Annotated in this window: 115 protein-coding genes and 1 other annotated feature (2 of these 116 running past the window's edge); of the genes, 103 read left to right on the top strand and 12 right to left on the bottom strand. The window is 38.8% G+C overall.

The genetic code is table 11. From position 1 onward, the window contains the following. The 14 genes from ftsA to MHB42_RS04665 all read left to right on the top strand — a co-directional run. On the top strand, nt 1–973 hold the 3' portion of the coding sequence (gene ftsA / locus MHB42_RS04600; protein WP_340804642.1) for a cell division protein FtsA. The gene continues 311 nt to the left of window position 1, outside the view; the window shows 973 of its 1,284 coding nt (coding positions 312–1,284); its start codon lies beyond the left edge, outside the window; it ends in the stop codon at nt 971–973. 53 nt (nt 974–1,026) lie between these two features. Then, complete coding sequence (gene ftsZ / locus MHB42_RS04605; RefSeq protein ID WP_340804643.1) at nt 1,027–2,184, top strand: cell division protein FtsZ; 1,158 nt, start codon at nt 1,027–1,029, stop codon at nt 2,182–2,184. A gap of 191 nt (nt 2,185–2,375) precedes the next feature. Then, nucleotides 2,376–3,209 (top strand): sigma-E processing peptidase SpoIIGA, encoded by an 834-nt coding sequence (locus MHB42_RS04610; RefSeq protein ID WP_340804644.1) that lies wholly within the window; start codon nt 2,376–2,378, stop codon nt 3,207–3,209. A 13-nt stretch (nt 3,210–3,222) separates the two neighbouring features. Beyond that, nucleotides 3,223–3,930 (top strand): RNA polymerase sporulation sigma factor SigE, encoded by a 708-nt coding sequence (sigE, locus tag MHB42_RS04615; protein WP_340804646.1) that lies wholly within the window; start codon nt 3,223–3,225, stop codon nt 3,928–3,930. A gap of 114 nt (nt 3,931–4,044) precedes the next feature. After that, complete coding sequence (sigG, locus tag MHB42_RS04620; protein WP_004227313.1) at nt 4,045–4,818, top strand: RNA polymerase sporulation sigma factor SigG; 774 nt, start codon at nt 4,045–4,047, stop codon at nt 4,816–4,818. 121 nt (nt 4,819–4,939) lie between these two features. After that, nucleotides 4,940–5,182, top strand: coding sequence for a PRC-barrel domain-containing protein (locus MHB42_RS04625; RefSeq protein ID WP_340804647.1), 243 nt, complete (start codon nt 4,940–4,942; stop codon nt 5,180–5,182). A gap of 117 nt (nt 5,183–5,299) precedes the next feature. Then, nucleotides 5,300–6,004 carry a YggS family pyridoxal phosphate-dependent enzyme gene (locus tag MHB42_RS04630; protein ID WP_340808530.1) on the top strand — a complete coding sequence of 235 codons (705 nt, stop codon included), beginning with the start codon at nt 5,300–5,302 and terminating at the stop codon, nt 6,002–6,004. Continuing rightward, nucleotides 5,988–6,485 (top strand): cell division protein SepF, encoded by a 498-nt coding sequence (locus MHB42_RS04635; protein WP_340804648.1) that lies wholly within the window; start codon nt 5,988–5,990, stop codon nt 6,483–6,485. The genes MHB42_RS04630 and MHB42_RS04635 overlap by 17 nt, the downstream gene beginning before the upstream one ends. A 20-nt stretch (nt 6,486–6,505) precedes the next feature. Continuing rightward, on the top strand, nt 6,506–6,787 hold the full coding sequence (locus MHB42_RS04640) for a YggT family protein (RefSeq protein WP_340804649.1): 282 nt from the start codon (nt 6,506–6,508) through the stop codon (nt 6,785–6,787). A gap of 148 nt (nt 6,788–6,935) precedes the next feature. After that, nucleotides 6,936–7,724 (top strand): YlmH family RNA-binding protein, encoded by a 789-nt coding sequence (locus MHB42_RS04645; RefSeq protein ID WP_340804650.1) that lies wholly within the window; start codon nt 6,936–6,938, stop codon nt 7,722–7,724. Nucleotides 7,725–7,819: 95 nt separating this feature from the next. Further along, nucleotides 7,820–8,344, top strand: a complete 525-nt coding sequence (locus MHB42_RS04650) for a DivIVA domain-containing protein (protein WP_340804651.1) — start codon at nt 7,820–7,822, stop codon at nt 8,342–8,344. Nucleotides 8,345–8,430: 86 nt separating this feature from the next. Then, nucleotides 8,431–8,655 (top strand) — a binding site (T-box leader). 105 nt (nt 8,656–8,760) lie between these two features. Further along, on the top strand, nt 8,761–11,529 hold the full coding sequence (gene ileS, locus MHB42_RS04655; RefSeq protein ID WP_340804652.1) for an isoleucine--tRNA ligase: 2,769 nt from the start codon (nt 8,761–8,763) through the stop codon (nt 11,527–11,529). Between the two features lie 162 nt (nt 11,530–11,691). After that, a complete protein-coding gene (lspA, locus tag MHB42_RS04660; protein WP_340804653.1) occupies nt 11,692–12,171 on the top strand; it encodes a signal peptidase II in 480 nt (159 codons plus the stop codon). Next, the gene (locus MHB42_RS04665) at nt 12,168–13,079 is read left to right on the top strand and encodes an RluA family pseudouridine synthase (protein WP_340804654.1); all 912 of its coding nucleotides are present in this window, start codon (nt 12,168–12,170) and stop codon (nt 13,077–13,079) included. The genes lspA and MHB42_RS04665 overlap by 4 nt, the downstream gene beginning before the upstream one ends. Before the next feature lie 23 nt (nt 13,080–13,102). Here MHB42_RS04665 and MHB42_RS04670 read toward each other — a convergent pair whose 3' ends face one another. Next, complete coding sequence (locus tag MHB42_RS04670; protein ID WP_340804656.1) at nt 13,103–13,231, bottom strand: hypothetical protein; 129 nt, start codon at nt 13,229–13,231, stop codon at nt 13,103–13,105. Nucleotides 13,232–13,318: 87 nt separating this feature from the next. On the opposite strand from MHB42_RS04670, the gene pyrR reads away from it, so the two are divergent. The 10 genes from pyrR to pyrE all read left to right on the top strand — a co-directional run bounded on the left by pyrR (nt 13,319) and on the right by pyrE (nt 24,852). Continuing rightward, complete coding sequence (pyrR, locus tag MHB42_RS04675; RefSeq protein WP_340804657.1) at nt 13,319–13,867, top strand: bifunctional pyr operon transcriptional regulator/uracil phosphoribosyltransferase PyrR; 549 nt, start codon at nt 13,319–13,321, stop codon at nt 13,865–13,867. 14 nt (nt 13,868–13,881) lie between these two features. Then, the gene (locus MHB42_RS04680) at nt 13,882–15,192 is read left to right on the top strand and encodes a solute carrier family 23 protein (protein ID WP_340804658.1); all 1,311 of its coding nucleotides are present in this window, start codon (nt 13,882–13,884) and stop codon (nt 15,190–15,192) included. A 192-nt stretch (nt 15,193–15,384) separates the two neighbouring features. Then, nucleotides 15,385–16,263, top strand: a complete 879-nt coding sequence (locus MHB42_RS04685) for an aspartate carbamoyltransferase catalytic subunit (RefSeq protein ID WP_340804659.1) — start codon at nt 15,385–15,387, stop codon at nt 16,261–16,263. A 1-nt stretch (nt 16,264) separates the two neighbouring features. Further along, nucleotides 16,265–17,542, top strand: a complete 1,278-nt coding sequence (locus tag MHB42_RS04690) for a dihydroorotase (RefSeq protein WP_340804660.1) — start codon at nt 16,265–16,267, stop codon at nt 17,540–17,542. After that, complete coding sequence (carA, locus tag MHB42_RS04695; RefSeq protein WP_340804661.1) at nt 17,542–18,642, top strand: glutamine-hydrolyzing carbamoyl-phosphate synthase small subunit; 1,101 nt, start codon at nt 17,542–17,544, stop codon at nt 18,640–18,642. The genes MHB42_RS04690 and carA overlap by 1 nt, the downstream gene beginning before the upstream one ends. After that, complete coding sequence (gene carB, locus MHB42_RS04700) at nt 18,635–21,832, top strand: carbamoyl-phosphate synthase large subunit (RefSeq protein WP_340804662.1); 3,198 nt, start codon at nt 18,635–18,637, stop codon at nt 21,830–21,832. Before carA ends, carB begins: the two co-directional genes overlap by 8 nt. A 1-nt stretch (nt 21,833) precedes the next feature. Next, complete coding sequence (locus MHB42_RS04705; protein WP_340804663.1) at nt 21,834–22,607, top strand: dihydroorotate dehydrogenase electron transfer subunit; 774 nt, start codon at nt 21,834–21,836, stop codon at nt 22,605–22,607. Next, on the top strand, nt 22,604–23,515 hold the full coding sequence (locus MHB42_RS04710; protein WP_340804664.1) for a dihydroorotate dehydrogenase: 912 nt from the start codon (nt 22,604–22,606) through the stop codon (nt 23,513–23,515). The genes MHB42_RS04705 and MHB42_RS04710 overlap by 4 nt, the downstream gene beginning before the upstream one ends. Then, a complete protein-coding gene (gene pyrF, locus MHB42_RS04715; RefSeq protein WP_340804665.1) occupies nt 23,515–24,219 on the top strand; it encodes an orotidine-5'-phosphate decarboxylase in 705 nt (234 codons plus the stop codon). Before MHB42_RS04710 ends, pyrF begins: the two co-directional genes overlap by 1 nt. Nucleotides 24,220–24,222: 3 nt before the next feature. Then, nucleotides 24,223–24,852: an orotate phosphoribosyltransferase gene (gene pyrE, locus MHB42_RS04720; RefSeq protein ID WP_340804666.1), complete on the top strand. Its 630-nt coding sequence runs from the start codon at nt 24,223–24,225 to the stop codon at nt 24,850–24,852. Between the two features lie 362 nt (nt 24,853–25,214). On the opposite strand, the gene MHB42_RS04725 is transcribed toward pyrE, so the two are convergent. The 5 genes from MHB42_RS04725 to MHB42_RS04745 form a co-directional block, all read right to left on the bottom strand. After that, on the bottom strand, nt 25,215–26,141 hold the full coding sequence (locus MHB42_RS04725) for an ABC transporter ATP-binding protein (protein ID WP_340804668.1): 927 nt from the start codon (nt 26,139–26,141) through the stop codon (nt 25,215–25,217). Beyond that, entirely contained in the window at nt 26,134–27,189 is a 1,056-nt protein-coding gene (locus tag MHB42_RS04730; protein ID WP_340804669.1) for an ABC transporter ATP-binding protein, read from the bottom strand. The genes MHB42_RS04725 and MHB42_RS04730 overlap by 8 nt, the downstream gene beginning before the upstream one ends. Nucleotides 27,190–27,202: 13 nt before the next feature. Beyond that, nucleotides 27,203–28,123 carry an ABC transporter permease gene (locus tag MHB42_RS04735; RefSeq protein WP_340804670.1) on the bottom strand — a complete coding sequence of 307 codons (921 nt, stop codon included), beginning with the start codon at nt 28,121–28,123 and terminating at the stop codon, nt 27,203–27,205. Further along, nucleotides 28,123–29,052 (bottom strand): ABC transporter permease, encoded by a 930-nt coding sequence (locus tag MHB42_RS04740; RefSeq protein WP_340804671.1) that lies wholly within the window; start codon nt 29,050–29,052, stop codon nt 28,123–28,125. Before MHB42_RS04740 ends, MHB42_RS04735 begins: the two co-directional genes overlap by 1 nt. 147 nt (nt 29,053–29,199) lie before the next feature. Beyond that, the gene (locus MHB42_RS04745) at nt 29,200–30,858 is read right to left on the bottom strand and encodes a peptide ABC transporter substrate-binding protein (protein WP_340804672.1); all 1,659 of its coding nucleotides are present in this window, start codon (nt 30,856–30,858) and stop codon (nt 29,200–29,202) included. 1,226 nt (nt 30,859–32,084) lie between these two features. Here MHB42_RS04745 and MHB42_RS04750 point away from each other — a divergent pair. Then, nucleotides 32,085–32,315, top strand: a complete 231-nt coding sequence (locus MHB42_RS04750) for a hypothetical protein (protein WP_340804673.1) — start codon at nt 32,085–32,087, stop codon at nt 32,313–32,315. A 285-nt stretch (nt 32,316–32,600) separates the two neighbouring features. Here MHB42_RS04750 and MHB42_RS04755 read toward each other — a convergent pair whose 3' ends face one another. After that, a complete protein-coding gene (locus MHB42_RS04755) occupies nt 32,601–34,295 on the bottom strand; it encodes an Rqc2 family fibronectin-binding protein (protein WP_340804674.1) in 1,695 nt (564 codons plus the stop codon). A 260-nt stretch (nt 34,296–34,555) separates the two neighbouring features. On the opposite strand from MHB42_RS04755, the gene MHB42_RS04760 reads away from it, so the two are divergent. The 15 genes from MHB42_RS04760 (at nt 34,556) to spoVM (ending at nt 48,966) form a co-directional block, all read left to right on the top strand. After that, nucleotides 34,556–35,431: a YicC/YloC family endoribonuclease gene (locus tag MHB42_RS04760; protein ID WP_340804675.1), complete on the top strand. Its 876-nt coding sequence runs from the start codon at nt 34,556–34,558 to the stop codon at nt 35,429–35,431. A gap of 43 nt (nt 35,432–35,474) precedes the next feature. Beyond that, nucleotides 35,475–36,092, top strand: coding sequence for a guanylate kinase (gmk, locus tag MHB42_RS04765; protein WP_340804677.1), 618 nt, complete (start codon nt 35,475–35,477; stop codon nt 36,090–36,092). Nucleotides 36,093–36,096: 4 nt separating this feature from the next. Continuing rightward, nucleotides 36,097–36,324 (top strand): DNA-directed RNA polymerase subunit omega, encoded by a 228-nt coding sequence (gene rpoZ, locus MHB42_RS04770; RefSeq protein ID WP_053993872.1) that lies wholly within the window; start codon nt 36,097–36,099, stop codon nt 36,322–36,324. A 171-nt stretch (nt 36,325–36,495) separates the two neighbouring features. Beyond that, complete coding sequence (gene coaBC, locus MHB42_RS04775; RefSeq protein ID WP_340804678.1) at nt 36,496–37,506, top strand: bifunctional phosphopantothenoylcysteine decarboxylase/phosphopantothenate--cysteine ligase CoaBC; 1,011 nt, start codon at nt 36,496–36,498, stop codon at nt 37,504–37,506. After that, on the top strand, nt 37,503–39,914 hold the full coding sequence (gene priA, locus MHB42_RS04780; RefSeq protein WP_340804679.1) for a primosomal protein N': 2,412 nt from the start codon (nt 37,503–37,505) through the stop codon (nt 39,912–39,914). The genes coaBC and priA overlap by 4 nt, the downstream gene beginning before the upstream one ends. A gap of 40 nt (nt 39,915–39,954) precedes the next feature. Then, nucleotides 39,955–40,449, top strand: a complete 495-nt coding sequence (gene def / locus MHB42_RS04785) for a peptide deformylase (RefSeq protein ID WP_340804680.1) — start codon at nt 39,955–39,957, stop codon at nt 40,447–40,449. Between the two features lies 1 nt (nt 40,450). After that, on the top strand, nt 40,451–41,392 hold the full coding sequence (gene fmt, locus MHB42_RS04790; RefSeq protein ID WP_340804681.1) for a methionyl-tRNA formyltransferase: 942 nt from the start codon (nt 40,451–40,453) through the stop codon (nt 41,390–41,392). Continuing rightward, the gene (rsmB, locus tag MHB42_RS04795; protein WP_340804682.1) at nt 41,389–42,771 is read left to right on the top strand and encodes a 16S rRNA (cytosine(967)-C(5))-methyltransferase RsmB; all 1,383 of its coding nucleotides are present in this window, start codon (nt 41,389–41,391) and stop codon (nt 42,769–42,771) included. Before fmt ends, rsmB begins: the two co-directional genes overlap by 4 nt. Then, the gene (gene rlmN, locus MHB42_RS04800) at nt 42,749–43,891 is read left to right on the top strand and encodes a 23S rRNA (adenine(2503)-C(2))-methyltransferase RlmN (protein ID WP_340804683.1); all 1,143 of its coding nucleotides are present in this window, start codon (nt 42,749–42,751) and stop codon (nt 43,889–43,891) included. The genes rsmB and rlmN overlap by 23 nt, the downstream gene beginning before the upstream one ends. Nucleotides 43,892–43,897: 6 nt before the next feature. Next, nucleotides 43,898–44,647, top strand: a complete 750-nt coding sequence (locus tag MHB42_RS04805; protein ID WP_340804684.1) for a Stp1/IreP family PP2C-type Ser/Thr phosphatase — start codon at nt 43,898–43,900, stop codon at nt 44,645–44,647. Nucleotides 44,648–44,649: 2 nt separating this feature from the next. After that, a complete protein-coding gene (gene pknB, locus MHB42_RS04810) occupies nt 44,650–46,629 on the top strand; it encodes a Stk1 family PASTA domain-containing Ser/Thr kinase (protein WP_340804686.1) in 1,980 nt (659 codons plus the stop codon). Between the two features lie 11 nt (nt 46,630–46,640). Next, nucleotides 46,641–47,525, top strand: coding sequence for a ribosome small subunit-dependent GTPase A (gene rsgA, locus MHB42_RS04815; RefSeq protein ID WP_340804687.1), 885 nt, complete (start codon nt 46,641–46,643; stop codon nt 47,523–47,525). A gap of 2 nt (nt 47,526–47,527) precedes the next feature. Next, nucleotides 47,528–48,196: a ribulose-phosphate 3-epimerase gene (gene rpe / locus MHB42_RS04820; protein ID WP_340808531.1), complete on the top strand. Its 669-nt coding sequence runs from the start codon at nt 47,528–47,530 to the stop codon at nt 48,194–48,196. Beyond that, entirely contained in the window at nt 48,193–48,846 is a 654-nt protein-coding gene (locus MHB42_RS04825; RefSeq protein ID WP_340804688.1) for a thiamine diphosphokinase, read from the top strand. The genes rpe and MHB42_RS04825 overlap by 4 nt, the downstream gene beginning before the upstream one ends. A gap of 18 nt (nt 48,847–48,864) precedes the next feature. Next, a complete protein-coding gene (gene spoVM, locus MHB42_RS04830; RefSeq protein WP_099805045.1) occupies nt 48,865–48,966 on the top strand; it encodes a stage V sporulation protein SpoVM in 102 nt (33 codons plus the stop codon). A gap of 83 nt (nt 48,967–49,049) precedes the next feature. On the opposite strand, the gene rpmB is transcribed toward spoVM, so the two are convergent. Then, on the bottom strand, nt 49,050–49,238 hold the full coding sequence (rpmB, locus tag MHB42_RS04835; protein ID WP_340804689.1) for a 50S ribosomal protein L28: 189 nt from the start codon (nt 49,236–49,238) through the stop codon (nt 49,050–49,052). A 171-nt stretch (nt 49,239–49,409) separates the two neighbouring features. Next, nucleotides 49,410–50,153 (bottom strand): IclR family transcriptional regulator, encoded by a 744-nt coding sequence (locus tag MHB42_RS04840; RefSeq protein ID WP_340804690.1) that lies wholly within the window; start codon nt 50,151–50,153, stop codon nt 49,410–49,412. 209 nt (nt 50,154–50,362) lie between these two features. Between MHB42_RS04840 and MHB42_RS04845 the strand changes: the two genes are divergently transcribed. From MHB42_RS04845 to ylqF, 27 genes are all read left to right on the top strand, one after another. Next, nucleotides 50,363–51,235 carry a dimethylarginine dimethylaminohydrolase family protein gene (locus MHB42_RS04845; RefSeq protein ID WP_340804691.1) on the top strand — a complete coding sequence of 291 codons (873 nt, stop codon included), beginning with the start codon at nt 50,363–50,365 and terminating at the stop codon, nt 51,233–51,235. 13 nt (nt 51,236–51,248) lie between these two features. Then, nucleotides 51,249–52,010: a dimethylarginine dimethylaminohydrolase family protein gene (locus tag MHB42_RS04850; protein ID WP_340804692.1), complete on the top strand. Its 762-nt coding sequence runs from the start codon at nt 51,249–51,251 to the stop codon at nt 52,008–52,010. A gap of 101 nt (nt 52,011–52,111) precedes the next feature. Next, nucleotides 52,112–53,542: an amino acid permease gene (locus MHB42_RS04855; RefSeq protein WP_340808532.1), complete on the top strand. Its 1,431-nt coding sequence runs from the start codon at nt 52,112–52,114 to the stop codon at nt 53,540–53,542. Nucleotides 53,543–53,581: 39 nt separating this feature from the next. After that, nucleotides 53,582–55,186, top strand: coding sequence for a M20/M25/M40 family metallo-hydrolase (locus MHB42_RS04860; protein ID WP_340804693.1), 1,605 nt, complete (start codon nt 53,582–53,584; stop codon nt 55,184–55,186). A 241-nt stretch (nt 55,187–55,427) separates the two neighbouring features. Beyond that, complete coding sequence (locus MHB42_RS04865; protein WP_340804695.1) at nt 55,428–55,787, top strand: Asp23/Gls24 family envelope stress response protein; 360 nt, start codon at nt 55,428–55,430, stop codon at nt 55,785–55,787. Nucleotides 55,788–55,805: 18 nt separating this feature from the next. Further along, nucleotides 55,806–57,455: a DAK2 domain-containing protein gene (locus MHB42_RS04870; RefSeq protein ID WP_340804696.1), complete on the top strand. Its 1,650-nt coding sequence runs from the start codon at nt 55,806–55,808 to the stop codon at nt 57,453–57,455. A 325-nt stretch (nt 57,456–57,780) separates the two neighbouring features. Beyond that, complete coding sequence (sdaAB, locus tag MHB42_RS04875; RefSeq protein WP_340804697.1) at nt 57,781–58,443, top strand: L-serine ammonia-lyase, iron-sulfur-dependent subunit beta; 663 nt, start codon at nt 57,781–57,783, stop codon at nt 58,441–58,443. Between the two features lie 14 nt (nt 58,444–58,457). After that, a complete protein-coding gene (gene sdaAA / locus MHB42_RS04880) occupies nt 58,458–59,366 on the top strand; it encodes an L-serine ammonia-lyase, iron-sulfur-dependent, subunit alpha (protein WP_340804699.1) in 909 nt (302 codons plus the stop codon). 72 nt (nt 59,367–59,438) lie between these two features. Beyond that, the gene (locus MHB42_RS04885; RefSeq protein ID WP_340804700.1) at nt 59,439–60,593 is read left to right on the top strand and encodes a M20 metallopeptidase family protein; all 1,155 of its coding nucleotides are present in this window, start codon (nt 59,439–59,441) and stop codon (nt 60,591–60,593) included. Nucleotides 60,594–60,694: 101 nt separating this feature from the next. Next, complete coding sequence (recG, locus tag MHB42_RS04890; RefSeq protein ID WP_340804702.1) at nt 60,695–62,740, top strand: ATP-dependent DNA helicase RecG; 2,046 nt, start codon at nt 60,695–60,697, stop codon at nt 62,738–62,740. Nucleotides 62,741–62,860: 120 nt separating this feature from the next. After that, nucleotides 62,861–63,433, top strand: coding sequence for a transcription factor FapR (gene fapR / locus MHB42_RS04895; RefSeq protein WP_340808533.1), 573 nt, complete (start codon nt 62,861–62,863; stop codon nt 63,431–63,433). Nucleotides 63,434–63,435: 2 nt separating this feature from the next. Further along, entirely contained in the window at nt 63,436–64,428 is a 993-nt protein-coding gene (gene plsX, locus MHB42_RS04900; RefSeq protein ID WP_340804703.1) for a phosphate acyltransferase PlsX, read from the top strand. 17 nt (nt 64,429–64,445) lie between these two features. Then, entirely contained in the window at nt 64,446–65,399 is a 954-nt protein-coding gene (gene fabD / locus MHB42_RS04905; protein WP_340804704.1) for an ACP S-malonyltransferase, read from the top strand. Beyond that, on the top strand, nt 65,392–66,138 hold the full coding sequence (gene fabG / locus MHB42_RS04910) for a 3-oxoacyl-[acyl-carrier-protein] reductase (protein WP_340804705.1): 747 nt from the start codon (nt 65,392–65,394) through the stop codon (nt 66,136–66,138). The genes fabD and fabG overlap by 8 nt, the downstream gene beginning before the upstream one ends. Nucleotides 66,139–66,196: 58 nt before the next feature. Further along, nucleotides 66,197–66,433 carry an acyl carrier protein gene (gene acpP, locus MHB42_RS04915; RefSeq protein ID WP_036124798.1) on the top strand — a complete coding sequence of 79 codons (237 nt, stop codon included), beginning with the start codon at nt 66,197–66,199 and terminating at the stop codon, nt 66,431–66,433. 564 nt (nt 66,434–66,997) lie between these two features. After that, nucleotides 66,998–67,762: a ribonuclease III gene (rnc, locus tag MHB42_RS04920; protein ID WP_340808534.1), complete on the top strand. Its 765-nt coding sequence runs from the start codon at nt 66,998–67,000 to the stop codon at nt 67,760–67,762. 3 nt (nt 67,763–67,765) lie between these two features. Then, entirely contained in the window at nt 67,766–71,347 is a 3,582-nt protein-coding gene (gene smc / locus MHB42_RS04925; protein WP_340804706.1) for a chromosome segregation protein SMC, read from the top strand. Beyond that, the gene (gene ftsY / locus MHB42_RS04930; RefSeq protein ID WP_340804707.1) at nt 71,344–72,588 is read left to right on the top strand and encodes a signal recognition particle-docking protein FtsY; all 1,245 of its coding nucleotides are present in this window, start codon (nt 71,344–71,346) and stop codon (nt 72,586–72,588) included. The genes smc and ftsY overlap by 4 nt, the downstream gene beginning before the upstream one ends. 178 nt (nt 72,589–72,766) lie before the next feature. Further along, nucleotides 72,767–73,102 carry a putative DNA-binding protein gene (locus tag MHB42_RS04935; protein WP_340804708.1) on the top strand — a complete coding sequence of 112 codons (336 nt, stop codon included), beginning with the start codon at nt 72,767–72,769 and terminating at the stop codon, nt 73,100–73,102. 12 nt (nt 73,103–73,114) lie between these two features. Further along, on the top strand, nt 73,115–74,473 hold the full coding sequence (ffh, locus tag MHB42_RS04940) for a signal recognition particle protein (RefSeq protein ID WP_340804709.1): 1,359 nt from the start codon (nt 73,115–73,117) through the stop codon (nt 74,471–74,473). 94 nt (nt 74,474–74,567) lie between these two features. Continuing rightward, on the top strand, nt 74,568–74,840 hold the full coding sequence (gene rpsP, locus MHB42_RS04945) for a 30S ribosomal protein S16 (RefSeq protein ID WP_004269411.1): 273 nt from the start codon (nt 74,568–74,570) through the stop codon (nt 74,838–74,840). 15 nt (nt 74,841–74,855) lie between these two features. Continuing rightward, nucleotides 74,856–75,089 carry a KH domain-containing protein gene (locus MHB42_RS04950; protein WP_053993900.1) on the top strand — a complete coding sequence of 78 codons (234 nt, stop codon included), beginning with the start codon at nt 74,856–74,858 and terminating at the stop codon, nt 75,087–75,089. Nucleotides 75,090–75,262: 173 nt separating this feature from the next. After that, on the top strand, nt 75,263–75,778 hold the full coding sequence (gene rimM / locus MHB42_RS04955; RefSeq protein ID WP_340804710.1) for a ribosome maturation factor RimM: 516 nt from the start codon (nt 75,263–75,265) through the stop codon (nt 75,776–75,778). Next, nucleotides 75,778–76,515: a tRNA (guanosine(37)-N1)-methyltransferase TrmD gene (trmD, locus tag MHB42_RS04960; RefSeq protein WP_340808535.1), complete on the top strand. Its 738-nt coding sequence runs from the start codon at nt 75,778–75,780 to the stop codon at nt 76,513–76,515. Before rimM ends, trmD begins: the two co-directional genes overlap by 1 nt. A gap of 118 nt (nt 76,516–76,633) precedes the next feature. Further along, nucleotides 76,634–76,978 (top strand): 50S ribosomal protein L19, encoded by a 345-nt coding sequence (gene rplS, locus MHB42_RS04965; RefSeq protein ID WP_053993902.1) that lies wholly within the window; start codon nt 76,634–76,636, stop codon nt 76,976–76,978. Between the two features lie 105 nt (nt 76,979–77,083). Then, nucleotides 77,084–77,647, top strand: a complete 564-nt coding sequence (gene lepB / locus MHB42_RS04970) for a signal peptidase I (protein WP_340804711.1) — start codon at nt 77,084–77,086, stop codon at nt 77,645–77,647. Nucleotides 77,648–77,702: 55 nt separating this feature from the next. Further along, nucleotides 77,703–78,581, top strand: coding sequence for a ribosome biogenesis GTPase YlqF (gene ylqF, locus MHB42_RS04975; protein WP_340804712.1), 879 nt, complete (start codon nt 77,703–77,705; stop codon nt 78,579–78,581). Nucleotides 78,582–78,693: 112 nt separating this feature from the next. Here the strand turns inward: ylqF and MHB42_RS04980 are convergent, their stop codons facing one another. Genes MHB42_RS04980 through MHB42_RS04990 form a run of 3 tightly spaced genes read right to left on the bottom strand, consistent with a single transcriptional unit; the run spans nt 78,694 to nt 82,385 of the window. After that, nucleotides 78,694–79,674: a carbohydrate kinase family protein gene (locus tag MHB42_RS04980; RefSeq protein WP_340804713.1), complete on the bottom strand. Its 981-nt coding sequence runs from the start codon at nt 79,672–79,674 to the stop codon at nt 78,694–78,696. A gap of 10 nt (nt 79,675–79,684) precedes the next feature. Beyond that, the gene (locus MHB42_RS04985; RefSeq protein WP_340804714.1) at nt 79,685–81,136 is read right to left on the bottom strand and encodes a glycoside hydrolase family 32 protein; all 1,452 of its coding nucleotides are present in this window, start codon (nt 81,134–81,136) and stop codon (nt 79,685–79,687) included. A gap of 1 nt (nt 81,137) precedes the next feature. Continuing rightward, nucleotides 81,138–82,385: an MFS transporter gene (locus tag MHB42_RS04990; RefSeq protein WP_340804715.1), complete on the bottom strand. Its 1,248-nt coding sequence runs from the start codon at nt 82,383–82,385 to the stop codon at nt 81,138–81,140. Between the two features lie 268 nt (nt 82,386–82,653). On the opposite strand from MHB42_RS04990, the gene MHB42_RS04995 reads away from it, so the two are divergent. The 36 genes from MHB42_RS04995 to flhB all read left to right on the top strand — a co-directional run. After that, complete coding sequence (locus MHB42_RS04995; RefSeq protein ID WP_340804716.1) at nt 82,654–83,637, top strand: LacI family DNA-binding transcriptional regulator; 984 nt, start codon at nt 82,654–82,656, stop codon at nt 83,635–83,637. A 169-nt stretch (nt 83,638–83,806) separates the two neighbouring features. Then, nucleotides 83,807–84,562: a ribonuclease HII gene (locus MHB42_RS05000; RefSeq protein ID WP_340804717.1), complete on the top strand. Its 756-nt coding sequence runs from the start codon at nt 83,807–83,809 to the stop codon at nt 84,560–84,562. Between the two features lie 4 nt (nt 84,563–84,566). Beyond that, the gene (locus MHB42_RS05005) at nt 84,567–86,456 is read left to right on the top strand and encodes a hypothetical protein (protein WP_340804718.1); all 1,890 of its coding nucleotides are present in this window, start codon (nt 84,567–84,569) and stop codon (nt 86,454–86,456) included. Beyond that, on the top strand, nt 86,453–86,755 hold the full coding sequence (locus tag MHB42_RS05010; RefSeq protein WP_340804719.1) for an EscU/YscU/HrcU family type III secretion system export apparatus switch protein: 303 nt from the start codon (nt 86,453–86,455) through the stop codon (nt 86,753–86,755). The genes MHB42_RS05005 and MHB42_RS05010 overlap by 4 nt, the downstream gene beginning before the upstream one ends. 162 nt (nt 86,756–86,917) lie before the next feature. Further along, complete coding sequence (gene sucC / locus MHB42_RS05015; RefSeq protein ID WP_340804720.1) at nt 86,918–88,078, top strand: ADP-forming succinate--CoA ligase subunit beta; 1,161 nt, start codon at nt 86,918–86,920, stop codon at nt 88,076–88,078. Nucleotides 88,079–88,095: 17 nt separating this feature from the next. Beyond that, a complete protein-coding gene (gene sucD, locus MHB42_RS05020; RefSeq protein WP_340804721.1) occupies nt 88,096–88,998 on the top strand; it encodes a succinate--CoA ligase subunit alpha in 903 nt (300 codons plus the stop codon). Nucleotides 88,999–89,381: 383 nt separating this feature from the next. Beyond that, nucleotides 89,382–90,278 (top strand): DNA-processing protein DprA, encoded by an 897-nt coding sequence (gene dprA, locus MHB42_RS05025; RefSeq protein WP_340804722.1) that lies wholly within the window; start codon nt 89,382–89,384, stop codon nt 90,276–90,278. Between the two features lie 91 nt (nt 90,279–90,369). Continuing rightward, nucleotides 90,370–92,448, top strand: coding sequence for a type I DNA topoisomerase (topA, locus tag MHB42_RS05030; RefSeq protein ID WP_340804723.1), 2,079 nt, complete (start codon nt 90,370–90,372; stop codon nt 92,446–92,448). Nucleotides 92,449–92,467: 19 nt separating this feature from the next. Then, nucleotides 92,468–93,781, top strand: coding sequence for an FADH(2)-oxidizing methylenetetrahydrofolate--tRNA-(uracil(54)-C(5))-methyltransferase TrmFO (gene trmFO, locus MHB42_RS05035; protein ID WP_340804724.1), 1,314 nt, complete (start codon nt 92,468–92,470; stop codon nt 93,779–93,781). A 274-nt stretch (nt 93,782–94,055) separates the two neighbouring features. After that, nucleotides 94,056–94,955, top strand: a complete 900-nt coding sequence (gene xerC / locus MHB42_RS05040; protein ID WP_340804725.1) for a tyrosine recombinase XerC — start codon at nt 94,056–94,058, stop codon at nt 94,953–94,955. A 21-nt stretch (nt 94,956–94,976) separates the two neighbouring features. Beyond that, on the top strand, nt 94,977–95,525 hold the full coding sequence (gene hslV, locus MHB42_RS05045; RefSeq protein ID WP_340804726.1) for an ATP-dependent protease subunit HslV: 549 nt from the start codon (nt 94,977–94,979) through the stop codon (nt 95,523–95,525). Then, nucleotides 95,522–96,922 carry an ATP-dependent protease ATPase subunit HslU gene (hslU, locus tag MHB42_RS05050; protein ID WP_340804727.1) on the top strand — a complete coding sequence of 467 codons (1,401 nt, stop codon included), beginning with the start codon at nt 95,522–95,524 and terminating at the stop codon, nt 96,920–96,922. Before hslV ends, hslU begins: the two co-directional genes overlap by 4 nt. A gap of 251 nt (nt 96,923–97,173) precedes the next feature. Next, nucleotides 97,174–97,953 (top strand): GTP-sensing pleiotropic transcriptional regulator CodY, encoded by a 780-nt coding sequence (gene codY / locus MHB42_RS05055; RefSeq protein WP_340804728.1) that lies wholly within the window; start codon nt 97,174–97,176, stop codon nt 97,951–97,953. 549 nt (nt 97,954–98,502) lie between these two features. Beyond that, on the top strand, nt 98,503–98,895 hold the full coding sequence (gene flgB / locus MHB42_RS05060) for a flagellar basal body rod protein FlgB (RefSeq protein ID WP_340804729.1): 393 nt from the start codon (nt 98,503–98,505) through the stop codon (nt 98,893–98,895). A gap of 3 nt (nt 98,896–98,898) precedes the next feature. Further along, nucleotides 98,899–99,360: a flagellar basal body rod protein FlgC gene (gene flgC, locus MHB42_RS05065; protein ID WP_340804730.1), complete on the top strand. Its 462-nt coding sequence runs from the start codon at nt 98,899–98,901 to the stop codon at nt 99,358–99,360. 23 nt (nt 99,361–99,383) lie between these two features. Beyond that, nucleotides 99,384–99,689 (top strand): flagellar hook-basal body complex protein FliE, encoded by a 306-nt coding sequence (fliE, locus tag MHB42_RS05070; RefSeq protein ID WP_340804731.1) that lies wholly within the window; start codon nt 99,384–99,386, stop codon nt 99,687–99,689. Between the two features lie 121 nt (nt 99,690–99,810). Beyond that, nucleotides 99,811–101,403: a flagellar basal-body MS-ring/collar protein FliF gene (gene fliF / locus MHB42_RS05075; protein ID WP_340804732.1), complete on the top strand. Its 1,593-nt coding sequence runs from the start codon at nt 99,811–99,813 to the stop codon at nt 101,401–101,403. Nucleotides 101,404–101,418: 15 nt separating this feature from the next. Continuing rightward, complete coding sequence (gene fliG, locus MHB42_RS05080) at nt 101,419–102,432, top strand: flagellar motor switch protein FliG (RefSeq protein WP_340804733.1); 1,014 nt, start codon at nt 101,419–101,421, stop codon at nt 102,430–102,432. Then, nucleotides 102,425–103,213, top strand: a complete 789-nt coding sequence (fliH, locus tag MHB42_RS05085) for a flagellar assembly protein FliH (RefSeq protein ID WP_340804734.1) — start codon at nt 102,425–102,427, stop codon at nt 103,211–103,213. The genes fliG and fliH overlap by 8 nt, the downstream gene beginning before the upstream one ends. Nucleotides 103,214–103,218: 5 nt before the next feature. Beyond that, entirely contained in the window at nt 103,219–104,544 is a 1,326-nt protein-coding gene (gene fliI, locus MHB42_RS05090) for a flagellar protein export ATPase FliI (RefSeq protein WP_340804735.1), read from the top strand. Further along, entirely contained in the window at nt 104,545–104,994 is a 450-nt protein-coding gene (gene fliJ, locus MHB42_RS05095) for a flagellar export protein FliJ (RefSeq protein ID WP_340804736.1), read from the top strand. Between the two features lie 4 nt (nt 104,995–104,998). After that, nucleotides 104,999–105,631: a MotE family protein gene (locus MHB42_RS05100; RefSeq protein WP_340804737.1), complete on the top strand. Its 633-nt coding sequence runs from the start codon at nt 104,999–105,001 to the stop codon at nt 105,629–105,631. A 24-nt stretch (nt 105,632–105,655) separates the two neighbouring features. Continuing rightward, on the top strand, nt 105,656–106,921 hold the full coding sequence (locus MHB42_RS05105; protein WP_340804738.1) for a flagellar hook-length control protein FliK: 1,266 nt from the start codon (nt 105,656–105,658) through the stop codon (nt 106,919–106,921). A 2-nt stretch (nt 106,922–106,923) separates the two neighbouring features. After that, nucleotides 106,924–107,610, top strand: a complete 687-nt coding sequence (gene flgD, locus MHB42_RS05110) for a flagellar hook assembly protein FlgD (protein WP_340804739.1) — start codon at nt 106,924–106,926, stop codon at nt 107,608–107,610. A 15-nt stretch (nt 107,611–107,625) separates the two neighbouring features. After that, nucleotides 107,626–108,000 carry a TIGR02530 family flagellar biosynthesis protein gene (locus tag MHB42_RS05115; RefSeq protein ID WP_340808536.1) on the top strand — a complete coding sequence of 125 codons (375 nt, stop codon included), beginning with the start codon at nt 107,626–107,628 and terminating at the stop codon, nt 107,998–108,000. 86 nt (nt 108,001–108,086) lie between these two features. Then, a complete protein-coding gene (locus MHB42_RS05120; protein WP_340804740.1) occupies nt 108,087–109,049 on the top strand; it encodes a flagellar hook-basal body complex protein in 963 nt (320 codons plus the stop codon). Nucleotides 109,050–109,148: 99 nt separating this feature from the next. Next, the gene (locus tag MHB42_RS05125) at nt 109,149–109,370 is read left to right on the top strand and encodes a flagellar FlbD family protein (protein WP_340804741.1); all 222 of its coding nucleotides are present in this window, start codon (nt 109,149–109,151) and stop codon (nt 109,368–109,370) included. Next, the gene (gene fliL / locus MHB42_RS05130; RefSeq protein ID WP_340804742.1) at nt 109,360–109,788 is read left to right on the top strand and encodes a flagellar basal body-associated protein FliL; all 429 of its coding nucleotides are present in this window, start codon (nt 109,360–109,362) and stop codon (nt 109,786–109,788) included. Before MHB42_RS05125 ends, fliL begins: the two co-directional genes overlap by 11 nt. A gap of 31 nt (nt 109,789–109,819) precedes the next feature. Beyond that, entirely contained in the window at nt 109,820–110,815 is a 996-nt protein-coding gene (gene fliM, locus MHB42_RS05135) for a flagellar motor switch protein FliM (protein ID WP_340804743.1), read from the top strand. Continuing rightward, entirely contained in the window at nt 110,808–112,034 is a 1,227-nt protein-coding gene (gene fliY / locus MHB42_RS05140) for a flagellar motor switch phosphatase FliY (protein WP_340804744.1), read from the top strand. Before fliM ends, fliY begins: the two co-directional genes overlap by 8 nt. Nucleotides 112,035–112,055: 21 nt before the next feature. Continuing rightward, on the top strand, nt 112,056–112,418 hold the full coding sequence (locus tag MHB42_RS05145) for a response regulator (RefSeq protein ID WP_008180756.1): 363 nt from the start codon (nt 112,056–112,058) through the stop codon (nt 112,416–112,418). Between the two features lie 10 nt (nt 112,419–112,428). Then, nucleotides 112,429–113,103, top strand: a complete 675-nt coding sequence (locus MHB42_RS05150) for a flagellar biosynthetic protein FliO (RefSeq protein ID WP_340804745.1) — start codon at nt 112,429–112,431, stop codon at nt 113,101–113,103. Further along, nucleotides 113,100–113,765 (top strand): flagellar type III secretion system pore protein FliP, encoded by a 666-nt coding sequence (fliP, locus tag MHB42_RS05155; RefSeq protein ID WP_340804746.1) that lies wholly within the window; start codon nt 113,100–113,102, stop codon nt 113,763–113,765. Before MHB42_RS05150 ends, fliP begins: the two co-directional genes overlap by 4 nt. 13 nt (nt 113,766–113,778) lie before the next feature. Further along, nucleotides 113,779–114,048, top strand: a complete 270-nt coding sequence (gene fliQ, locus MHB42_RS05160; protein WP_340804747.1) for a flagellar biosynthesis protein FliQ — start codon at nt 113,779–113,781, stop codon at nt 114,046–114,048. A 4-nt stretch (nt 114,049–114,052) separates the two neighbouring features. Then, complete coding sequence (gene fliR / locus MHB42_RS05165; protein ID WP_340804748.1) at nt 114,053–114,826, top strand: flagellar biosynthetic protein FliR; 774 nt, start codon at nt 114,053–114,055, stop codon at nt 114,824–114,826. 1 nt (nt 114,827) lies between these two features. After that, nucleotides 114,828–115,343 carry the 5' end (the start) of a flagellar biosynthesis protein FlhB gene (gene flhB / locus MHB42_RS05170; RefSeq protein WP_340804749.1) on the top strand. It continues 573 nt past the right edge of the window, so the window shows 516 of its 1,089 coding nt (coding positions 1–516); the start codon lies at nt 114,828–114,830; the stop codon falls past the right edge of the window.

A 115,343-nucleotide genomic window follows, 5' to 3' on the forward strand; every position in this document is an offset into this window, starting at 1 on the left:
TGATGATTTAGACAGAGTAGTAGAATCTGCACAAGTCATGTCGATACCTCCTGAACGTGAATTAGTGAACATCATTCCAAGACAATTTATTGTGGATAATCTTGATGAGATTAAAGACCCTCGTGGCATGATTGGCATCCGTCTTGAAATGGATGCAACAATGATAACGACATCCAAAACGCTTTTACACAATGTTCTGCGCTGTGTTGAGCGGGCTGGTTTAAGTATACGAGAAATATATTTACAGCCATTAGCATCAGGCTACTTTGCTTTAACGGAAGACGAAAAAAACCAAGGGACTGCCTTTATTGATATAGGAGGTGGCTCTACAACAATTGCGGTGTTTGAAGAGGGATTGTTAACGCATACAGGTGTTATACCAGTCGGTGGTGATCATATAACGAAAGATATTTCAATTGTTTTAAAAACACCAACAGAACAAGCAGAGCAAATTAAACACCAATTTGGACATGCCTTTTATGACGATGCATCTGATGATGAAGTTTTTGAAGTACCGATTGTGGGTACAGATTCTACTGACCAGTATAGCCAGCGTTATATATCAGAAATTATTGGTGCTCGTTTAGAGGAATTATTAGAGCTAGTGATTGATGAATTAGCACGTTTAGGTGTTCGAGATTTACCTGGTGGCGTTGTTTTAACAGGTGGTGTTGCAAAGCTTGAAGGTATCGCACAATTAGCACGTCAAATTCTACAAACGCGTGTAAGAATCTATACACCCGATTATATTGGCGTTAGAGAGCCTTCATTTGCGACGGCAGTTGGACTTATTCGTTACGCCCATTTAGAAGATGATTTTTACGGTAAGAGTACGAATACGCAGCCTGTTGAATATGCAGTTGTAGGAGCTCAAGCAGCTACACCTAAAAAGCAAGAGTATTCTGCACCTTCAGAACCAAAAGAAAGCGTAATCGGGAAAGCAAAAAAATTATTCGATAAGTTTTTTGATTAACTAGAATGCGTAATGAATGATACAGAGTCGAGTTACCGTGGGAGGAAAAAGAGATGTTAGAATTTGATACAAGTGTTGATGAACTTGCAGTAATAAAGGTCATAGGTGTCGGTGGCGGCGGTAACAACGCTGTCAATCGTATGATTGAGCATGGTGTACAAGGCGTTGACTTTATCGCAGTGAACACAGATGCACAAGCATTAAATTTATCAAAGGCGGAAGTAAGGCTACAAATTGGTGCTAAGCTAACGCGTGGGCTAGGCGCAGGAGCAAATCCTGAAGTAGGTAAAAAAGCCGCAGAAGAAAGCCGAGAGCAGCTAGAAGAGGTACTGCGTGGCGCAGATATGGTCTTCGTAACGGCTGGTATGGGTGGAGGAACAGGTACTGGTGCTGCACCAGTCATTGCTCAGATTGCTCGTGAATTAGGAGCCCTTACAGTAGGTGTTGTGACACGTCCATTTACTTTTGAAGGTCGTAAACGTCAAACACAGGCAATCGGTGGTATTGGCAGCATGAAGGAGTCAGTGGATACATTAATTGTTATTCCGAATGATAAGCTCCTACAAATTGTCGATAAATCTACACCTATGTTAGAAGCATTTAGAGAAGCTGATAATGTTTTACGTCAAGGTGTGCAAGGTATTTCAGATTTAATTGCAACACCTGGTCTTATTAACTTAGACTTTGCAGACGTTAAAACAATTATGTCTAATAAAGGTTCAGCATTAATGGGGATCGGTATTGCCACAGGTGAAAACCGAGCTTCTGAAGCAGCAAAAAAGGCTATTTCAAGTCCATTGCTTGAATCGTCCATTGATGGTGCGAAAGGTGTCCTCATGAATATTACAGGTGGCTCGAATCTTAGCTTATTTGAAGTACAGGAGGCAGCAGATATTGTAGCCTCTGCATCAGATGAAGAAGTAAATATGATTTTCGGTTCTGTTATCAATGAAAATCTAAAAGATGAAATCATTGTAACTGTTATTGCAACTGGTTTTTCAGAGGAAGCTTTACAGCAGCAACGCAATACACCGAAGCCATCGCTTAATGTAAATAGACAATCTGCTCCACAGCAACAGGCTCCTATTCGTGAACAACGACAAGAAATGCCTACACAACAAGAGCAGCCACGTCAAAATCAACAAAATTATGCACAAGACGATATGCTTGAAGTACCAGCATTTTTACGCAATCGTAAAAATCGCGGATAACTTCAATAAATAACTTCTAGAAAGCTTGTAATTTACATATGTAAATTATGAGCTTTTTATATTTGCCACAATGATGTTCAAACATGTAAGGAAACCATGTTTTTTGTCAAAACATTTTCTGAAAATGATGCGATTGTTTGACAATATTTGTGGGAGGAACATGCTAACTTTGTAAGTAGGAGGCGGCTGTTATGTATGGAGAATGGCTGGTGCTCATTAATACACTTTTTAATCTAGCAATACTTATGTTTACAGTAAGAGTAACAGGCGTTGTTGTTAAACATTCAAGATTATTAATGAGTTCGATTTGCAGTAGTTTAGTAGCTGTCATTGGCGGCCAAACGCTGTGGACAACGGTGCTAAGCTTTCTATTATTAATTGGTATAGCTTTTCAATTCAAGCTTCGAAGTTTTCAAAAGCAAGGACCTATTGTTGTAACAGCAACTATTGTAATTGGCGGTTTGTTAACAGCTTTACAACCTTATTTAAAAAATCTAGCTGTTGCTCATTTTATTATGATTTGCTTTGTGCTTGCAGTGGCGAATCTCGTCTTGTTTTATAAACAATGGGGTTTCGTTAAGCTTGAACGCTTAAGTGGTCAGTTTGTCTTTGATACGACATTGAAAATTTTTGGCGCAGCCATACCGCTATCTGCCTTTGTTGATACAGGCAATCAAGCGATTGAACCACTTTCAGGAAAACCTGTTCATTTTGTTTCTTATACAGCTTTACGTCCACATTTACCCGCAGCTTTCCGCAAATCATTAATAGAGTGGCAGGAAACAGACCCATACAATGTATCCATGTTTGCAGAAGATTACCAGCGTTATATCCGATTTATTCATGTTAATACCGTACAGCAGCAAAGCGTTGTACTTGGCTTTCGTTTTGATGAATGGCATATCAAGGGAGAGCCCTCACAAGTGAAAACAAATGAATATATCGTGTTAACCAAAAAAGCTAAAAATTTTCCGCATAGCACAGCAGCAATTTTACATTTTTCAGCGCTTTCAAATAACTCATAGAGGGGGAGAACGATTGCTTCTTAGGCTACTTGCTAGCTTGAAAAAATTATGGAGTAAGTTTCGAAGTCGTGAAACGTACTATATAGGGGGAAATGATTCATTGCCAGTGCCACTAAGTCGAGAAGAAGAAGTTACAGTGATTGCATCCTTTATGAACGGTGATTTACGAGCTAGAGATACACTAATTGAACGCAATTTGCGTCTTGTTGTTTATATTGCTAGACGTTTTGATAATACAGGTACGCCAATTGAGGATTTAATTAGCATTGGCTCCATTGGATTAATCAAAGCGATTGAAACATTTAATACAGATAAAAATATTAAACTTGCAACCTATGCATCACGCTGCATTGAAAATGAAATTTTAATGCACTTACGAAAAACAAGCCGTATGAAAGGTGAAGTTTCATTAGATGAACCACTCAACTCCGATGCAGATGGAAATGAATTATTATTATCGGATATTTTAGGAACAGAAGAGCATATTATTTTAGATAATGTAGAGAAAAAAATCGAACGTCAGCATATGTTCCATGCGATTAATTTGCTTGGTGCACGTGAACGTTATATTATGGAATGCCGCTTTGGACTAAACGGTAAAGCGGAAATGACACAAAAAGAGGTTGCCGACCATTTAGGTATATCTCAATCCTATATTTCCCGTTTAGAAAAGAAAATTATTCAAGATTTACGTGAAAACTTAAATCAACCGATATCATAGAAAGGGAATTTTACCCTACCTAAAATTGGTCATAGCTTTTGTGCATATTCTTGTTGCTCTCGGACAAACTGATGTCACGGTTTAGTCAGAGAATAACATCCGGAGGAATCGAATATGCGAACAAAAGTAGATCTTTGCGGCTTAGATACATCGACTTTGCCAATTTTAAAGCACGAGGAAATGAAGGAGCTCTTTATCCGTTTGCAAGCAGGGGAAACGGAAATTCGAGAAGAGCTTGTCATGTGCAATTTAAGGTTAGTGCTAAGTATTGTTGGTCGATTTGCCTATCGAGGTGAACAGGCAGATGATTTATTTCAAGTAGGGTGTATTGGCCTTATGAAAGCCATTGATCATTTTGATTTAAAGCATAATGTACGGTTTTCGACATATGCTGTGCCAATGATTATTGGTGAAATTCGTCGCCATCTGCGTGATCATCATGCATTGCGAGTTTCTCGCTCCTTAAGAGATATAGCCTATAAAGCAATGCAGGCAAAAGAGCAATGGATAACTGATAATTTGCGAGAACCTACGATTGAAGAAATTGCCGAAATGATTGATATGAAAAAAGAAGATGTGTTATTTGCTTTAGATGCTATTCAAGACCCTGTTTCATTGCAGGAACCTATTTATTCAGACGGCGGAGATGCTGTTTATATGATGGACCAATTGCGTGATGATGATGTATCAGAGGATCAATGGGTTGCCTATGTATCGGTGAAGGAAAGCTTACAAAAGTTAGATGAACGTCAGCAAATGATTGTGGCAAAGCGTTTTTATTACGGTGAAACACAAACTGAAATTGCCAAGGAGTTAGGGATTTCACAAGCACAAATCTCACGCCTAGAAAAAAATGCGATTGAAACAATGCAAAAAGATTACAAATAAAAAAATGCGCATCCGATTATTCGGTGCGCATTTTCTCTTCATTCAATGAACAATTGATACATAAATATAAAGAGATAGCAACGTTTTAGAATGGAAGTAGATGGTAATAGATAGAGGAGGGATGTTAGTGCGATTCTCAATGTTGCAGCAAAAAGAAGTAATTGAAGCAGGGAATGGACGTTTTATAGGGTTTGTTGTAGATGCTGAAGTATCAAAGGAAACAGGCTATGTTACCGCATTTTTAATTGCTGAGCCTCGTAAATATTTGGGCTTTTTTAAAGGGGAGGAATCTGTGAGAAAGGTATATATGAAGGATGTGCTTGTCGTCGGCAAGGACGTTATTTTAGTGAAGGCACTTTCTTAAGACAAAAGATTCGTTTTTTATGCATGCTAATGCTGATATAGGTCAGGCTATTCATTGATAAATCAACCATTGCTTGTTACAATAAGAGAAACTATTGTTGTAAAGTTGGGAAGAACAGTGACAAAAATCTTAACAAATTTAAGCAAAATAAATGATGTACTGATAGCAGCAGCAAAGCGAGGCAATCGTGATGCTAGTAAAGTTCAAATTATTGCCGTAACAAAAGAAGTTTCTGTGGAAAGAACACAAGAAGCAATTGATGCAGGGCTTATTCATTTTGGCGAAAATAGACCTGAAGGCTTCAATCATAAAATTGCAGCGATTCAAGCCGATGTGCATTGGCATTATATTGGGTCACTACAAACACGCAAAGTCAAGCAAGTTATTAACAACATTGATTATTTACACTCCTTAGATCGTTTGAGTTTGGCACAAGAAATTGAAAAACGAGCAGAAAAACCTGTTAAATGTTTTGTACAAGTAAATGTTTCTGGTGAAGAATCAAAGCATGGGCTAATGGTTGAGGAAGTTTTACCTTTTGTAGAAGCATTAACAAGTTTTACAAAAATTCAAGTTGTGGGTTTAATGACAATGGCACCAAATACAGAAGACAAAGCACTTATTCGCTCTGTTTTCAAGCAATTAAAACAATGTCAACAGCAAATAGCCGAGCGAGGATTCGCACATGCACCTTGTACCGAGTTATCAATGGGCATGTCTAATGACTTTGAAATTGCGGTAGAGGAAGGGGCTACTTTTGTTCGAGTCGGTACGGCTCTTGTTGGAAATGAAAGAGGGGAACAGGATGAGCATGAAAAATAAAATTAAAAACTTCTTTTACCTTGAAGAGGAACTAGAAGAAGAGATCACGCAAGCTCCTATTCAACAGCAACAACCCATACAACACCAGCAACAAGTTCAAACAGCAAAGCCTAAAAAAAACATGAAAGAACGCAAAGCGCCCGTCCATGAAATTATGCCACAAAGCACAGCAACGCCTAACAACATTGTTAGTTTACAGGCAGCGATGAGTTCGAAAGGAGCAAAAGTGGTTTTAGTTGAGCCTAGAGTATATGCAGAAGCGCAAGATATCGCAGAGCATTTAAAAAATAAACGGGCAACAATTGTAAATTTGCAGCGTATCGAGCGGGAGCAAGGAAAACGAATTATTGATTTTTTAAGCGGTACAGTGTATGCCCTTGCAGGGGATATTCAACGAATTGGTAAAGATATTTTCCTTTGCACACCTGATAACGTAGAAGTAACTGGGGAAATTACGAACTTTATTTTAGACGATAATTAATAGCGAGGATTGTAGTTTATATGACTTTTTTGATTATACTTAACTATATATCGTTAGCATTTAGGATTTATTCATTTTTGCTAATTATATATATTTTAATGTCTTGGGTGCCTGCTGCGCAAAATTCATCATTTGGACGTATGCTGGCAAGAGTATGTGAGCCATACTTAGGGATTTTCAGACGATTTATTCCACCTATTGGAATGATTGATATTTCTCCTATCGTGGCAATCTTTATGCTGAATTTTATTGAACGAGGGCTTTTTATAGTCATTCAGAAAATATACTTTATGTTTATTTAAAAGAAAATCCTCACGATTTGGTGAGGGTTTTTTTAATGCTATAGTAGTTGGTGGATAGAATGCTAAGAGTGACGGATAGAATAAAGGAAGTAACGGATAGAATACTAAAAGTGGCGGATAGAATGTCAAAGGTGAAGGAGATAATCAAATGGAGCATTTAATTCAGCATTTTCGAAAAGAGGAACAACCCTTTATTGAACAGGTGGTTAATTGGCAGCGTGAGGTGGAAGATCGCTATGCACCAAAGCTAACGGATTTTCTTGATCCAAGGCAGCGCTTTATTGTGGCATCCATTATTGGACAAGACGATACATTAAAAACAGCAAGCATGGGGTTATTTGATAAGGCGGAGAGGCAGCGTATGCTTATTTTTCCTACTTATTTTGAACCGACTGAGGATGACTTCCAGCTCGTAGCATTTACCATTCATTACCCTGTGAAATTTGTACAATTGCGACATCCTGACGTTTTAGGTGCATTGTTATCATTAGGCTTAAACCGTGGTAAGTTTGGAGATATTCGTGTGAATGAGCATCAGGTGCAATTTGTCGTTGCGCAAGAGGTAGCAGACTATGTACGTTTGCATTTAACAGGCATTGGCAAGGTAAAGGTACATGTGGAGGCAATAAAGGAAATGGAGCCGCTGCTTGTTAATGAGGACGAATGGCTTGAGGAATCTCATACGGTGTCTTCGATGCGTTTAGATGTTATTATTGCAACTGTTTTAAATGTGTCCCGTCAAAAGGCACAAGCACTTATTACAGGAAATAAAGTACGTGTAAATTGGACAGAGCGAGATGCTGTTGCTTTTGAATTACAAGAGGGCGATATTTTATCGATACGAGGAAGTGGACGTGTTAAAATTATTATGACAGAAGGCCGTACAAAAAAAGATAAAATTCGTCTACAAATCGGTCGATTGGCCCAAAAAGCTTGAAAGTGAAGTAATTTTCATTAATTTTTACTGCTAAGTTGTCGCAACAATTGTATAATAGAAATTATGAATGTACACGTAAAGGAGAGAAGGATTGTATGCCATTATCACCTATTGATATACATAATAAGGAGTTTACAAAGACCTTCAGGGGCTATGCTGAGGACGAGGTCAATGAATTTTTAGATCAGATTATTAAAGATTATGAAATTTTATTGCGTGAGAAAAAAGAAGTTGATCGACAGTTAGAAATCGCTTTAGAGCAAGCGAGGCATTTTAACACCTTAGAAGAAACTTTACAAAAATCTATAGTTGTGGCACAAGAGGCAGCGGATGAAGTACGCAGAAATTCACAAAAAGAGGCAAAGCTTATTGTCAAAGAAGCTGAAAAAAATGCTGATCGAATTGTCAATGAAGCATTAACAAAGGCACGTAAGGTAACGATTGAAATCGATGAGCTCAAGAAACAATCCAAAGTATTCCGTAATCGCTTTAAAATGCTTGTGGAGGCACAGCTTGACCTATTAAATGCAGATGATTGGGATCATTTGCTGCAATATGATATTGATCTAACTGAAATTCAAGCGTCTGTAGAGGAAGCACAGGAATCCGAAGATTTATAATTTTTTCTCTTGCCCTATAATTGAAACTTGACGTGAATGATTGAATTTCATATACTTTATACTAGCAATTATTTGAACAGATATGCATACAGGCAAAGACGAAGATAGTAATTGTTAGGCGTAGTGAAGCGATTTGGGGATAGTGGAAGCCCAAACAAACAACTAACAATGAAGATCACTTCCGAGCTAAATAACTGAAAGCAGTAAGTTATTTCGTGCCGCACAACGTTAACGTGCTTGAAAGAGGTAGTGCAATTTGAATTGTGCTGCAACTAGGGTGGTACCGCGAGTAGAAGCTTCTCGTCCCTTTGTGGGATTGAGGGCTTTTTTTATTTGCAGGCAGAAGCATTAGGTTTGCTATGTTTGCCAATAATTGTTGTAGATGTTTTGTTTGTAATCGTAAAGGAGGAATTTTAATGGTTGAATACAAGGATACTTTATTAATGCCAAAAACAGATTTCCCAATGCGCGGAAATTTACCAGCAAATGAGCCAAAAATGCAAGAAAAATGGAATGACATGGATATTAACAAATTACAGATGGAGCGTACAGAAGGTCGCCCTGAGTTTGTGTTACATGATGGTCCTCCATATGCAAATGGTGATATTCATATTGGTCACGCATTAAACAAAGTATTAAAGGATATGATTACACGTCATCGTTCAATGTCTGGTTATCATGTGAACTATGTACCAGGTTGGGATACACATGGTTTACCAATTGAGCAGGCATTAGCAAATAAAGGTGTTAAACGTAAGGAAATGTCTGTGGCGGAATTCCGTCAGCTTTGTGAAAAATATGCTTATGAGCAAATCGACAATCAACGCCAGCAATTTAAACGTTTAGGTGTACGTGGTGATTGGGAAAATCCATATATTACATTAAAGCCTGAATTTGAAGCGCGTCAAATTGAAGTATTCGGGAAAATGGCAGAAAAGGGCTATATCTATAAGGGCTTAAAGCCTGTTTATTGGTCACCATCTTCTGAATCGGCTCTTGCAGAGGCTGAAATCGAGTATAAAGATATTAAATCACCATCTATTTATGTCAGCTTTGCGATTAAAGATGCAAAAGGCGTTGTGCCAGCAGATGCGAAATTTATTATTTGGACAACAACACCTTGGACATTACCAGCAAACTTAGGGATTTCTTTAAATCCTGAATTTATCTATGTAGTAGTGGCAGTGGCAGAGAAGAAATTCATTATTGCTAAAGAATTAGTAGAGTCAGTGGCAACTGCGCTTAACTGGGAATCGTATGAAATTGTACAGGAAGTGAAAGGTGAGGCACTTGACCGTATTGTAGCACAGCATCCATTCTATGATCGTGAATCACTTATTATGGTAGGTGAGCATGTAACGGCTGATGCTGGTACTGGCTGTGTGCATACTGCACCTGGACACGGGGAAGACGATTACTATATTAGTAAACAATATGGTTTAGGTATTCTTAGCCCTCTTGATAATAGTGGTTGCTATACAGATGAAGCACCTGGCTTTGAAGGTGTCTTTTATAATGATGCCAATAAACTCATTACAGAAAAGCTCAAAGAAGTTGGAGCATTAGAGAAGCTAGACTTCTTTACACACTCATATCCACATGATTGGCGTACGAAAAAGCCTGTTATTTACCGCGCGACACCACAATGGTTTGCATCGGTTGAAGCATTCCGTGGCGAGCTACTAGAGGCTGTAAAAGCAACAACATTTACACCTGCTTGGGGTGAAACTCGTCTTTATAATATGATTCGTGATCGTGGCGACTGGGTCATTTCACGTCAACGGGCATGGGGTGTGCCGATTCCAATTTTCTACGCTGAAAATGGTGAACCAATTATTACACCAGAAACAATTGCTCATGTAGCTGCGTTATTCCGTGAGCATGGATCGAATATTTGGTTCCAAAAAGAGGCAAAAGAATTATTACCTGAAGGCTTTACACATCCAGGTAGCCCAAATGGTGAATTTACAAAAGAAAACGATATTATGGACGTATGGTTTGACTCAGGTTCTTCACACCAAGGTGTCTTAGTAGAGCGTGGTATGAAGTATCCAGCTGACCTTTATTTAGAAGGTTCTGACCAACACCGTGGTTGGTTTAACTCATCCCTTATTACATCTGTAGCAATCAACGGCTTTGCACCCTATAAAGGGCTTTTAACACACGGCTTTGTGCTTGATGGTGAAGGGCGAAAAATGAGTAAATCGCTAGGGAATACAATTGTGCCACAAAAAGTAATGGATCAATATGGTGCAGATATTCTTCGTTTATGGGTTGCTTCTGTGGATTATACAGCAGATGTACGTATTTCAATGGATATGCTAAAGCAAGTGTCTGAAGTATATCGTAAAATTCGTAATACATTGCGTTTCTTACACGGCAATATCGCTGATTTTGATCCACAGAAAAATCGTGTGGCTTATACAGAGCTTCGTGAAATGGATCAATATGTATATATGCGCTTGCAAGACGTCTTAAAAACAGTGCGTGCTGCTTATGATCGTTATGATTTCGCTGCTGTGTACCATGTGGTCAATAACTTTGTTGCTGTAGAGCTATCCTCCTTCTATTTAGATATTGCCAAAGATGTTGTCTATATTGAAGGCTATGACAATCAAGACCGCCGTGCAATGCAAACGGTTATGTATGATACATTAATGACATTGGTGAAAGTAATGACACCGATTATTCCACATACAACAGATGAAATGTGGTCATACCTATATGCACAAGGTCTTGTAGAGGAAATTTCTGTCCAATTAACAGACTTACCAGAGGTAGATGAGCAAGCGAATTTTGATAGCCTTCGTGCAAAATGGGAAAAGGTTATCGATGTTCGTGATGATATTTTAAAAGCATTAGAGGAAGCACGTAATGCTAAAATAATTGGGAAATCACTTGAAGCAAAAGTAACTGTCTATGCAAAAGAGGATATTGTAGTATTACTGAACGATGCAAATATTGATTTTGCACAGCTTTCTATTGTTTCGGCATTTGAGGTAGCAACATTAGCAGAAGCACCTGCCCATGCATTAGCGCTTGAGCATGTATCAATTGCTGTGGAAAAGGCAGCAGGTGAAAAATGTGAGCGCTGCTGGTCAATTTCTGAAACAGTTGGCACAAATGCAGCACATCCAACATTATGTGCGCGCTGTGCAGATGTTGTAGAAAAATATTACGCATAATAAATATAAAGCAAGTTAGAAATGGTTGTTTGATTTCTAGCTTGTTTTTTTATAGCTATTGCACATATGCTGTTAGCACCAGATTTTTATATGCTCGTAGTTATGGCAAAGGGTGCTGTTATGGTAGAATAGGTTAGATGTTGAGCGATCGGAGGAATGTTTGTGTATAAATATTATGGATTTGCTGCTTTTGTTATTTTACTCGATCAATGGACAAAATGGCTCGTTGTCAAAAATATGGCGTATGGGGAGCGCATTGCGCTATGGGACCCATGGTTTGGCATTTTATCTCATCGCAATCGAGGAGCAGCATGGGGAATGCTGGAGGGACAAATATGGTTGTTTAGTATCGTAACCGTTGTCGTTATATGTGCGATTCTCTACTTTTATCATAAAGAAGCAAAAGGTAAACCACTTTTTCAGGTTGGCTTAATGCTATTGTTAGGTGGCGCGATTGGCAACTTTATTGATCGTTTATTTAGAGGTGAAGTGGTTGATTTTGCAGATGTTTTCATTCCTATTATTAACTATGACTTCCCTATTTTTAATGTAGCAGATGCTGCGTTAACAATAGCTGTTGTACTGCTAATGATTGGCTTAATCGTGGAAGATAAAAAAGAAAAGAAACAGGTGAAACAATGACGCAAGTAACATATACAATTGAAGAACAGCAACAAGGAGAGCGCATTGATAAGGCACTCTCAAGTCTACAGTCAGAATGGTCACGTACGCAAATAGGGAACTGGATTAGTGATGGAGCTATTAAAGTAAATGGCGATGCTGTTAAGGCAAAATATAAGGTTAAAGCTGGTGACCTCATTGTTATTGATGTACCAGAAGTTGAAGAATTGGATGTTGTCGCAGAAAACTTAGCGTTGGATATTGTTTATGAGGATGCAGATGTGCTTGTTGTGAATAAACCAAAGGGCATGGTGGTACATCCAGCACCAGGACATATGACAGGTACGCTAGTAAATGGACTAATGGCGCATTGTCAAGATTTATCAGGGATTAATGGTGTAATGCGACCTGGTATTGTGCATCGTATTGATAAGGATACATCAGGCTTATTAATGGTGGCAAAAAACGATGTAGCCCATGAATCCTTAGTGAATCAGTTAGTCAATAAAACAGTCACTCGTAAATATACAGCGCTTGTACATGGACATATTGCACATGATAAAGGAACAATTGATGCACCAATTGCACGTGACCCAAAAGACCGTCAAAAACAGGCTGTTGTTGATCAGGGCAAGCATGCTATTACACATTTCCAAGTGATTGAGCGCTTTGGCGATTATACGCTTGTGGAGTGCCGTTTAGAAACAGGACGTACACACCAAATTCGTGTACATATGAATTATATTGGCTTCCCGCTTGTAGGTGATCCAAAATATGGTCCGAAAAAAACACTTGATTTTGGTGGACAAGTGCTGCATGCGGGTGTTTTAGGGTTTGACCATCCTGTATCTGGTGAATATCTGGAATTTGAAGCGCCACTTCCTGCTGATTATGAGCAATTATTAAAGGATTTACGAAATAGGCATTGACGTATATACGAAGAAGGTCTATACTAACGACAGTGAATAAATAAGAAAACTAAATAGTCACCTTTAATGACAGTCCAGAGAGGCTGAGAAGGTTTATGTGATAGTGTTGTGATAATTTGTGCTGCAAATTGTTCAACATGCTTTTTCAACATGTATATAATCCTCTCAGGCTACTCGCCTTGAGAGGTTTTTTTATGGACATATGACTGATAATAGATGATAGGGAGGAGGACATGAATATGGCACAAAATGAGTTATTAGATGGTCCGTCAATGACAAGAGCGTTAACGCGTATTGCCCATGAAATTATTGAACGCAATAAAGGAATTGATGAATGTATTCTCGTTGGTATTAAAACACGAGGTGCTTTTCTAGCCAAACGTCTAGCACAACGAATTGAAAAAATTGAAGGACAAGCGATTCGTACAGGCGAGCTTGATATTACGCTATATCGGGACGATTTAACAACAAAGCACGAAAATGAGCAAGCACATGTAGAGCAAGTGGATATTGATTATACCGTAAAAAATCAAAAAATTATTTTAGTGGATGATGTACTTTATACAGGGCGCACCGTTCGTGCAGCACTAGACGCTGTCATGGACTTAGGAAGACCTGCACAAATCCAATTGGCTGTGCTTGTGGATAGAGGGCATCGAGAGCTACCGATTCGAGCAGATTATGTAGGAAAGAATGTGCCGACTTCAGGCTCTGAGCGTATTGTTGTAAACTTGCAAGAAGTTGATGGAGAAGATTGCGTTATTATTTATAAAGAAGATGAACGATAAGGTGAGGAAGCAATATGTCAAATGCAGTGTTAGATATTAAGGATAAACCAAACGCACTCCAACTGGTGACATTAAGCTTCCAGCATATGTTTGCCATGTTTGGCTCAACCATTTTAGTGCCACAGCTCGTTGGCTTAAGCCCAGCTATTGCGTTATTAACAAGTGGAATTGCTACGCTTTTCTTCCTATTAATTACGAAATTTCAAGTGCCTGCGTATTTAGGATCATCCTTTGCATTTATTGCACCAATTTTGCTTGTAGCAGGTGGTTTAAATGCAGATGGCTCTAGTGTAAATCCGGGACACGCCATGATTGGTGCGATGGCTGTTGGGGTTACATATGGAATTGTATCCTTAGTTATTTGGAAAAGTGGCTATAAATGGATAATGAAAATTTTACCGCCAATTGTAGTAGGGCCAGTTATTATGGTAATTGGTCTTGGACTATCAGGCACAGCTGTAGATATGGCAATGAACGTTGATGGTCAATATAGCTTTTTACACTTTTCTGCTGCATTAGTTACTGTTTTTACAGCCATTATTTTTACGATTTCCTTCAAAGGTATTTTAAGCACAATGCCAATTTTAATTGGTTTAATCGTAGGCTATATTTACTCCATGATCATTGGCATTGTAGATTATACACCAATTGCTGCTGCAAAATTTTTTGCCATCCCTGATTTCTTAATACCAGGTGTGCATTATGAATTTGAAGTGACAACCAAAATTTTGCTGACAATGGTACCAATTGTTATTGTTACAATTTCAGAGCATATCGGTCACCAGCTTGTATTAGGAAAAGTTGTGGAGCGTGATTATATTAAAGAACCTGGTTTACACCGCTCACTGCTTGGGGACGGGCTTGGTACATTTATTAGTGCGCTTATTGGTGGTCCACCAAAAACAACGTATGGTGAAAATATTGGTGTCCTAGCAATTACGCGTGTGTACAGTATCTACGTTATTGCAGGTGCAGCGATTGTGGCAATTTTACTATCATTCTTCGGAAAAGCTATGGCCGTAATTGCAACAATTCCAACTGCGGTACTTGGTGGCGTATCTATCTTACTATTTGGTATTATTGCAGCAAGTGGTTTACGCATGCTAGTAGATAATCATATTGATTTTGGCAATAGCCGTAACCTAGTGATTGCATCGGTTATTTTAGTTATCGGTATTGGCGGTGCAAAGTTTGTGATTTCAGAATCATTGAGCATTGAGGGCATGGCACTAGCAGCGATTATCGGTGTGCTATTGAATGCTGTTTTGCCAGGCAAACAAGAAGCGGCAATACCTGTACAAGACAATCAACATAAAAATTCATAGTAGTACCTTTTAATGAATTGTCCAGAGAGGCAAAAAAAGGGAAGCTGTGGACAAGCTGAAGTAGGTGCTATAACCTGCTATAGTTTGTCACGCCTCCTTCTGCCTCATTGATACGATCAATGGGGCTTTTCCTTTATAAAGAGAACGTCATACATAGACGTTCATGACACACAACCTAATGGAGGTCATATAATGAGAAACTTATTATCGATGGAACATTTAACAATAGAGGAAATTCATCATATTCTTGACCTTGCACAAGCATTTGAAAACGGTGAAGCATCATCATTATCTCGTAAGTACAATGTAGCCAATTTATTTTTCGAACCAAGCACTCGTACAAAAACAAGCTTTGAAATGGCAGAGCGCAAAATTGGTTGTACCGTTATTCCTTTCGATGCCGGGTTTTCAAGTGTTACAAAGGGGGAAACGATGTATGATACGGTTAAAACACTAGAAATGATCGGCTTAGATGCCGTTGTTATTCGTGCAACAGAGGATGAATATTACAATGAGCTGCTAAACGGTATTAATGTAGCCATTATTAATGCGGGTGATGGTGCAGGTCAGCATCCTTCGCAATCATTATTGGACCTTTATACAATCAAAAAAGAGTTTGGTAAGTTTGAAGGATTGAATATTACTATTGCTGGCGATATATCCCATAGCCGTGTGGCAAAATCAAATGCAGTGGCATTGCAGCGCTTAGGTGCAAACGTCCACTTCCTATGTCCAGAAGAATGGGCAGGAAGTTTTGAGGCACATCATTCATGGGATGACTTAATCGAAATAAGTGATGTGATTATGTTACTACGTGTGCAGCATGAACGTCATAAAGTAAACAAAAGCTTTTCAAAAGAAAGCTACCATCAGGAATATGGTTTAACAATCGAACGAGAGCAACAAATGAAAGAATCCGCAATTATTATGCATCCAGCGCCTGTGAATCGCGATGTAGAAATTGCTTCTGAGCTAGTGGAGTGTGAACGGTCACGTATTTTCGAGCAAGTGCGAAATGGTGTTTACACACGAATGGCTATTATCGAAACTATTTTAAAGGAGAGAGAATAGGATGGCAAAGGTACTTCGAAATGTGCAAATGGTAAATGAGCAAGGTGAGCTACAAACAGTTAATATCGCTATGGCGAATGGCAAGATTACAGCAATTGGACAGGACGTTTCTGTAGCGGATGCTGAAATTATTGAAGGGAACGGATTTATTGTTGCGCCAGGTTTTGTTGATGTACATACACATTTACGTGAGCCAGGCTTTGAGCATAAAGAAACAATTGCAACAGGGTCAGCATCAGCAGCAAAAGGAGGCTTTACAACAATTTGTGCAATGCCAAATACAAAACCAGTACCAGACTCTGTTGAAAATATGCAGCTGATTAATGGGCTTATTCAGGAAAGTGCTGTTATTCGCGTATTGCCATATGGCTCTCTTACAAAGGATATTTCAGGTGAGGTGCGTACAAATATTGAGCAATTAAAAGCACATGGCGCTGTTGCGTTTTCAGACGATGGTGTAGGCATTCAGCTTGCGGCTACAATGTATGAGCAAATGAAAGATGCAGCGGAGCATGATATGGTTGTTGTGGCACATTGTGAAGATAATTCATTAATTTATGATGGTGTCATGCATGAAGGTAAGCGTAATAAGGAGCTTGGGCTTCCAGGTATCCCTTCCATTTGTGAGTCAGTACAAATCGCACGAGATGTTTTATTAGCGGAGGCAGCAGGTGCACGCTACCATGTTTGTCATGTGTCAACAAAAGAATCTGTACGTGCAGTAAGAGATGCAAAGGCAGCAGGGATTCGTGTCACAGCAGAGGTTTGTCCGCACCACTTATTGCTAGAGGAAATGGATATTCCAGCAGATGATGCAAACTGGAAAATGAACCCGCCATTACGTGCAGCTGATGATAAGGATTCCCTGCATGCCGCACTACTTGATGGCACAATTGACTGTATTGCAACAGACCATGCACCACATACGGTTGAGGAAAAATGCTGTGGTATGGTTGGTGCACCATTTGGCATCGTTGGCTTTGAAACAGCCTTCCCACTGCTTTATACACAATTTGTAGAAACAGGAAAATGGTCATTAAAGCAATTAATCGATTGGATGACTGTAAAAGCAGCAGCTATTTTTGACCTTCCATACGGCACATTAGCGGTAGGTGCTTCGGCTGATATGGTGTTAATTGATCTTGAAAAAGAGCAAACAGTTAATGCAGAGGGCTTTGTATCAAAAGGGCGCAATACACCATTCAATGGTTGGGTAGCGAAAGGCTGGCCAGTAGTAACAATTTTTGAAGGCAATATCGTATATCAGGAGGCAGAGTAATGAAAAAACGTTTACTAATTTTAGAAGATGGCACAGTGTTTACAGGTACGGCATTCGGTAGTGATCGCGCTTCACAAGGTGAGGTTGTATTTACAACAGGTATGACGGGTTATCAGGAATCAATCTCTGATCCTTCATTTTACGGACAAATTGTTACTATCACATATCCATTAGTTGGGAATTACGGCATTAATCGTGATGATTTTGAATCTATTACACCTGTTATTCGTGGGTTTGTTGTACGTGAATTAGCCAAAACACCTTCCAACTTCCGCTGTGATTTAACGGTTGATGACTATTTAACATCAAAGGATATCCCAGGTATTGAAGGGATTGATACACGCAAATTAACACGTATTATTCGTAGTAAAGGATCAGTAAAAGCGATTTTAACGGCTGCTGATGAAGAAGTAAATGTGGATGAAATTGTGGCACAACTACAAGCAACACCAGCCATTACGCACCATGTACGTGAAGTATCGCCAAAAGCTGCCTATCCATCTCCTGGACGTGGTAAACGAGTTGTGCTAATTGATTATGGTATGAAGCACGGTATTCTTCGTGAATTAAATAAACGTGACTGTGATGTGCTTGTTGTGCCTTATAATACGCCTGCTGAGGAAATTTTAGCTTGGCATCCAGACGGCATTATGCTATCAAACGGACCAGGGAACCCTGACGAGGTGCCAGAAGGTATTGAAACAGTGCGCAATCTTATTGGGAAAGTACCAATGTTTGGCATTTGCTTAGGTCACCAAATCTTTTCATTAGCTTGTGGCGCAAAATCCTTCAAATTACCGTTTGGACACCGTGGTGGTAACCATCCTGTAAAAGATTTACGCACAGGTCGCACAGATTTAACATCTCAAAACCATGGCTATGCCATTGATATTGAATCATTAAAAGATACAGACTTAGAATTAACACATATCGCGTTAAATGACGGTACATGTGAGGGTGTACGTCATAAGAAATATCCAATTTTTACAGTGCAATATCATCCAGAAGCATCACCAGGACCAGAAGATTCAAACCACTTATTTGATGAATTCATCGAAATGATGGAAGTAGAAGCAGGGAAGGGGAAACAACATGCCTAAACGTACAGATATTGAAACTATTTTAGTAATCGGCTCAGGCCCAATCGTTATCGGACAAGCAGCAGAATTTGACTATGCAGGAACACAAGCTTGTCTTTCCTTAAAAGAAGAAGGCTACCGTGTTATTTTAATCAATTCAAACCCTGCAACAATTATGACAGATACAGAAATTGCAGATAAAGTCTATATCGAGCCAATTTCACTTGATTTCGTATCACGTATTTTACGTAAAGAACGTCCAGATGCTATTTTACCGACACTTGGTGGACAAACAGGCTTAAATATGGCCATTGAATTAGATGAATCAGGTATTTTAGACGAGCTCGGCATTGAAATTCTTGGGACAAAATTAGAGGCAATTCATAAAGCGGAAGACCGTGATTTATTCCGTAATTTAATGTACGAGCTAGGTGCGCCAGTACCTGAATCTGATATTATCCATAACTTAGATGAAGCAAAAAGCTTTGTTGCAAAAATCGGCTATCCTGTAATTGTTCGTCCAGCATTTACGCTTGGCGGTACAGGCGGTGGTATTTGTTATAATGATCAAGATTTAGAGGAAATCGTAACATCTGGTCTAAAATATTCGCCAGTAACACAGTGTCTTCTTGAAAAATCAATCGCAGGCTATAAAGAGATTGAATATGAGGTAATGCGTGATGCGGCTGACAATGCCATTGTTGTATGTAATATGGAAAACGTTGACCCAGTAGGTATTCATACAGGTGATTCCATTGTAGTTGCCCCAACACAAACATTATCAGATCGTGAAAACCAAATGCTACGCAATATTTCATTAGATATTATTCGTGCATTAAAAATCGAAGGTGGCTGTAACGTTCAGCTAGCACTTGATCCATATAGCTTTAATTACTATGTAATCGAAGTAAACCCACGTGTATCACGTTCATCTGCATTAGCATCTAAAGCGACAGGCTATCCAATTGCGAAGCTAGCTGCTAAAATTGCTGTTGGTTTAACATTAGATGAAATTAAAAACCCTGTAACAGGCTCAACATATGCATGCTTCGAGCCTGCACTGGACTATATTGTAGCGAAAATTCCACGCTGGCCGTTCGATAAATTTGAATCAGCGAAACGTAATCTTGGTACACAAATGAAGGCAACTGGTGAGGTAATGGCACTAGGTCGTACATTTGAGGAAGCAATGTTAAAGGCTGTACGTTCATTGGAAACAGGTCAAGTACACTTAGAGCTAAAACATGCTGAAGATAACTCAGATGCTTGGGTTGAAAAGCGTATACGTAAAGCTGGGGATGAGCGTTTATTCTTTATTGGTGAAGCATTACGCCGCGGTGTTACAATTGAACAAATTCATGAATGGTCGGCAATTGACTTATTCTTCTTAAATAAATTTAAAAATATCATTGATATGGAGCAAACACTTGCTAACAATAAAAATGATAAAGAAGTATTACGTACAGCAAAACGTTTAGGCTTTGCTGATAAGAAAATTGCAGAACTTTGGGAAACAACACCAGAAGCGATTTATGCTTATCGTAAAGAGCAAGGCATTATTCCTGTCTATAAAATGGTTGATACATGTGCAGCGGAATTTGCTTCAGAAACACCATATTTCTATGGCACATATGAGGAAGAAAATGAATCCATTAAATCAGATAAGCCTTCTGTTGTGGTGCTTGGTTCAGGTCCAATCCGTATCGGTCAAGGGGTAGAATTCGACTATGCAACTGTCCACTCTGTATGGGCGATTCAAGAAGCTGGCTATGAAGCGATTATTATTAACTCAAATCCAGAAACGGTATCAACAGACTTCTCGATTTCAGATAAATTATACTTTGAGCCATTAACAATCGAGGATGTTATGCATATTATTGACCTAGAGCAACCGATTGGTGTTGTTGTGCAATTCGGTGGTCAAACAGCGATTAATCTTGCAGATAAATTAGCTGCCAATGGCGTGAAAATTTTAGGCACAACATTAGAAGATATTGACCGTGCAGAAAACCGTGATAAATTTGAGCAAGCTTTACATGAGTTAAATATTCCTCAACCAAAAGGAGAAACAGCAGTTTCGACAGAGGAAGCTCTTGCTATTGGTCAACGTTTAGGGTTCCCAGTGCTTGTTCGTCCTTCTTATGTACTTGGTGGACGTGCAATGGAGATTGTCTACAATGAAGAAGAGCTTCACCATTATATGGAGAACGCGGTAGAAGCATCACCAGATCATCCAGTGCTAGTAGACCGTTACTTAACAGGTCAAGAAATTGAAGTAGATGCAATTTGTGATGGTGAAAATGTATTAATTCCGGGGATTATGGAGCATATCGAGCGTGCAGGGGTTCACTCTGGTGACTCTATCTCTGTCTATCCTCCACAAAAGCTGACACAGGCACAAAAAGATACACTAGTGGATTATACAACTCGCCTTGCGAAAGGTCTTGGCATTATTGGCTTAATGAACATTCAATATGTTATTTCACAAGGAGATGTATTTGTTATAGAGGTGAACCCACGTTCATCACGTACAGTACCATTCTTAAGTAAAATTACGAATATCCCAATGGCGAACATTGCGACAAAAGCGATTCTTGGCAAGTCTATTGTTGAGCAAGGCTACCCAACAGGCTTAGCTCCTGAGCAAAATGGTGTCTTTGTGAAAGTACCAGTGTTCTCATTTGCAAAATTACGCCGTGTAGATATTACACTCGGCCCTGAAATGAAATCGACAGGGGAAGTAATGGGGAAAGATGCAACATTAGAAAAGGCTCTTTATAAAGGCTTAGTAGCAGCTGGTATGGAAATTCGTACAGAAGGTACAGTATTGTTTACGGTGTCCGATAAAGATAAGGAAGAAGCAATTGCACTAGCAAAACGTTTCTCAACAGTTGGCTATCGCATTGTAGCTACTGAAGGTACAGCGCGCAGCTTTGAAGCAGCAGGTGTACGCACAGATGTTGTTGGCAAAATCGGGGCAAAAGGGCAAACATTAATTGACCTTATCCAAAACGGTGAAGCTCAGCTTGTTGTCAACACATTAACAAAAGGTAAGCAGCCAGCGCGTGATGGCTTCCGAATCCGTCGTGAGTCTGTAGAAAATGGTGTGCCTTGTCTGACATCTCTAGATACAGCAGAAGCAATGGTACGTGTTATTGAATCGATGACATTTACAGCAGAACAAATGCCAAAAGCGGAGGTAGTACACTAATATGATATGTCAAGAGAAAATGACGGTCGTTTCTCAAAAGCAAATTGCGACAAACATTTTCGAACTGACACTTCGTGGGGAACTGGTTCAGGATATGACTCCTGGCCAGTTTGTCCATGTCAAGGTGTCAGATTCATTGGAGCCGCTTTTACGTCGACCAATTAGTATTGCAAATATTGATAAAGCCAATAGCGAATTTACGATGATTTATCGTGCAGAAGGGCGCGGTACAAAAGTGTTAGCAACAAATCGTGAGGGTCAGCAGGTCAATGTGCTTGGACCAATCGGTAATGGCTTCCCTATAGACGCAGTGCAAGAGGGAGGCACAGCACTACTAGTAGGTGGTGGTATCGGTGTACCGCCATTATATGAGCTATCTAAACAGCTTAATGCACGTGGTGTAAAAACAATCCATGTATTAGGCTTCCAAACAGAGGATGTATGCTTTTATGAGGATGAGTTTAATGCGCTTGGCGAAACACATTATGTGACAGTGGATGGCTCTAAAGGGACAAAGGGCTTTGTGACAAATGTATTAGAATCGCGTGCCCCAGAGTTCGATATCTTTTATTCCTGTGGACCATTGCCAATGCTCAAGGCATTAGAAAGCTTTTATCCAGAAAAAGAGGGTTATTTATCATTTGAAGAGCGTATGGGCTGTGGAATTGGCGCTTGCTTTGCTTGTGTTTGTCAAACAACAGATCAGATTGATAAAGACTATGTGAAAGTATGCTCTGATGGTCCAGTCTTCCCGAAAGGTACGGTGGCACTATGAGTCGTTTAGCAATGCAATTACCAGGCTTAGATTTAAAAAACCCTATTATGCCAGCTTCAGGCTGCTTCGGCTTTGGGCGTGAATATGCACAGCTTTATGATTTATCAAAGCTAGGTGCAATTATGATTAAGGCAACAACGGTTGAAACGCGTGCTGGGAATCCAACACCGCGCGTTGCCGAAACAGCAGCAGGAATGCTAAATGCCATCGGGCTACAAAATCCAGGCATTGAAAAAGTGATGAATGAGGAGCTAAAGTTTTTAGAGAGCTATGATGTGCCGATAATTGCCAATGTTGCAGGTACGGAAACAGCAGACTATGTAGAAGTGGCACGTCGTATTTCCACAGCGTCAAATGTAAAAGCATTGGAGCTTAATATTTCTTGTCCAAATGTTAAATGTGGTGGTATTCAATTTGGCACAGACCCAGCAACAGCACGCGAGCTAGTAGAGGCTGTCAAAGCGGTTTCTTCAGTGCCAGTTTATGTGAAGCTCTCGCCAAACGTGACAAGCATTGTAGATATTGCTGTAGCCGTTGAAGCGGGTGGCGCAGATGGTATTACAATGATTAATACGTTAGTAGGGATGCGTTTAGATGAGCGTACAGGTAAGCCAGTGATTGCAAATGGCACAGGTGGCTTATCAGGCCCAGCGGTGAAGCCAGTTGCAATACGCATGGTATATGAGGTATATAAAGCGGTAAATATTCCGATTATCGGTATGGGTGGTGTAACAGAGGCACAGGATGTCATTGATTTTATGTCTGCGGGTGCTTCAGCCGTTGCAGTAGGCACAGCCAACTTCGTTGACCACTTTGTATGCCCAACCATTATTGATGAATTACCAGCAAAGCTTGATGCATTAGGCGTAGAGCATATAACAGATATTATTGGAAGGAGCCATCGTTGATGAACACCAAACCTATATTAGCATTAGATTTTCCAGGAGAAAAAGAAGTATTCGATTTTCTTCAACAGTTCAATGAGCCTCTTTTCGTAAAAATTGGTATGGAATTATATATGCAAGAAGGACCTGATATTGTACGCAAAGTAAAGGATTTAGGGCATGATATTTTCCTAGATTTAAAATTACATGATATTCCAAATACAGTAGGCTCTGCAATGAAAGGGCTAGCAAAATTAGGTGTAGATTTAGTTAATGTCCATGCTGCAGGCGGGCGTCCAATGATGGAGGCAGCATTAGAAGGCCTTGAAGCGGGAACACCTGCTGGCAAAGAACGTCCAGCATTAATAGCTGTTACACAATTAACATCAACAACAGAAGAACAAATGCAAGCAGAGCAAAAAATTGCTCTCTCCTTGCAAGAGTCTGTTTTGCACTATGCAAGTCTTACAAAGCAGGCTGGCCTACAAGGGGTTGTGTGCTCTGTCCATGAGGCGAAAGCTATTGCACAGACATGTGGAGAGGATTTTCTACGTGTCACACCCGGTATTCGTTTAGCAGGTGGTGCTGCACACGATCAAAAGCGTATTGCAACGCCAGATGGGGCTAAACGAGATGGTTCTTCATTGATTGTTGTAGGGCGTGCTGTAACAGGCGCACAAGACCCAGTAGCAGCATATAAAATCGTAACTGAATTATGGGAGGCATAAAGCATGACATTACAAAATGAAATCGCACACGCTATGTTAAAAGTAGGTGCTGTAGAATTAAATCCAACAGAATTATTTACATGGGCATCTGGCATAAAATCGCCAATTTACTGTGATACACGCTTAACAATCTCTGATCCAGTGATTCGTAAGCAATTAGCAAATGGCTTAGCCTCTGTTATTAAAGAGAGCTTTGGCGCAACAGAAATCGTTGCAGGTACAGCTACAGCAGGTATTCCTCATGCAGCATGGGTAAGTGATATTTTAGAATTACCGATGGTTTATGTACGTTCAAAAGCAAAGGAACATGGCCGTGGCAATCAGATCGAAGGAAAATATGCAGCAGGTCAAAAAGTTGTTGTAGTAGAAGATATCGTTTCAACAGGTGGTTCATCCATTACGGCTGTAGAAGCATTGCGTGCAGCAGGCTGTGAAGTGCTAGGTGTTGTTTGTGTGTACACATATAATCTACCACGTGCAGAGCAAGCCTTTGATGAGGCAGGCATTCAATATGTATCATTAACAAACTTTGATTATTTAATCGAAGCAGCAAATGAATCAGGCGCTATTCAACAAGAGGATATCCCATTCTTAAAAGAGTGGCACAGCAAGTTAAAAGCAGGCGAGCTATAATTTTTAAATTTTTACTACTAAAGTTTAGAACGCCTTAAATAAAAGTCAAAAGCAACTGTCGATAATTTTATCGATAGCTCAGATTGTAGACAAAAGGAATCGAGAAGTTCACGCTCGATTCCTTTTGTCATTTTTTCTTCTATAGTGTTTATTTTTAATATATACATGCTTATGGGAAAATTTCTTTGTGTAGCATCAATAAAAGGTAAAAATCCATAAAGATGTCCATGAATAGAAGATAAGAAGCTGATAAAAGATACACTTGGTACTTATTCATAGACAGTATAGCGGATTTTTACCTTTTATTATCAACTAAAAAAACTCCCATTACAGTGTGTAGACTGTTAATAGGAGCTTTATACTTATCTGTTCGCAACCCATGTTTTCACAAGGTCAGCAGTACCATATACATAATGCTGGTCGCCTACTTCGTGGTATGTTGCACTATCATCCACTTCTGTATGTTTGTACGGAATACGTTGACGGCGTTTTTCCGAGATTGGGTCAGGAAGTGGAATCGCTGATAATAATGATTTTGTGTATGGATGAACAGGGTGATTGTAAATATCATCTGCTTTTCCAATTTCCATAATTTTTCCATGGTACATCACAGCAATGCGATCACTGATGTATTTTACCATGGAGAGGTCATGGGCAATAAAAAGATATGTTAAGCCACGTTCTTTTTGAAGCTGCTTTAATAGGTTAACAACCTGTGCTTGAATCGATACATCAAGTGCTGAGATCGGCTCATCGGCAATAATAAACTTAGGGTCTAAGCTTAATGCACGAGCAATCCCAATACGTTGACGTTGACCACCAGAGAATTCGTGTGCGTAACGATTCGCATGCTCTTTGTTTAAACCGACAGCTTCAAGTAATTCTTGAATTTTTGCACGACGTTCCTTTTTATCCTTGTAAAGACCATGAATATCAAAGGCTTCACCAATGATTTCACCCGCTGTCATACGAGGGTTTAAAGACGCATAAGGGTCTTGGAAAATCATTTGCATTTGACGGTTAAACTTCTTTAACTCACTTTTAGATTTTTTTCCATGGACATTTTCACCATTGAAAATAATCTCACCATCTGTAATGTCGTATAAGCGAATAATTGAACGACCAGTTGTTGATTTACCACAGCCTGATTCACCCACAAGACCAAGTGTTTCACCTTCGTAAACATCGAAGCTAATACCGTCTACAGCTTTAATGGGATTAGCTGGCGAACCAAAATACTGCTTTACATTTTTGATTTCAAGAATTTTTTTCGCACCAGGTTTAGTCATTTTCTTGTGCCTCCTTTGCTAAATACCCTTCAATACGTTTAGCAACTGCATCAGGAAGAGGAACTTTTGGTGCATCAGGATGCAACAACCAAGTTTTTGCAAAATGCGTTTCGCTTACTTGGAACATTGGCGGCTCTTGTTCATAATCAATTTCCATTGCAAACTCATTACGTGCTGCAAATGCATCGCCTTTTGGCGGATTTGTTAAATCAGGCGGTGAGCCTGGAATTGTACGCAATAGCTCGTCTGTATCATTATCTAAATCAGGCATCGAGCCAAGTAGACCCCATGTGTAAGGGTGCTTTGGATTATAGAAAATATCATTAACAGTACCGTATTCAACGATTTGACCAGCATACATAACTGCCACACGATCAGCAACGTTTGCCACAACACCTAAATCGTGTGTAATGAAAATGATAGATGTTTTCGAGTTTTTTTGAATTTCTTTCATTAGCTCTAAAATTTGTGCTTGAATTGTTACGTCTAAAGCTGTTGTCGGTTCATCGGCAATTAGCAGCTTTGGATCAGCAGCAAGTGCGATAGCGATAACAACACGCTGACGCATACCACCTGAAAATTCATGTGGATATTGGTTATAGCGTTTTTCAGGGAAGGGGATACCTACCTGTGATAAAAGCTCGATTGCACGTTTTTTCGCATCAGCTTTTGAAACCTTTTTATGTTGCAAAATTACTTCAGTTATTTGACGTCCGACCTTCATTGTTGGATTCAAACTTGTCATTGGATCTTGGAAAATCATTGCAATTTCATTTCCACGTACTTTTGACATTTCTTTATCTGTTAGTGGTACTAAATCACGACCATTGAATAAAATTTGTCCTGACGCATAAATACCAGGTGGCTGTGGAATTAGTTTCATTAATGCATTACTCGTAACACTTTTACCAGAACCTGATTCACCAACTATAGCGAGCGTTTCACCTTCCTTTAAATCAAAGGTAACACCACGTACAGCATGAACAAGTCCTGCATAGGTTTTAAAGTTAATTCTTAAATCTTTTACTTCTAAAATTGTTTTACTCATTACGGCCACCTCCTTATTTACGTAGTTTTGGATCAAGTGCATCACGTAAGCCGTCACCAACTGCATTAAATGCAAAGATTGTTAGTGAAATAAATACTGCCGGGAAAATTAAGCGCCAAGGAGCATTCGCAATGGCTTTATTCCCATCAGATGCCATTGTACCCCAAGAAGCTGTTGGAGCAGGTACACCAAGACCAAGATAACTTAAGAATGACTCAGTGAAAATAGCAGATGGAATTGTTAATGTCATTGTTACTAAAATTGCACCAAGAGCATTTGGAATTAAATGTTTGATAATTAAATGACTTGTACTAGCCCCTAATGTACGAGCTGCAAGTACATATTCTTGATTTTTAATGGATAATACTTCACCACGCACAATACGAGCCATATTAATCCAACCAGTGATAGATAAGGCAACAATCATTGGAATTAAGCCAGGCTGCATAACAACTAGTAAGACGATTACAACTAATAGGTAAGGTACAGCTGTTAAAACATCGGCAATACGCATCATAATATTATCAACACGACCACCTGCTAAACCTGAAATACTGCCCCAAATAACACCGATAATTAAATCAATAATTGCTGCGGCAATTCCGATAAAGAGGGAGATACGAGCACCTTCCCAAATACGAACGAAAATATCACGACCAAGGTCATCTGTTCCAAACCAAAATTGTGCAGACGGCGGTGCATTATAAACACCTAATTGATCACTTGCTTTATATTGAGAGAACATTGGTACAAACGTAGCCATTAAAATAACAATAATTAAAATAATGATCCCAACAATGGCTAATTTGTTATGAGAGAAACGGATAAATACTTCCTTCCAAAAGGAAACGGATTTATCGGCTAATTTTTCCGTTACTTCATGATTACCACCAACAATTTTAAACTTATCTTTTTCAATTTGTTGCTGTGTCATTATTTTTTCGCTCCTTTCAGTTTAATACGCGGATCAATCACACTATATAAAATATCAACGATTAATACCGCAAATAAAAGGATGATGGAGAAGAACACTGTCGTACCCATAATAACGGTATAGTCACGGTTTGTAATACTTTGAACGAAGTGTTTCCCAAGCCCAGGAATAGCGAAAATTTGCTCAATAATGAAACTACCTGTTACAACACCCGCTGTTAATGGACCTAAATAAGTGACAACTGGAAGTAGCGCATTACGCAAAGTATGACGGAAAACGATTGTCCATTTCCCAATCCCTTTCGCACGAGCCATTTTTACATAGTCACTATTGTTTTGTTCAAGCATACTTGAACGCGTTAATTTTGCAATAAAGCCCATATGAGTTAAAGCAATTGCAAAGGCAGGTAATATACTATAAACAAAGCCTTTCCATCCACTAATCGGGAACAAACCTAGCTTAAAGGCTAAGAAATACTGCATTAATCCCGCTAAAATAAATGAAGGTACTGAAATAAATAACACCGCAAAGGACGTTGCCAAATAATCCGGGAACTTATTATGATATAGCGCGGAAACTACGCCTATTAAAATACCAAATCCAACTGCCAATAGCATAGCTTCAATCCCTAATGTTAACGAAACAGGGAAACTTTCTGCAATCATATCATTTGTCGAACGCGCTTTATATTTCATGGACTCACCGAAATTGAAAGTGGCCGTATCGATTAAATAATCTTTATATTGTATATACCAAGGGTTATTTAATCCATACGTTTCGTTTAACTTCTCCTCAATTTGAGGTGGGAAATTACGTTCGCTCGCAAAAGGGCTACCAGGAGCGAGACGCATTAAGAAAAACGTAACAGTTACGATGACGAAAAGCGCGAGAAGTATATACATCAGCCTTTTCAAAATATATTTAATCACATAAAACTCCTCCTTCTATTTGTCAATTGTCAGACAAATATATGCCTTCGTATTTTAAAAAGAGCTGACTCGCGCCATAGTGGCTACGAGGCAGCTCTTTGTTGTAGAGCTAAATAAGTGAAATAAAATAATGTGAAAAAATTATTTTTATTCTACTACAACCTCTTTAAGTGAAATGTTACCAAGGATATCTGCTTGCATGTTTTTCACGTTATCTTGTACTACAGAAAGATTTGTGTAGTAGTAGATAGGTGCAACAGGGAATTCAGCCATAGCAACTGCTTCAGCTTGTTTTAAAAGCTCAAGACGTTTAGCTGGATCTACTTCTGTATTAGATTGTTCTAATAATTTTTTGTACTCTGGGTTTTCCCAGCCAGTATCGTTATTTCCATTGTCAGCAGTATCATACATTTCTAAGAATGTATAAGCATCATTGTAGTCACCAACCCAGCCCATACGTCCAGCTTGGTAATCTAATTGGTTAAGCTTTTCTAAATAAACTTGCCATTCAGAGTTATCAAGACCTACAGTAATACCAAGGTTTTTCGTCCAGCCCTCTTGAATGAATTGAGCGATAGCAGCGTGTGCTTCACTAGTGTTGTAAGAAATATTAACTGTAATATCTGCTGGGTTTGTAATACCAAGTTCTTGCATACCAGCTTCAAGTGCAGCTTTAGCTTCTTCGATATCATTGTCTTTGAAGTAACCACGGTCTTCTTCAAAGCCATTAACTGCGATAGGAACCATACCTAATGCAGGTTTTTGTTCACCTTTAGTAACATTGTCAATTAAACCTTGACGATCAATTGCTAATGTTAACGCTTTACGAATGTTAGCGTTTCCAGTAAATTTATCAGTTGTGTTTAGCTTGTACCAATAAACAGAAGCTTGGTCAGCAATTTTTAATGAACCGTCAGCTTTAAATTCTTCGATTGAGTCAAGTGCAACAGTTTGGAATGGTGCACCTAAGTAGTCGATTTCGCCACCTTTAAACATTGTAGCAGCAGTTGTTTCAGATTCTACCATACCGATATTAACTGTTTCTAAAGATACTTTATCAGCATCCCAGTATTCTGGATTTTTCTTTAATACAACAGTATCATTGTGTCTCCATTCAGCTAATGTGAATGGTCCGTTTGTTACATAGTTTTCACCAGCATCTGTATACCAATCATCATTACCTTCAACTACTTTTTGGTTTAATGGTGCATACGTTTTGAATGCTGTTAATTCTAAGAAGTAAGGTGTTGGGTTTTCTAAAGTTACAACTAAAGTTTTGTCATCTTCAGCTTTAATGCCTACATCATCAGCAGAACCTTCACCGTTGTTGTAAGCTGTAGCCCCTTTAATAGGGTAAAGAATTGAAGCATACTCCGAAAGGTTATCTGGGTTTAATGCCCATTTCCAAGCGTATTCGAAGTCACCAGCAGTTACTGGATCTCCATTTGACCATTTAGCATCACGTAATTTGAATGTGTATGTTTTTTGGTCTTCGCTAATTTCCCAACTTTCAGCCATAGCTGCAACTGGTTTAGCATCTGCATCAAGCGTTGTTAAACCTTCAAATGTGTTTGTAAGAATAACACCAGAAGTTGTATCAGTTGCTAATGCAGGGTGTAGTGATGGTGGCTCAGAAGCTACTACTAAATTTAATTCGCCACCTGATGAAGATGTTCCAGATGAACCAGAATCTTTACTGCCATCTTTTGAACTATCAGACGAATCTCCACCGAAGCCACATGCAGCAAGCACTAAAGAAAATACTGCAAGGACTGTTAATAATAAAAACTTTTTGTTTTTATTCATAGTGAATCCCCCTATACAATTTTTAAGCCTTTTTTGAAGCTCCTATTTAATATACCAAAAAAATCATTGTGTACAAAATAAAAAAGATTCGAATTTATCTAGTATTATCTGACATCTAAGAGAATAATAAATTTTTCCGATTTATTATGCTAAAGAAACAAAGTGCTTATATGATAAAAAAATGATATTAATAGATAGTTTATATCAAAAATAAAACAAAAATAAAAAAAATGATTTACTATATCGAAAATTCCTATTTTTTTGATAATATTATTGATATTCCAAAAAATAAGTCAAAAGTCATGGAGGTATTACCTTAAGAGATTTGTATAGATTTGTAGAAAATTTATGTAAAACTCAGTGAATTGGTTTCTTTAGCAGGTAATTTTTTGTAGATTCTTATCGTGAAACATGAATATTTTTATCTATTAATGATATATAAGAAACTTGTTTTGTATTTTTTTAAGATTATGCCATTAGCAAGGTAAAAAAAGAAAAATAGAGAAAATGCACGAAAAAATATACTTTAATTTAGAAAAAATCGTCTTAAAAAAGTAGAGAGTTAGCTGAAATATATTTTTTTGGAATAGCTTCTAACTCGATTATGTATAGATGTATCTATGCTTAAGTCATAAGTTTTATTCCTCTATCAAATCGTTAAAAGATTGTTTGATTTTGTTGTAATCTCATCTATTTAAGTCGTGTTGTTTTCCTGAGAATATCAATTGTCTTACTGATACGGACTAATTATGCAAATAATTACTAAAAATCAGCTACTTTACTTATCGCAGATTTCTGTTACCTTTCGCTAGGAGAAATTTTATTGATTTCGATCAGGCATGGACTGTCGAAATAATAAGAAATATGTTTATATATGGTGAAAAGTCTATTGTCTTACTTGAATGAATAGTAGTTGATCGAGAGGTTTTTAATCAATAGTTAGCTTTAACAGAGAAATACCTATACTTTATTTTTTCTGATGGATTGAGTAGTGATATTTTATAGCTATATATAATAAGGAAGATTGTATATAAAAAATGCATGGAAGGGTACTTAGCAAAGGAGGCACAAAAAATGATTAAACCTGGTGCGAAAAACCTCTTGAAATCAAACATGTAAAATCGTAACTATCGTTCTTTAATTAACTTTATTAATGTATTCAAATCCAAATATAAGGGGATTTCAAAGTAAGAAGAAAGCCTTCTTAACTAATTTTTTTAGCTATTTTGTTATTAATTCCAATGCATGTTTTGGCAGAGGACTCCTTGGGAACATTCAATTTTGATTCAGGTAAAGTTTCACATCCTTATGACATGGTGAATTCAAAGAGAGAAGTGATGAAATATGAGGATTACAGTAAAAATTGTTTAACTCAAATGATGAGGGTATATGGAAAAGAAGGAACTGATAAAATATCAAATGAACGTATTGATTCTTCATCCATTAAAAATATTTAAGTGGTGCTGATGGTCGTAATGGTTCTTGTACAGGATATTAAGAGGACTCGATTTAAACCTAAGTAATAATCGTCAAGTAGGAGATATTGTGGAGTTTCTTGGAGTATAGAAAGCTTGCTATTAAAATAGCTTGATACATTCATATCAAAGTTATGAAAAAAACCCATCCCTTATAATGGATATTTAAAATTAGTGTTTTTTAACTTGAAATTTTCTTACTACAAACAACAGCACCCTATAGGAGAGGCTTTTTAGCGTCCTATAGGGTGCTGCTTTAGTTGTTGATTACGATTGCTTTTTTAATTGTAAAACAACCGCTTCATCAGGGTCGATATACAATGTTTTTTGCTCGAAATAAATAACAAAACCAGGCTTTGCGCCATTTGGCTTTTTCACCTGACGAATTTCTGTGTAATCTACAGGCACAGAGGACGAATCTCTAGCCTTAGAAAAGTAAGCAGCTAGTGTAGCCGCCTCACGCAATGTTGTTTCATCGGGCTCACTTGAATGAATAACAACATGGGAGCCTGGAATATCCTTTGTATGCAGCCAAATCTCTGTGCGCTTTGCCAGCTTAAATGTGAGCATATCATTTTGCTTATTGTTCTTGCCAACAGAGATGGCTATACCTGTAGAGGATAGATAGCGTTCAGGCTCAGGCTTTGCTTGCTTTTTCTTTTTCTTGGCATGGCGCAATTTTAAATAGCCTTGCTCTGCTAGCTCCTCACGAATTTCCTCAATATCTCCAGGAGAGGCTTGTTGAACTTGCTGTGCCAGCATTTCAAGGTAAGCAATTTCCTCTTTTGTTTTTTCAAGCTGCTCTTGTACCATTACTAACGCATTTTTTGCCTTTGTATATTTTGTGTAATAGCTTTGCGCATTTTCAATCGGTGTTTTACGCTCACTAACTGGAATAGTAATTTCTTCGCCTGTTTCGCTATAGTAGTTTGTAACCGTTACTGCTGTAGCTCCCTTCTCAAAGGCATAAATATTTGCCATTAATAGCTCGCCATATAATTGGAATTGGTCGAGCTTGGAAGCACGCTCATAATCCTTTGTTAGCTTTTTCGTTTTTAAGGCAAGCTTCTCAATTTCATTATGCAGCCAGCGCTCTAAATCACCTGCCTGCTGCTTCACACGATCTCGCTCCGCACGTGCAAAAAACACACGGTCTAATAATGCATGAACATTTGGGTACAGGGATACCTCTCCCTGCAAATGTGTTAAGTCGATAGGGGAGAAGTATGTTTTGCCATTTGCAAGCACATACATAGGCTTTGCACCACCATTTGCAAAGGATGTCATAAACTCTCTAAAGCATACAGTTGCATTTTGAGCTGATGTCAGTCTATACAATAATTCCTCTGCATGAAGGGGTGAAAAGCCAGCAAACTGTGCTACGATTTCTTTGGCGTTTTTTGGCTCAGCAAAAAATATAGCTAGCTCGTCATCTGCTACGGTTAACGGATTCCATTTATGCTGTGCAGGTGGTGCAATATACGGCTGACCAGGTAATACTGTACGGAAGCTATTTACGGATGGCGGCAAATGCTTTAAGCTATCGATAATTTTTCCCTGTTCCTGATCAATCAATAGCAAATTACTATGTCTGCCCATAATTTCAGCATGTATTTCCCTAACAATTGGGTCACCAATTTCATTTTTGCTAGCAATTTCTACTATTATAATGCGGTCAAAATCGTGCTGTTTAATGGAAGCAATAAAGCCTCCCTCTAAATGCTTGCGCAGCAGCATGCAAAACATTGGGGGCTCTGCTGGGTTATCAATTGTTTGTTCCGTTAGATGAACGCGTGCATAGGAAGAATGAATCGAAAAAAGTAATTTATGATTTTTGCCATTTGCACGAATGTGTAATACGACCTCTTGGGCGTTTGGTTGATGTATTTTTGTAATGCGGCCTGTAACAAGCTGTTGTAGGTCGGCAGTTACTGCATAAGTAAATAAGCCATCAAATGCCATATAAATTCCTCTTTCCAACGATATTAAGCATCTTGGTACTTTCATATTTTTTCAATAGGCAGTTGCTTCAGCTATTGGCAAAGCATCCGCATCTGCATTTTTGTATGTTTATCATAGCATTTTTTAGGTGAATATTAAAATATAGCTTCAATTGTGGTAGAATTAGCTTTTACTCTCCTCAATTTTTTTGGAAGAGGCGGCATAATCGATAGCGCTTATGTTATAATAATTCCAGTATGCAAAGAAAGGTGTGACGAACCTTGGTGCGTAGTATGACTGGTTTTGGCAGAGGTGTCACAACAACTAGAAACTTTCAATTAACCGTAGAAATGCGCTCGGTCAACCATCGTTTTTTAGAAATTAATGCAAAATTTCCGAAAGAGTGGCTTGAAGCGGAAGTTTTTGCAAAGAAATTAATTTCTCAAGCTTTGTCACGCGGCAAAATTGATGTGATGGTATATGTGAAGGATTTAGAGAATGTAGAGCAATCTATTGAAATTAATTGGTCATTAATTGAAGCGTATCGTAAGGCAAAAGAACAGTTAGCCAGTAAAGTACCATTGGAAGAAAAATGGACGATGCAAGAGCTTTTATCGTTAGAGCAAGCACTTGTACAACAGAAACCACAGCTTACACCAGAGGATTTACTGCAAGCTGTTGAGCAGGCGATTTTACAAGCAATTGAACAGCTTGTACAAATGCGTGAGCGTGAAGGACAGGAATTGCAAGAAGTTGTTGTACAATATAAGGAACAGTTGATGGAGCAAGTGAATAAAATTCGTTCATATGCTACGCTTGCTGTTGAAAAATATCGTACACGATTAGTAGAACGGATTGCTGAAGTTGCAGATGGCGCATTGTTAGAAGATCGCTTATTAGCTGAAGTAGCGATTTTTGCAGAACGAGTAGATATCTCAGAAGAGTTAGATCGATTAGATAGTCATTTCAATCAGCTGGAGGAAACATTGCTTGAAACAATTTCAGTTGGACGGAAATTAGATTTTTTAATGCAGGAAATTCATCGTGAGATCAATACGATTGGTTCGAAAAATCAATCAACAGAAGCAGCTATTGCTGTTGTTCAGGCAAAAACAATATTAGAAAAGATGCGTGAGCAAGTTCAAAATATCGAATAACTCACACGTATCTGTTATAAATTAAGGGAGATATAGAGAATAAATGATAAAAGAACGTGGATTATTAATTGTTCTGTCTGGCCCATCTGGTGTAGGTAAAGGGACAGTGCGAAAAGAATTATTTTCTCAGCCGTATACGAATTATGAGTATTCTATCTCGATGACAACACGAAAGCCTCGCGAAGGTGAGGTAGATGGTGTAGACTATTTTTTCAAAACGCGTGAAGAATTTGAGGCGTTAATTGAACAGGGTGGTCTATTGGAGCACGCTGAATTTGTAGGAAACTACTATGGCACACCATTAGCCTATGTCAATGAAACACTTGATGCAGGGCGTGATGTATTTTTAGAGATTGAAGTGCAAGGTGCAGCACAAATTCGTAAAAAAGCGCCAGATGCCTTATTTATTTTCTTAGCCCCTCCAAGTTTAACGGAATTAAAGGATCGTTTAGTTGGGCGTGGGACAGAAACAGAGGATATTATTGCAAAACGTATTGCCACGGCAAGCGAAGAGCTTGAAATGATGAGCTTATACGACTATGTTGTGGAAAATGACGAAGTGACAAATGCCTGCGATCGTATTAATGCGATTATTAAAGCTGAGCATTGTCGTAGAGAACGTGTAGAAAAAAGATATTTGTCAATGTTGAGAGGAGAATAAATCCATGCTATATCCATCAGTAGATGCATTAAAAAAAGAAATTGATTCCAAGTATTCATTAGTGAGCCTTGCCTCTAAGCGTGCTCGTCAAATGCAGGAAGAGCCAGGTACAGAGCGCTTACACAAATATGTATCTTACAAATATGTAGGCAAAGCACTTGAAGAAGTAGCAGCAGGTGTACTTACAAAAGTATCACAGGATGAGTCAGCGGTATACGAGGACGAAATCTAATTGAAATGTAAAAAGCTATTTTTTAGTTCATTATCAAAGGGAAGGGTGATAGATAGTATAACAGCCCTCAGCGATGAGAAGGGACTATAAATGCGAGATTATACAGAATGCCGAGAGCTCCCAGGGAAATTGTCCTTTGGGAGCTTATCATTTGAAAGGATGATACGTCACATGAATAAAAATATTTTGCTTTGTGTTTCAGGCGGGATTGCCGTGTATAAGGCTGTTGCTCTTGTTAGTAAGCTATCACAGGCAGGAGCCAATGTAAAAGTAATTATGACAGCATCAGCTAAACAATTTGTCAATCCATTAAGCTTTCAAGTAATGTCCAAAAATGATGTTTATTTTGATACATTTGATGAAAAGGATTCCAATGTGATTGCCCATATTGATTTAGCAGATTGGGCTGATTTAATTTTGGTAGCACCAGCTACTGCTAATGTTATTGGAAAAATCGCCAATGGTATTGCAGATGATATGGTCACAACAACCTTACTTGCTACAACTGCACCTGTATGGCTCGCGCCAGCGATGAATGTGCATATGTATGATCACCCAGCCGTCAAGCGCAATATTGCAAGATTAGCAGCTGATGGCTATCAATTTATTGAGCCATCAGAAGGATTTTTAGCATGTGGCTATGTTGGCAAGGGACGTTTAGAGGAGCCTGAGAAAATAACGGCTATTGTCAAGGATTATTTTACAGAGAAAGCGCAGCCACTTGCAGGTAAAACGGTTATTATAGCGGCTGGTGCTTTGCATGTACCGCTCGATGCCCAGCATATTATTAGCACACAAGCAAATGGTGTCATTGGACAGGCTTTAGCAGATGAGGCAAGGGCACTTGGAGCGAAGGTGCTATCCATGCAGCATGAAACAGGTAGCTTACATTATTTTATTCAACAGTTTGAGGCTTATAAGCAACAATATCCTCAGGCATTGTTTATTTATGCTGCAAATGCTCCAACCATTGAAGGCGCACCAATTGTATCTATAGAAGGCATCAAGGCAGTTACCTTTGGACAAAAGGTACAAGGACAGCCAATGCTAACGGTATTATCAGATAGCTGGATTGATTTTAGTAAGCAAGCACAGCTCAATGGACAAACGTTAGAGGTTACAAACCCTCAGCTTTTTGCACAAGCTTTCTGGCGTTATCTTCTGCAGGGTGAGGAGCAATGAGCTTGCTAATAGCAGAGGTGATTGTAGATGTTCCTACTTATCATGTTGATCGACCCTTTGATTACCAAGTACCGTTAGAATGGGCAAATGTAATCGAAACAGGCTGCCGAGTAAAAGTGCCATTTGGGGCAAGAAATGTGTTAGGCTTTGTGACAGGCTTGAAAACAGAGACAGATGTGCCACTGAATAAACTAAAACCGATCTCGCAAATTTTAGATATGGAGCAGGTCTTAACAGAAGAAATGCTGCAAATGGCGAAATGGTTGAAAAATAATACAATTTGCTATGAAATTGATGCCTTACAAGTGATGCTACCGTCAGCGCTTCGTGCAAAATATGAAAAAATCATTAAACTACAGGACTCGCAAAATCTACCAGAGGAAGTGCAAGCTATATTTGGCAAACGTCAGCAGGCTAACTTTAAAGAGTTTGAGCGAGCAGGCTTACTTCCATTATTAAAGCAGCTTGTTGCACAAAATACTGTGACAATAGAAAATATAGTGAAGCAGCAAGGCAATGTAAAAGAAATACGGATGGTCAAAATTACAGAAGACCTGCAACTGATTGACAGGGTGATCACACAATCAGCAAGAGCAGTGAAACAGCGACTGCTTCTGCAATGGATGTGCCAGCATTTAGGCGAGGTGTTACCACCACAGCAAATTTATGATGAAACAGGTGTTTCGTCATCAGTATTAGAGGCAGTGATTGCAAAAGGAGCTGCCCAATTTATTCACGAGGAAGTATACCGTGATCCGTTTACAAAGGAAGTTTCACGTACACACTCTTTACAATTAACAGAGGAGCAGCAGGTGGCTCTACAAGCTATTACTACAGCTATGGAGCAGCAAATAGCGCAAACATTTTTGTTACATGGCGTAACGGGGAGCGGCAAAACAGAGGTTTATTTGCAGTCGATACAAAAGGTTTTAGAGGAAGGGAAAGAAGCCATTATGCTTGTTCCTGAAATCTCATTAACACCGCAAATGACAGAGCGCTTTCGCAGTCGCTTTGGTGAGATGGTCGCTGTGATGCATAGTGGCTTATCTGTTGGTGAAAAGTATGATGAATGGCGGAAAATCCAGCAAGGAAAAGTGAAGGTGGTCGTTGGTGCGCGCTCTGCTATTTTTGCACCCTTTACGAATATAGGGCTTATTATTTTAGATGAGGAGCATGAATCAACCTATAAGCAGGAGGATTCACCACGCTATCATGCAAGAGATGTAGCGATTTGGCGCAGCGAATTTTACCAATGTCCTGTGATTTTAGGTAGTGCAACACCAGCATTAGAGTCATATGCTAGAGCGAAAAAGGGTGTTTATACGCTGCTGACATTACAGCACCGGGCATTGCAACAAGCATTACCAACTGTGTTTATTGCAGATATGCGTGAAGAGCTACACCAAGGAAATCGCTCGATGTTTTCAACATCACTTGTGGAGGCTATACGTGTAAGGCTAGAAAAAAAGGAACAAATAGTATTGTTTCTAAACCGTCGAGGCTACTCATCATTTGTGCTATGTCGGGATTGTGGTACAGTCGTACAATGTCCAAACTGCGATATTTCATTAACGTACCACCGTACAACGGAAAAGCTAAAATGTCATTATTGCGGCTATGAGGAGCCTATTCCACAAACATGTCCACAATGTCAAAGTGATCATATTCGTTATTTTGGAACAGGCACACAAAAGGTGGAGGAGGAAATTTATAAGCTGTTTCCAGAAGCAAGAGTATTGCGGATGGATGTGGATACCACAAAGCATAAAGGGGCACATGAGGAAATACTACAAGCATTTGGAGAGGGACAAGCAGATATTTTACTTGGAACGCAGATGATTGCAAAAGGGCTAGATTTTCCGAATATTACACTTGTTGGTGTACTCAGTGCCGATACATCGCTGTATTTACCAGATTATCGTGCAGCAGAGCGTACATTTCAGCTGCTAACGCAAGTGAGCGGCAGAGCAGGCCGACACGATAAGGCAGGAGAAGTGATTATTCAAACATATACACCTGAGCATTATGCGATTGAATTAGCCAAAACGCAGGACTATGAGCCATTTTACGAGCGTGAAATGTTTTTACGACGTCGCTCTAGCTATCCACCCTATTATTTTGTAGCGCTTGTCCAAATTTCACATGAGGATGTGATGATGGCTGCTGAATATGCTGGACGTGCGGCGGATTGGCTACGTGGCAACTTATCAAATCAAGTAGCCATTATTGGCCCAACAACTGCCAGTATTGCTCGCCTCCAAAATAGATATCGTTATCAATGTTTGATAAAATATAAAATTGAACCAAATCTAATTCCAGTGTTACAGCGTCTGCTTGCGATGTATCGAGCAGAGTGGATTAAACAAGGAGTTTTAATGACGGTTGATCTAGACCCGTCTACTATATAATGGATTACGAACAGTGTAATAGAAATGAGGAAATTATAAGATGGCAATAAGAACAGTAATTGAACACCCAGCACAGATACTTTCAACACCGTGTGCAGAAGTAACAGAAATTAATGATGATATACTTACATTGCTGGATGATTTATATGACACAATGGTGGAATACGATGGTGTAGGTATTGCCGCACCACAAATAAATGTAGGCTTACGCGTGGCGATTGTGGAGCTAGGTGAGGAACGCGATATTTTAGAAATGATTAATCCAACAGTTATTGAAACAGATGGAGCAGAGGTTGATATTGAGGGCTGCTTAAGCTTCCCAGGATTATATGGTGAGGTTGAACGTCCTGATTATGTGAAAATTGAAGCATGTGACCGTGAAGGGCGTGTGTATGAAGTAGAGGCAGGCGGCTTTGATGCTCGTGCAATTTTACATGAGATCGATCATTTAGATGGTGTGCTATTTGATTCTAAAATTAAGCGCATTGTCACAGCAGAAGAGCTTGAAGAAATGTATGCAGAAGAGGAGGAATAATATGACATCAATTATTTTTATGGGAACACCCGACTTCTCTGCACCTATTTTACGTATGCTACATGATGAAGGCTACACGATTAAGGCTGTTGTGACACAGCCTGATCGTCCAGTTGGGCGTAAGCGTGTGCTAACACCGCCCCCTGTAAAAGCAGCAGCTTTAGAGCTAGGCTTACCAGTCATTCAGCCTGAAAAGCTGCGTGGCTCTGAGGAACTACAGCAAATACTGGCTTTGCAACCTGATTTAGTTGTGACAGCAGCATTTGGACAAATTTTACCAAAGGAATTACTCGCTGCCCCTGCTCTTGGCTGTATTAATGTTCATGCGTCGTTATTGCCTAAATACCGAGGTGGAGCACCTATTCATCAGGCTATTATTGATGGTGAAAAGGAAACAGGTGTAACGATTATGTATATGGCAGAAAAGCTTGATGCAGGTGATATTATCTCTCAAAAGGCAATTCCAATTGAAGCAGATGACCATACAGGCAAGCTTTTTGATAAACTTAGTATTGTAGGCTGTGAGCTATTAAAAGAAACACTTCCTTCTATTATTAGCGGTACAAATAACCGCATAGTGCAAGATGAGGCACAAGTAACATTTGCTAGTAATATTTCAAGGGAACAAGAACGTATTGATTGGACACAAGATGCCACAACCTTATACAATCAAGTGCGCGGTCTTCATCCATGGCCAGTAGCCTATACAACGTTTGAGGATGGTAACTTTAAAATTTGGTGGGCAACGATTGGCACAAGCAGTCATCAGGCTACGCCAGGTACAGTTATTGCGATTGCCAAGGATCACTTTGAAGTTGCTGCTGGCAATGGAACAGCCCTAGCGTTATACGATGTGCAGCCTGCTGGCAAAAAGCGTATGACAGCAGAGGAATACTTGCGTGGGACAGGTTCTAAATTACAGATTGGGGACCAATTTCAATGAGTAAAAAAAGTGTAGTAATTTGGGATGGTAATGTGCGAGATGCCGCACTTTCCATACTATTAGCAGTGGATAAAAATCAAGCTTATAGCAATCTATTGCTTAATGAAACGATTAAACGACATAAAATTGAAGCGAAGGATCGCGCATTATTAACAGAAATTACGTATGGGTCATTACAGCATAAAATGACGCTAGATTATTATTTAGAGCCCTTTATTCGTGGTAAAGTAGATCATTGGGTACGCTGGTTATTAAGAATATCGCTTTACCAAATGCATTATTTAACACGTATACCATCACATGCGGCGGTGAATGAGGCTGTGGAAATTGCGAAGCGTCGAGGTCATCGTGGTATCGCTTCAATGGTCAACGGTATTTTACGATCAGTGTTGCGTAAAGGTGTTCGTGCAACAAGTGATATAGCAGATCCAGTTGAACGTCTTGCGATTGAAACAAGCCATCCACAATGGCTAGTCCAGCGTTTTATTGATAATTATGGTATAGATGTTGCAGCAGCCATGCTACATGAAAATAATGTGCCGCCTGTGCAAACCGTACGCGTCAATTTAACAAAGGCAACAGTTGAACGGGCTATCGCTGAACTAGAAGCGGAAGGTTTAACAGCTAAGCAAAGCGATGTTATGCCAGAATGCTTACACATAACAAATGGTCAGCCAGCACGCACAAAAGCGTTCAAAGAAGGTATGATTACGATTCAGGATGAAAGCTCAATGATTCCAGCTAATGTATTAAATCCAGCTTCAGGTATGCGTGTTTTGGATATGTGTGCGGCTCCTGGTGGTAAAACAACGCATTTAGCTGAAATTATGAAAAATAAAGGGTCTATTTTAGCAACAGACCTTCATCCACATAAATTAGATTTAATCGACCATAATACAGAACGTCTAGGGCTTGATATTATAGAAACAGCACCAATAGATGGTCGGAAGGCTCCAGAATTTTTACAAGCGGCGTCATTTGATGCGGTTTTAGTGGATGCACCTTGTAGCGGGCTAGGTGTGATGCGACGCAAGCCAGATATTAAATATACAAAGCGAGAAGAAGATTTAGCAAGCTTACAAACGATACAATTAGCATTACTGGATGCTGCAACAAAAATGTTGAAAACAAATGGTAAGCTTATATATAGTACATGTACTGTCGATAAACAAGAAAACGAAGGCACAGTTAAAGCCTTTTTAGCAACGCATCCAGAAATGGAAGCGATACAACTAGAATCTTTACCAATAAAATTAGCGGAAAAGCAAGCAGATGGCATGCTTCAAGTCTTTCCACAAGACTTTGGCAGCGACGGTTTCTTTGTTGCTGCCTTTCGTAAAAAGGAGAATCCAATTAATGATGGATCAAGAGAAATTTAATGAACGTATTAATGATTTAGTCGAAGAAGCAGAAGAGAAGCCTGTTCGACGGACAAAAAAAGAAAAACCAAATTTACAAGAATCGATTTATTCATTACAGCCATATCAATTAGAAGAGTGGTTAAAGGAGAATGGGGAAAAGCCTTTCCGTGCTGCGCAAATTTTTGACTGGCTATACAATAAACGTGTAAAAACATTTGAAGAAATGTCAAACTTATCAAAGGGTTTACGGGAAAAACTTACTGCTAACTTCGCCTTAACAACATTATCAACAATTATTCAGCAAGAATCGAAGGATGGCACTATTAAATTTTTATTTCAATTGCAGGATGGCTATTCTATCGAAACTGTATTAATGCGCCATGATTATGGTAATTCTGTTTGTGTAACGACGCAAGTGGGCTGCCGCATTGGCTGTACATTTTGTGCTTCAACATTAGGCGGTTTAAAGCGTCATTTATTAGCAGGAGAAATTGTGGAGCAAGTTGTTAAAGTACAGCAAACATTAGATGAGTTAGGCGAACGTGTATCACATATTGTTATTATGGGAATTGGCGAACCGTTTGATAACTATGATGCTATGATGAACTTCTTAAAAGTGATTAACCACGAAAAAGGGTTAAATATTGGCGCACGTCATATTACTGTATCTACATCAGGCATTGTACCGAAAATTTATCAATTTGCTGATGAGCAGCTACAAATTAATTTTGCCGTGTCATTACATGCACCAAATCAAGAGGCACGCCAAAAGCTAATGCCAATTGCTCGTGCTTATAAATTAGATGAATTAATGGAAGCTGTGCGTTATTACACGAAAAAGACAGGTCGACGTGTTAGCTTTGAGTATGGCTTAATGTCTGGCGAAAATGATTCAGTGGAAATTGCAGAGGAATTATCCGCTTTAATCAAAGGTATTAAATGTCATGTCAACTTAATTCCTGTCAACTATGTGCCAGAGCGTGACTATGTTCGCACATCTCGCAGTCAAATTTTTGCCTTTGAGAAAACATTAAAGAAAAATGGAATTAACGTAACGATCCGCAGAGAGCAAGGTGCTGATATCGCAGCTGCATGTGGACAATTACGTGCACAAGAGAGAGCTGAGGAAACGAGGTGACCTGCGTTGGAATATACAGTCGAAAGTGATATTGGGTTAAAACGATCCATTAATGAAGACCGTGCTGCATTTTTTAAGCGTCCAGACGGCCTTGCACTAGCACTTGTGGCAGATGGCATGGGTGGTCATAATGCTGGTGATGTAGCGAGTGACATGGCAATTAAACAAATGGAAACCTTTTTTTTACAGGCAGACACAAGTCATTTTGTATCAACAACATCAAAAAAAGAATGGTTATTGCAGACAGTTAAGCAATTGAATAAAGATATTTATAACTATTCTTTATCACACGAAGACTGTAAAGGAATGGGCACAACACTTATTGCGGTATTAATTGAAGGATATCACTGCTCCATCGCACATGTTGGAGATAGTCGCGTGTATTATTTCTTTGAAGATGGCGCACAACAAATAACAAGAGATCATTCATATGTGAATGTGCTGGTGGAAAATGGCGAAATTAGCGAAGAAGAAGCTTTGACACATCCAAAAAAGAATTTTATTTTAAAGGCTATTGGCACAGAGGAAACCATTGAGCCAGATTTTTATGAGGTCAATTTAGCCTTACAATCGTATTTATTAATTTGTTCAGATGGACTAAGCAATAAATTAACGGTCTATGAAATGGCTTCGATTATTACGTTTCCAGACTCTATTCAAGAAAAGGGACGTAAACTTGTGGGATTAGCAAATGATAGCGGGGGAGAAGATAATATCTCCCTCGTATTACTAACAAAAAGGGATGAGGAGGTGTAAGAATGCTTGTAGGGAAAAGAATTAGTGACCGCTATAAAATTTTAGGACTCATTGGTGGCGGTGGTATGTCGAATGTTTATTTAGCACATGACATGATATTAGGCCGTGATGTTGCAATTAAAATATTGCGCTATGATTTTTCCAATGAGGAGGAATTACATCGACGTTTTCAACGTGAGGCACTGTCTGCTACAAGTCTTACACATCCAAATATTGTTAGTATTTATGATGTAGGTGATGATGGTGATCTACATTATATTGTGATGGAATATGTTCAAGGAAAAACGTTAAAGCAGTACATACAAGAATTTGCACCAATTTCTCCTGCAAGAAGTGTGCATATTATGAAGCAATTAACGTCTGCTATTGCCAATGCGCATGAAAATCATATTATCCACCGTGATATTAAGCCGCAAAATATTTTAATGGATGCTGAAGGCAATGTGAAAATTACTGATTTTGGGATTGCCATGACACTGAGTGCAACTTCTTTTACACAAACAAACTCAGTATTAGGAACAGTGCATTATTTATCGCCAGAGCAAGCTCGTGGTGGTACAGCAACGAATAAATCAGATATTTATGCGCTTGGGATTGTGTTATATGAATTATTAACAGGTGAATTGCCGTTTTCTGGAGAATCAGCTGTTTCCATTGCGCTCAAGCATTTACAGACAGAAACACCATCTGTCCGCGCTTTCGATGCAACAATTCCACAAAGCTTAGAAAATGTGGTACTGAAAGCTACTGCGAAAGATGCCTCTCACCGTTATAATACAGTGGAAGAAATGTATGAGGATTTAGAAACAGTATTAACACCTAGTCGTATCAATGAGCCAAAATTTGTGATACCAGTTGATAATGATGTGACAAAGGCAATTCCTATTATTAAGGAACAGCCTATAGAAAAAGAAGAAGACCTAGCAAAAACAAGAGCAATTACACCGATTAAAGAAGTGAAGCCTGTAGAGCAACCTAAAAAGCCTATCGATAAGCCAGCACCTGCTAAAGCGAAGAAAAGGTGGCCTATATATGTGGCGAGCTTCCTTGTAATAGTTATTGCTGTTTTTTTATTCCTAATTTATGCAACAGATTTATTTAGCCCGAAAAAGGAGGCAATTCCTGAGGTGGCTAATTTAACCGTTGATGAAGCAATAAAAATATTGGAAGAAGCAGGCTTTGTTGTGAGCGATGAGCATCAGGAGCGACACTCTGAAGAGGTGGAAGAGGGCAAGGTTATTGAAACCGATCCATCAGAGGGAACGATGCGTGTAAAGGGCTCAGAAATTGATTTGGTGGTAAGTCTAGGTGCTGAAAAGACGAAAGTGGATAATTATGTAGGGCAAAATATTCATCAGGTGGAAGCCTTATTAAAAGGAAAGTTTTTAGAGGTTAAAACAGAATATGTCCATTCTGAGGAGCCTGAAGGTCGAATTATTGACCAAAGTATTTCTCCTGATACAGAAGTGGTAGCAGAAAATGAAGTTATCACATTTACAGTTAGCCAAGGTGTTAAAATGGTACGAGTAGAGGATGTTGTCAATTATACGAAAGAGGATATGGATGACTATGTGCAAAGAGCAGGCTTGAAATGGCGTGTTTCTCGTGAGGACTACCATGATACAATTCCAGCTGGTAGCGTCATCTCTCAACTGACGAAAGCTGGCACGCAAGTTGAGGCAGGCTCAACAATATCCGTTATTTTAAGTAAAGGACCTGCTGAAAAGCCTGTCAAAACACTTGTCAAGACGGTTATGATTGAATATATTCCTACAGAAGAGGGATTGGCACAAAATATTCGTATTGAAATTCAAGATAAAAACCATACAATGTCAGAGCCAGCGGATGAATTTCCAATTTTAAGTGATACGCCTTACAATATACAGCTTGTGATTGAAGAGGGCAAGCAGGCAGGGTATCGTATTATCCGCGATTCAGAGATTATTCATGAAGAAAAAATTGATTATAATGATGTGAACTAAGGGGGAATTGGATGGCGCAAGGCCAAATCAGAAAAGCTTTAAGCGGTTATTATTATGTATATGATGGTCAGCAATTAATTCAATGTCGTGGACGTGGAGTATTTCGCAATCGTGGCGAATCTCCACTTGTTGGCGATATCGTAGAGTACACAATCGAAACAGAAGGATCGGATGGAACCATTCAAAAAATTTTGGAACGTCGAAATGAATTGGTGCGTCCGCCAATTGCGAATATCGATCAAGGAATTTTAGTATTTTCCGTAAAGGAGCCTTATTTCAATACCGTTCTATTAGATCGTTTTTTAGTTGTTTTAGAATCATTCCATGTACATCCAATTATTTGTTTAACAAAGATGGATTTACTAGAAAACGATGAGCGGGAGGAATTGCAACGCTATATAGAGGACTATCAACAAATAGGCTATACGGTACTACAAACCTATAAAGATGAAAAAGAGTTAGTGGAGCGACTACAGCCTATTTTAAAGGGAAAAACAACTGTATTAGCAGGACAATCAGGCGTTGGGAAATCAACACTGCTTAACACACTAATTCCTGAATTAAATTTAAAAACAGGCATTATTTCACAAAGCTTAGGGCGAGGTAAACATACAACTCGCCATGTTGAGCTAATTGAGGTTTGCGGTGGTCTATTAGCAGATACACCTGGGTTTAGCTCCTTTGATTTTGATGAAATTGAAAAAGAAGAGCTAGGCTTATGTTTTCCTGAAATGGCTAGCATAGCTGACAATTGTAAATTTAGAGGCTGCCTCCACTTAAAGGAGCCAAAATGTGCAGTGAAAGCAGCAGTAGAAGCGGAAGAAATTCGTGATTACCGCTACAAGCATTATGAACAATTTATGCAAGAAATTATGGATCGAAAGCCGAGGTATTAATGATGATACAAATAGCACCATCAATTTTAGCAGCGAATTTTGCAAAATTAGGAGAAGAAGTAAAAGAAGTAGAGCAGGCAGGGGCAAAGTTACTTCATATTGATGTAATGGACGGTCATTTTGTGCCAAATATTTCTTTTGGCTCTATTGTAGTAGATGCTATTCGACCATTAACGAATTTACCGTTAGATGTCCATTTAATGATCGAAAACCCAGATCAATATATTGAACAGTTTGCGAAGGCTGGTGCAGACTATATTACAGTACATGTAGAGGCATGTCGTCATTTACATCGAACAATTCAATTAATTCGTTCATATGGTGTAAAGGCTGGCGTTGTATTAAATCCACATACACCAATAGAAACGATTCAACATATTTTACAAGATATTGATATGGTATTATTAATGACTGTAAACCCGGGCTTTGGTGGACAAAAGTTTATACATTCTGTTGTACCTAAAATTGAAGCATTGTCAACAATGATTAAAGAGCGAGGCTTGGACATTGCTATTGAAATTGATGGGGGTATTACTGCTGAAACGATTGTGCCATGTGCACAGGCAGGGGCGACGATTTTTGTAGCAGGGTCAGCCATTTATAGTAAAGAAGATCGGACAGCTGCGCTTCAGGAAATTTTAGCGGCTGGTGAGGCTGCGCTGAAAGGATGACAACAGTCGTTGTTTGTGCAGGTGGACCAAAACAAGAGCTTTGCTCATTATCATTTTTTCAACAGCAGCAGGATGTTGTGTTTATCGGTGCAGACCGTGGAGCTTTATATTTAGTGGAGCAGGGAATTATACCTCATGCTATTGTGGGAGATTTTGATTCTTTAACAGCTGAGGAATATCAAGCTGTGATGGCACAAGCAAAGGACCAGCAACGCTTTCAGCAGGAGAAAAATGAAACAGATACAGATTTAGCCTTATTGAAAGCATTGACATATGCACCACAGGAAATTGTGCTAACAGGTGTAACAGGTGGTCGTTTAGATCATTATGAGGCAGCTGTTCGTTCCATGTATCGCTTGCAAAAAGAGTATCCATCTGTTGCGTTGAAAATTGTGAATCATACAAATATGCTGCAATTTTTATTGCCAGGTACACATATAATTGATGCGGATAATCGCTACCGCTATTTGTCTTTTTTTGCATATGAGAAGTCAGTTCAAGAGGTAACATTAAGACAGGTCAAATATGAAACAACAAAAGAAGAAATTTCTCTAGGAACATCTCGATTTACAAGTAATGAAATAATAGGAGCTTCAGGGTCTATATCTTTCTCGCAAGGCATATGTTTAATGATAAGAAGCATAGATTAGCGTAAGGGGGAGAGAGTCCTGAAAGTATATACGTTCCAGCTGCCGAAATTTGTGAGTAGTATTACGCGTACGTGTATAAACCTATTTAAAAAAGATAAGAAAGTAAAAAAATCCGACTGAAGCTAGTCGGATTTTTTTACTGTTGAAGATATAAAAAAAATCGATTTACGCTTAGGGCGAAATCGATTTTTTAGAAGCAGCGATTAAACGCGCTCAACTTTACCTGATTTTAATGCACGAGCAGAAACCCATACACGTTTTGGTTTACCGTCAACTAAGATACGAACTTTTTGAAGGTTAGCACCCCAAGTACGTTTGTTAGCGTTCATAGCGTGGGAACGGTTGTTACCAGTACGAGCTTTACGACCAGTGATTACACATTGTTTTGGCATGTTGTATTCCCTCCTTACTGTTAATGCTGAAAGATTACTATTTCAGTTCGGTATTTCACATACCATAATAATTTAACATACGATGGCGTTCAGTGCAACAGTTTTCACATAACCTTTCAAGAAAAAAACCTTTACAGGCATAAAATTGCGGTGGATCGTTGAGGATATAATCTATCCTTTTCCTCGATAGCCAAGCTTCATGGATACGCGCTTGCCAGTTTCCAGTAACTGCTCTACTAGTGTGTTGATGTAGTCCTGTGAGCTATTAAATGTGACAAAACCGATGCTAACTGCACCAATCACCTCACCGAAACCATCTAAAATCGCAACTGCCACTGAGGAGGTACCTGCTGTTCTTTCTCCATGACTGATTGCATAGCCTTGCTGTCGGATTTGGTCAAGCTGTTGTTCAAATGTAGCAATCTCTTCCTTGGCTACTAATTGTGCGATTATTTCCTTCGATTGAGCGCTAGGCATAGCAGCAAGAATGGCTTTATTGGCAGCGCCAATATGCATAGGTATGCGAATACCTAGCTGGTCATAAATACGAATTGGATTTGCAGCGCTATCTATTCTTTCAATAATAATGGTATCTAAACCAGCTAGCTTACTTAGATAGACACTTTCCTCTACTTGTCTTGCTAACCGCTCTAATTCAGGTCTGATTTTGCTAATATAATCCATCGTATCATAGACCTGCAAGCCTAATTCCATCCATATTGTACCAAGATAATAATGCTTTGTTTGCTCATCCTGTTCAATCATTCCTTGGTGAATCATGGCTTTTAAAATTCTATGTAAGGTACTTAAAGGTAAATCACATTTTGTTGAAAGCTCCGAAATGGACAAACCACTGTGATGTGTTTCTGAAGCTAACACCTTTGCAATTGTCATTGCTCGTTCTAATAATTGCATCTGCCCCACCTCCTCTTGTCTATTCTATTTTTATTCTTATTCTGCGTCTATAAGGTTTTCAGTAGAGTTCTATTGTTTTCTTAAATTAAACGGAAAATAAAAACTTTTCTAAATATATTGACAGTATAGCATAAAACACATATATTTTTTATATAAACTTTCCTCTATACGGAAACGTTTTCCACTACACGGAAAAAGGGGTGAAGGGAATGCATTATTGTTCATCAATGTATGCGCCTTTAAAACATGTCATCGTCAAACATCCAAAAGATGCTTTCCGCAACCAACAGCATCTTAGCGATAAATGGAAAACATTTAACTATTTATCAGAGCCAAATTTTGATAAAGCTTTAACAGAGTATGCTGAATTTATCGCAATTCTTGAAAAGTATGTAGAAAAAATTGATTATTTGCCAGTTTCTGAAGAAGTAGGCTTAGATTCGCTCTATGCACATGATCCTGTGAAGTTTACACCACATGGAGCGATTATTTTAAAATCAGGTAAAACATTAAGACAGCCAGAAGCAACAGTCTATAAGCAATTTTTACAGGAAAAGGGCATTCCCATTGTTGGTGAATTAACAGGAGATGCTGTATCAGATGGTGGCGATATTGTTTGGCTTGATGATCGAACACTTGTTGTTGGTCGCGGTTATCGAACAAATGATGAGGCAATCCGTCAGCTAAAAGAAATAACAGCTAATATGGTAGATGATTTTATTGTTGTACAGCTACCGCATGATTTAGGTGAAGATGAATGTTTACATTTAATGTCCTTTATTAGCATGGTAGACAAGGATTTAGCTGTTGTGCATTCACGCTTAATGCCTGTCTTTTTCCGCCAACTGCTAATAGAGCGAGGAATTCAATTAGTGGAAGTACCAAAAGATGAATATGATGCACTAGGCTGTAATGTCTTGGCACTAGCACCAAGGGTATGCGTGATTCCAGCAGGTAATAATGTGACAAAGCAACAGTTACTTGATGCTGGTGCAACGGTTTTTGAATATAAAGGTGATGAAATTACTGTAAAGGGAACAGGTGGACCAACATGTCTTACTTGTCCAGTAGTCAGAGCATAAAGGAGCAGAGAATATGTTTAAAAATGTTATTGTAAAAAATCCAGGAAACAGCTTTGTAAATGGCTTAACAACAAGTGATTTAGGAAAACCAATTTTAGAAAAATTATTTGAACAGCATGAAAAATATGTAGAGGCTTTAAAAAAATGCGGTGTTGAGGTAACACAGCTACCAGCAAATGAAGCATTTCCCGATTCAACATTTGTAGAGGACACAGCTGTTTTAACACCTGAGTTTGCCATTATTTCAAATCCTGGGGCAGAGGCTCGTAACCGTGAGATTGAGGATATTGAACCAGCTGTAAAGCAGTTTTACGATAAAATTTATTATATTAAAGGTTCTGGCACACTTGATGGTGGAGATGTATTACAGGCTGAAAAGAAATTTTATGTAGGAATTTCAGATCGTACAAATGAGGAGGGCGCACAGCAATTTAAAGAAATTGTGGAACAAGAGGGCTATGAGGCAACGGTTATTCCATTAAAAGAATTTTTCCATTTAAAAACAGGCATTGCCTATGTAGGGCAAAATCGTATGGTAGTGGCTGGTGAGTTTATTGATCATCCTGCATTTGAATCGTATGAGAAAATCATTATTCCAAAAGAGGATGAATACTCAGCAAATTGTATTCAAGTGAATGATTATGTGATTATTCCAGCGGGCTATCCAGCAACAAATCGTAAATTACATGATTTAGGCTATCAAACAATTGAACTAGAGATGTCTGAATTTAGAAAGCATGATGGTGGCTTAAGCTGTTTATCATTACGCTTTTAAATAATTCGAACATTACCCAATCAATTTAACAGCGCAAATTGATTGGGTAATTTCGTTCTTAAAATATCAGAATATTTACATTATATAGAAAGTAGGGATGGATATTGAATAAAGACGATCAATCTCATCATCAATTAAATCGTTCCATGAAGAGCCGTCACCTATTAATGCTTTCACTTGGAGGTGTTATTGGGACAGGGCTATTTTTAAATGTTGGCTATACCATTAATCAGGCAGGTCCAGGAGGCGCTTTGATTGGCTATTTATTTGGTGGCTTAATTTTATTTATGGTTATGAACTGTCTTGGTGAATTAGCAGTATATATGCCTGTTACAGGCTCCTTCCAAACATATGCGACACGTTTTATTAGCCCTTCAGCAGGGTTTTCATTAGGGTGGATGTATTTTGTTGGATCGGCTGCTACAGCGGGCGTTGAATTTACAGCTGCGGGCATCTTAATGCAGCATTGGTTTCCAGATATACCAATTTGGATATGGTGTGCTGTTTTTATGGTGCTATTATTTGTGCTAAATGCTTTAACAACAAAAGGGTTTGCTGAAGCAGAATTTTGGTTTGCAAGCATTAAAGTGATTGCCGTGATTGCTTTTATTATTATTGGCGGTGCAGCAATTTTTGGCTTAATTCCATTAGCTGATCGTCCAACACCACATCTGACAAATTTAGCACCTACTGGCTTATTCCCAGCAGGCATTGCCATTATTTTTGTCACAATGATGAATGTTATTTTTTCTTATCAAGGGTCAGAGCTTGTTGGAATTGCAGCAGGTGAAACGGAAAATCCCGAAAAAAATATTCCACGCGCTATACGGACAATTATTTTTAGAATTATCGTTTTCTATATTGCATCGATTATCGTGCTATCTGCGATTTTCCCAGCATCAGAGCTTGGCTTAATGGAAAGTCCTTTTGTAACGTTAATGAATTTAGCAGGTGTTCCTTATGCAGCAGGTATTATGAACTTTGTTATATTGACAGCGATTTTATCGGTTGGTAATTCATGTCTATACGCATCGACACGTTTATTGTGGTCAATGTCACGAGAGGGTATGGCACCAAAACTATTTGGACGTCTTACGAAAAATAAAGTGCCATTAAATGCATTAATCTTTACGATGCTTTTCTCATTACTATCATTACTAACAAGTGTTATGGAGGCGGATGCAGTATTTGTTTTACTCATGTCTATAGCAGGAATATCCGTTACAATTTCATGGATGGGTATTTGCGCTTCTCAATTAATGTTCCGCTATCGTTATATAAAGTCTGGTGGAGATATGAATGCTTTGAAGTTTAAAACACCACTGTTTCCGTTAATTCCAGTATTTTGTATACTGTTTTGTCTAGTAATTTTAGCGTTTTTAGCATTCGATCCAACACAACGAATTGGCTTGCTATATGGGATTGGCTTCTTTATTGCTTGTATGATTTTCTATCAACTAAAACTAAAAAAGACAGCTATTATTCCAACGGATATAGAAGATAACAATAAAGAATCACTAGATATTCGTTAAAAGAGCGTCATACGAATTGGGTCTAAAGGAGAATTTTTTATGAATAATTATATGTGGGATACACCTGAGAAACTACGAGCACTATTATGTGAAATTGTCAGCTGGGAAAGTAGAACGTTGACTGAGGGTGAAACAGAATTTGCTTACAAATTACAAAGCAAACTATTAACGATTCCATATTTTGAACAACATCCTGAGCTTATTGAATTGCATGATGCAGGTCTTGGTAGAAATGCTGTTACAGCGTTGTATAAGCATCCAACTGCAACTGAAACCGTTGTATTAATCAGTCACTTTGATACAGTGCATACGGAGGAGTATGGTGAACTAGAGCCATTAGCTTGTCAACCAGAAGCGTTAACAAAAAAATTAATGGAGCCTAAATATAAAAAAGATTTACCAGAGGCAGCTAGAATTGATTTAGAATCAGGGAATTATTTATTTGGCCGTGGCACAATGGATATGAAAATGGGACTTGCCTTACATATGCAGCTCATTGAAAAAGCAAGCTTTGAGCAATGGCCGATTAATTTAATTTTAACGGCTGTTCCTGATGAGGAAGTAAACTCTGCGGGGATGCGAGCTGCTGTTGTAGAGCTTGTTCGAATTCGTGAACAGCACGGTTTAACATATAAACTATTTTTAAATAGTGAGCCGTCTTTTTCACAAGGCCCGTCTGACATTAATGAATATATTTATTCAGGAACAATTGGCAAAATTATGCCTGCCGCTTTGTTTTATGGCAAAGAAACGCATGTTGGTGAACCATTGAAGGGGATGACTGCGAACTTTATTGCATCCTATATGACACAGCATATGGAATGGAACCCTCTTTTCCGTGAAACCGATTTAGGAGAGAGCACACCACTGCCAGTATCGTTACAATTAAAAGATTTGAAAATGGAATATTCGACACAAACACCGTATCGTGCGGCTGCTCTTTATAATGTGTTTTTGTTAAAGCGCACAGCCTCAGAGGTGATGGATATTTTTGAACAGGTGGCTGTAGAAGCGATGGCTGCCTGTAACCAACAATACCAACAAATTTGTATGCGAGAACAAGTACAGGGCGTTGGACAAGTAAAAGTATTACGTTATGAGGCACTGCTTGAGCATGCGATTGGCAAATTAGGTGTGGAAGAAGTACATGCTATCAAACAGCAAATCTTGCAGCATCGCACATGGGATGACCGTGAGAAATCAATTCGAATTGTTGATCAATTGATGATTCGCTGTCAGGAGCTAGCACCGGCAACAGTGCTGTTATATGCACCGCCATATTATCCTGCGATTAATGCGTCCAATCATCCACTTGTGATAGAAGCGATTGATTTGATGAAGAAAACAGCACAAACATTTGATATTGAGGTAGAGCAAATTCATTATTTTAACGGTATTTGTGATTTAAGCTATGTCAACTATACAGATGAGTCCAATGAATGGCTCGCATTTGAGCGCAATACACCTGTATGGGGAGATACGTATAGCATTCCATTTAAAGAGATGGCTGCATTACAAGGCCCCGTTTTAAACGTTGGTCCTTTTGGTAAAGACGCCCATCAAAAAACAGAAAGGCTACATGTGGATAGTGCGTTTAAAGAAATGCCTGTGATGCTTGCTACACTTATTAAAAGCTTATTTTAATGGACATAGCTTAAAAGCTGTATGTCATTAAAGAAAAAGACTACAGTGGAATTTTTCATCTCCACTTGAAGCTGATACTTTTTGAAGGTATCAGCTTTTTTAGTTTTTCATTTACAAAAGGTTTGCTATATATTGTTAGAAAACGTTGCTATAAAGGGCTTTCCTCTGCCCTTAGGTTGCTTAAATTGTAACGACAGTGTTACAATATAGTTTAGTCAAAAAGAGCCAAGGAGGCATTTCTATGTCAATTGAATTAAACAATGAATTCGGCCAAATTGATATTGCAACAGATGTACTTGCACAAATTGCTGGTGGTGCTGCTGTAGAATGCTACGGAATTGTTGGCATGGCATCTAAACATCAAATTCGTGATGGTTTAACTGATATTTTACGTAAAGAAAACTTCGCAAAAGGTATTGTAGTTCGACAACAAGACGACGGTTTACATATTGATATGTACATTATTGTGAGTTATGGAACAAAAATTTCAGAAGTTGCTTACCAAGTACAGTCCAAGGTGAAATACACAGTAGATAAAACATTAGGAATGAGCGTTACATCTGTCAATATCTTTGTGCAGGGCGTTCGTGTAGCGAATTAAGAGGAGGAACTAAATCGAATGCAGTCTTTAGACGGTATAAAGTTTGCTGAAATGGTACAAATGGGTGCGCATCACCTCTACCAAAATGCAAATTATGTAGATTCATTAAATGTTTTCCCAGTACCTGATGGTGATACAGGTACAAATATGAATTTATCAATGACATCTGGTGCAAAGGAAACAGAGCTTTTGGCCTCAGAGCATATTGGTAAAACAGCACAAGCCTTATCTAAGGGGCTATTGATGGGTGCGCGTGGAAATTCAGGCGTTATTTTATCTCAATTATTCCGTGGCTTTGGAAAGTTTATTGAAAAAGAAGCAACAATTGATGCGAAAGGCTTGGCAGGAGCCTTCCAAGCAGGTGTTGATACAGCATACAAAGCTGTTATGAAGCCTGTAGAAGGAACGATTTTAACGGTAGCACGTGAAGCGGCTAAAAAAGGTGTAGAGGTGGCAGAAACTGAAACCGATATCATTGCCGTAATGGAAGCCTTTACAGCAGAAGCGAAGGCATCACTTGATCGTACACCTGACTTGCTACCAGTTCTAAAAGAGGTTGGTGTTGTGGATAGTGGCGGTCAGGGCTTACTATTTGTTTATGAAGGGTTTTTAGCTTCCTTAAAAGGCGAGGCTCTTCCTGAGAAAAATGATGCAACACTAGATGATCTAATCAATGCAGAGCATCATCGAGCACAGGATTTTATGAACACGGCAGATATCGAATTTGGCTATTGTACAGAAATAATGGTGCGCTTAGAGGAAGGAAAAGAGCCTTTTGATGAGGAGCAATTCCGTAACGAATTAAATCCTTTAGGTGACTCATTACTCGTTATTTCGGATGAAGAAATTGCTAAAGTGCATATCCACTCTGAGCAACCTGGCTCTGTTTTAACGATCGGACAAAAATATGGCAGTCTTATTAAGATAAAGATTGATAATATGCGCGAGCAGCATTCAGCAATTGTTGGTGATGAGCATAAAGCGCCAGCGCCTGCCAAAAAGGTAGAAAAACATCCATACGCGATTGTAACGATTGCTATGGGCGAGGGTGTAGCAGAATTATTGCGCTCTATCGGTGCTTCCTATGTCATTGAAGGCGGTCAAACAATGAATCCGTCTACAGAAGACATTGTCAAAGCAGTGCAAGAAATTGGTGCAGAAAAAGTATTAATTTTACCGAACAATAAAAATATAGTGATGGCGGCAGAGCAAGCTGTGGAACTTTTAGAAATAGAAGCAGCAGTAGTGCCTACGAAGACGATTCCTCAAGGGATGGCAGCAATTTTAGCGTTTAATCCAGATGCAGCGGTGGAGCTTAACCAGCAAACGATGATAGAAGCATTTGCCAATGTTAAAACAGGTCAAGTAACATACGCTGTACGTGATACATCGATTGATGGAGTCGCCATTCATAAAGGTGACTTTATGGCATTAGCAGAAGGAAAAATTGTGCTATCTACACCGGCATTAAAGGATGCTGCTGAAAAGGTTATTGCCGATTTAGTAGATGAAGACGCAGAAATCGTTACCGTTATTTATGGTGAGGATACAACTGAGCAGGATGCTTCACAATTGGTTGAATGGATTGAAGGACATTATCCAGATGTAGAAGTTGAATTATTTAATGGCAAACAAGCATTGTATCCATATATCATTTCAGTAGAATAATTACATGCAATTTTATTATTGAGAAAGCAGTGCACGAGATGTGTACTGCTTTTGTTTGTGTTAAAAAATTTTTAGATAACGACAGTGATGAATACCTGCGAAATAGGAGCGTACGCCTATAATGGATACAAAATATGGGAATATCAAAAATTTAAATAATTTGTATACTCGGGGTGGACAGGGAGATAAACCATATATAGGTTAATCATGGTAATGATAGTGATTTTCTGAAAGTTGATAAATTAAATGCTTTACTTTTATAGTAAATATCAAGCATTATATAGTTAAAATATATATTCTATAAATAAAGCAGAGGGGTGTTTTTATGAAGTTCACTTCAGTATTTGATATTATTGGACCAGTTATGATTGGGCCTTCCTCCTCTCATACGGCAGGTGCTGCTCGAATTGGGCGTGTTGCACGAGATTTATTTGGAAGACAACCTAAATGGGCAAAAATTCATTTATATGGATCGTTTGCAGAAACGTATAGAGGGCATGGAACAGATGTTGCTATAATTGGTGGTTTGCTAGATTATGATACGTATGATGAACGTATTAAAACAGCGTTTGAAGGTGCGGAAAAGGCAGGATTATCCTTTGAGTTTATTCCAGAGGAGGCGCACAAAGATCATCCAAACACAACGCGTATTGTGATGGGCGATGATGAAGGGGAAATGAGCGTTGAAGGAATTTCGATTGGCGGAGGAAAAATCGAAATTAGCGAGGTCAATGGCTTTAAGCTACGTTTAACAGGTGGTATGCCAGCTATTCTTGTAGTCCACGATGACCGTGCAGGGTGTATTGCAAATGTAGCAAATTGCCTAGCCATGCATAATGTCAATATCGGGCATATGGAAGTGTCACGTATAGAGCGTGGATTAACGGCTCTTATGGTGATTGAAGTTGATCAAAACATTGAGGATAAAGTGCTACAGCAAATTTCACTAATACCATATATTACAAAAGTATCGAAAATTAATAATTAAGGAGGTGCTTCACGATGGACGTATTATTTCATAATGTTCGTGAGCTTGTAGAACGAGCAGAGCAAGAAGAAAAATTAATATCAGAAATTATGATTGAGCAGGAAATATTAATAACGGGCAGAACGCGTGAAGATGTTATTCAGCAAATGGATCGCAACCTTACAGTAATGGAGGAGGCGGTTGAACGTGGCTTACAAGGTGTACAATCTGTTACAGGTTTAACAGGTGGGGATGCTGTGCTGCTACAAAATTATATCGCACAGGGTCATTCACTGTCAGGCGATTTATTATTAGATGCCGTGAGTAAAGCGGTTGCTACAAATGAAGTAAATGCAGCGATGGGTACAATTTGTGCTACACCGACAGCAGGTTCGGCGGGCGTTGTACCGGGAACACTTTTTGCAGTGAAAAATAAGCTTAACCCAACACGTGAGCAAATGATTCGTTATTTATTTACTTCAGGTGCATTTGGCTTTGTTGTGGCAAACAATGCTTCTATTTCAGGTGCAGCTGGTGGCTGTCAGGCTGAGGTTGGTTCAGCCGCTGGGATGGCAGCCGCAGCAATTGTGGAAATGGCAGGAGGTTCACCACAGCAATGTGCTGAAGCCTTTGCGATTACTTTAAAAAATATGCTTGGTCTTGTCTGTGATCCTGTTGCAGGTTTGGTGGAGGTGCCATGTGTCAAACGTAATGCAATGGGCGCTGCTAATTCACTGGTAGCAGCAGATATGGCGCTTGCAGGTGTATCCAGCCGCATTCCATGTGATGAAGTAATTGGTGCAATGTATCGTATTGGACAATCAATGAGTCCGAACCTGAAAGAAACAGCGCGAGGCGGTCTAGCTGCAACTCCAACAGGAAAAGCTATTAGTAAAGCAATTCTTGAAAACGGTGGATTACAAAGTATTAAAGCTATGCAATAAAGCTGATGAAACATGCTATCTTATATAGGTAGCATGTTTTTGTATAATGATACAGGATGGAGCATTTTCAATATGGAGATTACTAATTTACAACATTTAACAGAACAAGCGATAAAGGATAGACGCTATTTGCATCAGTATCCAGAGCTTTCTGGCCAAGAGTATGAAACAAGTCGATTTATTCGAAAAAGATTAGAGCAGCTTGCTATCGAAATTTTAGACTATAATTCTCCTAGTGTTGTAGCAATGATTAATGGTACAAAAGGAACAAAGACCATTGCTTTAAGAGCAGATATTGATGCATTGCCAATCGTAGAAGAGGGTGATAAACCTTATAGCTCTAAGAAGCCAGGTATTGCTCATATGTGTGGTCATGATGGGCATACAGCGATTTTATTGGCAGTGGCAGAGTGGATTACATTAAACAAGGAAAAAATTGAGCCAAATATTATGCTGATTTTCCAATCGGCTGAGGAAATTACACCAAGTGGGGCTGATGCTTTAATTCAACAAGGTGTGCTAGAGAATGTTGATACTATTTTTGGTATCCATTTATGGCAGGGGCTAGAAAAAGGAAAAATAGGCTTAGCACATGGTCCCATGATGGCATCTGTTGATGATTTTAATATTGTTATTCAAGGGTCTGGTGGGCATGGGTCAATGCCACATGAAACCATTGACCCTATTTATATTGCAAGTCATTTAATGCAAGCTTTTCAAGGCATTATTAGCCGAAACATCAATCCAATTGAGGCAGGTGTTATTACAGTAGGCAATATGCAAGCAGGTACAACGTATAATATTATTCCAGATACAGCAAAGCTAAGTGGAACAATTAGAGCATTGACCCCCGAAACTGTCAAAACGATTCAAACAAAAATGGTGAGCTTAACAGAGGGTATTTGTCAGACATTTGGTGCACAGGGGAAAATTGAATTTATTTTAGGTACACCGCCGCTTATCAATGATTCACACCAATCACATATGGTAGCATCAATTGTAGCTGAAAAGTTTGGTGCAGATGTATTTGAACTAGTGCCTCCTGTGATGGGCGGTGAGGATTTTTCTTATTATTTACAGCATCGACCTGGTGCTTTTATTTTTGTTGGGATGGGTGGCGAGAAAAGCCAGTATCCACATCATCATCCAAAATTTGATATAGATGAGGATGTATTCCCTGATGCGATTCGACTCTTTATTGAAATGATTATGCATCATCATTCTTAGTAGGCTTTGAATAGGGAAAGATGCTAGATTTATGATACATTGAATATAGGCTAAGACGGCTACATAGTTAGAAAAAATAATGAAGGGAGTTGTGGAATGAGGTGACTGATGTATATAGTCCCGTCACCGAATTAAAGGGCATCGGGAAAGAAACCGCAGCACATCTTGAGGCACTTGGCATCCATACGATCACCGATTTATTATGGACATTTCCACATCGCCATGAGGATTTTCGTTTAAAAGATTTAGCACAAACGCCACATAATGAACGTGTTACTGTTGAGTGTAAAGTGGAACGTGAGCCAACTGTATTATTTTTAGGGCGCAATAAATCACGGTTACAGGTTACAGTTTTAGCGGGACGTCATTTAGTAAAAGTTGTGTTTTTCAATCAGGGCTACTTAAAGCAAAAGCTTATACCTGGTACTATTATTACAGTAACAGGGAAATGGGATCGTGGCAGACAGGTCATTAATGGGACGTCTATAGTATTTGGTCCTAAGACAGATCAGATGGACTTTGAACCTGTTTATAGTTTGAAAGGGTTAATTCCACAAAAAAGATTTCGTAAGTATATGCGTCAAGTATTAGATGACTTTGGGGCAGAGCTGCCAGATGCTCTTCCACGGCATTTACAAGATGCTTATAAGCTTGTGTCTATGCGTGAGGGCTTAGAGGGCGTGCATTTTCCACTTGATGCTGGGCATGCTAAGCAAGCAAGACGACGCTTTGCCTATGAGGAGCTATTAAACTTCCAACTACGTATTCAAGCATTACGAAAAATGCGTAAAGATAGTGAACACGGGACTGTTATCCAATTCGATGTGCATAAATTACGGGACTTTATTGCTTCATTGCCCTATGAATTAACAAATGCACAAAAGCGTGTGGTCAATGAAATTTGTAAGGATTTAAAGGAGCCACATCGTATGAATCGCTTGCTGCAGGGGGATGTAGGGTCAGGGAAAACCGTAGTAGCAGCAATAGGTCTATATGCTGCAGTAACAGCAGGCTTTCAAGGCGCATTAATGGCTCCTACTGAAATTTTAGCCGAGCAGCATTTAGAAAATTTACTAGAGTGGCTTCAGCCCTTTGGCGTTCGTGTAGCCCTGCTATCAGGGTCAACGAAAACAAAGGAACGACGTACTATTTTAGAGGATTTAGCAAATGGCAATATTGATATTATTATCGGTACACATGCATTGATTCAGCCTGATGTTGTATTTAAAAGGTTAGGCTTTGTTATTACAGATGAGCAGCATCGCTTTGGTGTTGAACAGCGTCGTATATTGCGAGATAAGGGCGAAAATCCAGATGTGCTTTTTATGACCGCTACGCCAATACCAAGAACACTTGCCATTACAGCATTTGGGGAAATGGATGTATCGATGATTGATGAAATGCCAGCAGGACGCAAACAAATTGAAACACATTGGATGAAAAAGGAGCAGTTTGGCTCAGTGATGGCAAAGCTGGAATTAGAGCTAGCAGCAGGACGACAAGCCTATGTGATTTGTCCACTTATTGAAGAATCTGATAAGCTCGATGTTCAAAATGCTGTTGATATTTATGAGCAGCTAGCGACTTATTTAAAGGAACGCTTTTCTGTCGGTTTAATGCATGGACGTTTATCGACAGCTGAAAAAGATATGGTTATGCGTTCTTTTAGTGAAGGTACAATTCAAGTATTAGTTTCGACAACAGTTGTTGAAGTTGGCGTGAATGTACCAAATGCCACCTTTATGATTGTCTATGATGCTGAGCGCTTTGGTTTAGCGCAGTTGCATCAGCTACGTGGGCGTGTAGGACGAGGTGAGCATCAATCGTACTGTATTTTACTCGCTGACCCTAAATCAGATGAGGGCAAAGAGCGGATGCAATCTATGACAGAAACAAATGATGGCTTCCGCCTCGCTGAAAAGGACTTAGAATTAAGAGGTCCGGGCGATTTCTTTGGACGTAAACAAAGCGGCTTGCCAGATTTTAAAGTTGCTGATTTAGTACATGATTATCGTATTTTGGAAACCGCTCGTAAAGATGCAACAGAACTGCTTGAAACAGATGCATTTTGGCATGGTCGCGATTATCAATATTTACGTGAAATGTTAGAGGAAAGTGGCGTTTTACAAGGAGAGCGCTTTGATTAATGTACCTAACTTAGAATGTAAGCACTTGATTGCAAAACAAGTCTTGCATTCTTTTTTTAACCTCTATATACTGATATTAGTACCAAGTGCTAATAACAACTCGAAAGGTGGCGAATGATGTTGAGAAAAACGAAAAAAGAGCGACAGCGACTCCTAACTGAAACAATAGCTGAAAATCCATTCGTCACAGATGAACAGCTAGCAACAAAGTTTCAGGTAAGTGTCCAAACCATTCGCTTAGATCGTATGGAGCTATCAATTCCAGAGCTTCGAGAGCGAATTAAAGATGTTGCTGCTAAAAACTATGAAAATGAAGTAAAATCTCTACCGATTGATGAGGTTATCGGAGAAATTGTTGATATTGAATTAGATCATCGAGCCATATCGATTTTTGATGTAAAGGAAGAGCATGTGTTTCAGCGAAATGGCATTGCACGTGGGCATCATTTATTTGCACAAGCCAATTCCTTAGCGGTGGCTGTTATTAATGATGAGCTAGCGTTAACTGTACATGCCAATGTGACGTTTGTGCAACCTGTTCGTGCTGGAGATCGTGTTATTACAAAGGCGATAGTCATCGACCAAGATGATAAAAAGCATCGTACAAAAGTAGAGCTAACGTCTACCGTTAATGGTGAAACCGTTTTTGTAGGTGAATTTGATATGTACCGTACGAAAGGTAAAGGTGAGTAATAATGAAACTAGCGCTTGATGGAATGGGTGGCGACAACGCACCAAAATCAGTGATTGAAGGTGCATTTTTAGCATTAGAGCAAATTCCTAACTTGGAAATCCAATTATATGGTCAGCAAGAAAAGCTTGAACCTTTTTTAAAAAAGCATGATCGCTTAACAGTTGTGCATTGTGAGGAAGTTGTAGAAGGAACAGATGATCCAGCGCGTGCTGTTCGACGAAAAAAGGATTCCTCTATGGCACGTATGATGGATGCCGTTGATAAGGGAAGCGCAGACGCTTGTCTATCTGCTGGGAATACAGGTGCTTTAATGGCAGGTGGGTTATTTAAAGTAGGACGTATTGAAGGGATTGCTAGGCCAGCTTTAGCAACAACATTGCCAACACTTGATGGTAAAGGCTTTTTAATGCTTGATTTAGGCGCAAATGCAGATGCCCGACCAGAGCATTTAGTGCAATATGCCATTATGGGTGATATTTATGCGAAAAAGGTTAGCGGCATCTCAAAACCACGTATTGGCTTATTAAATATCGGTACGGAGGATAAAAAAGGCAATGAGCTAACGAAAGCAGCCTTTGAATTACTAAAGGAAGCCGATTTGAATTTTATTGGCAATGTTGAGGCACGCGATTTACTTGAAGGTGTGGCAGACGTTGTTGTGACAGACGGCTTTACAGGAAATATGGTGTTAAAGTCTATTGAAGGAACGGCGGGAGCGTTGTTTTCTATGTTAAAAGAGGCATTTATGTCCTCGACTAAAACAAAAATCTCAGCAGCACTAATGAAAAATAATTTGCGTGACTTAAAGCATAAAATGGACTATACCGAATATGGCGGTGCAGGATTATTCGGCTTACAGGCACCTGTCATTAAGGCGCATGGATCGTCCAATGCAAAGGCAATTTTTAGTGCGATTCGTCAAGCCAATACAATGGTAGAGCATACCGTTATTTCAACAATTACAGAAACAGTACGTCATTTAGAAATTGATTAATAAAGGGGATTATTTACATGACGAAAATAGCTTTTATTTTTCCAGGACAAGGCTCTCAAGTAGTCGGTATGGGGCAAGAGTTTGTTGATAATGCAGCAGAGAGCAAAGCGTTTTATGAGCGTGCAGATCAAGCATTGCACTTTGAGCTATCGAAGCTAATGTTAGAGGGACCTGCTGAGGAGCTAACATTAACGTATCATGCACAGCCAGCCTTGCTGACTACAGGTGTGATGGTGGCAGAGAAGCTACGTGCAGCAGGTATTCAGCCTCATTATGCAGCAGGGCATTCACTTGGGGAATATGGTGCACTAGTGATAGCAGGTGTACTGTCATTTGATGATGCTGTATCAATTGTGCATAAACGTGGGCTATATATGAATGAAGCGGTACCTGCTGGACAAGGGGCAATGGCAGCTATTTTAGGTATGGAGCTTGAAGCATTACATAACGTAACAGCGCAGGTTTCAGCGGAAGGTGATGCCGTACAGGTTGCCAATGTTAACTGCCCTGGACAAATCGTTATTTCAGGTACAAAAGCTGGTGTTGACAAGGCATCAATTGCTGCGAAGGAAGCAGGGGCAAAGCGAGCAATACCTTTAGTTGTTAGTGGTCCATTCCATTCAGAGCTTATGCGCCCATCATCAGAAAAGCTACAGGAAGCGTTGGCACATATTACGCTATCCGCTCCGCAAATTCCTGTGATTGGAAATGTTGAGGCGAAGGAATTACAGGATGTGCCTGCTATTCAGCGTGAGCTTGTGGAACAAGTATATAGTGCGGTGCAATGGGAAGCATCTATGCGTGAAATGATTGCGCAAGGTGTGGATGTCTTTATTGAATGTGGGCCAGGTAAAGTATTAACAGGCTTATTGAAAAAAATCGATCGCTCTGTTGCTGCATATTGTGTTTATGATGAAGCATCATTACAAGCGGTTGTAGAAGCGTCAAAGGAGTGGTCAATTAATGCGTAAATTAGAGGGAAAAGTAGCTGTCGTGACAGGAGCTTCACGTGGTATTGGGCGTGCGATTGCCTTAAAGCTTGCGGATGAAGGTGCAAAGGTTGTGGTCAATTATAGTGGCTCACAAGCAAAGGCGGAAGAAGTTGTAGCAACGATTCAAGCAAATGGCGGTGAAGCTATTGCTGTACAAGCTAGTGTAGCACAGACAGAAGAAGTAACAGCATTAATGGATACAGCTGTTAAAACATTCGGCTCTCTTGATATTTTAGTCAATAATGCGGGTATTACAAGAGATAACCTGCTTATGCGTATGAAGGAAGACGAATGGGATGATGTCATGGATACAAACTTAAAAGGTGTATTCCTTTGTACAAAAGCGGTGACACGTCAAATGATGAAGCAGCGTGCAGGACGTATTATTAATATTTCATCGATTGTAGGTGTAGCTGGTAATGCAGGACAAGCAAACTATGTAGCGGCTAAGGCAGGCGTTATTGGACTAACAAAAACGACTGCAAAAGAATTAGCTTCTCGTAATATTTTAGTCAATGCGATTGCCCCAGGCTTTATTGAAACAGAAATGACAGATCAGCTACCAGAGGATATTAAGCAAGGGATGCTGACACAGATCCCACTTGCGAAGCTTGGCCAGCCAGAGGATATTGCAAAGGCTGTTGTATTCCTTGCATCGGATGACGCTAACTATATGACAGGACAAACGCTTCATATTGATGGCGGTATGGTGATGTAATTTCAATTAGGCATAAACGCTGATTTTTTGTATAATCATTTGAGGGGAGGTGAATCAATTGTCTACAGTATTAGAACGTGTAACAAAAGTAATCGTGGACCGTTTAGGTGTTGAAGAAAGCGAAGTAACGCTTGAAGCTTCTTTCCGTGATGATTTAGGTGCTGACTCATTAGACGTAGTAGAGCTTGTAATGGAGCTTGAAGACGAATTCGATATGGAAATTTCTGATGAAGATGCTGAAAAAATCTCAACAGTAGGTTCTGCTATTTCATACATCGAAAGTAAATTAAACTAATTTCGTTAAAACTTTATTTAGTGAATGATATCGCCTCTATTCATTTGATGGTCATCGTAATGATGTAATGGTTTTATGGTAGCTTGAATAAAGTAGAAATTATTTTTCTGCTTTTACTTGATAGAAGAAGCAGATTCAATGAATGAAGATGTATTTAAAGGGGACGAAATGGATCATTTTTGATCTATTGACGTCCCTTTTTTATATTGAAAATCAATTACGTTTCAGCTTGAACATTGTTTATTTATATAGGCAGATAAATAATGTATTCGGATTTTTATCTTAGTTCAGCGGGCGTATAGACACCCACTAAGCAGAGCCGAGATAAAAAACGTTTATCCTCTCCCAGCAGAGAAAGGGGTCTTCTGTATCTGCTGCTACCGCCTTGCTTTCGCACAAAAAAATTTGTCGCTTCGCTTTCGATACGAAAAGAATTAGCTGAAATAAGATCAATTTTCGGAAAAATTGCCAAAACATTGGATTTTAGCCGAAATACTTTTGCATAAACGCCCTGAAAAAGGTACACTAAAAACGGTAGAAACTATTAGGAAGGCAGATTGTTCAATGGCTATGAAAAGAAAAGGAACTATGCAGAAATCTGGCGTACTTCCTGAAAAAGTACGCAAACAATTCGAGCTATTACAGCATGAATTAAATATCACATTTATTAATAAAAGTTTATTGTATCAAGCATTCACACATTCATCCTATGTGAATGAGCATCGCCGTAAGTTATTTACGGATAATGAGCGTCTTGAGTTTTTAGGGGACGCGGTACTTGAACTGTCTGTTTCTAAATATCTTTTTGAGAAATACCCGAATATGAGTGAAGGTGAGTTAACAAAATTACGAGCATCCATTGTTTGTGAGCCATCACTTGTTATTTTTGCAAATGAATTAGGATTTGGACGCTTTGTTTTACTTGGAAAAGGTGAAGAGCTTACAGGTGGACGAGAGCGCCCAGCATTGCTTGCAGATGTGTTTGAATCATTTGTAGGTGCATTGTATTTAGATCAAGGTTTACAAACAGTTGTAGCATTTTTAGAACGTATTGTGTTCCCGAAAGTAGAAGTTGGTGCTTTTTCGCATGTGATGGATTTTAAAAGTCAATTGCAAGAAATGGTACAGCAAACCAATAATGGACTGCTACATTATGAGATTATTGATGAAAAAGGACCAGCTCATAACCGTACATTTGTATCCAGTGTATTATTAAATGGACAAGAATTAGGCGTTGGTCGTGGAAAGTCCAAAAAAGAAGCCGAACAGCAAGCCGCACAAAGTGCCATGCAAACAATGCGTGAAGAAGCGGCAAAAGAGGAGGCTTAATAGATGTTCCTAAAACGACTAGAAATGATTGGCTTTAAATCTTTTGCAGAGCGCATTGGCATTGATTTTGTACCTGGTGTTACAGCAGTTGTCGGACCAAATGGCAGTGGTAAAAGTAATGTCACTGATGCGATTCGTTGGGTACTTGGGGAGCAATCGGCAAAGTCGTTACGTGGAGCAAAAATGGAAGATGTTATTTTTGCGGGAAGTGACTCTCGTAAGCCACTTAATTTTGCAGAGGTAACACTTGTATTAGATAATACAGACGAGCAACTTGCTTTTTCTTATACAGAAGTCAGTGTAACAAGACGCGTATACCGTTCAGGTGATAGTGAATATTTATTAAATAACCAACAGTGTCGCCTGAAGGATATTACGGACTTGTTTATGGATTCAGGACTTGGCAAAGAAGCATTTTCAATTATTTCACAAGGCCGTGTCGATGAAATTTTAAATAGCCGACCTGATGACCGACGTGCTATTTTTGAAGAGGCAGCTGGCGTATTAAAGTATAAAATAAGAAAAAAGAAGGCAGAGCATAAGCTTGTTGAAACAGATGAAAATTTGTATCGAGTATTAGACATTCTCCATGAATTAGACAACCGATTAGAGCCGCTTGAAATGCAGGCATCTAATGCAAAAGACTATGTACAAATGTCTACCGAGTTAAAAGATTTTGATATTGCGATTCTTGTGCATGATTTTAACAATTGTGCACAATCTTTGCATGCACTGAAAGCTGAATTTACAGAGCTGTCTGCTACAGAACAGAAACAAGCACAAAATATTGCAGCTATTGATAAGCAGACAACAAATATCCGTAAGCTATTAACAGAACTTGATACGTATTTGGATACTGCACAGGCTGAGCTTGTTGCTGCAACAATGGAGGTAGAGCGCTGGGATGGACGCAAGGCATTAATGGCTGAAAAGCGGCAAAATGCCTCCAATCAACTACAGCAGCTGCAAGGAGCCTTACAAGAGGCAAAGGCAGAGGTAGAAACACTGCTTGTGCAAGAGCAGGATAAAAAGGAGCAATTCTCTGAAAAGCAGCAAGCAGTTTTAACGCTTAAGCAAAGCATTAAGCAGCTAGAGCAATCATTAAATCGCTCAGTAACAGAAATTGAACAAGAAATTGAAGACTATAAAAATCGTTATATTGATTCATTAAATGAAGAAGCAACCATTAAAAATGAATTAAAAAATATTGATCAGCAGTTAACACAGCATAAGGCAATGGCAGCGCGAATGTCTGACCAAACAGATGAAATTGGGCAGGAGCTTATGCAAATTATTGCTGAAAAAGATAAGTTAGTCGCTACTTATACAACAACAGTGAACAACCTACAGGAAAAACTCGAACAGCATGATGCCTTACAACTACAATTAAAAGATAGTAATGCTAGCTTTACTGATAAGCAAGATATGCTTTATAAGGCATATCAGCATCAACAGCAGCTCAAGGCTCGAAAGGATACACTTGCTGAGCTGGAGGCAGATTTTTCAGGCTTTTTCCAAGGTGTCAAAGAAGTCTTACTGGCACGTGATAAAGGTGAATTACAAGGTATTGAAGGCGCTGTTGCTGAGTTAATCCAAGTGGAGGGAAAGTTTTCACAAGCTATTGAAACCGCATTAGGTGCAGCCTCTCAGCATATTGTGACAACGAATGAACGTCATGCACAGCAGGCGATCCATTGGTTAAAGCAAAAAAGGGCTGGGCGAGCTACTTTTTTACCAAAGACGGTTATGAAGTCACGCAAAATTAATATAGCAACCATCCAACTGGCAACAGAGCATCCAGCGTTTATTCAAATGGCAGATGCCCTTGTAACATTTAATGAGGCTAATCGAACAATTGTTGAAAACCTTTTAGGTAATGTTATTGTAGCAGCAAATTTAGAAGGAGCTAGCCAAATTGCCAGATTATGTGGGTTCCGTTACCGAGTTGTGACACTTGATGGGGATATTGTCAATGCAGGTGGTTCACTAACAGGAGGTGCAAGCAAACAGCAATCTTCCCTTTTCTCAAGAAAAGCTGAGCTAGATGATTTAATTGTTAAGCTAGAGTCGTTACAGAATTCCATTTACAGTGCTGAACAGGCTGTTGCGGCAGAGAAGGAAAAGCTTGCAACATTGAGAGAGCAGGTAGAGCAACTAAAGCTTGAGAGCGAGCAACTACGAAAAGCTGAAATGGAGCAGGCTGGGCGTATTCGTGAGCTTGAGGCAATTGAAAAAAGCTTATCAGCGCGTGTATCCTTTGCCTCAACTGAAACGCAGGATGTAAAAACGCGTGAAGAAGCATTGCTAACACAAAAACAAATAGCAACAGAGCGATTACACGCACTTGCAGCCGAGCTTGCTGACATTAATCGAACAGTAGAGCAATTAACAAAGGTCAAACTGCAAAGTGAAACGGAGAAAGATGTACTACGTGAGCAGCTAGCTGAAAAGCGTTCACAATTAGCTGTTATGCAGGAACAAATGTCACAGGTGCAAATTGCAACAGCAGAGATAGCACTGCAATTAAACAAAGCACAACAAAAAGTCGAAAATATTTCTCAGGAAATAGCATGGCTTCAATCTGATGCATCGACAAATCATTTAAGTGATGAAGAAATTGACGAGCAGGTTGTACAATGGAAGGCAACAAGAGATACGCTTCAAGCAACGATTTCTCAGAAAAAAGAAGACAAAGCAAAGCAACAGCAGGAGCTTGCAACATTAGAGGAGCAGTTGAAGGAAGTGCAACGTATTCATAAAGGATACCTTGAAGCAATACGTGCCAATGAGTTGAAACGAAGTCGTTTAGAATTTGAAATGGATAATTTCCAAGAGCAGCTTGAGGAAAATTATCAGCTCACAATCGAGGATGCAGAGGCAGAGGCTCTTATGATTGAGGATGAGGAGCATGTACGCCGACGTGTAAAGCTGCTTAAAAAATCAATTGAAGAGCTAGGCCCTGTTAATATTAGTGCGATTGAGGAATATGAACGAGTGCTTGAGCGTCATACCTTCTTAACAGAACAGCGTGAGGATTTACTTGCTGCACAGGAAACATTACATGAAGCGATTAAAGAAATGGATGAAGAAATGACATTGCGCTTTAGTGAAACGTTTTATGCGATTCGTGAGCAGTTTAAACAGGTATTCCGTGAATTATTTGGTGGCGGGCAAGCCGATTTAGTATTAATAGACCCACAAAATTTACTAGAAACAGGTATTGAAATTGTTGCACAGCCACCAGGGAAAAAGCTGCAAAATTTAAGCCTGCTTTCTGGTGGTGAACGTGCACTAACAGCTATTGCTTTATTGTTCTCGATTTTAAATATACGCCCTGTTCCATTTTGTATTCTCGATGAGGTGGAGGCAGCGTTGGATGAAGCAAATGTTGTTCGTTATAGCCAATATTTGAAAAAATTTAGCCGTGATACACAATTTATTGTTATTACACATCGTAAAGGAACAATGGAGGGAGCCGATGTTCTGTATGGTATAACAATGCAGGAATCAGGTGTATCCAAGCTGGTATCAGTCAAATTAGAAGATGAACCCGTACTTGCGGAGCAAAGGAGCAAACAAGGATGAGTTTTTTTAAACGTTTAAAAGATAAATTAATAGGCAATCCAGCAGAGGAAGAAAAACTGCAAGAGCAAGAGCTTGAGCAGGATGCCGAACAGCAAGAGCAGGCAGAGTCTAGTGAGCCTGCTACGATTGAAGTGGAAACGGTGGAAGCACCTGACGCAGTGTTGCCAGTAATCGACAATGAGCAGGAAGAGGAACCTCAGGCTGTTGTGGAGGAGCAGCAGGAAGTACAGGAGCTAGCGGTTATTGAGGAGGAGCCAGTGGAAGAGAAAAAGCCTTCTGCTTGGTCTATTACTCAAAAATTCAAGGCAGGGCTTGAAAAAACTCGTAATTCCTTTACATCTAAAGTCAATGACCTTGTTGCACGCTATCGTAAAGTCGATGAGGACTTCTTTGAGGAATTAGAGGATTTATTATTACAAGCAGATGTTGGCTTTGAAACAGTGATGGAACTGATGGATAAATTACGCTTTGAGGTTCAACGTAAAAATATAAAAGATACAAATGGCATTCAAGCTGTTATTTCTGAGAAGCTTGTCGAAATTTATGAGCAAGGTGAGGACGATTTAATTGAGCTAAATATGCAGCCTGATGGTGAGCTAACAGTTATATTATTTGTTGGTGTAAATGGTGTTGGGAAAACAACAACAATTGGCAAGCTTGCTCATCGTCTAAAATCTCAAGGGAAAACGGTTGTGTTAGCAGCAGGTGATACATTCCGTGCGGGTGCGATTGATCAATTGCAAGTATGGGGAGATCGAGTTGACTGCGAGGTTATTAAACAATCAGAGGGCTCTGACCCAGCAGCTGTGATGTATGATGCGATTCGTGCAGCCAAAAATAGAAAAGCAGATGTGTTAATTTGTGATACGGCTGGACGCTTGCAAAATAAAGTAAACTTAATGAACGAGCTTGAAAAGGTGCATCGTGTTATTTCACGAGAAATTCCAAATGCACCACATGAGGTCTTATTAGCATTAGACGCAACGACAGGCCAGAATGCACTTGTACAAGCACAAACATTTAAAGAAGCAACAAATGTAACAGGGATTGTATTAACGAAGCTGGATGGTACAGCTAAGGGCGGTATTGTACTGGCAATTCGTCACAAGCTGCATATTCCAGTAAAATTTGTTGGTCTAGGTGAGAAAATGGATGATTTACAGCCATTTGATGCAGAACGCTATGTTTATGGTTTATTTGCAGAGGGCTTAGATAAAGAGCTACAAAATAGCGAAGATTAATTGTCATAACTGCGATAAAGCGCTTGGGCTGTAGGAAAGGTGAATGACCTTGTTGAAAGAGGAAATACTAGCGGACGGTACGCTACAATGAAGACTTTTAGACAAGGAGATTACCTTGACACAGATGGGCGCCTTTCGTTATGATACAAATGACTAATAGCGGGAGGAGAAATATTCGATGCTACTTGAAAAAACAACACGCATGAACTTTCTCTTCGACTTTTATCAAGCATTATTAACAGATAAGCAAAGAAGTTATATGGAGCTCTATTATTTAGATGATAATTCACTAGGAGAAATTGCTGAATCCTATGGAGTTTCACGTCAAGCTGTTTACGATAATATTCGTCGAACAGAGGCGATGCTTGAGGAATATGAAGAAAAATTATGTTTACTTGAAAAATTTCAACAACGTACCCAAATGCTTGCACAGCTAACAGAGGGGATTACGAAACAAAGTATGACAATGGAAGAGCAGCTAGCGCTTATTGAACAGTTGAAAGAATGGGATTAGGAGGCGAAGGCAATGGCTTTTGAAGGATTAGCGGAACGACTCCAAGGAACGATCCAAAAGATTAAAGGCAAAGGGAAAGTATCAGAGCAAGATGTAAAAGAAATGATGCGAGAAGTCCGATTTGCTTTAATTGAGGCGGATGTTAACTTAAAAGTAGTCAAAGAATTCGTAAAAAAGGTGAGTGAGCGTGCTGTTGGTGTAGATGTTATGCAAAGCTTAACACCAGGTCAGCAAGTCATTAAAATTGTACAGGATGAATTAACAGCATTAATGGGTGGCGAACAAAGCCCCATTAAATTTAATACAAAGCCGCCAACTGTTATTATGATGGTTGGGCTGCAAGGTGCAGGGAAAACAACAACTACAGGTAAACTGGCGAATATTTTACGAAAAAAATATAATCGTAAACCATTACTAGTTGCCGCTGACGTTTATCGCCCAGCAGCTGTTCAACAATTACAGACGTTAGGGAAACAGTTATCTTTACCTGTTTTTTCGTTAGGCACTGATATATCCCCTGTGGAAATCGCACGGCAGGCAATGGAGAAAGCGAAAGAAGAGCATCATGATGTCGTGATTATTGATACAGCGGGTCGTCTGCATATAGATGAGGACTTAATGCAGGAATTAAAAGATATTCGTGCATTAAAAGAACCAGATGAAGTATTCCTTGTGGTCGATGCAATGACAGGTCAGGATGCTGTCAATGTAGCAGAGAGCTTTAATGAAGCAATCGGTATTACAGGGGTCGTGTTAACAAAGCTTGATGGCGATACACGTGGTGGTGCAGCACTCTCCATTCGTTCCGTTACAGAGAAACCAATTAAGTTTGTCGGAATGGGCGAAAAAATGGATGCGCTTGAGCCATTCCATCCAGAGCGTATGGCATCACGTATTCTTGGCATGGGTGATGTGCTATCACTTATTGAAAAAGCACAAGCAAATGTGGATGAGGCAAAGGCGAAGGAACTTGAAGAAAAATTCAAATCCCAAACCTTTACATTTGATGATTTTGTAGAGCAATTACAGCAAGTAAAAAAAATGGGCCCATTAGATGAAATTTTAAAAATGCTTCCAGGCGCTAACAAAATAAAAGGCTTAGATAATGTAAAAGTAGATGACAAGCAAATGGGTCGTGTAGAAGCCATTATCTATTCAATGACGCCTGCTGAAAAGACCAACCCAGAGATTATTAATGGTAGCCGTAAAAAGCGTATTGCAAAAGGCTCAGGAACGTCTATTCAAGAGGTTAATCGTTTACTTAAGCAATTTGATGATATGAAAAAAATGATGAAGCAAATGACTGGTATGGCGAGTGGCAAAGGAAAGAAAAAAATGAAATTACCAGGCCTTGATTCATTGTTTAAATAATAATTTATAGGTGTTAAGAAAAAACACTTTACAAACAACCTAAACATTGATAATATACTATCTTGTGTGAAACTTATTCGGAGGTGCTATTAAAATGGCAGTTAAAATTCGCTTAAAACGTATGGGAGCTAAAAAATCTCCTTTCTATCGTATCGTAGTTGCAGACGCTCGTTCACCACGTGATGGTCGTCAAATTGAAACAGTAGGTACTTACAACCCACTAACTCAACCAGCTACTGTAAACATTGATGAAGAGAAAGCTCTTAAATGGTTAGCTGACGGTGCAAAACCATCAGATACAGTGCGTAACCTGTTCTCAGAACAAGGTATCATGGAAAAATTCCATAACCAAAAATTCAGTAAATAATCGGGGGCGACGTCTTTGAAGCAGCTGATTGAAGCAATCGTTTTACCACTAGTCGATTATCCACAGGAAGTTCGTATTGAAACGGATGAAAATGCAAATCGAATTGTTTATAAACTTTTTGTTCATCCAGAGGATCGAGGGAAAGTCATAGGCAAGCAAGGGCGAGTAGCGAAAGCAATTCGTACAATTGTTTATTCAGCGGCAGGTAGTCACCATCAAAAGAAGACCTACGTCGATATATTGGATTAATAGAAAAGATTTTGTCATGTTTAGCACAAGTTTTGAAACGTTCAAATAGCTATTGTTAGATAGTTGGAGCGGACTTGTATGGCATGTATAAAATCTGGACGAAGGAGGAGGGAGCTTGTTGGTTCCTTCCTCTTTTTAGCATAGGAGTACGTTTTAATTGAGGTGATAGTTGAATGGAATGGTTTAATGTAGGGCGTATTGTCAATACACACGGCATTCGTGGTGAAGTGCGTGTTTTATCGACAACAGACTTTGAAGAAGAGCGCTTTGCGGTGGGTAATAAACTCGCTGCCTTTAAAAAAGACGATAAAAAGCCAACATGGGTAACAATTGAAGCTGTACGCCGTCATAAAAACTTTATTTTATTAACATTTGAAGGCATGAACAATATTAACCTTGTCGAGCCATTTAAAGAAGGTATGTTAAAAATCACAAAGGATCAAATGACAGATGATTTACTTGAAGAAAACGAATATTTCTTCCATGAGATCATCGGCTGTACAGTAGTTTCTGAGGAAGGTGCAACAATTGGTATTGTAGCTGATATTCTTCAAACGGGAGCAAATGATGTCTGGGTAGTGAAAGGCTCAAAAAAAGAGCATTACATCCCTTATATAGAAGATATCGTAAAAGATATCGATGTGGAGGATAAGAAAATTGTTATCCATGTGATGGAAGGTTTATTATGATGAATATTCATGTTTTAAGTTTGTTTCCTGAGATGTTCTCAGGTGTCTTTGGGGCATCTATCTTAAAAAAGGCACAGGAAAAGGGCGCTGTAAAGCTAGAGGTAACAGATATACGTGCGTTTTCAGGGAACAAGCATCATCAAGTTGACGATTATCCATATGGTGGCGGCGCAGGTATGGTATTAAAGCCTGAGCCGATGTTTCAGGCTGTTGAGGCAATTACAGCTGGCAAACAACCACGTATTATTTTAATGTGTCCTCAAGGTGAACGCTTTACACAAAAAAAAGCAGAGGAACTGGCGCAAGAAAAAGAACTAGTCTTTTTATGTGGTCATTATGAAGGCTATGATGAGCGCATTCGCCAGCATCTTGTCACAGACGAGATTTCCATTGGAGATTTTGTTTTAACGGGTGGAGAGCTAGGAGCAATGACGGTTATTGATAGCGTAGTACGGCTACTACCAGGCGTATTAGGTCAGGAGGATTCACACATACAGGATTCCTTTTCAACAGGCTTGCTAGAGCATCCTCATTATACACGACCAGCAGAATTTCGAGGGATGAAAGTGCCTGATGTTTTATTATCAGGCAATCATGCTAAAATTGCACAATGGCGTGAGGAGCAATCACTGCAAAGAACATTTGAGCGCCGACCTGACCTTTTAGAGCATTACCCATTAACAGACAAGCAAAATTTATATCTAGAAAAATTAAAAAACAACAATAAAGATGCTTGATTGCTTGCTTTATTTATGATAACATCTAATCTGTACTTCTATGTGAAGTGCTGAATTACGGTGTTCCGCTGTGGCATAAATTGCGTGCAAGAGCATCTGTCTAAGGAGAGAAAACACAATGTCAAACATTATTGCAGAAATTACAAAATCTCAGCTTCGCACTGATCTACCAACTTTCCGTCCTGGTGATACTGTTAAGGTACACGTGAAAGTTGTAGAGGGTACTCGTGAGCGTATCCAAGTTTTCGAAGGTGTCGTAATTAAACGTCGTGGTGGCGGAATTAGCGAAACTTTCACAGTTCGTAAAATTTCTTACGGTGTAGGTGTTGAGCGTACATTCCCTGTACACACACCAAAAATCGCTAACTTAGAAGTTGTACGTCGTGGTAAAGTACGTCGTGCTAAACTTTACTACCTACGTAACCTACGTGGTAAAGCTGCTCGTATTAAAGAAATTCGATAATTATGGTTTAAAAGGGAGGGGCTTGTACACAAGTCCCTTTTCTTTTTGCTTGTCATCTTAATTTACTATCATCTAAAATAGTGATAGACAAGGGGGCAGTGCTCGATGGAAAAACAAGTAAAAGAAAAAAATGAGTTATGGGAATGGACAAAGGCACTATTAATTGCATTTGCGATTGCAGCAATTATTCGATATTTTTTATTTACACCGATTGCGGTTGATGGAGAGTCTATGATGCCAACCCTTGAAGATGGCGATCGTATGATTGTCAACAAAATTGGTTATAAAATAGGTGAGCCAAAACGCTTCGATATCGTAGTCTTTCATGCACCTGAGCAAAAAAATTACATAAAGCGTGTTATTGGATTGCCAGGGGATACGTTAGAATATAGAGATGACCAATTGTATATTAATGGTGAGCCGATAGATGAACCCTATTTAGATGCCTATAAAGCACAAGTGACTGGGGGAACCTTAACAGAAGATTTTACTTTAAAGGATATTGATGTTTCCTTAGATACGATTCCTGAAGGGTATGTTTTTGTTATGGGGGATAATCGTCGAAATAGTAAAGATAGTCGCCATATTGGTCTTGTTGAACAAAAGGAAATTATCGGTAACACTAGTTTGATTTTCTGGCCGTTTAGTGACATAAAAATTGTAAAGTAATACAAGAAAGGGAGCGCAATCACTCCCTTTTTCTGTTAGTTTAGGAGGTATGAATGTGACGATACAATGGTTTCCAGGGCATATGGCAAAGGCCAGACGTGAAGTAACGGAAAAATTAAAGCTTGTTGATATTATATTTGAATTAATTGATGCACGTTTACCTCTATCTTCTCGTAATCCAATGATTGATGAGGTGATTCATCAAAAGCCTCGTTTATTAATTTTAAATAAAGCTGATATGGCTGATGAGCATGAAACACGTAAATGGGTAGAGTATTTTGCACAGCATGGACATAAAGCGGTAGCGATTAATTCACTTGAAGGCAAGGGCTTACAGCAAGTCACGAAAGCAGCACAAGAAGTTTTAAAAGAAAAGTTCGACCGTATGAAAGCGAAGGGGATGAAGCCAAGAGCCATTCGTGCAATGATTGTTGGTATACCGAATGTTGGTAAATCCACCCTTATTAATCGCTTAGCGAAAAAGAACATTGCGAAAACAGGCAATACGCCAGGTGTTACAAAAGCACAGCAATGGATTAAGGTCGGAAAAGAGCTAGAATTATTGGATACACCAGGAATTTTATGGCCGAAATTTGAGGATCAAGAAGTAGGCTATAAATTAGCCTTAACAGGCGCTATTAAAGATACCATTACCAATATGGAGGATTTAGCAGTTTACGGCTTGCGCTTCTTATCTATTCATTATCCAAAACGTATGGAGGAGCGTTATGGCTTTGAGTTCCTCCAGGAAGATTTAGTAGAAACTTTTGACCATATTGGCAAGCTGCGCCGTGTCTTTGGAGCAGGCGGAGAAATTGATTATGACCAAGTCGCGCAACTAATTGTGCGAGATATTCGTGGGTTGCAATTAGGAAAGCTAACATTTGATTTTGTGAATGAACAGCTAGAAAAAGAGGCATTATCAGAGCAATAATTTGTATATGGTAACTGTAAAGCTGTTAAGATGCTAAAACAGCCCGCTATCCAATAAAACAAGGATAGCGGGTGTTTGTTGTGCGTATTAACAAGACTACGCTGGGGTTTATTTAAGATTGCTGTGCATCAATAAACGATAACACATGCTTTCTGCCTGGTGCGGCATGGATTGCTCCCTTTACTGAAGCAGTTAATGCACCACTTGCATTGGCGAATGTTAATAGCTGCTGCTGATGATTGCGTATAATTGTACATAGCAGCTCTTGTGAAACATCAAGCGACAGTAACTCGGCTAAAAAACCACCAATAAAAGCATCACCTGCACCTGTTGTATCTGCAACTATTACTTGAAAGCCAGCCCCTTCAAAGACTTCACCAGTTTTTAAATAAATAGCAGCGCCATTTGCGCCTTTTGTATAGATAACGACTTGCACATGACCGACAAAGAGTGAGCGAATTGCCTCTGCTTCATCTTCAATATTTGTAATAAAGTAAAGCTCCTCGTCTGATATTTTGACAATATCGGCAGTTGGTAAAAAATCTAAAATTGTTTGACGGCACAGCTCTTTGTTCGGCCAAAGAGGGAGGCGTACATTTGGGTCAAAGCTGATAATACCGCCTACTGCACGTATATCTTCAATTACTTTTTTATGCGTCTGCTTCATTGGGCTTTCCACTAAATCGACAGAACAAAAATGTAGTAAATCACCTTGCTCAAACCATGTTGGTTGTACATCCTCAGGGGCAAGTAGTAAATCTGCTGCATTCTTACGATAGAAGCTAAAATCACGTTCTCCTGATGCCGTCACAGAAACAAAGGCTAGACCTGTTTCACCTTCCTCACAGCGAATAATACGAGATGTATCAACACCGTTTGTTTGGAGAATATTGAATAAATAATCACCGAAGCTGTCATTTGCAAGCTTTGTAAGCATAACAGCATGCCCATCGTATTTTGCCACAGCAATTGCCACATTCATCGGTGCACCACCGGCTACACGCTCAAAGCTCGTTACATCTTTTAAAGGCTGAGCTTTTTCAAGAGGAATAAAATCAATTAATGCCTCACCAATACAAAAAATCTTTTTCAATCATGTCACCTTATTTCCAAATATCGTTTAATGTCCAATATGTGAGTTCTTTAACGTTTGCCCCAGCAGCTACTTCAATACCTAAGCGCTCCTCAGTCGGGTAGATGCGGCTTGTCATTGTTGCTTCGCCATTACCTGCAAATACTTCGATAGAGGAACGGTCAACAAAGAGATGTAAAATCAGTTCATTGTCTGCATGAAGCATCGCTGTACGAATACCGTCTTCTGCTTTCCCAGATTTGGAGCAATCCAATAGTAATTTTTGCGTTTTATAATCATATGTTAACAAGGTTTCCTCTGCATGAATACCACGAAGCTTTAAGCTAACAGGCTGTTCATGACGGATGTCGAATACTGCCTTAATTTCTAACAATTCTTGATTTGTTGAAACTAAATAATTTGTTGCTAATGTTTGGTTTTGTAAGACTTGATACTCAGCATTGCGCAATGCTTTTAATTCCTCTACAGGATGCATACGCAATTTATGGTCGTCACTTAATGTTAGTACACGCGGTAATGTTAATGCACCACACCAGCCATCTGCCTTTGTTGGCATGTCAGACTCCCACATATCCATCCAGCCGATTACAATGCGGCGACCTTGATCATCTAAAAATGTTTGGGCGGCATAGAAATCATGTCCATTATCTAGCTCTGTAAAAGGTGATGTTTCTGTAAAGCTATTTGTATCATATTGATAATCGCCTATTAAGTAACCTGTTTGGAAAAGATTATTGTATAAGTCGCCCTGCTTTTCTATTCCTTGAGGAGAAATTAATAGAATATGCTTGCCATCTAGCTCAAAGAAATCTGGACATTCCCACATAAAACCTAAGCTACCATCACTTTGTGCAAGGACACCTACATACTCCCACTGACGTAAATCAGCAGAGCGATACAAAATAACACGCCCTACCATATCTTTTGTGGCGTTGCCTAGAATCATATACCAAGTATCTTCGTGCTTCCATACCTTTGGATCGCGAAAATGATGCGCGCTGTCAGCAGGAGGCTCTGGAATTACAGCGTTTTCTGTCACTTTTGTAAAGGTCACACCATCCTGACTAACGGCGATATTTTGTGTTTGATAAAAAGTATCTTGTTCCTTATCAATATAGATATGTCCTGTATAAATTAATGTTAGCTGCCCATTGTCATCGACAGCACTACCAGAAAAACAGCCATCCTTATCATAATCATTGCCGGGAGTCAGTGCGATAGGGAGATGCTCCCAGTAGACAAGATCCTTACTTTTGACATGCCCCCAGTGCATCGGTCCCCAGTTTTCATCATATGGGTGGTGCTGATAAAAGGCATGATATTCTCCTTGATATTGGATCAGTCCATTTGGGTCATTAATCCATTGAGCAGGAGCCATAATATGATAGCCTAAACGATAACGATGATTGATTTTTTGTGCGGCTGATTGTTGTGCTTCCTGTGCTTGCTGTAATGTTTTCATGTCAAAGCCCTCCTAAAGTTGGTTGTGGTTCTGCTGGTTCTGATTTTTTTATAGTTGGTTTCGTATTTAATAATGTGAAAATAGAAATGACACTAAAAATCAAGACAACTACACCCATAATTAAATACGTGTTACGGAATCCAACATGATCATAAAGTGTACCTGCAATTGGTGATAGAATGGATGCACCAATTTGAGTAGCGAATTGGAACCCTACTAAATACAGGATAGATGATAAACGTGTATCGAAATTAGCCGCTAGATATTTAAAAATAGCAATTAACATAATTGGTAATTCAAAGGCATGAATTAGCTTCATACTTGAAATACCAATTGGCCCGTCCACTATACCAGAGCCGATAATACGAAATGCCATTAAAAAGCCTGCTAATAATAAGCTTTTTTTCGCACCTAATTTATTGACAATAAATGGTGCAGCAAACATCATACCAGCTTCTAAAAATACTTGGAAAGAATTTAAGTAGCCAAAGACTTGATTGCCTAATGCTTCACTAGAGAATAATGATGAGTAGTAAATCGGGAACTGTTGGTCATAGACACTATAAACACATGTAACACCGATTACATACATCATTAAGAACCAAAAATCCTTTAGTTTAAAGAGATTGCCTACATCCTTCAATGTAATGGATTCGGCTTTTTCAATTTCATCATGTGTCATTTCAATTTTGATGGAGAGAATAATGCCAACTAAAATAATCGCTGACACACTCGCAATCCAAAAGTTGATATTTGGGTTGATGTTGAATAATTGCCCTGCAAAAAATGTAGCTGCTGCCCATCCTAGCGAACCCCACATTCTTGATTTCCCATATTCAAAGCCATATTTGCGCCCAACCTTTTCAATATAAGATTCGATTGCACCAATTCCTGCTAGAAATGCCATCCCTAAATAAAGTCCACCGACAATTGCACCAAGAAAAACATTGTATTGCAGTAAAGGTCCATAAACGAAAATATAAAAAGGTCCAACGAATACAAGTAGAATGCTAATAAAGAACAAAATATTTTTCTTTAAACCAATTTTATCTGAAATATAGCCATAAAGAGGCTGCATACATAAAGCGAAAATGGCGTTTGCAGAAAAGATAATCCCTGTTGCTGAACCGCTTAAATTAATTTCTTGCCCTAACCAAATTGAAAATAATGAGTAACTAGATGACCAAGTGAAGAAGAAAAAGAAAAAATAAGCACTGAGTTTCCAGTAAAGGTTGTTAGCTGTTTGCATAGTGTACACCCTTTCAAATAATAGAGTATTATAACAATTTGTTTTTTTATAAATATTGTAATCGCTTGCAAAAAATATTTTATGTCAACCGGTTTCATATGTCGATCATATAAAGTAAAATTGCAATCAGTGAGAGATGTTAGATGAATAAAGATGCTGCTACTAACAGAAACATAAATAGGGGTTTATAGCCTGTTAATACGAGATCAATTCATCTATAATAGAAGGATATTTGTGTAAGTAAAACGGCATTGAAAGGAGAGGCTATATGAAACCGACAATTAGTGATGTGGCAAAGGTAGCAGGTGTATCACCAACAACGGTTTCTCGTGTCTTAAATAACCGTGGCTATATTAGTCAAGAAACGAGAGATAGTGTGCAACGTGCCATGGAAAAGGTGAACTATTTTCCAAATGATGTCGCTCGTTCGTTATTTAATAAACGGACCTATTTGATAGGCGTTATTGTGCCACAAACGAGCAATCCATTTTTTGGAGAGCTCATTTTTCATATTGAAAGCATCTGTGCTTCATTAAATTATAAAGTGTTGCTTTGTAATAGCTTAAATAGAGCAGATAAAGAGAAAAATTACTGGGCAATGCTGATGCGTAATCAAGTAGATGGTGTGATTGCTGTGACATATAATCGCGGCTTAGTCAATGGACATGAGCAGCATTTACCTATTGTAACAATCGACCATTATTTATCCCCAACAATACCAGTTGTTTCCTCAGATAATTACGCTGGTGGTGTACAAGCTGCAAAATTGCTACTGGCAAAAGGGTGTCAGCATATTCTCCATATTAATGGTCCTTTAAAGCTTGAAACCCCTGCCAATTTAAGGCGTAAAGGCTACGAGGCAGTGATGCAGGAGCATGGACGAACAGCCATTACATATGAAATAGCTAGTGCATTGAATCGTCATGAACAGCAAAAAGTCATTGCACAACTTTTTCAAGAGCATCCAGAAGTAGATGGTATTTTTGCGAGTGATGATTTAATTGCTGCTACTGTTATCACCGAAGCACCGAAGTATGGCAAACATATTCCAACAAATTTAAAAGTTATTGGTTATGATGGTACGGAAACGTGCCAAGCATTGTTGCCGAGTTTAACAACGATACGCCAGCCGATTGAATTAATCGCGCAAAAGGCTGTAGAGGTTTTATTGAAGGAAATTGAAGGAAATTATGAGGAAACAGCAAAAGATATTTGCTTGCCTGTGCAATTAATTGAAGGTACAACAACATAAACACGCATGTGAAAGTCATGCAATTGTAAATAACTTTATCTGATTAGTGCACATGATGCAAATACAATAGCAAGGGCTTGCAGGGAATGTATTTCCTTACAAGCCCTTTATTTTATTTTATAATAAAATAAACAAGCCGATATACGTAGTAGAGATGAGGTTATAGGATATGCAAACAATTAAAGAAATTACAGTAGCGTTAAAGGCTGCTACAACATATGAGTCATGGATGGAGGCGCTACAGCAAGATAGCCGTGCAGGTGTACAAAAAGCATGGCAGCAATTTATTAAACGCATGAATAAACAGCAGCAATTACAACAACAACATGATGCGAAAATTGCCTTTGATGCACAGTTTGGTCAGCTTGTAGCGGGGGTAGATGAGGCTGGTCGTGGTCCATTGGCAGGCCCTGTTGTGACTGCTGCTGTTATTTTACCTGAAAACTGTCAGGCATTGCTTGGCTTAAATGATTCAAAACAGTTATCAAGGGACACAAGAGAACGCATGAGTATTTTAGTGAAAGAGCATGCGCTTAGCTATAGTATTCACTTTCTAAATGCTACAAAAATTGATGAACTCAATATATATGAAGCGACAAAGCAGTCGATGGCTGCAAGTGTAGAGGGGCTACATATAAAGCCTAATTTTGTAATAGCAGATGCGATGACACTGCCTATTCCTATACCGCAGCGCTCTATTATTAAAGGGGATGCACAAAGCTTAGCCATTGCAGCTGCTTCGATTTTAGCGAAAACGGCACGTGATCATTATATGGAGGAGCTGGCACAGGAGTTTCCTCAATATGGATTTGAGCAGCATGCAGGCTATGGCACGAAGCAGCATTTAGAGGCACTTGCTAAGTATGGACCAACAATTCACCATCGAACAAGCTTTGAGCCGATAAAATCTATGTTAAAGAGGTGAGGGCATGACATCTACATCGTTTAATCCGATTCAAACACAGCAAAATGCGATAACAGCAACAAATCAGCCGCTTGCATTAAAGCAAGGACAAGTATTTCACGGTACCATTAAGCAATTATATCCAGACCAAATGGCAGAGGTACAAGTGGGCAATCAAAAATTAATAGCGAAGCTTGAGGTTCCTTTAAAGGCTGGAGATGCTCATTTCTTTCAAGTAACAGGTACAAACCCACAAACGGAATTAAAGGTTGTCACTGGTTCAATGGCACAAACTACCTCTCCAAGCCAGCAAATTAGCCAATTATTAGAATCTATGAACCTACCTAAAACAACAGAGATGCAGCAATTGCTGGGGCATTTTATGAAGGCACAGCTACCCATTTCTAAAGATCAGCTAGTACAGGCTGAAACGTGGCTAAAGGCATTGCCAGAAGGGGTTTCGAAAGCGGATGCATTGCAGGTGATTCAAAAAATGGTGGAGTTGAAAATGCCAATGACCAATGCTATTTTTCAAGCGCTGATGAGCGGTCAAAAAACTTCTGGTATGACGACAACGATGGATAATTTTGCACAGCTTTTAGCAAAGGACACGGCTTTACCTGAGGCACTTAGGCAAAATTTAATGCAGCAGGTGCAAGCGATTGCCAAGCCCTTTGAGGTTGAAACGGGCAGTGTTATTTTAGCTAGAGCTATCCAGAGCTTAACAAATAATGCCGCCACTACCAGCGACAAGATGCAAGCCTTAATGATATTAAAGGAAGCAGGCATTGTTCCGCAGCAGGCTACATTGCAAAATTGGGCGGCAATCAATGACCCAAAAGCAACACAGCCAATGCAGCAGGCTGGTCATGTTATTCAAACGATACTTGCAACAAAGCCTGAAAATGCTAGTCAGCTTATTGACCAGCTTAAAGCATGGACAGCAAATCAAAGCTTTTTAACAACTAAGCAAAAGGAGCAGGTCCATCAATTAATCGATCGTTTTAGTCAGTTACCTGCAACAAAGCAAACAGTAGAGGTTTTTGCAAAACAGATGCAGGAGCAATTATTAAAAGCATTTGCTCAAAATACGGCTGATCGGTTATTTACGCAAGATGCAAGTGCACTTTCAAGTAAAGATCATTTATTATCGCTTATCAGACAAGAGGCAGCCTCCCCATTGCAAAATGAGGCACTAATGCGCAATCTTGTTAAAAGTAGTATGGAATCCCCACAGCCAATGGTTCAACAACTGATGACACAAGCGGATGCACTTGTCCAAAGTTCGATGGATAGTAAGGCAATGGAACATGCGCTAAAAACTGTTTTAAAAAATTTAGGTATTAGCTATGAGGCAACACTTAATAACAAGTCAGCAGATTTACAAATGGTTGCCCATCAGCTAAAGCCACAGCTCCATACATTATTACAGGAAGCAACGCTTACACCGTCATTAAAGGAAGCAGCAGAAATGCTGATGACACGAATGAACGGCATGCAGCTATCCTCGGGTGAAAATGGACATCAACATCAGCTAATTATGCAAGTACCACTTGAATTCTTTGGGAAGAAAATGGATGCCACATTACAGTGGAATGGACGGATGAAGGATGATGGTAAAATTGATGCCGACTATGCACGTGTTTTATTTTATTTACAAATGGAATCAATGAAAGAAACCGTTATTGATATGCAAGTGCAAAATCGAGTGGTTACTGTAACGGTATTTAACGAACATACAGATATGCAATTGCTTGCAGAACCATTAAAGGCAGCCTTAAAAATAGGCCTAGCAGAAAAAAATTATCAGCTATCAGGTGTTTTTCTAAAGCCATTTGACAAGTCACAAAGTGATAAAATCAGCCCTGTAGTAGAACAGAGAGAGGAACAAAGTGGGGTGGATATTCGCGTATGAGCGAGGGAAAATTTACACGAAAAGAGGCAATTGCACTTACTTATAAAATGGGGCAAGTTGAGAGTCCTGTTGTAGTAGCAAAAGGAAAAGGAAAGATTGCTGAGAATATTTTGGCACGCGCAAATGAGCATAATGTGCCGATTTATGAGGATCCTAACCTTGTACAGCTACTTGGTCAATTAGATTTGAATGAGTCGATTCCTGAAGAATTATATCAAGCCGTGGCAGAGGTTTTTGCATTTATTTATCGTTTAGATCAGCAGCATGCAAAAAAATATAGAAAAAACGAATTATTCTGATTATTTATACGAACTGTATTAATACAAGAAATAGAAGAAAACGTCATAATAATAGAGAAAATTCGAACAAAAGACAAAGTGTAGACTTTATCAGAATCTTTCGTTAGAATAGTCTATGTTAGTAAAACAATTTTATGTAAATGTTTGATGGGAGGATGTATTATGAATATCCATGAATATCAAGGGAAAGAGATTCTGAGAAAATATGGTGTTGCAGTACCAAACGGAAAAGTTGCTTTTTCCCCTGATGAAGCAGTGAAAGTAGCGAAGGAACTTGGCTCAAATGTAACAGTGGTCAAGGCGCAAATTCATGCGGGTGGACGCGGTAAAGCAGGTGGCGTAAAAATCGCTAAAAACCTTGACGAAGTCCGCACTTACGCAAAAGAGTTATTAGGAAAAATTTTAGTGACTCATCAAACAGGTCCTGAAGGAAAAGAAGTAAAACGCTTATATATTGAAGAAGGTTCAGATATCCAAAAGGAATACTATTTAAGCCTAGTATTAGACCGTGCGACATCTCGCGTTACAATGATGGGTTCTGAAGAAGGCGGTATGGATATTGAAGAAGTGGCAGAACAAAGCCCAGAAAAAATCTTCAAAGAAGTAATCGACCCTGTTATTGGATTAACTGGTTTCCAAGCACGTCGTATGGCATTTAATATGAATATTCCAGCAAACCTTGTGGGGAAAGCTGTTAAATTAATGTTAGGTCTATATCAAGCATTTGTTGATAAAGATGCATCAATTGTGGAAATTAACCCACTTGTTGTCACTGGACAAGGCGATGTAATGGCACTAGATGCTAAATTTAATTTTGATGCCAATGCATTATATCGACATAAGGATATTGTCGAATTACGCGATTTCGATGAAGAAGACCCAAAAGAAATTGAAGCATCGAAATATGATTTAAGCTATATTTCATTAGACGGTAACATCGGTTGTATGGTTAATGGTGCTGGACTTGCAATGGCAACAATGGACACGATTAGCTACTATGGCGGAAGCCCTGCTAACTTCCTAGATGTAGGGGGCGGTGCAACAGCTGAAAAAGTAACAGAGGCTTTCAAAATTATCCTTTCCGATCCACATGTAAAAGGCATTTTTGTTAATATTTTTGGCGGTATTATGAAGTGTAATATTATTGCTGAAGGTGTTGTAACAGCTGCTAAAGAAATCGGTTTAGCTGTGCCATTAGTTGTACGCTTAGAAGGTACAAATGTAGAGCTTGGAAAAGAAATTTTAAATGCATCTGGTTTAAACATCGTTGCAGCGGATTCAATGGCTGACGGTGCACAAAAAATTGTGGAACTAGTAGGCTAAGGAAGGCAGGGAGAACAATGGCTGTATTTATTAACAAAGATACAAAGGTAATTGTACAAGGGATTACGGGCGAAACAGCTCTTTTCCATACAAAGCAAATGCTTGAGTATGGTACAAAAATTGTAGCAGGTGTAACACCAGGTAAAGGTGGACTTGAAGTCGAAGGAGTTCCTGTTTTCAATACAGTGTCAGAGGCTGTAGCAGCAACAGGTGCAACAACTTCAGTTATTTATGTACCTGCACCATTTGCGGCAGACGCTATTTTAGAGGCTGTTGATGCAGAATTAGAATTAACAATCTGTATTACAGAGCATATTCCTGTTCTTGATATGGTAAAGGTAAAACGTTATATGGAAGGTAAGAAGACACGCCTAGTTGGTCCAAACTGTCCAGGTGTTATTACAGCCGATGAATGTAAAATCGGTATCATGCCTGGCTATATTCATACAAAAGGCCACGTAGGAGTAGTTTCTCGTTCTGGTACATTAACATATGAAGCAGTACATCAATTAACACAGGCAGGAATCGGTCAAACAACAGCTGTAGGGATCGGTGGAGACCCTGTTAATGGAACAAACTTTATCGATGCACTTGAAGCATTTAATAATGACCCAGACACATATGCTGTTGTGATGATTGGTGAAATTGGTGGAACAGCTGAGGAAGAAGCGGCTGAATGGATTAAAGCCAATATGACCAAACCTGTTGTTGGCTTTATTGGTGGACAAACTGCACCTCCAGGAAAACGTATGGGTCACGCAGGTGCGATTATCTCTGGTGGTAAAGGAACAGCAGCAGAGAAAATTAAAGCAATGAACGCAGCTGGCATTGAAGTAGCCGAAACACCTTCTGTTATTGGTGAAACATTGATTAAAGTAATTAAAGAAAAAGGGCTATACGAAAAATGTAAAACCCATTAAAATGGAAGATGTAGCACATTGTTGCTGCATCTTTTTCATTATTTATACACTGTTTACCATACTTCTGCTAAGTCTAAATAACGATTATTTTTCTATATGTATAGCAAGAGCTTGTGAAAATAATCTAAAATGCCTATATAGAAGACAGTGGGTAAATGTCCACTGAACCGAGATAAAATCCGAACGCAATTACGCTGGGCGTAATTGATTTGCACTGAAATGGAAATAATTGTTATGAATGTATGACGTAGTTAGCAAGACCCTATTTACTGTGCAAAAGCGCATACTTTTTGTTATAAATGATGGGAAAGATTTTTGATGGAGATTGTGTTGGAATCATTATGCGGTCATTTCATTTCTTCTATTATAAGGAGGCTTGTTAAATGATCTTTGCAGTAGATGCACAGAGATTACTAGCTTTGCATTATGTATATCCATTACCACTTCAGAAACTTCAACGATTAGTATCCCCAGTGGATGTATTGAGCCATTTTGAACAGGCTCATTACCATGAGATTGCGAAACTTTTACAAATATCGACAGATAAAGCGTCACAAATCGCTCAAAACTTTCGACAAATGATGACATTTCCGTTTGAGGAAGCCTATGCACAAGCTAATATTTTCCCCATACCCTATTATCACCCTTATTATCCAGCGCAATTATTTGAAATATCTAGCCCACCTACTGTATTGTATGTGAAAGGTCAATGTTCCTTATTAACAAATAACAAACAGATAGCGATTATAGGCTCTAGGAAGGCCACAGCGTATTCAATAAGAGCGATGGACTATATTGTTCCGCCACTTGTTCAACATGGTTATACGGTTGTTAGCGGGCTAGCAAAAGGTGCTGATACAATGGCTCATAAGGCAACGATAAAGATGGGTGGCCAGACAATTGCTGTGCTTGGACATGGTTTTCAATATTTTTACCCTAAAGAGAACCAAGCTCTTGCTCAAGAAATGATGGAGCACCAGCTATTAGTAACGGAATATCCTCCCTATATGAAGCCAGAAAAATGGCATTTTCCAATGCGTAATCGCATTATTAGCGGTTTAGCTAAAGCTTTAGTTGTGACAGAAGCTGCGTTAAAAAGTGGCACACTTATTACAACAGAGCTTGCTTTAGAGCAGGGAAAGGATGTATTTGTTGTACCGGGACCTATTGATGCAGAGCAGTCTAGGGGGACAAATCAGTTACTGTTAGAGGGGGCAATTCCGGTGAGTAATGGTCATCAAATCGTAGAAACACTGGCTCTCTTTTCTAACAAAAATTGAAAAAAAGTTGCATTATCTTAAAATCTGTTATACATTTTGCAACAGGTAACTTAAAAAATTAGTAATAGACCTCGCTAAGGGGGAGATATAGATGGCGGATTATTTAGTGATTGTAGAATCACCAGCAAAAGCAAAAACAATTGAACGTTATTTAGGCAAAAAATATAAAGTAAAAGCATCGATTGGACATGTTCGAGATTTACCTCGAAGCCAAATGGGTGTGGATACAGAAAATAATTATGAACCTAAATATATTACCATTCGTGGTAAAGGGCCTGTTTTACAGGAGCTTAAGACGGCAGCTAAAAAAGTGAAGAAAGTATTTCTAGCAGCCGATCCAGACCGTGAGGGAGAAGCGATTGCTTGGCACCTTGCGACTGCGTTAAACATTGATATTAATTCAGATTGTCGAGTTGTCTTTAATGAAATTACGAAGGATGCAATTGTTGAATCCTTTAAACACCCTCGTCCGATCAATTTAGATTTAGTGGATGCTCAGCAAACTAGACGAATACTGGACAGACTTGTTGGCTATAACATTAGCCCGATTCTTTGGAAAAAGGTAAAGAAGGGTTTATCAGCAGGTCGTGTACAATCTGTAGCATTACGCTTGATTATTGATCGTGAAAATGAAATAAAAAACTTTCAGCCAGAGGAATACTGGACAATAGAAGGGACATTTGAAAAAGGTAAAAAAACCTTTGATGCCCTTTATTATGGTAATGGCAAAGAGAAAATTAAATTAACAAATGAAGAACAAGTAAAAGCAATCTTAAAAAATGTAAAAGGTACAAATTTTGAAGTTGTTAATGTATCGAAAAAAGAACGTAAACGTAATGCGGCACCAGCCTTTACAACTTCTTCCTTACAGCAAGAAGCAGCACGAAAATTAAATTTCCGTGCTAAGAAAACAATGATGCTTGCACAGCAATTATATGAAGGAATTGATATTGGTAAAAAAGAGGGAACAGTCGGCTTAATTACGTATATGCGTACCGATTCTACACGTATTTCGGATACTGCTAAAGCAGAGGCGACCACTTACATCGAATCAAAGTATGGTAAAGAATATATTGCGACAGATACAAAGCAAGCGAAAAAGGCTTCAAATGCACAAGATGCGCATGAGGCAATTCGTCCAACAAGTACGATGCGTACACCAGAGGATTTAAAAGCGGTGCTTAGTAGAGATCAGTTGCGTTTATACCGTTTAATTTGGGAACGCTTTATTGCAAGTCAGATGGCACCAGCTATATTGGATACAGTAGCAGTAGACCTTCAAAATGGTGATGTTTTATTTCGTGCGAACGGCTCACAAGTTAAATTCGCAGGCTTTATGAAACTCTATATCGAAGGTACTGATGATCAAGCTGAAGAAACAACAAAGCTTCTACCTGAGATGGAAATTGGCGATCAAGTAAAATCGCTTGAAATTGAGCCTAAGCAGCATTTTACACAGCCACCACCACGTTATTCAGAGGCGCGTCTTGTGAAAACAATGGAAGAACTAGGTATTGGACGCCCATCCACATATGCACCGACCCTCGATACAATTCAGCGCCGCGGCTATGTTGTATTAGACGCCAAACGCTTTATGCCAACAGAGCTAGGTGAAATTGTACACCAACTCGTATTAGAGTTTTTCCCAGATATCATAAATATCGAATTCACAGCAAAAATGGAACAAGATTTAGATGATATTGAAGAAGGTAGTCGTCAATGGGTAGAGGTTGTTGATGCGTTTTATAAGGACTTTGAGGTTCATGTAAAACATGCGGATGAAGCTATGGAAAAAGTTGTGATCAAAGATGAGCCTGCTGGTGAGGATTGCGAACTATGTGGTTCACCAATGGTCTACAAGCTTGGACGCTATGGTAAATTTATGGCGTGTTCAAACTTCCCAGATTGCCGCAATACAAAAGCGATTATGAAACCAATTGGTGTAAAATGTCCTTCCTGTGAAACAGGTGAAATTGTAGAACGTAAAAGTAAAACAAAGCGTTTATTCTATGGCTGCAATCAATATCCAGAATGTGAGTTTGTGTCATGGGATAAGCCGATTAGTAGACCGTGTCCGAAATGTAGTGCATTATTAGTAGAGAAAAAGATTAAAAAAGGCGTGCAAATTCAATGTACAAAATGTGACTATGAAGAAGCACCAACTCAATGATAGGAAGATGGTAAGAAACATGACTGAACAAGTAGTAAATGTAATAGGAGCAGGCCTTGCAGGTAGTGAAGCAGCGTGGCAAATTGCAAAACGTGGTGTTAACGTAAAACTTTATGAAATGCGTCCCGTCAAGCAAACACCTGCCCATCATACGGATAAATTTGCAGAGCTTGTTTGTTCGAACTCATTGCGTGCCAATGGCTTAACAAATGCTGTAGGGGTTATTAAGGAAGAGATGCGCATTTTAGATTCTGTTATCTTAAAGGCGGCAGATCAATGTTCAGTGCCTGCCGGGGGCGCATTAGCAGTAGACCGTCATGAATTTGCTGGCTATGTAACAGAGGCTGTAAAAAATCATCCACTTGTGGAAGTGATTCATGAAGAGGTTACAGAAATTCCAGAGGGCATTACGGTTATCGCAACAGGTCCACTAACATCAAAGGCACTAGCTGAAAAAATTCAAAGCTTAACGGGGTTAGATTATTTATATTTTTATGATGCAGCAGCGCCAATTATTGAAAAAGATAGCATAGATATGGACAAGGTTTATTTAAAATCTCGTTATGATAAAGGCGAAGCGGCTTATTTAAACTGTCCTATGACAAAGGAAGAATTTGATCATTTCCGTCAAGCACTTATCGAAGCAGAGGTTGTACCATTAAAAGAGTTTGAGAAAGAAATTTACTTTGAAGGCTGTATGCCAATCGAAGTAATGGCAGCTCGTGGAGAGAAAACAATGCTGTTTGGACCAATGAAGCCAGTTGGTCTGGAAGACCCTAAAACAGGGAAACGTCCTTATGCAGTTGTCCAGCTGCGTCAAGATGATGCAGCAGGTACACTTTATAATATTGTCGGCTTCCAGACACATCTAAAATGGGGTCCACAAAAAGAAGTGCTGCAGCTTATCCCAGGTCTAGAGAATGTGGAAATTGTGCGCTATGGCGTTATGCACCGCAATACATTTATTAATTCACCAAAAGTATTAGAAAAAACATATCAGCTACGCGAGCGAAAAAATATTTTCTTTGCAGGTCAAATGACAGGTGTAGAAGGGTATGTTGAATCAGCAGGGAGTGGATTAATAGCAGGTATTAATGCTGCTCGCTTAGCACTAGGGCAAGAGCCAATTATTTTCCCATTTGAAACAGCGTTAGGAAGTATGGCGCGTTATATAACAGAGGCGCAATCGAAAAACTTCCAGCCAATGAATGTGAACTTTGGTATATTCCCTGAGTTACCACCTGGTCGTCGCTCTAAACCAGAACGTGCAGAAATGCATGCAACGCGTGCATTAAGTGAAATTCGCAATTTTGTGAATTCACAAACAATTTAATTGCCAACAGCCTCTAAAAGTTGATATACTCTTAGAGGCTTTTTCTTTTTGGTGATAAAATGCTGATTTAAACAAAATTTATGATTTTATATTGAGATTTTTTTAAAATATAACTATTTACACTTGCTATATGGTAAAGATAAGTATAGTGTCAATATGTATGTTTATTAATGATAAAAAATGATGCAAGATGACAAAACATTGTCTATTCGTTATAGTACAAGTGTTAGTTATTGAAGGAAATTATTAATAATCATTGGTGGTGAATCTTTCTATGTTAGTTTCGTCCCAAGATGCACTCGAACAGTTCTTGCTTTACATCCAGGCTGAAAAGAACTTCTCTGTTCATACGGTGCGCGAATATGAATCAGACCTGTTAAATTTCTTAGCTTTTCTGCAAGAAGAGGGAGTAAATGATTTAGCAAGTGTTGAATATATACATGCACGTCTTTATGTAACAAAGTTGTACGATGAAAAAAGAGCAAGGGCTTCTATCTCAAGAAAGATTTCCTCGATACGCTCCTTTTTCCGTTTTCTCAATAAACAATATGGATTAGATGATGGCGCATTTCGTTCTCTATACCATCCTAAAAAAGAATCGCGTTTGCCAAATTTTTTCTACGAAGAAGAATTGATGCAGTTATTCGATGCAAATATAGGCGATGATTTGAAATCATTAAGAAATATGGCTATATTAGAGCTGTTATATGCAACAGGTATTCGTGTGAGTGAACTGACATCCATTCAAGTAGAAGATGTTGATTTTCATTATTCTATTATACGTGTGATGGGGAAAGGTCGAAAGGAACGAATTATCCCATTTGGTCAATTTGCGAGTTTAGCCATGCAGGACTACATAGAGCAAGCTCGTCCACGATTGATGAAAAAAACAAAGCATCAGCAGTTGTTTGTCAATATGCGTGGTGGGGAACTTACACCTCGAGGGGTGCGTCATGTTTTAAATGAAATGATTGATAAGGCCTCACTCCATACAAAAATTTACCCACACATGCTTCGCCATACATTTGCGACGCATTTGTTAAATAATGGTGCGGATTTGCGAACAGTGCAGGAGTTATTAGGTCATGCGCATTTATCTTCTACACAGGTTTACACACATGTAACAAAGGAGCATCTTCGTCAAACATATATGAATGCTCATCCAAGGGCATAATAGAGCTAAGGAGGAAGGCAGATGGGACAAATTCATGCAACAACGATATTTGCAGTTCATCATAATGGAGGCTGTGCTATGGCTGGTGATGGTCAAGTCACATTAGGCAATGCTGTTGTGATGAAGGGAACAGCACGGAAGGTCAGACGTCTGTTTAATGGTCAGGTTCTTGCAGGCTTTGCAGGCTCTGTTGCCGATGCTTTTACATTATTTGAAATGTTTGAAGGCAAATTAAACGAATATAATGGAAATTTACAGCGTGCAGCAGTAGAGGTTGCGAAGCAATGGCGCGGTGATAAAATGCTACGCCAATTAGAGGCTATGCTGCTTGTTATGGATAAAACAACATTGTTACTTGTATCGGGTACAGGTGAAGTTATCGAACCAGATGATGGTATTTTAGCAATCGGCTCTGGCGGTAATTATGCATTATCAGCGGGCAGAGCATTGAAAAAATATGCAGGTGATCAGATGACTGCTCGTGAAATTGCTGAAGCGGCATTAAAAACCGCTGCTGAAATCTGTGTATTTACAAATCATAATATTATCGTGGAGGCGCTGAACGAATGACACAAAAAAATTTAACGCCAAGACAAATTACTGAACATTTAGATCGTTACATTGTTGGGCAGAATGAAGCTAAGCGAGCCGTAGCTATTGCACTACGTAACCGTTATCGTCGTTCATTATTAAATGATGATATGAAGGCTGAAGTCATTCCGAAAAATATTTTGATGATCGGGCCAACAGGTGTCGGAAAAACGGAAATTGCCAGAAGAATTGCGAAACTGACAAATGCTCCTTTTGTAAAAGTGGAAGCAACCAAATTTACAGAGGTAGGATATGTAGGGCGTGATGTTGAATCAATGGTGCGCGATTTAGTGGAAGCTTCACATCGTCTGGTAAAGGAAGCAATGATGGAGTCTGTAAAGGAACAAGCAGAGGAGCTAGCAAATGAAGCTATTGTGAAATTATTAGTGCCTTCTTTACGCAAAAAACAGACAATGCAAAATCCATTTGAAATGTTATTTGGTGGCAAAGAACAGCCAACAAATGATGATTCATCAGCGGATGAGGCTGAAGTACGATCAAAGCGTGCGCAAATTGCTCTTGATTTACGCAATGGTAAACTGGAAAATGAATGGGTGACTGTTGAGGTAACAGAACAAACACCATCCATTTTTGATGCATTACAGGGAACGGGCATGGATATGTCTGCTAATAGTGGGATGCAAGATATGCTCTCTAGTTTAATGCCTAAAAAGCAGAAAAAACGCCGTGTGCAAGTAAAAGATGCACGTCGCATTTTAACAATAGAAGAAGCAAATAAGCTGATTGATGCAGATGAGGTTGCACAGGAGGCAATTGCGAGGGCTGAGCAATCAGGCATTATTTTTATTGACGAAATCGATAAAATTGCTAGCAAAGAAGGAAATACATCAGCAAATGTATCACGCGAAGGTGTGCAACGAGATATTTTACCGATTGTAGAAGGTTCTACAGTGACGACAAAATATGGTGCAGTGAAAACAGATTATATGCTATTTATTGCTGCAGGTGCATTCCATATGTCGAAGCCGTCCGATTTAATTCCTGAGTTACAAGGTCGCTTCCCGATTCGGGTAGAGCTTGAGAAATTAACAAAAGAAGATTTTGTTCGAATTTTACAGGAACCAGATCAATCTCTTATTTTGCAATATAAGGCATTGTTAGAAACAGAAGGTGTGGAAATTAATTTCACAGCAGATGCGATTGAGCGAATTGCTGAAATTGCAACAGAGGTAAATCAGGAAACAGATAATATTGGTGCGCGACGTTTACACACAATTTTAGAGCGTTTGCTAGAGGAGCTATCATTTGAAGCTGCAGAAATTGCACCAGCGAATATCCCAATCAATGCTGCATATGTTGATCAAAAACTTGCAGGCATAGTCAAAAATAAAGATTTATCACAGTTTATATTGTAAGATAAAGCTGAATAGGATTATCTTGGTGCAGCAAATTCTTTTTGTATTGAAAGCGAAGCGATAGATACAGAAAATCCTTTCTTCTGCTGGGAGGGAATGAATGCTTTTTTACCTCTATTCAGTGGGTGTCCGCTGAGCCAAGATAAAAGCCCCGGCGGATGTGCCTGATGTTGGGGCATAATTGATGAAGCCATCCAAAGCTTTAAAATAGTAAGTAAATATGTTCGGATTATTTATAGGAGGAACTTTAAATGAATTTATTAGAAAAAACACGTAGAATTAACGCAATGCTTCAAGCTTCAGCTGGGAAGCCAGTAAACTTCAAGGAAATGGCTGATACACTAGGAGATATTATCGATAGTAATATTTATATTGTAAGCCGTAAAGGAAAATTATTAGGTATTTCCATTCACCAACAAATTGAAAATGAACGTATGAAAAAAATGTTTGAAGAGCGACAATTCCCAGAGGAATATACACATAGCTTATTTACAATTTCTGAAACATCATCAAACTTAGATATTAATGATGAACATACAGCGTTCCCAGTGGAGAACAAAGAATTATTCCAAAATGCATTAACAACAATTGTACCAATCGTTGGTGGTGGTGAACGTCTTGGCACATTAATTCTTGCTCGCCTATCTTCACAGTTTGAAGATGATGATTTAATTTTAGCAGAGTACGGTGCAACAGTAGTAGGCATGGAAATTTTACGCGAAAAATCTGAAGAAATTGAAGAAGAGGCACGTAGCAAAGCTGTTGTACAAATGGCGATTAATTCGCTTTCATATAGTGAATTAGAAGCAATTGAGCATATTTTTGAAGAACTTGATGGCAATGAAGGTTTACTAGTGGCTTCTAAAATTGCTGACCGCGTAGGTATTACACGTTCAGTAATCGTAAACGCATTACGTAAACTAGAATCTGCGGGCGTTATCGAATCTCGCTCTTTAGGTATGAAAGGTACTTATATTAAAGTGCTGAACGATAAATTCTTAAATGCTTTAGCAGAAATCAAGATGAAATAATGGTCTCTTTTATAAATAGAGAAGATAAAAATGTAAGCGTCTGGGTGAATATCTAGACGCTTTTTCTTTGTAAAGCAGTCCGGAATGCTATATTTATTGCTTTCTTCCTAATTATGTTCAAAAAGTTGTCACTACTTTTAGCATAGAAAGAATATGCTAACTATCTCTTTGTTACTTTAGTACAGTAGTAAGTGAAAAACTCTATTTGCACTTTTTGAATATTTGAACTTTGGAATAATAGTCAAAAGGAACCTTGTGAAAAATGCGTTTTTATAGGTAATAGCGTTTGAAAAAAAGCCATATTTCACACTAAAATCGTAAACACTGTAGAAATAGTGTAAAATAACTAGATATTTGTCAAGCTCGAATAAACCCTTGTGAAATAAGAGATACAGCAGTTTTGTCCTGGTTGGATATAAGAAAAAATAGGGCGTATAGACTATTAAAAAGTGACAAAAGACAATAGACACTAGGTATCATCTTAATTACAATTGTATTATTGGATAAAATAACTAATACATAAATTGAAATAAAATGAGGTGAACAGGTTTGAATTTATTTGGAGGAACAATTAGTAGCCTGGAACACGGACTTTCCTATGCCACTTTGAATCATAAAACGATCGCAAATAATATTGCGAATGTCGATACACCTAATTATAAAGCGAAAAATGTTAGTTTTAAAGATATGTTGGAAAAAGAGAGAAGTATAGCGATTTCAGCATATCGCACTGATAATAGACATTATGATTTCACAATTCGACAAGCAACGCCTGGTGTTCATAATCTGGAAAATTTACGCTATCGAAATAATGGGAATGCTGTAGATATGGATGCTGAACAGGCAAAATTAGCAGAAAATCAAATTTATTACAATGCTTTAATTGATCGTGTAAACGGGAAATTAAACACATTAAATACTGTTATTAAAGGAGGTAAGTAATAAATGTCTATTTTTCATGGAATGAATACGACTGCCTCAGCTTTAACAGCGCAACGCCTACGCATGGATGTTATTTCTGCGAATATGGCAAATATGGATACAACACGCGCACGTCAGGTAAACGGAGAATGGGAACCGTATCGACGTAAGTCAGTGACATTAACCGCACAGGAAGGTCAATTCTCAAAAATTTTCAATGCAGCACTTAGTAAAAATGCTAAAAGCGGTGTTGGAAATGGTGTCAAAGTGACACGTATAACAGAGGATCAAGAAACACCTTTCAAGCTTGTTTATGACCCAACACATCCAGATGCAAATGCAGATGGCTATGTCAATATGCCGAATGTAGACCCATTGAAAGAAATGGTAGATTTAATGTCAGCCACTCGTTCATATGAGGCAAATGTAACGGTGTTTAATGCAAATAAATCAATGCTGACAAAAGCTTTAGAGATTGGTAAATAAATAAAGAGAAGGGAAGATACATAATGACAATTTCATCCGTTTCACTCATGACGCCTACTCAAGCTGTAAATGAAACAAATAAGCTGAATACAACACCTTATGAAGCACAACAAAGCTTCGCGAACTCATTAAAAGAAGCAATCGCTAAAGTGAATGATCAACAAATCACTTCTGACACATTTACGCAAAAGCTCATTAAAGGTGATAATGTGGAATTACATGAAGTAATGATTGCATCACAAAAGGCTAGTATTACATTAAACGCAACAATTGAAGTTCGCAATAAGGTGATTGAAGCTTACCAAGAAATAATGCGAATGAGCGTGTAACTTTATTGGCAGAGTAAGAACATACACTGTCGATATAGCTTAACAACCACCTATTTGGTGGGCTCACTGTTTTCGCAAATTATTGATTGCTAGGTTATTCACTATAACCGGAGGATTCATAATGAATGAAAGATTGACGAAAATAAAAAACGACACCAGTCAATTTTGGAAAAGTCGCAGTAAAAAGCAAAAAATAGTTATGATTGGCTCCGTAGTAAGTGTGCTTGTACTTGCAGCAGTTGTGACATTTTTTGCTTCTAAAACTACATATGTACCACTTTACAAAGATTTATCGACAAGAGAAATCGGACAAGTAAAGGAAGCGTTGGATGCCCAAGGTGTGAAATATGAAATTGCTCCAGGTGGAACTTCTATTTTAGTGCCTGAAGAACAGGTTGACTCCTTATTAGTACAGTTAGCTTCAGAGGGGTATCCACAAACAGGTACAATTGATTACTCATTTGCGAATAGCTCAGGATTTGGTATGACAGATAATGAGTTTAATCTATTGAAAAAGGCAGCGACTGAAACTGAAATTGCGAAGCTCTTTAAAAACTTAGAAGGTGTAAAAGATGCAAGTGTGAGAATTACGATGCCAGAGGAAGGTATCTTTTTAACAGATGTTCAGGATGAGGCAACTGCATCCATTGTATTGAATACAGACCCAGGCTATAAATTTACAGAACAACAAATTCAAACAATGTATAACTTGGCATCTAAAAGTATTCCTAACTTAAAACCTGAAAATATTGTTATTTCTAACCAATACTCAGAGTATTTTGATTTGAATGCAGCATCTACTGATGGTCTATCTACAGCAACTCCTGAAGGTCAACTACAAATGAAGAAATTGGTAGAACGTGATCTACAGCGTCAGGTACAAACGATGCTTGGTACACTGATGGGGCAGGATAAGGTAATGGTTTCCATCACAACAGATATTGATTTCAAAAAAGAAGATCGCCAAGAAGACCTCGTTACACCTGTTGATGAAGAGAATATGGAAGGAATCGCCATTAGTGCACAGCGTATTACTGAACAATATACTGGCACAGGTGCAGCAGCTACTGGAGAGCCAGAAGCTGAAATGCCTACGGATAATTTCACTACTTATAACGAAGGCATGATGGGTGATGGGGAGTATGAGCGTACGGAGGAAACGATTAACAATGATGTCAACCGTATACGCAAAGATATTCAAGAAGCTCCTTATAGAATCCAAGATATTGGTATTCAAGTAATTGTTGAGCCACCAACAGCAGAAGATGTTGCTTCATTGCCAGATGGTGTCCGTGAAGATATTGAAAGAATCTTAAGCACAATTGTACGTACAACGATTTCAAAAGATGTTGCAGCAGAGCTAACACAAGAACAAATTGATGAAAAGGTAGCTGTATCTGTGCAACCTTTATACGGAAAAGTAACCGATGTTGCAGATGAAACACCAGTTATTCCATGGTGGGTTTGGGTAATTGGCGGTATTTTATTGGCTGTTATTCTACTGCTAGCGTTCTTTATTATCCGTTCTCGCAAGCGTGCGAAGGAAGAAGAAGAGCAAAGTATTCTAGAGGAACAAGAAGAATTAATAGTTGATGATATTAATGAAGAAATTGAAACAGAAGCTACAATGCGTCGTAAGCAACTTGAGAAAATGGCAAAGGAAAAGCCAGACGATTTTGCGAAGTTACTGCGTAGTTGGATTGCTGAGGATTAACGAGGAGGTTCGGCTGTGTCCAAGAAAGATAAGGAATTAACAGGGAAACAAAAAGCTGCTCTCTTGTTAATTTCATTAGGACCTGAAGTTTCGGCTTCTGTCTATAAACATTTAACAGAGGAAGAAATTGAACGTTTAACATTAGAAATTTCCAGTGTTAAAAAGGTAGAAGCAAATGTAAAAGAGGAAATTATAGAGGAATTTCATAATATTGCTCTTGCGCAGGATTATATTACACAAGGCGGGATCGGCTACGCAAAAACTGTATTGGAGAAAGCGCTTGGTGTCGAACAAGCACAAACGATTATTAATCGTCTAACATCCTCATTACAAGTGCGACCATTTGATTTTGCAAGAAGAGCTGATCCAGCGCAAATTTTTAACTTTATTCAAAATGAGCATCCACAAACAATTGCCCTGATTCTTTCTTATTTAGAGGCAGGGCAGGCGGGTGTTATTTTATCTTCGTTACCACAGGAAGTACAGGCGGATATTGCTAAGCGTATTGCTATGATGGAATCAACATCACCAGAAGTAATTAGTGAAATTGAATCTGTATTAGAGCGTAAATTATCATCTACAGTGACACAGGATTATACAGAAACGGGTGGTATTGATGCAGTCGTTGAAGTATTGAATGGTGTGGATCGACAAACAGAAAAAACAATTCTCGATGCGCTCGAAATTCAAGACCCAGAGCTTGCAGAGGAAATTAAAAAACGTATGTTTGTATTCGAGGATATTGTTACACTCGACAATCGTTCGATTCAGCGTGTTATTCGTGATTGTGAAAACGAAGACCTACTGCTTTCAATGAAAGTATCAAGTGATGAAGTAAAAGATATTATTTTCCGCAATATGTCACAGCGTATGGCTGAAACATTTAAAGAAGAAATGGAAATTATGGGACCTGTACGCTTACGTGATGTAGAGGAAGCACAATCTCGAATTGTTGCTGTTATTCGTCGTTTAGAGGATGCTGGCGAAATTATTATTGCACGTGGTGGAGGAGATGACGTTATTGTCTAGAATCATCCGTTCTATTTACACACAGTCCAATAATGATGAAGTAAAAAAAATTGAGATTCGTGATATGTTTGAAGCAATGTCTGTGGAAGAAGAGGTAAGCTCTTCACAACATCAACCAACGATGGAAGAAGTAATGGCAGAACGCGATTATCTGCTTGCAGAAGCGAGAGCTACTTTACAAGCAGAGCGTGAAGCATTTGAACAAGAAAAGCAACTATTTTTGCAAGAAGTTGAGCTTTTAAAACAAAGCTGGGAAGAGGAAAGACCTAATCGGGTTCAGGAAGCTTATGATGAAGGCTTTGGGCAAGGCTATGAAGATGGCATAAACAAAGCAAATGAAGCAATGGCACAATCTCTTCAAACAGCAAATGAAGTAATTATTCAAGCGAAAGAAAATGCACAAAAATATATTGAAGATCAGGAAGCTGTTATTTTAGAGTTAGGCTTAACAGCAGCTGAGCGTATTATTGGTGCTTCTTTGGAACAAAATCATGAGTTATTTGTTTCAATTGTGCGTAGAGGACTGAAAGAAGCGAGAGAGATGAAAGAAATTAAAATTTATGTTTCTCCTGCTTATCATGCTTTAATTACGGCAAATCGAGATGAATTAGCAGAAATGTTCCCAGTCGATGTACCATTAATGATATTTGTTAATGAGGATTTTGAGAGTGATACAGATTGCTATATTGAAACAAATCATGGTCGCATTGTTGTAAGTATCGATGAGCAATTAAATGAGCTTCGATTAAAGCTACATGATATATTAGAAAGTAAGGAATGATCTAGATGAAAACGGCTCAGTTAATCAAACATATTCCTCATATGCCAACCTTTAAAAAGTTTGGTAGAGTAACGCGGGTTGTCGGCTTGATGATTGAGTCGCAAGGTCCAGATAGTTCTATTGGCGACGTTTGTAAAATTCATGTAGAAACAGTAAACAATGGTCATCAAATTATTTTAGCAGAGGTAGTTGGCTTTAAAGATGAAATTGTTGTCTTAATGCCCTTTACCTCTCTGCGTGAAATATCAATTGGCTGTCTTGTTGAAGGAACAGGAGCTCCCCTTGAAATAAAAGTTGGCCCTGAGCTAATTGGAAAAGTTTTAGATTCAATGGGCAACCCCATTGATGGGACGTTACTACCAAAAGGACTGACGACTGTTCCTACTGAGCAAGACCCGCCAAATCCATTGACTCGTCCACCTATTAACGAAAGGCTTGAGGTGGGCGTTAAAGCAATTGACGGTATGTTAACCGTTGGCAATGGTCAGCGTGTAGGTATTTTTGCCGGTTCAGGAGTTGGGAAAAGCACACTGTTGGGTATGATTGCAAGAAACACACAGGCAGATTTGAATGTCATTGCACTAATCGGAGAACGTGGTCGCGAAGTTCGGGAATTTATTGAGCGTGATTTAGGTCCTGAAGGTTTAAGCAGGTCCATTGTCGTTGCTGCTACCTCTGACCAGCCAGCATTAATGCGGATAAAAGGGGCATTTACAGCAACAGCTATAGCCGAGTATTTTAGAAACCGTGGCTTAAATGTCATGCTGATGATGGACTCCGTAACAAGGGTTGCAATGGCACAGCGTGAAATTGGTCTTGCTACAGGTGAGCCGCCAGCACAAAAAGGCTATACACCATCTGTATTTGCAATTTTACCAAAGCTGCTTGAACGTACAGGAACAAATGAAAAGGGCTCAATAACAGCATTTTACACGGTTTTAGTTGATGGTGATGATATGAATGAGCCAATTGCTGATACAGTGCGAGGAATACTGGATGGTCATATTGTGTTAGATCGAAACCTTGCCAATAAAGGGCAATATCCAGCCATTAATGTATTAAAAAGCGTTAGCCGTTTGATGAATCATGTTGCAGAGCCAGCACATAAAAAAGCTGCTGAACGGTTAAGAGAGCTTTATTACACATACGATAAATCTGAGGATTTAATTAATATTGGTGCGTATAAACGAGGGACATCTCAAGAAATTGATGAAGCAATTCATTATGAACCACTCATTACAGCTTATCTTAAACAGGGTTACTTAGATAAAATAACACTAGAAGAAAGTGTAAATGAGCTAATAACATTATCGAACGGTGGTGCAAAATAGGTGGTTAATTATATGTATCGATTTGAAAAAGTGTTAACCATTCGTGAGCAAGAGAAAAATGAAACTGAAATAGCTTATAAAGAATCTGTCCGTTCTTTTGAAGAGATTGCAACAAAGCTATATGAATTGCTAAAAAAGAAAGAGGATTTAATGGCTTTTCAGCAAGAGCGCTTAACTGTCGGTTCATCTATAGATGAAATTCATCATTATAGCCGTTTTATTGATAGTCTTGAGAAAACAATTGCAGATGTACAACAAAAAGTTATACAGGCTCGTGCAAAGATGAATTGGCATGAAGAAAAACTATTAGAAAAAAACTTGGAAGTACGTAAATTTGAAAAAATGAAAGAAAAGGATTTTAAACTATTTCAACAAGAGCAAGATCGGATAGAAAGCCTTTTTTTAGATGAAATTTCATTACAAACGTATAACAAGAAAGAAATCAGGTGATTTCATGGCAAAAAAAGATAATCGGTTGGCAGCAGAATTGATCGAAGAACAGCCGAAGAAAAAAAAAGGTGGCTTTCTAAAGTTTTTTACTTGGATTGTACTGCCCATTATGTTTGTTGTAGCAGTTTTACTTGTTGTAGCAACATTAATGAATACGAATGTTTTTGATTTAGGAAAAAAGGCGATAGACCAACTACCATTTATGCCATCAGCAGAGCAGCAAGCAAAAGATGCCGTTGTTAATAATGATTCAAAGATGGTCAATCTACAGGCAGAAATACAAGAAAAGGAAGCCGAAATTACGCAGCTTCAACAAAAGCTTGATACAGCTACAACAGAAAATGAGCAGTTGCAAGTTGAAAAAGAGCAACTTCAACTTGAAATTGATAAGTTAATGCAAGAACAAGATGAGGTTAAGCGGGACTTTAATGAGATTTTAACAACATTCGACAAAATGACACCTAAAAAAGCAGCAGCAATTCTTACTAATATGAGCGATGCAGAAACACTGCGTATTTTAACAAATTTAAAGCCAGATAAGCTAGCAGCTATTTTAGAGAAAATGGAAGCTGTTGATGCAGCGAAATATGCAGAATTAATGGCCCAAGTTCAACCTCAACCTGAGGCTCAGCAATAATATATTGAAAGGAGGTGAAAGAAAATGGATGTCGCAATGATGCAAATAATGTCAAAGGCAGCCCCAGCCAATACAGCAGCAGCCAAATCTACAGTAACTAGCGGGTTAGAGGGCAAAGCAACTGGTATGACCAATAAGGAAAGCTTATCAAAATTCGGTGCTGTTTTTGGTCAAATTGTGTCAGCTTCTAGTCAAACAAACCAGCCTTCAAACGTAGCAACAAATGACGTTGTAGCCGCACAGGCAATATTAAATGCAGAGTCTTTGGAAGAATTGTTAGATTTACTAAATATTCCACATGATGAAGGCTTATTAATGCTACAGGTTGGTGAAGATGGTCAGGCTGTGGCAATGGATGAAATGCTTACGTTAGCCAATATACTGAAGGCATTAGGCATTGATGAGGAACAACTGCAGAAATTAGTACAGCAACTTTTAGGTGAAGATAAAGAGGCTAGCGATGTGTGGGAGTTATTAACTTTAGTGGATGCCCAAGCACCAATGCTACAAGCACAAGTGAGTACAGTCTTACAAGGCGAAGGTCAAATAACACCAAAAGAAGCAACACAATTGCTGCAAATATTAAAGCTAGTAGAATTAGTGGGGCAAAAAACAGATTTAACAGCTTCACAAGAAACTGTATTATCCAGTATTAAAAATCTTTTAACAACAATACAAACACAAGTGGAAACAATTCACAATGCTCAGCAGGTTACAACAAAGACAACTGTTACACTACCACTACAAAGCTTCCAACATATCCAAGTAACGAAGCAAAGTGAAACAACTACAAATGAAATGGTGACACCACAAACAGTACAAACAAAAGCAGATACATTCCAAGTGACATTACCTGCTGCTAAACCTGCTCAATCAGAAGCTTTATTAAAAGAAATGCAGGCAATTATCAATAAAGCGCAAATTTCAAATGCACAAGGTATTACACGCCTAACATTGAAGTTATATCCTGAAAATTTAGGAACAATTCGTATTGAGCTTGTTCAAAATGACGGTGTTTTAACAGCACGCTTATTAGCTTCTACAGCGCATGGACGTGAACTATTAGATAGCCAAATACACCAGCTCAAACAAGCATTTGTTCAGCAAAATATACAGGTAGATCGACTGGATATTGCCCAATCATTACAGGATGCAGATCGTCAGCAACGCGATCAAAGCTTCTTTAATAATTTCTTTAAGCAGCAACAGCAAGAAGAGCAGGAACAGCAAAATGATGAGGATGAGGAAAGTATGTCCTTTAGTGATTATTTAATAAATGAGGAGGTGTAAAGATGGCAGAAGAAACAAAAAGTGTAAGTGGAGCAATAACGGATGATTTATACTATTCAAATTATAGACCACCAACAAAGCAAACGGGGAATAGTGATCTTGGCAAGGATGCTTTTCTAAAGCTATTAATTACACAATTACAGCACCAGGATCCAACAAATCCAATGGATGACCGAGAATTTATTTCTCAAATGGCTCAATTTTCTTCTTTAAAGCAAATGCAAAATATGACAAAGGCAATGGAGTCATTGCTAGTATCCCAGCAACAAACACAAATGATGAGCTATGCGAGCTTTATTGGTCAAGAAGTCAAATGGCATGAAATTACAGAAGAATTGGACGAAGATGATAAACCGATTGTTGCAGAAGGCACGGGTGTAATCGAGTCATTGAAATTTGTAGATGGCAGTGTTGTCTTCTTATTGGCAGATGGCAAGGAAATAACACCTGGTAATATTTCGGGTGTTCTAGGAGGCACTGGCACAACTTCAAATGGTAATAATGCCACTTCAGAAACGCCACTTGTCCAAGCTAGTAAACTAATTGGCAAAAATGTGACGTATATGGAGGATGATCAGGAATTACAGAGTCGTGTTGTTTCTGTGTCCAATAAAGATGGCGTTATTTATTATCAATTAGATAACGGAAAAAAATTAACAGATAAAGATTTTACAGTGATTAGCGAATAAAGGTGGGGAAGTATGATGGATCAATTTTCAATTCAGCGTGTACCCTTGCATCCATCTATTCGCACAACACAGCCCAATAAGCCTGTTCAAACACAGAAAAAATCCTTTCAAGCACATTTACAGGAAGCTACAAAGCAAGAGCTAAAGGTCAGCAAGCATGCGCATGAACGTATTATTGAGCGTAAAATTAATATTTCAGAACAAGAATGGCAGGTTGTATCAGATAAGGTATTTGAAGCACATTCAAAAGGTGTGAAACAGCCGTTAGTCTTGATGGATCAAGCCGCTTTAATTGTCAGTGCTAAAAATGCAACTGTCATTACAGCAATGGATCGCACGGAAGCAAAGCAACAGTTATTTACCAATATTGATGGCACAATTGTGCTGTAAAGGCTGGACCTTCTTAAGTAAGGAAGCCTTTGTGTTGCTGATTGATAGAGGCACACATATAAAAAATGAAGGGAGAACGACAACATATGTTACGTTCTATGTATTCAGGTATTTCAGGTCTTAAAAACTTCCAAACAAAGCTAGATGTTATTGGAAATAATATCGCTAACGTTAATACAGTTGGCTTTAAAAAAGGTCGCGTAAATTTCAAAGATTTAATGTCCCAAACACAAGCAGGCGCATCTGCAGCAACAGCTACACGTGGTGGTGTAAACCCACAACAAGTTGGTCTAGGCTCTCAATTAGCTGCGATTGATACAATTCATGGCGGTGGCTCTATTCAAACGACAGGGCGTACATTAGACTTAGCCATTGAAGGGGAAGGCTTCTTTATGGTAGGGGATGCTAACGGTGCTCCAGATGAAGAAGGTGTCCTTGATGAAGAGGGCTTCAGCAATATTTTATATACTCGTAATGGTATTTTCTATATGGATAGCAATGGTTATTTAGTAAATGCTGATGGTAAATATTTGGTTGGTCATTCTAATGAAGAATTATCTATTTCAGAGGATGAGAGTATTGATGGTTCAGAGGCTGAACAGCATAAAGCAGATAGCGGCTTAGCAGATATTGAAGGAAATATGACGGAGGAGATAGATTTTGCGGCAGATGTTTCGCCAATTCGTATTCCAACAACAGCACAATCAATCTCTATAGGTCAAGATGGTACAGTTAACTATATTGACTATAAAGGTGACCTACAGTATGCTGGGCAGCTAATTATGGCTAAATTCCCGAATGCTGGTGGTCTTGTTAAAAATGGTAGTAACTATTACCAACCAACAGCTAACTCTGGTGCTCCATACGCACAAGTAGCGACTGTAGCAGGAATTGGGAAAGTAGTACCTGGTGCTGTCGAAATGTCAAATGTAGATTTATCTGAAGAATTTACAGAAATGATTGTGGCACAACGTGGTTTCCAAGCGAATACACGTATTATTACAACATCGGATGAAGTGCTACAAGAATTAGTTAACTTAAAACGTTAATAGTCATGTGATTTTTTAGTATAACGGGCGTTTCAACAAACATATTTTCATATGAGGGAGGGTCGGGCCGGCTCTCAAGGCAGACCCGGCCCTAATTCAATGATTGAACTAACACGTCTAAATGGCAAAGTGTTTTCATTAAATGCTTTATACATAGAAACAGTCGAATCATTTCCAGATACGACGATTACTTTAACAACTGGAACAAAAATAATTGTTTTAGAGAGTGAAGATGAGGTGCGAAAAAGGGTAACAGCCTTTTATAAAAATATACAAATACTATCAAACCCGCATCTACGAGGTGAAGAAGATGAAGAATAATAAAATGTTAACGATGGTTATTATTGTGCTTGTAGCAGTTATACTGATCGGGGTTATTTTGTTTGTCTTGTTAACACAATTTAATAAACCAGCTGGCGTTGAAGAGCCTTCTATTGATGAAATTGTAGAAGCGACTATCGAAGTTCCCGAAATTACAACAAATCTTGCAGATAATCGAGTTGTACGTTTGTCATTAAAAATCCAAACGACAAGTAAAGAAGCTGCTGATGAATTAACAAAACGTACTTTCCAAGTGCAAAACCTTGCGATTCAGGAACTTTCCGAAATGGGGCAAGCAGACTTAGAAGGTAAGCAAGGGAAGCAAATATTCCAAATGGCACTAAAAACAAGATTAAATGAATTGATGCAAGAGGGAGAAGTTCAGGAAGTATATTTTACCTCCTTCATCACTCAATAAAACAGAAACTGCTTGAAATGGAGGTGGGCAAATGGCAGGAGATGTGTTATCTCAATCTGAGATAGATGCGCTGCTTTCCGCAATATCAACTGGGGAAATGTCAGCAGATGATATAAAAAAGGAAGATGAGGAACGCAAAGTTAAAGTATATGACTTTAAACGAGCACTTCGCTTCTCAAAAGATCAAATCCGAAGTTTGACCCGAATACATGAAAATTTTGCACGACTATTGACAACCTTCTTCTCTGCACAGCTAAGAAGCTATGTGCAAATAACAGTTGCATCAGTAGACCAAATACCGTTTGAAGAGTTTGTTCGTTCAATCCCGAATATGACACTGATAAATGTATTTGAAGTGCCGCCGTTAGATGGTAATATATTGATGGAAATTAATCCGAACATTGCCTACTCGATGCTAGATCGTTTAATGGGTGGTAGTGGGGCGAGTCATAGTAATGTCGATAATTTAACTGAAATTGAAACAAAAATTATGACCAACCTTTTTGAACGCTCATTCGACAATTTACGTGAGGCATGGGAAAATGTAGCGGAAATTGATCCAATATTAGTGGAGCTTGAAGTAAACCCACAATTTTTACAAATGATATCGCCAAATGAAACGGTTGTCGTTATTTCATTGAATACGATAATAGGAGAAACAAGTGGGATGATTAATATTTGTATTCCACATGTTGTATTGGAGCCAATCGTTCCAAATCTTTCTGTTCGTTATTGGATGCAAACGAATACGAAAGAAATGTCACCAGAGCAAACCAAAATGCTTGAAAGACGTGTGAAACAAGCGCAGCTACCACTTTCTGTTGAATTAGGAATAACAGATATTACCATCGAAGACTTCCTTACAATGCAAATTGGGGATGTTATACAACTAGATCAAAAAATTGATGACCCATTGGTACTAAAGGTGGGAACATTGCCAAAGTTCACAGTTCAACCGGGTAAGCAAGGTAAAAAATTAGCAATCCAGATTATCGACCCTTTGAAAGGAGGAGACGAAGATGAGTGATGAAATGCTCTCCCAAGAAGAAATTGAAGCGTTGTTAAGGGGCGAAACGTTAGAAGATAAAAATAGCGACACCGAAGCGTCTTCAAATGATGAAACAAATGATATACGAGTAGAGGATTACCTTGATTCATTTGCACAAGATGCGCTAGGTGAGGTAGGGAATATCTCCTTTGGTAGCTCTGCCACAGCTCTTTCGGCGTTATTAGGTCAAAAAGTAGATATTACTACCCCAAGCATTTCCATGATTAATCGCAATAAATTAGAAGAGGAATTTCCTCATCCATATGTAGCGGTACAAGTAGAGTACACAATTGGTTTAACAGGCATGAATCTACTTGTAATTAAGCAATCAGATGCAGCGATTATTGCTGACTTAATGTTAGGTGGTGATGGCTTAAATCCAAAGCCTGATTTAGGCGAAATTCAGTTAAGTGCTGTTCAAGAAGCTATGAATCAAATGATGGGTTCAGCAGCTACATCCATGTCGACAGTGTTCAACAAAAAAGTAGATATTTCTCCGCCAACAATCGATTTAATGAATATCTCGCAAGATGAGGGTCGAGAAAATATCCCAGAAGACGATTTACTAGTAAAAGTATCCTTTAGATTAAGAATTGGTAATTTAATTGATTCAAATCTTATGCAATTATTACCACTTAAATTTAGTCAAAACATTGTTAAATCATTGTTAGGTGAAACAGATGTCAATGAGGCTCCTGTAGCTGCGACAAGTGCGCCTGAGGCACCGGTAACACCGCCGCCTGCACAACAACAGCAAGCACCTGCACCACCACCGCCTGCTCAGCCAGTGCAACAACAGCAGGCAGCACCAGTACAACAACAACCAGTTTACCAAGAGCCACAGCAGTTTGCGCAACCACAGCGACCTGCCCAGCCTGTGAATGTACAACAAGCACAGTTTGCTAGCTTTGATACAAATGTAATCTCGCAATCTGAAGCTAGAAATTTAAATATGCTACTTGATATTCCATTGCAAGTTACTGTAGAGTTAGGACGTACGAAGCGTTCTGTAAAAGAGATTTTAGAACTATCAAGTGGTTCAATTATTGAACTCGATAAATTAGCAGGGGAACCTGTTGATATTTTAGTCAATAGTCGTTTGATTGCTAAAGGGGAAGTCGTTGTTATTGATGAGAACTTTGGTGTCCGTATTACAGATGTTTTAAGTCAAGCAGAGCGTTTAAATAATTTAAGATAGTTTTAATTGGAGGAGTTAATCATGTCTAAAAGAATTTTGATTGTAGACGACGCTGCATTTATGCGCATGATGATCAAGGATATTTTGTCAAAAAATGGATTCGAGGTTGTGGGAGAAGCAGCTGACGGTTTACAAGCTGTTGAAAAGTACAATGAATTAAAACCAGATTTAGTAACAATGGATATTACAATGCCAGAGATGGATGGGATTGCTGCTCTAAAAGCTATTAAAGGGTCTGATCCAAGTGCTACTGTTATCATGTGTTCAGCAATGGGGCAACAAGCGATGGTAATTGATGCAATTCAAGCTGGTGCAAAAGACTTTATCGTCAAACCTTTCCAAGCAGATCGTGTAATTGAAGCGATTCAAAAAGCTTTAGGATGATTGCATGCAAATGTTAAAATCATTTCGTTTCACGATGATTTTCGCATTTCTTGTATCTTTCCTGTTTTTGTACCCAACAGCAACTTCTGTTTATGCAGCTTCTGATAAAAATAGTGTGACGGAATGCTTGCAAAATCCAGAAGCTTGTGATGAAGATACTACTGATCCAGCTGCTACACAAGAAACAGATGTATCAGCAGCTGGAGATATATCTGTATGGGAATACATAAAGATGGTTTTAGCGCTTATTTTTGTTGTCGCTTTATTTTATGGTTTGATGAAGTTTTTAAATAAACGAAATTTAAACTTCCAACGTAACCAAATGGTGCAAAATTTAGGCGGTTTATCGTTAGGTGCACAAAAGTCAGTTCAGCTTCTACAGGTAGGCAAAACATTGTATTTAGTAGGCGTCGGTGAAGATGTTCAACTATTGCGTGAAATTACTGATCCTGAAGAAGTAGCAACCCTATTAGCGCTATATAACGAAAGGCAAGAGCTTGCAGCAACATCACCGTATATTACAGAAGTATTTGCTAAGTTTACGAAAAAAAATAAAAATAGTTTACAAAATGAGCAAAAGCAAGACTCATTTGGTCAACTATTTGAAAAAAGAATATCTGAAATTAAACAGGAGCGCAGTGAAGAGATCGAGCGATGGAAGCAAAAGGAGAAGGATGATAAATGAATGATTTAATCAATATTTTTTCCAATAGCGATCCAACCAACGTTTCTACATCTGTTAAGCTCTTACTACTATTAACGGTGCTGTCACTTGCACCTAGTATATTAATTTTAATGACCTCCTTTGCACGCATTGTCATTGTACTATCTTTTGTACGTACAGCATTGGCAACGCAACAAATGCCACCTAATCAGGTGATTATTGGTTTAGCATTATTTTTAACATTCTTTATTATGGCTCCAACCTTTCAGGAGGTTAATAATGAAGCACTACAGCCACTATTTGCAGAAGAAATTGGGCTAGAGGAAGCGTATGATCGTGCAAGTGTGCCATTTAAAGAATTTATGAGTGAGCATACAAGGCAAAAAGACCTTGATTTATTTTTATCGTATAATCAAGCAGAAAAGCCAGCATCTGTGGAAGAAATTCCCCTGACAATGCTTGTGCCTGCGTTTGCTTTAAGTGAAATAAAAACCGCATTTCAAATTGGTTTTATGATTTTTATACCATTTCTAGTGATCGATATGATTGTTGCGAGTACATTAATGTCGATGGGGATGATGATGCTACCGCCAGTTATGATTTCATTACCATTTAAGATTCTCTTATTTGTACTTGTGGACGGATGGTATCTTGTAATGAAATCATTACTACAAAGTTTTTAGGGGATGATACAGTATGACAGGTGAATTGGTTATTTCCGTTGCAGAGCGTGCTATTATGATTGTCCTTCTAACAAGCGGTCCGCTACTATTAGTTGCTTTAATTACGGGTTTAGCGGTAAGTATCTTTCAAGCAACAACGTCGATTCAAGAGCAAACATTAGCATTTGTACCAAAAATTGTTGCCGTTTTAGTGGCTATCGTATTTTTTGGTCCATGGATGTTATCTCAAGTTACAAGCTATGCGAGAGACATTTTTGAGAACCTGACGCGTTATATAGGGTGAGTTTATGGATGAATTAATTCCGCATTTAACGGTTTTTTTATTAGTGCTTGTGCGTGTCTCCGCATTTTTTGTGACGGTTCCTTTTTTTTCGTATAGGACGATTCCAGCACAAGTTAAAATTACACTCGCGCTCGTTTTAGCTTGGATGATGTATTATACGTTAGATGTTGAGCCATTTGTCTTTAATGACGAGTACATATTACTAGTGATGAAAGAAGCGCTTGTGGGACTATTGCTTGGTCTTGTTGGCTATATCATTATGTCTGCAATTCAGATTGCGGGAAGCTTTATCGACTTTCAAATGGGTTTCGCTATTGCGAATATTATTGACCCACAAACAGGTGCTCAAAGTCCATTAATTGGTCAATTTTTTAACATACTAGCATTTCTTGTATTGTTAGCCATCGATGGTCATCATATGATTCTCAATGGTATTTATTATAGTTATCAATTTTTACCGATGGATCAATTTCCGAATTTTTCAAGTGAAGGCTATATGCAGTTTATTATCACAACATTTACGGCTGTTTTTGCTATCGCCTTCCAAATGGCTGCACCTGTTGTTGCAACATTGTTTTTAGTCGATTTAGCTTTAGGGATTACGGCAAAGACAGTACCACAATTAAACATTTTTGTTGTCGGTTTTCCTATTAAAATTGGTGTTAGTTTTTTAGTGATGTTTACAATGATAGCTGTTATGGTTCAAGTTATTCAAAAGCTCATTACCATCATGATTTATGGTATACGTGATTTAATGGCTGTTTTAGGTGGTGGATAGTATGAAGCTACTACTAAATTTAGATATTCAGTTTTTTGCAGGTGAAAAAACCGAAAAGGCAACCCCTAAGAAACGACAGGATGCTCGAAAAAAAGGGCAGGTTGTTAAAAGTCAGGATATTACAAGTGCCGTTGTAATGCTGATGGTATTTATCTTTTTACTTTTCTTTGCAGGCTCTTTACGTGACGAGCTATTAGCATTTTTTAGGCAAACCTTTATTCATAATATACGCGTTGAATCATTAACAATTGATAGTGTGATGCGCCTATTTTCCGAAACATTAATACAAATGGCTTTTATTATTGTTCCAATTATGGTGATTGCCATTGTTGGAGCACTTGCAGGTAATTTTCTACAATTTGGCTTTCTCTTTACATTAGAGCCAATGAAATTTGATTTAAAAAAAATGGACCCCATTAAAGGGCTGAAAAAAATCTTTTCTGTTAAGGCCATCGTGGAGCTGTTAAAGTCAGTCTTAAAAATTGGCTTTATCGGTGGTGTAACAACGATTATTGTT

It is taken from the genome of Lysinibacillus sp. FSL K6-0232, assembly GCF_038008325.1.
In the GTDB taxonomy this organism is placed as follows: domain Bacteria; phylum Bacillota; class Bacilli; order Bacillales_A; family Planococcaceae; genus Lysinibacillus.

Coding starts and splice junctions, on each gene's coding strand:
- ftsZ (WP_340804643.1), top strand. CDS start 1,027: ATGTTAGAATTTGATACAAGTGTTGATGAACTTGCAGTAATAAAGGTC.
- MHB42_RS04610 (WP_340804644.1), top strand. CDS start 2,376: ATGTATGGAGAATGGCTGGTGCTCATTAATACACTTTTTAATCTAGCA.
- sigG (WP_004227313.1), top strand. CDS start 4,045: ATGCGAACAAAAGTAGATCTTTGCGGCTTAGATACATCGACTTTGCCA.
- MHB42_RS04625 (WP_340804647.1), top strand. CDS start 4,940: ATGTTAGTGCGATTCTCAATGTTGCAGCAAAAAGAAGTAATTGAAGCA.
- MHB42_RS04635 (WP_340804648.1), top strand. CDS start 5,988: ATGAGCATGAAAAATAAAATTAAAAACTTCTTTTACCTTGAAGAGGAA.
- MHB42_RS04640 (WP_340804649.1), top strand. CDS start 6,506: ATGACTTTTTTGATTATACTTAACTATATATCGTTAGCATTTAGGATT.
- MHB42_RS04645 (WP_340804650.1), top strand. CDS start 6,936: ATGGAGCATTTAATTCAGCATTTTCGAAAAGAGGAACAACCCTTTATT.
- MHB42_RS04650 (WP_340804651.1), top strand. CDS start 7,820: ATGCCATTATCACCTATTGATATACATAATAAGGAGTTTACAAAGACC.
- ileS (WP_340804652.1), top strand. CDS start 8,761: ATGGTTGAATACAAGGATACTTTATTAATGCCAAAAACAGATTTCCCA.
- MHB42_RS04665 (WP_340804654.1), top strand. CDS start 12,168: ATGACGCAAGTAACATATACAATTGAAGAACAGCAACAAGGAGAGCGC.
- MHB42_RS04670 (WP_340804656.1), bottom strand. CDS start 13,231: ATGTTGAAAAAGCATGTTGAACAATTTGCAGCACAAATTATCACAACA.
- pyrR (WP_340804657.1), top strand. CDS start 13,319: ATGGCACAAAATGAGTTATTAGATGGTCCGTCAATGACAAGAGCGTTA.
- MHB42_RS04680 (WP_340804658.1), top strand. CDS start 13,882: ATGTCAAATGCAGTGTTAGATATTAAGGATAAACCAAACGCACTCCAA.
- MHB42_RS04685 (WP_340804659.1), top strand. CDS start 15,385: ATGAGAAACTTATTATCGATGGAACATTTAACAATAGAGGAAATTCAT.
- MHB42_RS04690 (WP_340804660.1), top strand. CDS start 16,265: ATGGCAAAGGTACTTCGAAATGTGCAAATGGTAAATGAGCAAGGTGAG.
- carA (WP_340804661.1), top strand. CDS start 17,542: ATGAAAAAACGTTTACTAATTTTAGAAGATGGCACAGTGTTTACAGGT.
- carB (WP_340804662.1), top strand. CDS start 18,635: ATGCCTAAACGTACAGATATTGAAACTATTTTAGTAATCGGCTCAGGC.
- MHB42_RS04705 (WP_340804663.1), top strand. CDS start 21,834: ATGATATGTCAAGAGAAAATGACGGTCGTTTCTCAAAAGCAAATTGCG.
- MHB42_RS04710 (WP_340804664.1), top strand. CDS start 22,604: ATGAGTCGTTTAGCAATGCAATTACCAGGCTTAGATTTAAAAAACCCT.
- pyrF (WP_340804665.1), top strand. CDS start 23,515: ATGAACACCAAACCTATATTAGCATTAGATTTTCCAGGAGAAAAAGAA.
- pyrE (WP_340804666.1), top strand. CDS start 24,223: ATGACATTACAAAATGAAATCGCACACGCTATGTTAAAAGTAGGTGCT.
- MHB42_RS04725 (WP_340804668.1), bottom strand. CDS start 26,141: ATGACTAAACCTGGTGCGAAAAAAATTCTTGAAATCAAAAATGTAAAG.
- MHB42_RS04730 (WP_340804669.1), bottom strand. CDS start 27,189: ATGAGTAAAACAATTTTAGAAGTAAAAGATTTAAGAATTAACTTTAAA.
- MHB42_RS04735 (WP_340804670.1), bottom strand. CDS start 28,123: ATGACACAGCAACAAATTGAAAAAGATAAGTTTAAAATTGTTGGTGGT.
- MHB42_RS04745 (WP_340804672.1), bottom strand. CDS start 30,858: ATGAATAAAAACAAAAAGTTTTTATTATTAACAGTCCTTGCAGTATTT.
- MHB42_RS04755 (WP_340804674.1), bottom strand. CDS start 34,295: ATGGCATTTGATGGCTTATTTACTTATGCAGTAACTGCCGACCTACAA.
- gmk (WP_340804677.1), top strand. CDS start 35,475: ATGATAAAAGAACGTGGATTATTAATTGTTCTGTCTGGCCCATCTGGT.
- rpoZ (WP_053993872.1), top strand. CDS start 36,097: ATGCTATATCCATCAGTAGATGCATTAAAAAAAGAAATTGATTCCAAG.
- coaBC (WP_340804678.1), top strand. CDS start 36,496: ATGAATAAAAATATTTTGCTTTGTGTTTCAGGCGGGATTGCCGTGTAT.
- priA (WP_340804679.1), top strand. CDS start 37,503: ATGAGCTTGCTAATAGCAGAGGTGATTGTAGATGTTCCTACTTATCAT.
- def (WP_340804680.1), top strand. CDS start 39,955: ATGGCAATAAGAACAGTAATTGAACACCCAGCACAGATACTTTCAACA.
- fmt (WP_340804681.1), top strand. CDS start 40,451: ATGACATCAATTATTTTTATGGGAACACCCGACTTCTCTGCACCTATT.
- rsmB (WP_340804682.1), top strand. CDS start 41,389: ATGAGTAAAAAAAGTGTAGTAATTTGGGATGGTAATGTGCGAGATGCC.
- rlmN (WP_340804683.1), top strand. CDS start 42,749: ATGATGGATCAAGAGAAATTTAATGAACGTATTAATGATTTAGTCGAA.
- pknB (WP_340804686.1), top strand. CDS start 44,650: ATGCTTGTAGGGAAAAGAATTAGTGACCGCTATAAAATTTTAGGACTC.
- rsgA (WP_340804687.1), top strand. CDS start 46,641: ATGGCGCAAGGCCAAATCAGAAAAGCTTTAAGCGGTTATTATTATGTA.
- rpe (WP_340808531.1), top strand. CDS start 47,528: ATGATACAAATAGCACCATCAATTTTAGCAGCGAATTTTGCAAAATTA.
- MHB42_RS04825 (WP_340804688.1), top strand. CDS start 48,193: ATGACAACAGTCGTTGTTTGTGCAGGTGGACCAAAACAAGAGCTTTGC.
- rpmB (WP_340804689.1), bottom strand. CDS start 49,238: ATGCCAAAACAATGTGTAATCACTGGTCGTAAAGCTCGTACTGGTAAC.
- MHB42_RS04840 (WP_340804690.1), bottom strand. CDS start 50,153: ATGCAATTATTAGAACGAGCAATGACAATTGCAAAGGTGTTAGCTTCA.
- MHB42_RS04845 (WP_340804691.1), top strand. CDS start 50,363: ATGCATTATTGTTCATCAATGTATGCGCCTTTAAAACATGTCATCGTC.
- MHB42_RS04850 (WP_340804692.1), top strand. CDS start 51,249: ATGTTTAAAAATGTTATTGTAAAAAATCCAGGAAACAGCTTTGTAAAT.
- MHB42_RS04860 (WP_340804693.1), top strand. CDS start 53,582: ATGAATAATTATATGTGGGATACACCTGAGAAACTACGAGCACTATTA.
- MHB42_RS04865 (WP_340804695.1), top strand. CDS start 55,428: ATGTCAATTGAATTAAACAATGAATTCGGCCAAATTGATATTGCAACA.
- MHB42_RS04870 (WP_340804696.1), top strand. CDS start 55,806: ATGCAGTCTTTAGACGGTATAAAGTTTGCTGAAATGGTACAAATGGGT.
- sdaAB (WP_340804697.1), top strand. CDS start 57,781: ATGAAGTTCACTTCAGTATTTGATATTATTGGACCAGTTATGATTGGG.
- sdaAA (WP_340804699.1), top strand. CDS start 58,458: ATGGACGTATTATTTCATAATGTTCGTGAGCTTGTAGAACGAGCAGAG.
- MHB42_RS04885 (WP_340804700.1), top strand. CDS start 59,439: ATGGAGATTACTAATTTACAACATTTAACAGAACAAGCGATAAAGGAT.
- plsX (WP_340804703.1), top strand. CDS start 63,436: ATGAAACTAGCGCTTGATGGAATGGGTGGCGACAACGCACCAAAATCA.
- fabD (WP_340804704.1), top strand. CDS start 64,446: ATGACGAAAATAGCTTTTATTTTTCCAGGACAAGGCTCTCAAGTAGTC.
- fabG (WP_340804705.1), top strand. CDS start 65,392: ATGCGTAAATTAGAGGGAAAAGTAGCTGTCGTGACAGGAGCTTCACGT.
- rnc (WP_340808534.1), top strand. CDS start 66,998: ATGGCTATGAAAAGAAAAGGAACTATGCAGAAATCTGGCGTACTTCCT.
- smc (WP_340804706.1), top strand. CDS start 67,766: ATGTTCCTAAAACGACTAGAAATGATTGGCTTTAAATCTTTTGCAGAG.
- ftsY (WP_340804707.1), top strand. CDS start 71,344: ATGAGTTTTTTTAAACGTTTAAAAGATAAATTAATAGGCAATCCAGCA.
- MHB42_RS04935 (WP_340804708.1), top strand. CDS start 72,767: ATGCTACTTGAAAAAACAACACGCATGAACTTTCTCTTCGACTTTTAT.
- ffh (WP_340804709.1), top strand. CDS start 73,115: ATGGCTTTTGAAGGATTAGCGGAACGACTCCAAGGAACGATCCAAAAG.
- rpsP (WP_004269411.1), top strand. CDS start 74,568: ATGGCAGTTAAAATTCGCTTAAAACGTATGGGAGCTAAAAAATCTCCT.
- rimM (WP_340804710.1), top strand. CDS start 75,263: ATGGAATGGTTTAATGTAGGGCGTATTGTCAATACACACGGCATTCGT.
- trmD (WP_340808535.1), top strand. CDS start 75,778: ATGAATATTCATGTTTTAAGTTTGTTTCCTGAGATGTTCTCAGGTGTC.
- rplS (WP_053993902.1), top strand. CDS start 76,634: ATGTCAAACATTATTGCAGAAATTACAAAATCTCAGCTTCGCACTGAT.
- lepB (WP_340804711.1), top strand. CDS start 77,084: ATGGAAAAACAAGTAAAAGAAAAAAATGAGTTATGGGAATGGACAAAG.
- MHB42_RS04985 (WP_340804714.1), bottom strand. CDS start 81,136: ATGAAAACATTACAGCAAGCACAGGAAGCACAACAATCAGCCGCACAA.
- MHB42_RS04990 (WP_340804715.1), bottom strand. CDS start 82,385: ATGCAAACAGCTAACAACCTTTACTGGAAACTCAGTGCTTATTTTTTC.
- MHB42_RS04995 (WP_340804716.1), top strand. CDS start 82,654: ATGAAACCGACAATTAGTGATGTGGCAAAGGTAGCAGGTGTATCACCA.
- MHB42_RS05000 (WP_340804717.1), top strand. CDS start 83,807: ATGCAAACAATTAAAGAAATTACAGTAGCGTTAAAGGCTGCTACAACA.
- MHB42_RS05005 (WP_340804718.1), top strand. CDS start 84,567: ATGACATCTACATCGTTTAATCCGATTCAAACACAGCAAAATGCGATA.
- MHB42_RS05010 (WP_340804719.1), top strand. CDS start 86,453: ATGAGCGAGGGAAAATTTACACGAAAAGAGGCAATTGCACTTACTTAT.
- sucC (WP_340804720.1), top strand. CDS start 86,918: ATGAATATCCATGAATATCAAGGGAAAGAGATTCTGAGAAAATATGGT.
- sucD (WP_340804721.1), top strand. CDS start 88,096: ATGGCTGTATTTATTAACAAAGATACAAAGGTAATTGTACAAGGGATT.
- dprA (WP_340804722.1), top strand. CDS start 89,382: ATGATCTTTGCAGTAGATGCACAGAGATTACTAGCTTTGCATTATGTA.
- topA (WP_340804723.1), top strand. CDS start 90,370: ATGGCGGATTATTTAGTGATTGTAGAATCACCAGCAAAAGCAAAAACA.
- trmFO (WP_340804724.1), top strand. CDS start 92,468: ATGACTGAACAAGTAGTAAATGTAATAGGAGCAGGCCTTGCAGGTAGT.
- xerC (WP_340804725.1), top strand. CDS start 94,056: ATGTTAGTTTCGTCCCAAGATGCACTCGAACAGTTCTTGCTTTACATC.
- hslV (WP_340804726.1), top strand. CDS start 94,977: ATGGGACAAATTCATGCAACAACGATATTTGCAGTTCATCATAATGGA.
- hslU (WP_340804727.1), top strand. CDS start 95,522: ATGACACAAAAAAATTTAACGCCAAGACAAATTACTGAACATTTAGAT.
- codY (WP_340804728.1), top strand. CDS start 97,174: ATGAATTTATTAGAAAAAACACGTAGAATTAACGCAATGCTTCAAGCT.
- flgC (WP_340804730.1), top strand. CDS start 98,899: ATGTCTATTTTTCATGGAATGAATACGACTGCCTCAGCTTTAACAGCG.
- fliE (WP_340804731.1), top strand. CDS start 99,384: ATGACAATTTCATCCGTTTCACTCATGACGCCTACTCAAGCTGTAAAT.
- fliF (WP_340804732.1), top strand. CDS start 99,811: ATGAATGAAAGATTGACGAAAATAAAAAACGACACCAGTCAATTTTGG.
- fliI (WP_340804735.1), top strand. CDS start 103,219: ATGAAAACGGCTCAGTTAATCAAACATATTCCTCATATGCCAACCTTT.
- MHB42_RS05100 (WP_340804737.1), top strand. CDS start 104,999: ATGGCAAAAAAAGATAATCGGTTGGCAGCAGAATTGATCGAAGAACAG.
- MHB42_RS05105 (WP_340804738.1), top strand. CDS start 105,656: ATGGATGTCGCAATGATGCAAATAATGTCAAAGGCAGCCCCAGCCAAT.
- flgD (WP_340804739.1), top strand. CDS start 106,924: ATGGCAGAAGAAACAAAAAGTGTAAGTGGAGCAATAACGGATGATTTA.
- MHB42_RS05115 (WP_340808536.1), top strand. CDS start 107,626: ATGGATCAATTTTCAATTCAGCGTGTACCCTTGCATCCATCTATTCGC.
- MHB42_RS05120 (WP_340804740.1), top strand. CDS start 108,087: ATGTTACGTTCTATGTATTCAGGTATTTCAGGTCTTAAAAACTTCCAA.
- MHB42_RS05125 (WP_340804741.1), top strand. CDS start 109,149: ATGATTGAACTAACACGTCTAAATGGCAAAGTGTTTTCATTAAATGCT.
- fliL (WP_340804742.1), top strand. CDS start 109,360: ATGAAGAATAATAAAATGTTAACGATGGTTATTATTGTGCTTGTAGCA.
- fliM (WP_340804743.1), top strand. CDS start 109,820: ATGGCAGGAGATGTGTTATCTCAATCTGAGATAGATGCGCTGCTTTCC.
- fliY (WP_340804744.1), top strand. CDS start 110,808: ATGAGTGATGAAATGCTCTCCCAAGAAGAAATTGAAGCGTTGTTAAGG.
- MHB42_RS05145 (WP_008180756.1), top strand. CDS start 112,056: ATGTCTAAAAGAATTTTGATTGTAGACGACGCTGCATTTATGCGCATG.
- MHB42_RS05150 (WP_340804745.1), top strand. CDS start 112,429: ATGTTAAAATCATTTCGTTTCACGATGATTTTCGCATTTCTTGTATCT.
- fliP (WP_340804746.1), top strand. CDS start 113,100: ATGAATGATTTAATCAATATTTTTTCCAATAGCGATCCAACCAACGTT.
- fliQ (WP_340804747.1), top strand. CDS start 113,779: ATGACAGGTGAATTGGTTATTTCCGTTGCAGAGCGTGCTATTATGATT.
- fliR (WP_340804748.1), top strand. CDS start 114,053: ATGGATGAATTAATTCCGCATTTAACGGTTTTTTTATTAGTGCTTGTG.